Genomic DNA, 112,305 nt, shown 5'->3' on the forward strand with positions numbered 1-112,305 from the left:
ACGGTGTTCCGGGCAGCGCCGGCGGACGGGTCCGCGTCCGCATCCTCGCCCGAAGCAGCGGCGGTGGGGACGAGGGGTGAGGCTGCTGCGGTGAGGGCGGCGGTGCGGGAGCGGTCCACGGCGCCGGCGGCGACCACCTGCAGGTGCTCGACCCGTCGGGAAAGCCGTTCGACCCGGTCGGCGAAGTCAGCGGACCGGCGGAAACCCCACAGCCCGGTGCCCTCGGCCGTGATCGGGTTTGACTCGAGCCAGGCAATGGCGTGATCAGCCGCGTCCGCGCCTGCATTTACATCAGCAGGGACGCTCTGAAGGGCGGTCGCACCGATGGCAGCGAACCCACCGGCTTGGGCGGAAGCCAACCCACCGGCACCGGGCCCCAAGGCCCGGTCTGCGGTGAATCCCCCAACGGCTTCCATAGAAACAGTCTGATCAGGGGGTCTGACATTATTAGCCCCGCCGTCGGGACTGGCCCCGTTGACCCGGCCACCGCCGTCGTTCCCTGAGACGGAAGCCAACCCACCAGGACCAGGCACTAAGTCCCGGTCCCCGGTGAATCCCCCAACGGCTTCCATGGACCCAGTCTGATCCGGGGGGTCTGACATTCGTCGGCCCATCGACAGCCTCCGAAGGCCAGGCTTAGAATACGCGCGTCGGGGGACCCGAGTTTCGGACCATATGTCGGTCTCAATGTTTTGGATGCGCGGCATTCACATTGGAGACGGCATGGAAAAGCAACGAGCATTTTTGGCGGCTGTCGCGGCTGCCTCACTCCTCTTGACGGCGTCCCCGGCGGGCCGCGCGGCCTCGGCCGGCCATACGGCAGGCACCGCAGCAGACAAGCAATCCGCTCAGGCTGTGCTCGCCAAAGGCCTTTTGAGCCCGCTCCACCTCAGCGACGGTCAGGAGGGCTCGGTACTGGTCAGCGAAGAATTCGCGGGGCAGCTGACGAAGATCGCCAGGGATGGCACCAAGTCGGTGGTCTACCGGAACTCGGCCTGGGATGTGGCCGGCACCGACCGGCGTGGCCGCACCATCTACCTGGCCGAAAGCCAGGGCGCCGGGCCCATGGACCCGAGGCCGCTGGCCGGGCACATCAGGAGCATCGACGCCGACGGCGAGCAGCGCACCTTCGGCGACCTGGCCGCTCTGGAGATGAAACACAACGCCGACGCCGGCACGAGCTATGGCTTCGAGGACCTTCCCGCCGCCTGCGTTGCGAAGTTGCCGAAGGACGTGCCCATCTCCTACAAGGGCCAGATCGACTCGCATCCGTATGGAATCGATGTCTACGGCAGCACCATCTACGTGGCCGACGCCGGAGCCAACGCCGTCGTGTCGGTCGATGTGGAGTCGGGCGAGGCCGAAGTGGTTGGCGTCCTGCCGGCCCGGCGGCACACATTCACCTCGAAAGAGGCAGCGGCCCTCAAGCTTCCGGGCTGCATCGCCGGGCACACCTACCGGTTCGAGCCGGTGCCTACCGACGTTAAGCGCGGACCGGACGGCTGGCTGTACGTCTCCGTCCTCCCCGGCGGGCCGGAGGATCCAGCACTGGGCGCCCGCGGAGCGGTGTACAAGATCAGCCCCCACAACGGCCGGGTCAAGCTGTTCGCCGATGACGTCATGTCACCCACCGGTCTGGACATGGACGACGACGGGCACGTGTACGTCGCGTCCCTGTTCGGGGAGGGCGTGCTGAGGCTGTCTGCCCATTCAGGTAAGCAGACGGTGGTGCTTCCGGGCATGCTCACGGCCGACGTCGATATCAGGGGCGAGACCATCTACGCCACGGTCAACTCCCTGCCGGCACCCAATGCGGCACCGGACGGCCATGTTGTGAGGATGCCTCTGGACGACTAGCAAAAACAGGAGAAGCAAAAGAAAAAGGCACAGCCGGATCGTTGAGATCCGGCTGTGCCCTTACTTTGTCTGCTGGCAATGCAGAACCGGGAAACCTAGCGGTTCCGGTCCTCGTCGATTGCGTCGCCGTCCACCAGGTCGAGGTCCTCTTCGTCGAAGTCGTCTTCGTCGATTTCCACGTCCGCCGGGACGTCGCTCTTGTACGGGTCGGCGTCGCCGGCGTGCTTGGCGTTCCGTGCCAGTTCAGCCACCTCCGCGTCGCGCTGCTTCGCGGTGCGGAGCAGCTCTTCGAGGTTGGACGCGTTCACGGGGATCTGGTCCGCGACGAACTCAAGCGTGGGTGTCAGCCGCGCAGTGATGTTCCGGCCCACTTCCTGCCGAAGCACACCCTTGGCCTTCTCCAGCCCCTTGGCGGCATCAGCCTGCACGGCCTGGTCGCCGAACACGGTGTAGTAGACGGTGGCATGCTGCAGGTCATTGGTCACCCGGGCGTCGGTGACAGTAATCCCCTCAAGCCGGGGATCCTTCACCTTCCGGCCCAAAGCCTCAGCAACAACAACCTTAATCCGCTGCGCCATCTTGGCAGCGCGTGCCGGATCAGCCATTTTTACTCCTAGAAAGATTGGGGGTACGACGGCGCTATAACGCTTGCGTACACAAGTCAGGTAAGTGCCACGCACCACAGGCGAGTCTACGACGTACTACCGTTGGGTTTTTCCGGCGGCCTGGGAGTGGCATCGGGCCTGTCGGAGCCGGGAGGGTTTCGATCGAAGATCGAAACCCTCCCGGCGAAGGGGCGGGGCCGCCGGGAAAACCCAACGGCCCCGCACCTTCCGGGTGAGGGCTGCTGGGATGTCCCAGCAGCCCCGCACCTTTTGCTTCGCTTAGACGCGCGGCTTCTCGCGCATCTCGAAGGTCTCGATGATGTCGCCCTCGGTGATGTCGTTGTACGAACCAAGACCGATACCGCACTCGAAGTCCGTGCGGACCTCGGTGACGTCGTCCTTGAAGCGCTTGAGCGTCTCCACCGTGAGGTTGTCGCCAATGAGCTTGCCGCCGCGGGTGATGCGGGCCTTCGTGTTGCGTCGGATGGTACCGCTGCGAACGATGGAACCTGCAATGTTGCCGAACTTGGAGGAACGGAACACTTCACGGACTTCGGCCGTGCCCAGCTGGACCTCTTCGTACTCCGGCTTGAGCATGCCCTTGAGGGCCAGCTCGATGTCATCAATTGCGGAGTAGATGACGGAGTAGAAGCGCATGTCCACGCCTTCGCGGTCTGCCAGTTCGGCAACGCGTTCGGCGGGCTTGACGTTGAAGCCGATGATGACGGCGCTGTCGACCGTTGCCAGGTTGACGTCGTTCTGCGTGATCGCACCAACACCGCGGTGGATGACGCGGAGCTGAACGCCTTCGCCGACGTCGATCTTGAGCAGCGCGTCTTCGAGGGCTTCCACGGCACCGGACACGTCACCCTTGAGGATGAGGTTGAGGGTGTCGATCTTGCCTTCGGCGACCGCCTGGTCGAAGTCTTCCAGGCTGATGCGCTTGCGGCGCTTGGCGAGCTGGGCGTTGCGCTCAGCGGCTTCACGCTTCTCGGCGATCTGGCGGGCGGTACGCTCGTCGGCGGTCACCAGGAAGGTGTCACCGGCGCGCGGCACGTTGGACAGGCCGAGGACCTGCACCGGACGGGACGGCAGTGCGACATCGAGCGCTTCGCCGTCCTCGTCGAACATGGCACGGACGCGGCCGTGGGCCGTACCGGCCACGATCGTGTCGCCGACGGCGAGGGTACCGGACTGCACCAGGACGGTGGCCACGGAACCGCGGCCCTTGTCCAGGTTCGCTTCGATGGCGATGCCTCGTGCGGCCTTGTCCGGGTTGGCCCGCAGGTCAAGCGCGGCGTCGGCGGTCAGCAGGACAGCGTCGATCAGCTCGTCGATGTTCAGGTTCTGGCGGGCAGAGACCTCAACGAACATGGTGTCGCCACCGTATTCTTCGGGAACCAGGCCGTACTCGGTGAGCTGGCCCTTGACCTTGTCCGGGTTCGCACCTTCCTTGTCGATCTTGTTCACAGCCACGACGATCGGCACGTTGGCCGCCTGGGCGTGGTTGAGGGCTTCAACGGTCTGCGGCATCACGCCGTCGTCCGCTGCCACAACAAGGATGGCGATGTCCGTGACCTTCGCACCACGGGCACGCATGGCGGTGAACGCCTCGTGACCCGGGGTGTCGATGAAGGTGATATCGCGCACCGCACCCTCGTGCTCGTGGCTGATCTGGTAGGCACCGATGTGCTGCGTGATGCCGCCGTGCTCGCCGGCAACGACGTCAGAGTTACGGATGGCATCCAGCAGGCGGGTCTTACCGTGGTCAACGTGACCCATGACGGTGACGACCGGAGGACGCGCCTCCAGCTCGTCGTCGCCTTCGGCCTCGAGTTCGGCTTCGACGTCGATATCGAACGTGCTGAGGAGCTCGCGCTCTTCATCCTCGGGCGAAACGACCTGCAGCTTGTAGCCGAGTTCCTCGCCGAGCAGCGCAAAGGTGTCCTCGTCCAGCGACTGGGTTGCCGTTGCCATTTCACCGAGGTGGAAGAGCACGGTAACCAGCGCGGCGGGGTTTGCCTCGATCTTGTCGGCGAAGTCCGTGATGGACGAGCCACGGCGAAGCCGGATAACGGTGTTGCCGTCGCCGCGGGGTACGCTCACGCCACCCAGCGACGGTGCGCTCATCTGCTCAAGTTCTTGGCGCTTTGCGCGCTTCGACTTGCGCTGCTTGCCACGGCCGGCGCCGCCCTTGCCGAAGGCACCCTGGGTTCCACCGCGACCGCGGCCACCCTTACCGAAGCCACCGCCGGCCGGAGCACCGCCGCCGCCACCGGGACCGCCGGTTCCGGGAGCGCCGGGACGGCCGGGACCGCGTCCGCCGCCACCGGGACGGCCGGCACCTGCAGGTGCAGGACGCTCGGTGCGGTTAGGCATCATGCCAGGCGTGGGCCGGTTTCCGCCGGCACCCGGACGGGGACCGCCGGGACGGGGTCCGCCTGCACCGGCCGCAGGACGCGGGCCGGGCGTAGCGCCTGGACGCGGAGCACCGGGGCGGGGTCCGCCTGCACCGGCTGCCGGACGCGGGCCACCGGGACGGTCGCCGTCAGTGCGGCCGCCGCCGGGACGGGGCATGCCCTGGGAAGTTGCAAACGGGTTGTTGCCCGGGCGCGGCGGACGTTCGCCGTCTCCACCGCGGCCGCGGGGCATGCCCTGGGACGTGGCGAAGGGGTTGTTGCCGGGGCGGGGGCCTCCGGGACGCGGAGCTCCGCCCGGACGTGACGGGGTCTCAGCCTTGGGCGCGGGACGTGCTCCCGGCTTGGCGCCGGTGGACGGCGCAGCAGGCGTTCCGGCAGCCGGAGCTGCAGGGGCGGCGGGAGCAGCCGGAGCTGCAGGCGCCTCGGCCTTGGGGGCCGGCGCGGGAGCCGGAGCGGGCGCCGCAGCCTTGGGGGCAGCGGGACCGGGAGCCGGCGCTGGACGGGATTCCGCCGGCCTGGCCGGGGACTTGGGGGCGGCTGCGGGGGCTTCGGACTTCGAAGCGGCGGCAGCCGGGAACGCGTTGCGGAGTTTCCGCACCACGGGGGCCTCAATGGTGGAAGAGGCGGAGCGAACAAATTCGCCCAGTTCCTGCAGTTTGGTTACTGCATCTTTGGAAGTAATACCGAGCTCTTTTGCAAGCTCATGTACGCGGACCTTGGCCACATTTCTCCTGTCTCGGTCCGCACCGAGCCAGGTACGAACCGTCTACTTCTTACTGCGGGCCCCCGCTGCTGTTACAGCTGAAAGGCCCATTGCAGAGCGCAACAAAGTTGTCATCGTTACGCACTCATCGCTGGGAACTCATCGGGTTTCCATCAGATTTCTGACCCGCTTTCAGGTTTGGACGGTTGTACTGCAGACGCCGGGACGTCCGCAGCGTGCGCTCCTGCCGTTATCCGGCGTTCGACGGCGGCGGTTCCGGTTGACCCGTTGAGGGCCCTTCCGAAGGCTCGCCGCTTGACCGCCAGGGCCAGGCACGCTTCGCTGGGGTGCAGCCATGCACCCCGGCCAGCCATCCGGCGTCGTTCATCCACCACGACGGCGGACGAACCGCCGGCGTCGGAGACGAGCCGGAGCAACTCTGACCGCGGCCCCTTTTGCCGGCATCCGATGCAGGTACGCTGCGGCTGATTCCCGAGGGGTTGCACGTGTGCCACTTCCGAGTATCTTCCTGCCTGTACCTATCTGCCTGTCCGGCCGCCTGCCACTGCCTTTCGGCAGGACCCGGCGCACGAACACGCTGATGCCGGCCGCTAGGCGCGGCCAAGTTCTATTCTAGCCCCTCACGGGCCTTATACCCGAAACCGGAAACCGAAACTGCCCGCCACGGGGGCGGGCAGTTCGGTCGAAGCCAGGTGCGGTGCCAGACGGTTTTCCTGCCGCCCGGCCATTCCTTCTAGCCGCGCGGTGCGGCGGCGTCCGAGACGATATCGATGCGCCAGCCCGTCAGTTTGGCGGCGAGGCGGGCGTTCTGGCCCTCCTTGCCGATGGCAAGGGAGAGCTGGTAGTCCGGCACCACGACGCGGGCCGAGCGGGTGGCTTCGTCGGTGATGGTGACGGAATTCACGCGCGACGGCGACAGTGCGCTGGCGATGAAGGTGGCCGGATCCTCGCTGAAGTCAACGATGTCGATCTTTTCGTCGTTCAGCTCGGTCATGACCGCCCGCACGCGCGAGCCCATCTCGCCGATGCACGCGCCCTTCGCGTTGATGCCCGGGGTGTTCGCTTTGACCGCGATCTTGGTGCGGTGCCCGGCCTCGCGGGCCAGGGCGACAATCTCCACGGAGCGGTCGGCGATCTCCGGGACCTCCAGTTCGAAAAGCTTCCGAACCAGGCCCGGGTGCGAACGGGACAGCGTGATGGACGGGCCCTTGGTGCCGCGGTGCACGTCGATCACGTACGCGCGGAGCCGGTTCCCGTGAATGTACCTCTCCCCCGGCACCTGTTCCGGCGGCGGAAGCAGGGCCTCTACAGCGCCCAGGTTGACCTGGATCATGTGGGGGTTGTTGCCCTGCTGGATCAGCCCGGCAACAAGTTCACCCTCGCGGCCCTTGAACTCGCCCAGGACGTTGTCGTCCTCAACGTCGCGCAGCCGCTGCAGGATGATCTGCCGCGCGGTGCTGGCGGCGATTCGGCCAAACCCGGCCGGCGTGTGTTCGAACTCGCCGATCGGTGCGCCGTCGTCGTCGATCTCGGTGGCCCAGATGGTCACGTGGCCGCTCTTGCGGTCCAGTTCCGCCCGGGCCTTCTCGAAGGCGCCCGGCGATTTGTGGTAGGCGACGAGAAGTGCCTGCTCGATCGTGGGGATGAGGAGATCCAGGGGGATTTCGCGCTCACGCTCCAGGAGTCTCAGCGCGCTCATGTCAATATCCATCAGGCCTCCTCAGAAGGTCCATTGTGCTCAGTTTCCAGACCGGCCTCGTCGAGGCGGCTGAACTCAATTTCGACTTTTCCGCTGCGGATCTTGTCGAAAGGAAGTTTTACGGGGTCGCCCTGCCGGGGCTTCATGCCCTTTTTCACGGCGATTTCGGGGACGAGGGTCACGCCGGCGCCGTCAACGGAGCTGATCCTGCCGGTGACGTTCTCACCCTGGATCACGTTGACGCTGACCATGCGGCCGCGCGCCCGGTGCCAGTGGCGGGGCTCCGTCAGCGGCCGCCCCACGCCGGGCGACGAAACCTCAAGGTCATAGGGCCGGCTGTCGGTGCTGGGATCGCTGTCCAGGATGTCGGAGAGTTCCTTGGAAATGTCCGCGATGACGTCCAGGCTCACGCCGCCCGTTTCTTCCTGCGGCAGGTCCACCACTACGTGGACCACCCGGTTGGAACCTGCGATGTGGATGGCAACATCCTCCAGGTAGAGACGGTGCGACTGGACTGCGGGTTCCAGCAGCGCCCGGAGGCGTTCAGCCTCGGGATTGTGGACAGCCGCGGGTTCAGCCTTTCCCGCGTCGGTCCGGTCTGATGAAGTCGTGGCTTCTGCATTGCTCACGATGCCGGCCGCCTCCCGTTAGATGATGTTGTGACTACTAGCCTAGCGATTTTCCAGGCGCCTTGGTGCACGGACTTCGCCGCGGCCGTGACAACATGGTCTGTTGTGAATGACGACAGCGGGCGAAAACGAAGGCCGGCCAGCTATCTCCGGTACAGCCTGCTGGCACTCGCAGCGTTCCTGGTGCTGAGTCTCGGTTTTGCATTGATTCCGCGGGAATCCCCGGCACCGGCGGCGCCTCCGTTTTCCGAGCAGGCACGCACCGCAGCCCTCGCCGAAACCCTGGACTTGAGGGCGGCCAGCCAGCAGCTGGTGAATGGCTCATCCGGCGCCCGTCGGCAGCTGTTTTCGCACGCTGTGACTTTGCTGACTACGCAGGCGCGGGCGCTCCTTCTTCCCGGCAGCGCCACCTCCAGCCCGGCGGCTGGCCTTTCGGGAACAGCTATTCCATCCGCTACGGCATCATCCGGGACAGCAGCGTCAGGCACGGCAACGCTGCCTGCACTGGTGGCCGCGTTGTCCAAGAGCGGCAAGGAACGACTCGCCCACGCTGAGAAGGCCGACGGCGGGATGGCCCGGCTGCTCGCGGCGGTAGGGACCGCGCAGCTGCTTCAGGCGACGACGCTGGCACAGGCCGCCGGGTCAGCGCCGCCCCCGCTCCCGGCTCCGGCGGCGACGAAGCGCCACGCGGCCGCCGCATGTGCAGCTGCCTCGGACAGCAGCGCCGCCTCGCAGAATGGTGCCGAACCAACCAACGGCGCCCCGTCCGGCAAAAGTGACCAATCAGGCAACAGTGACCCATCAGGCAACAGCGCCCAGTCCGGCCAAACAGCGGACCCCTCCGGCAATGCCACACTGGCCGCCGCCCTGGGCCGGGCAGTCCGGACGGAGGTTGAAACGGTGTACGGCTACCAGGTGGCACTGACCCGCATGGACGGCGCCGCCGCGGAACAGGCCGCCGGCCTGCTGGCCACGCACGAGGCCCTGGTGGGCCAGGCCGAGGCTTACACGCGCGTTCACTGCGTGGCCGTTCCTCCCCGCGAACCGGGCTACACCCTGGGCACCTCGTTCCTGCAGAAGCCGGCCGCCGGGCTGGCCAGCCTGGAAGCCGGAACGCTCCCCGTCTACGGCGACCTTGTGGCCCTGAGCGACGGTGAGACTCGGAAGTGGGCCGTTTCCTCGCTGGTCGCGGCTGCCCAGCGGACCATGCGCTGGGGCTCGGATCCGGGCCCCGTGCCTGGCATTGTGCTGGACACGACGCTCCTGCCGGAGCTTCCGGAGCCGGCCGAGCCCTCGGCCAGCCAGACCGGCACCGGAGCGCCGTCAGCACCCGCCGTGCCCTAGCCGCGGAGCCACAGCCGGCCGCCACCCGCTATGGGCAGCGCCCGCACCCTCCGGTGCCGGGGTCGCCCGGTGACATCTCCACTGGCAGCCGGCTGCCTCCAAGTGGTTTGCTGGACCCATGGATCCAGTGGACATTTCGGCATTGCCCCCTGAGGGGCAGCACGCCAATGAGCCCCATAACAACGACCTCGTGCACCGCCTGAACTGGCTGCGTGCGGGTGTCCTCGGAGCCAACGACGGGATCGTGTCGGTCGCGGCGATTGTGGTGGGCGTGGCCGGCGCCACCAGCGAGCACGGCCCCATCCTGGCCGCCGGTGCTGCCGGGCTGGTGGGCGGGGCCGTCTCCATGGCCCTGGGCGAGTACGTCTCCGTCAGCAGCCAGAGCGACAGCCAGAAGGCGCTCATCGAGAAGGAACGGCGCGAGCTCGCCGAGGAGCCGGAAGAGGAGTTGCTGGAGCTCACCGCGATCTACCGCAGCAAAGGCCTTAGCGAGGAAACAGCCCGGAATGTGGCCCGGGAACTGACGGAGCACGACGCCCTGGCTGCTCACCTTTCCGCCGAGCTGAATATCGACGAAGAGGACATCGTGAGCCCCTGGCATGCCGCCTTTGCGTCAGCTGTCGCGTTCACGCTGGGCGCTTTGCTGCCGATGCTTGCCATCCTGCTGCCTCCTGAAAACATCCGCGTGGCCGTGACCTTTGGAGCGGTGCTGCTGGCCCTGGCCGTGACGGGTGCCGTCGGTGCGTGGATCGGCGGCGGCTCAAAGACCCGTGCGGCTGCACGGGTGGTGGTGGGTGGCGGCCTGGCCCTGGCCGCTACGTTCTCCATCGGCAACCTGCTGGGCGCCAGCGGCATCGTGTAGCGGCGCCAGGGGCATTGTTTGGGCAGGAGCTGTCCGGCCTTCCGGCCTTACAGCGCGCCCTCTACTACGCTGGAGCTGTGAGCCCGCCAGCAGACGTTCCTATCCCACCGGACCTGACGCGCCGCTATTCCCGCAGCAGCGCCGGCAGGGCGTGGCTGGCGTCGCTGACGGACATAATCCGCGGCCGGCTGGACCAGTGGCAACTCGAGCTTGACCTGGAACCGGGAGCGCTTCCGTGGAGCGGGCACGGCGGCGTTGTGGTGCCGGTCCGCACGGCAGGAGTGGCCGCCGCTCTGAAGGTGGCTTTTCCGCACGATGAGGCACTGGTGGAACGCCATGCACTGGCGCTCTGGGATGGCCATGGTGCGGTGAAGTTGCTGGCCTCCGACGCCGGGACGTGCTCCATGCTCCTTGAGCGTCTGGATGCCGGCAGGTCACTGCGCACAGAGCCGATGGACACCGCCCTCGAGGTGTGGGGCAGGCTGATGCGGGAGCTGGGCCTCGCGCCTGACGGCCGGCCGCAGTGGCAGGAATTTGTGCACGTGGCTGCCCGGGCGGAACAGTGGAGCGACGACCTGCCCGCCGATTGGGAACAGCTGGGCCGCCCGTTCCCCCGCTGGCTGCTGGAAGCCGCGCTCGAGGTCTGCCAGACGCGCGGCGCCGTGGGCCGCCGCTCCTCCGAGGACGTCCTGGTCAACACGGACTTCCACTATCTCAACATCCTGGCCAGGCTTGACGCCGCAGGTGGCAATGCGGCCGACGGCTTTGCCGCCATCGACCCGCAGCCGATGGTGGGCGAGGCGGAATTCGCTGTTGCCCCCGTGCTCTGGAACCGTATTCGGGACCTGTCCGCAACGGATCCCGCCGGAGCCCTGCTGGCCAGGTGCCATGACTTCAGCATCGCCGCCGGACTGGACCCTGAGGTGGCCCGCCAGTGGAGCCTCGCCCGCGAGGTGGAGAACGCCCTGCAGTACGCCTCCAGACCGGGCCACGGCGGAGACATGGCACGTTCACTGTGGGTGGCCAGCACCCTTGCCGGACGGACACTGGACGGGCTTCCGGCCGCCCATGACCTGCCCGAGCCGGGCCAGGACACCACGAATTCTTCCCCGGCCTAGCGCCGTCAGGGACCGCCCCGCCGGACCGCTTCCAGGGCCGTCCGCAGCGCCTCCACTGCCGTGGCGACGTCGTCGGCGTCGGTGGTCCAGTTGCTGACGGATATCCGCACCACGTCCCTGCCGTGCCAGCGGGAACCGGACATCCACACCCTGCCGTCAGCGATGAGCCGGTCCGCCACGCGCCGGGTTGTGGTGTCGTCGCCGAAGGCCACCGTGATCTGCGTGTAGCCGACGTCGTTGAGGACTTCCACTCCGTCCACGGCCGCGAGCTTCTCCGCGAGCCGGGCAGCGGACGCGGCGAGGCGGCGGATCTGTTCGGCCACGCCGTCCCTGCCAAGGGACTTCAGCGCAGCCCAGACGGGCACTCCCCTGGCCCGGCGGGAAAGCTCCGGGACCCGCTGGCTGGGATCACCGTCGCCGTCGGCATCCTGGAGGAGGTAGCTGGCGTTCAGCCCCATGGCGCTGCGCAGCGCTTGCGCGTCCCGGACCGCCACGACGCCGCAGTCATACGGGACGTTGAGGCTCTTGTGGGCGTCCGTGGCCCAGGAGTCGGCCTGCTCCACGCCTGCGGTCAGTCCGGCGAGTTCCGGGACGGCCGCGGCCCAGAGTCCGAAGGCGCCGTCCACGTGCACCCAGGCGCCGTGCTTTGGATACTGCGATGGCTGCGGCGAAGGGGTCGAAGGCTCCGGAGTGGAGGTTGCCGGCCTGCAGGCACACCAGCACCGGGGCAGGTGCTGAACCTGGGCCGAAGGTCCTGGAATGGTCCAGCGCGATCCGGTCCAGGGCACAGTCCAGCTCAGCGGCGTCGATGCGTCCCTGGCTGTCGGCCGGAACCACGGTGGGGCTGCCCATTCCGAGGTAGCGCAGCGCGACGTCCACCGTCTCGTGCCGTTCCTCCCCCACAAGGCAGTGGATCCGCGGCGCGCCAAAGAGTCCGTCGCGTGCCAGGTTCCAACCGGCGTCCTGCAGGAGCCGCCAGCGGGCGGCGGCCAGTCCGGTGAAGTTGGCCATGGTGGCTCCGGTGACAAAGCCGACGTCGGATTCCTCCGGCAGGCGCAGCAGCTGAAGCAGCCAGTGGCCGGCGGCGTCCTCGATGGCGGCAATCGCGGGCGTTGCGTAGCGCAGCAACCGAGTTCTGGTCCCAGGCACTGACGAGCCAATCGGCCGCCATGGCCGCCGGCAGCGTGCCGCCGATGACCCAGCCGAAAAAGCGTCCGGACGGCATGGCCATGAGGCCCGGTTCGGCGTGGCCGGCCAGGTAGTCCACCACGTCGGCCGGAGCCATGCCGGACTGCGGCAGCGCGCCGTCGAACGCTGCAGCGAGTTCCCAGGCTGCCTGCTGCGGACCTACCCGGCGGGTGGGCTGGCTTTCCAGCCAGAGCGTGGCGTGCCGGACGGCGGCAGCCAGGGCCTCCCTGTACGGTTCCGCACCGGCTGACATAGGTGCATGCTACGCCGTCCCCGGCTGCCCGCGAGAAGTCGTGCCCCGCGGGGACCTTGACGCCCCACGGGACGCAGCTCAGGCGAAGTTCTCCTGCCAGACGTCGAAGGCGAGTTTGACGATCAGGGCGAACACCACAACGAGGAACACCACGCGCACGAACTTGCTTCCCTGCCGGACAGCGGTGCGGGCACCGAGGTATCCCCCGGCCATGTTCGCCGCGCCCAGCAGCAAGCCCACTCCCCAGAGCAGCGACCCGTGCGGGAGGAAGAAAATGAGTGCCCCGGCATTGGTGGCCATGTTGACGATCTTCGCCTTGGCGCTGGCCTCCAGGAAGGCGTACCCCATCGCCGAAACCAGCGCGATCACCAGGAACGATCCCGTGCCGGGCCCGATCAGCCCGTCGTAGAAGCCGATCACGGCGCCGATGGCACAGGCCACCACGTAGTGGGTGCGGCCGTCGTGCCTGAGCTCGGTGAGATGCCCGGCATCGGGCTTGAGGGCCGTGAACAGCGCCACGGCCACCAGGGCCACGACGATGATCGGCTTGAACACCTCCGCCGGCAGGCGGGTTGCCAGCAGCGCCCCGCCAAAGCTGCCCGCCAGTGCGATGACGGCCATCGGTACCGCTGTTCTCAGATCGGGCCGGACACGGCCGTAATAGGTTACTGCGCTGGTGGTGGTGCCGAAGATGGAGCCCATCTTATTGGTGGCCAGCGCCTGCACCGGGGTGATTCCCGGCACCAGCAGCAGCGCCGGCAGCTGCAGCAGTCCGCCGCCGCCCACGACGGCGTCCACCCAGCCTGCCGAAAATCCAGCCACCACTATCAGGACGATAGTGGCGAGCTGGATCGACTCAAACCCCGAAACCACTGGGGGCGGGCGTCAGTTGCTGCGGACGGCGTTGACCACGTAGTCAACGGCCTTGTCCACGGCCACGTTTTCGGCCTCGCCGCTGCGGCGGTCTTTGATTTCGACGACGCCCTCCGCCAGTCCGCGGCCAACGGCAAGGATGGTGGGCACACCGACAAGCTCGGCATCGCCGAACTTAACGCCCGGGGAAACCTTGGGCCGGTCATCGTAGATGACCTCCAGGCCTGCGGCTTCGAGCTCGAGGGCGAGCTGCTCAGCGGCCGCGAAGATCTCCTCGCCGCGGCCGACGGCCACGACGTGGACGTCCGCCGGAGCCACCGAGCGGGGCCAGACAAGGCCCTTGGCGTCGTGGTTGGATTCCGCCAGCGCGGCCACCGCACGGGTGACACCCACGCCGTAGGAACCCATCGTGACCACCACCTGCTTGCCGTTCTGGTCCAGGACCTTCAGTTCCAGCGCCTCGGCATACTTGCGTCCCAGCTGGAAGATGTGTCCCATCTCGATGCCGCGCGCGATTTCGAGAGGTCCGGAGCCGTCCGGGGCTTCGTCGCCGGCGCGCACGTCGGTGCACTCGATGACGCCGTCCCAGGTGAAGTCGCGTCCCGCTACAAGGTCATAGACGTGCTTGCCGGCCATGTTGGCGCCGGTGATCCAGGCCGTGCCGCTCACGACGCGCGGGTCAACCAGGTACAGGAGCTTGGCGGCGCCCTCCAGGCCAAGGAGCGGCGCGTCCAGGGACATGCCCGGGCCAAGGTAGCCGCGCACGATGAGCGGGTTGCGGGCCAGGTCCTCCTCGCCTGCGGCTTCCACGGCGATTTCGCCCGCGACCGGGAGGTAGGCGCCGATGTTGGCCTCGACGCGCTTGAGGTCCACGCCCCGGTCGCCCGGGACACCGAGGACGACGATCTGGCGCTCACCGGTGGGGAGGGTGACCGCAAGGACCACGTTCTTGAGCGTGTCAGCGGCCGTCCACGGACCGCCGTCGGCCTCGCTGCGCGGAGCCAGCTCGTTGGATGCCGCCACGAGAGTGTCGATCGTGGGGGTGTTCGGGGTGTCTCGGATCACCGCGGCCGGGGCGTTGGTGAAGTCGATCTCGGCGGGGGCCACCGTGGACACGGCTTCGACGTTGGCGGCGTAGCCGCCGGCGGAGCGCACGAAAGTGTCCTCGCCGACCTCCGTGGGGTGCAGGAATTCCTCGCTCTTGGAGCCGCCCATGGCGCCGGCCGTTGCGGTCACGGGAATGACTTCCAGGCCCAGCCGCTCGAAGATCTTCAGGTACGCAGCGCGGTGGGCGGCGTAGCTGGCGTCCAGCCCGGCGTCGTCGACGTCGAACGAATACGAGTCCTTCATGATGAATTCGCGGCCGCGGAGCAGGCCCGCGCGCGGCCGGGCCTCGTCGCGGTACTTGTTCTGGATCTGGTAGATGCTCAGCGGCAGGTCCTTGTACGAGGAGTACAGGTCCTTGACCAGCAGGGTGAACATTTCCTCGTGCGTGGGGGCGAGAAGGTAGTCACCGCCCTTGCGGTCCTGAAGCCGGAACAGCCCTTCGCCGTATTCGGTCCAGCGGTTGGTAGCCTCGTAGGGCTCCTTCGGGAGCAGCGCAGGAAAGTGGACTTCCTGGGCGCCGATGGCGGCCATCTCTTCGCGGATGATCTGTTCCACCTTGCGCAGCACGCTCAGCCCAAGCGGCAGCCAGGTATAGATGCCCGGGGCCGCGCGGCGGATGTATCCCGCGCGCACGAGCAGCCGGTGGCTGGCCACCTCGGCGTCGGCGGGGTCTTCACGCAGGGTGCGCAGGAAAAGCTTGGAGAGTCGAAGAACCACGGGTAGGTGTCCGTTTCTTGGGGGAAGTGCTAATTGTCTGGGTACTAATCTACCGGCTGGGCAGCAGTACAGGTTCCTGGCCCTGTGGGAGCTGAACAGAAAAGCCACGCCCCGCAGGAGAAGCCCCTGGCCGTTGCCGGCTGGTCATCCCTGTGGTGGCGTGGCTCCACGGCCGGTCATGCCGCTAATTCTCTGAGAGACCACCCGAGTCCGAAAACGCGGTTAGGAAGAACCTATGTGATAGCCGTCACCGATACCAAATTCAGTTTTTGCAGGAGTGGCCCTGCGGCACGTACGGGCCCGCTACTTCACCAGAGCTGCCGCTGAATCCATGAGTTTTGCCGCCCTGGAGCTCGCCTCCGCCTCGCTGGCGCCGCCCGCGGCCAGCACGGTTACCAGAACGCCGCGCTTAACGGCCTGCGCCGTGATCATCGACTGGTGGCGTCCGTCCGGCAGTTCGGTGTCGGTCCGGTAGGCGACTGCCCCGGCCATGGAACCGATGCCCCTGAGCCTGGTGAGCGTCACGGCGACCTTCACGCCTGACATGGCCAGCGACATGTTCGCGCACTTGCTCAACTCCGCCGACTGGACAAGGCCCTTCTTGAGAAATGCCGGGTCCAGACCTGAGGTCAGGGCGATGGCTGTCGAGGCACCCGTCGCGGCGTCCAGGCTTGTACCCATCGCGGCAGCGGCACCCTCCACGGACGGCGCACCCCCGGCCACCGCAAGTTCGCGGCATGCCGCAGGTTCCACGGCCATCGAGGCAAGCATGCTCTTCGCCTGTTCCACATTCCCGGAGAGGTCCGCGCTGGACATCACGGCGAGTTTCTTCCCCCCGGCATCACGCAACTGGCCCACCAGGGCCGCCAATTCCGTGCTGGTGTACTTCTTGACCGGCGTCGCGGTGGGAGTTGGCGTCGGCGTCGCGGTGGGAGTTGGCGTCGGCGTCGAGGTGGGTGCTGCAGTGGCCGACGCCGGTGCGCTGACAGTGGCCGCGGCGGAGGTGTTCGCCGGGCTGCTGCAGGCGGACAGGCCGGCGGCAAGCACGGCGGTGGCCGCAAAAATGTGCAGAGCTGATTTCAAGATGTTCCCCCATGTGAGTGAATGCGCCGGCGACGCCGGCTAGAAGAGAACTGTAGCGAAGGTCCCTACCTGCCGGAAGCCAACACGTTCGTACGTTGCCCGGGCCCGGGAATTGTAGTCATTGACGTACAGGCTCGTGACAGGCGCCATCTTCTGGGCCAGCAGCACGACGGCGGCCATGTAGCCGGCGCTGAGCCCGAGTCCCCGGTGGCTGGGATTCATCCATACGCCCTGGACCTGGGTGACCTCGGACGTGACGGCGCCGAGCTCGGCCTTGAAAATCACCTCGCCGTCCTTCAGGTGCACCAGGGAATGGCCTTGGCGGATCAGGCCTGCCACCCGCCGGCTGTAGAAGTCGCGCCCGCCAAGGTACGGCGAGTAGCCAACCTCTTCCTCGAACATCGCCGCACAGGCCGGGAGGATGGTCTCAAAATCTGCGTATTGCCCGTACCCCAGTTCCCAGTTCGGTTCGACGGCCGGGGCGCCGGTGATGGTCATAAGCGGCTGGTCGGGCCGTATCTCGTGGGCGGTGTGGCCCAGCTCTTCCAGGTGGCGGTGCAGGGAAAGGACCGTGGGAGCCGGCCCGAAGATCGACGCGTAGCGGCGCCCGGAGCGGTGGGCGGCGGCAGCCACCGGGCCGGCGAGTTCGGGGTCCAGCTGGACGGGGACCAGGTTGGCGCCTGCCCAGCAGGCGCCAACCAGCACGTCGTCGTCGAAAACGCCCAGGACGCTGGCCCCGCCCGGGGTGGGCGCGGCAGAGTCCGTCGACTCCAGATGCGCCAGAATGAACACGTTGGCGACGGGATCCGTCTCTGCCAGTTCGCGCAATTGGCGGGTGTCTGCAACACCCAGCGCCCGGACGGCGGCACCGTCCGGTGCGGCGCCGTCCTTATGAGACGCTAACCACGGGGCTACCCTTGACAGCATCTTCGCCATCGGCCTCCCCCATCTCTTCCGCGATACGCATGGCCTCTTCGATCAGTGTCTCAACAATCTGGCTCTCGGGGACAGTCTTGATGACCTCGCCCTTCACAAATATCTGGCCCTTGCCGTTGCCGGAGGCTACGCCGAGGTCAGCTTCCCTGGCTTCGCCCGGACCGTTGACGACGCAGCCCATGACGGCGACGCGCAGCGGGATCTCCATTCCCTCGAGGCCGGCGGTGACCTGCTCGGCGAGGGTGTAGACGTCCACCTGGGCGCGCCCGCAGGACGGGCAGGAGACGATTTCCAGCTTGCGGGGGCGCAGGTTCAGCGACTGCAGGATCTGGTTGCCCACCTTGATTTCCTCAACCGGCGGGGCGGACAGGGACACCCGGATGGTGTCGCCGATGCCGCGTGAGAGGAGGGCGCCGAAAGCTGTGGCCGACTTGATGGTTCCCTGGAAGGCCGGGCCGGCCTCTGTGACGCCCAGGTGCAGCGGCCAGTCGCCCTTCTCGGCGAGCATTTCATAGGCCGCCACCATGACCACGGGGTCATTGTGCTTGACGGAGATCTTGAAGTCGTGGAAGCCGTGCTCCTCGAACAGCGAGGCCTCCCAGACCGCCGATTCGACCAGGGCCTCCGGGGTGGCCTTGCCGTACTTCTTCAGGATGCCAGGTTCCAGAGATCCGGCGTTCACGCCGATGCGGATGGATGTGCCGTGGTCCCTTGCCGCCTGCGCGATTTCCTTGACCTGGTCGTCAAACTTGCGGATGTTGCCCGGGTTGACGCGCACCGCGGCGCAGCCGGCCTCGATGGCAGCGAAGACGTACTTCGGCTGGAAGTGGATGTCGGCGATGACCGGGATCTGCGACTTCCGGGCGATGATCGGAAGCGCCTCGGCGTCATCGGCCGACGGGCAGGCCACGCGCACAATGTCGCAGCCGGAGGCGGTCAGCTCGGCAATCTGCTGCAGCGTGGCGTTGATGTCCGTGGTGGGCGTGGTGGTCATCGACTGCACGCTGATGGGGAAGTCGGAACCGACGCCGACGGAGCCCACCTTGATCTGGCGCGTCTTGCGGCGCGGGGCAAGAACGGGCGGCGGTGCGGATGGCATTCCCAGGCTGACCGAGGTCACGTGGACTCCTTGAAATCGAAAATCGGTGGTGGCTAGGCTGCGTGCTCAGCCAGGAGGCCGGTCACGGGGGCCCATTCGGTGGTTCGTGTGCCGGAAATGACGCCCGCAGCAGCGAAGGGATCCTGCCTCAGGATCTCGTTGAGTGCAGCTTCGTCGGCCGCCTTGAAGATGAGCAGGGCACCAGCGCCGTCGCCATAGGGTCCGCTGGCAAGAAGCGTGCCGTCCTGCGCCAGTCCTGCAGTCCATTCGCGGTGGGCGGGCCGAGTGGCCGCGCGCGTTTCGGAGGACTCGGCGTCGTATACGTACTCAACAGCAAAAACAGTCATAGAGATACCCTATCCCGCGGCCGGGCTACCCGAGGAGCACGACCTTCGTGAGGGCGGCAACTCCCGCCGCCCACAGCATGGAGGCAAGGGTGCCGATGATGAACCGCTCCGCAGCCACGGGCGTCTCCTTGAGTTCCGCAAACCGGCCCAGGCCCTTGATGGCCACCACGTAGGCGATGGCCACGGGCTGTCCGCCCAGGATGGCAAGGCAGACAGCCAGCCGCTCAAGCACGCCGATGATGGCCCCGCCGCGGAGAATCCGTGTGGCCGGAGCCTCGCCTCCGGCGCCCGGTACGGCAGAAGCGCCGGCGTCCACGGTGATGTCGCCGTTCACCGTATTGCCCTTGTCGGCCGTGGCAGGCTTGTCCGACGCGACGGGGCCGTCCACCGTCACATCGGCCGAGGGGTCGTCGGCGCCGTCCCTGCTGGTTCCGGCAGCGGCGTCGGCTTTGTCGTCGATGGTGCGGGCCAGCCGGAACACGAGGGCCGTGACGGGCCAGCCTATAAATCCGGCCGTCAGCAGGGCGGCTGCGATCCAGACAGCGTTCACGGTTCTCCTCGATTCTCGTCGCGGTCCTGGTTCTCGTTCCCGGCCGGATCCGGGTGGTTGGAGCCGAGGTCCTCCAGGGTGAGGCGGTGTGCGGTCGCCAGCAGCATTTCCACCGCCGGCCTTGCCGCCCATTCTTCCTGCCAGCCCGACCTGAGGACGGACCGGCTCACCGACTGCTCGCTGATTCCCAGTTCCTCCGCAACCAGTTTCTGGAGTCCGTGGCGTCCGGCGCCCTGCCCGGTTGCGGCGCCGCTCTTCGCACGCAGCGAGTCCACCACCCGCCACTGGGCCTCGGTCCGGTCCTGCACCAGCCTCCCGACCAGCCGCAGCACTGCCTCCGCATTGGCGCATGCCGCGGCTGCCTCATCCCTATGGCTCCCTGCGACCACGGCCACCGGCACATGGCTCGCGGCTGACTTGGCCCGCTCTACGGCCTTCCGCGCAGCGACAAAGGCGGCTCCGGATCCTTCGCGGGGGCTGGCGCCCGGCGCCAGGGTTCCCGGCCCGACGCCGATTCCCACGTACCAGCGCCCGCTTCGCAGGGCGCGGAGCGCCGCCTCGACCACCAGGGCGGGCTCCTGCAGGACGCCCTGGACTTCGTCGCCGACGGAGCGTTCAAAGCGGACGCCGGGATAGCTGCCCAGCGCCGTGAGGAGGTCGGGCACGCGGTCCCGGTCATTGGTACTGCCGCGCTGATCGATGGTCAGAACGTACATGGATAAACCGTATCCGGCTTATATTTCAAAATCAATCATTTGAAGCTGATTTTGTGGAATCAACCGGTAATGGCGGACAACAGTACCTAGCCGAAGAGATTCACGGGCTTCACAATGTCCGCATAGATCAGCAGCGCGCCCATCCCCATCAGCAGCGCGGCCACCACGTAGGTCACCGGCAGCAGCTTCGCGATGTCAAAGGCGCCGGGGTCGGGCCTGCCCAAGAGCTTGGCGACCCGCCGCCGCACTGCCTCGTAGAGCGCGCCGGCAACATGGCCGCCGTCGAGCGGGAGCAGCGGGATCAGGTTGAAGACCGCCAGGGCAAAGTTCAGCCCGGCGAGAAGTCCCACCAAAGCGGCCAGCCGCGCCTGCGCCGGCACCTCCTCCATGGCGGCCACCTCGCCGGCCACGCGGCCCACGCCCACCACGCTGATGGGGCCGTTGGGGTCGCGGGGTTCCTCGCTGAACGCCGCCTTGGCAACGCCGGCCACCCGGGCCGGCAGGTTGAGGACCACGCCCGCGACCTGCTTGATGTTCTCCCCTGCCATGGGCAGGACGGACGACGCCGGCTGGGGAACCAGCGCGGTCTGCGCACCGATGCCCAGGAATCCGACGTCCTGGTACAGGAGCTTTCCGGCGTCGTCCTTCGCCTGGCGCCCGTCCGGTCCGACGACCGGGCGTGCGGACAGGACAGGGGTAACCGTGCTGGTCACCGGCGAGCCGTTGCGCTCCACGGTGATGGACACTTCCTTGCCTGCGGAAGCGCGGATCCAGCCCGTCAGCTGGTCCCAGCTGGTCACGGCTTTTCCGTCAAAGGAGGTGATGACGTCGTTGGGCTTGAGCTGGGCAGCGGCTGCCGGCGTCGGCTTGCAGTTGGCTGAATCCGGGTCGACGGTCTCCCCCGCCTTCACCTGGCACTTGGAGACGTCGGCGATGGTGGTGGTGGGCTCGGAGATGCCGAAGCCCATGAGCAGCACCGCCGTGAGTACGAGGCCGATCAGCAGGTTCATGGCGGGCCCGCCGAGCATGATGATGATCTTCTTCCAGACCGGCAGCCGGTAGAACACGCGGTTCTCGTCCCCGGGGCCCACGTCCTCATGGGCCATGGAGCGGGCCTCGCTCGCCAGCGTCTGGAACATCCCGGTGCTGGAAGGGCGCACCGAGCCGTCCTCCTTGTTGGGCGGGTACATGCCGATCATGGACACATAGCCGCCCAGCGGGAGCGCCTTGAACCCGTACTCGGTCTCACCCTTTTTGGTCGACCAGAGGGTGGGGCCGAAGCCGATCATGTACTTGGTGACGCGCACCTTGAACAGCTTGGCGGGCACCAGGTGGCCCACCTCGTGCAGCGCAATCGATACCGCGATGCCGATCGCCACGAAGACGACACCAAGGATGAAGAGGATGACGGGACTCATGCTTAAAATCTGCTGCTTCCTAGAGACTGCTCACTGCTAAACGTTCGTGGGTGCGCGCACGTGCCCATTTCTCAGCATCGAGCACGGATCCGACCGTTAGCTCGGAGGAACCCGAATGTTCGCTGAGGACGGCCTCGATGGTGTCCACGATGTCCGTGAACCGGATCCGGCCCGCGTGGAAGGCCATGACGGCTTCCTCGTTGGCGGCGTTGAACACTGCAGGGTACGTGCTTCCCTGCCGCGCAGCGTCCTTGGCAAGCCGGACGGCGGGGAAGGCCTGGGCATCCAGCGGCTCGAACGTCCAGTTGGTGGCCCGGCTCCAGTCGCAGGGCGTAGCCGCGTTGGGCACCCGGTCCGGCCAGCCCAGGCCCAGCGCAATCGGCAGGCGCATGTCCGGCGGGGACGCCTGGGCGATCGTGGAACCGTCCACGAACTGCACCATGGAGTGGATGACGGACTGGGGATGGACCACCACGTCGATCCGGTCCAGGGGGATGTCGAAGAGCAGGTGCGCCTCGATGACTTCAAGTCCCTTGTTCACCAGGCTGGCCGAATTGGTGGTGACCATCAGGCCCATGTCCCAGGTGGGGTGGGCCAGCGCCTCCTCCGGAGTGACGGCGAACAGCTCTTCGCGGGTACGGCCGCGGAAGGGCCCGCCCGAGGCGGTCAGGATGAGCTTGTCCACCTCCGCGGCCGTCCCGGAACGCAGGCACTGCGCGATGGCTGAATGCTCGGAGTCAACCGGCACGATCTGGCCCTCACTGGCCGCGGCCTTGACCAGCGAGCCGCCAACGATCAGGGATTCCTTGTTGGCCAGCGCCAGGATGGCGCCGGACTCCAGCGCGGCAAGGGTCGGCGCCAGTCCGATCGACCCCGTGATGCCGTTGAGCACCACGTCCGCCTCTACGGAAGCGATCCGGGCCGACGCGTCCGGGCCTGCGATGATCTCGGGACGGTACTGCCCAATCCCTGCCGCGCCCGCCGCGTCATTGATCAGGTCCCGGAGGACCCCGGGATCACCTTGGGCGATGCCGACGGCGGCGGCCCGGGTGTGCACTGCCTGCCGGGCGAGGAGTTCGAGGTTGCCGCCTCCGGCGCTCAGCGCCACAACGTCGAAAAGGTGTGGGGCGCCGTCGATGACGTCAATTGCCTGGGTGCCGATGGAACCGGTGGATCCGAGGATGACGATCCTGCGCGGCTGGCCTGTTCTGGGTAGGTCGGGGCCCGAAGTCTGCATTGCTTAAGTATCCCGCACTGCCGGCGGCCACCGGACGGATAGGGATGACGGCCACCGGACGGACCCGGACTGCGGCCGCCGGACGGACGGGGATCAGCGTCGCAGGATGCGGCCTGCCAGCACCTTGACGCGCTTCCCCGCCGGGGTAACGTGGTGCCCGTGGACTGGGCCGCGTGGTTCGATGCGCCGGACTATGAATTCGCCCGGCAGGTGCTGCAGCGCGGTGTCGCCGCACTCTACTTCGTCGCGTTTCTGTCCTCCCTCAACCAGTTCCCCGCTCTTCTCGGCGAGCGCGGCCTCCTTCCTGTTCCGGACTACTTGAAGGGCTTCAGCCGGATGCGCAGGCCCACGCTGTTCCGCTGGCGCTACTCGGACAGGCTGTTCCGGGCGGTCTGTGCAACGGGTCTGGTCATTTCCGGCGTCCTGGTCCTGGGCCTGCCCCAGCTGGGCCCGCCCTGGGTGCCGCTGGCCGCGTTCCTGGCCCTGTGGCTGCTGTACATGTCGGTGGTCAACGTGGGGCAGACGTTCTACGGGTTTGGTTGGGAGATGCTGCTCCTGGAGGCTGGCTTCACTGTCGCGTTCCTGGGCTCGGACCAGACCGATCCGCCCCGGACCGTCCTGATCCTGGTGGCCTGGCTGGTGTTCCGGCTGGAATTCGGTGCCGGCATGATCAAGATCCGCGGCGGCCGGGAATGGCGCGACCTCACCGCCCTCTACTACCACCACGAGACCCAGCCGATGCCGGGCCCGTTAAGCCGGCAGGCCCATCTGCTGCCCAAGCCCTTCCACCGGCTGGAGGTGGTGGGCAACCACTTCGCCCAGCTGGTGGTGCCGTTCTTCCTCTTCGCGCCGCAGCCGCTGGGCAGCACCGCCGCCGGAATCATCATCTTCACGCAGCTGTGGCTGGTGGCCAGCGGCAATTTCGCCTGGCTGAACTGGATTGCGATTGTGCTGGCCTTTGCCGGGGTCAGCGATCCCGTGGCCCACGCGGTGCTGCCGTTCATTCCGCTGGACTGGCACAGCACCGGGGAGACACCGCTGTGGTGGCTCCTCATCACGCTGGCCGCGTCCCTGCTCCTGGTGGTCCTCAGCTACGGGCCCATCAAGAACCTGTTCTCCCACTACCAGCTGATGAACGCCAGCTTCAACCGCTGGCAGCTGGTGAACACGTACGGCGCGTTCGGCACGGTAACCAAGCAGCGCGTCGAGGTGGCGGTGGAGGGCACACTGGACGAGGAGCCGGATGAAGCGGCCGACTGGCGCGAATACGGCTTCAAGGGGAAGCCGGGCGACGTGCGCAGGCTGCCCCGGCAGTGGGCCCCGTACCACCTGCGGCTGGATTGGCTCATGTGGTTCCTGCCCCTGCGCACGGTCCACGAGGAGTGGTTTTACGCCTTCCTGGGCAAGCTGCTGGAGGCGGACGCAGCCATGCTGCGGCTCCTGCGCACTGACCCGTTCGACGGCGAGCGCCCCCGTTGGGTGCGCGCCCGCACCTATCTGTACCGTTTCGCCACCCGCGCGGAGTTCCGGGAGACCGGCCAGCGCTGGATCCGGACACCGCTCTACGAGGCGATCCCGCCCATTTCGCTGCGGGCAGGGAAATGATTGCTGCCGGGGCTCGTTCTACGTGGCGCGGCGGAGCACCGACTCCGCGTGCCGCAGGATGGGTCCATCGATCATCCGGCCCTGGTACTGGAACACGCCGGCCCCCGCTGCGCGCGCCGCGTCCAGCAGTTCCGTAGCAGCGGCCACGTCCTCGCCCGAGGGTGCGTAGGCGGCCCGGACGGCGCTCACCTGGCTGGGGTGGATGCAGGCCTTGGAACCGAAGCCCGAGGCGGCGGCGTCCCGGGCCTCCGCGGCCAGCCCGTCAAGGTCCGGGATGTTCACGTACACGGCGTCCACGGCCTGTTTGCCGGACGCGCCGGCTGCCAGCAGCACGGCGGAGCGGGCGTGCAGGGCAACGGCGCGGTAGCCGCCGTCGTCATTCCTGCTGGACGTGCCGCCGAGGGAGGCGAGCAGGTCTTCGGCCCCCCACATCATGGCCACCACGTTGGGTTCGGCAGCAATGGCGGGTGCGTGGACCACGCCGGCGGCCGTCTCGCACAGGGCAATCACGTGGAAGTCCGGCAGGGCCCGGAGCTGGCTGACGCTCTCCGCCTTGGCGAGCATGACGGTGCGGTAAGGCGTGTGGGCCAGGCAGTGCAGATCCTTCTCGAAGTCCTCCGTACCGGCCGGGTTGATCCGGATGATGGTCCGGCTGGGATCCAGCTCCGGCCCGTCACCGGAGCCGCCGAGCTGGGCCAGGATGGCGCCGCGTGCCCGCTGTTTGTCCGGCGCGGCGACGGCATCCTCAAGATCCAGGATGACGGCGTCGGCGCGCTCGGCAGCCTTCTGGAAGCGCTCCGGGCGATCGGCGGGGCAGAAAAGCAGGGCGGGTCCCATCACAAAAGTCATACTGCCATTGTCCGATTATTTGCCCCGCTGCGCCTCTATATGTGCCTCGCGCGTCCACATCAGGCAGCTTCGCGTGGCCAGCGCCACCACCGTTCCGTCCTGGTTGCGCCCGGTGTGCTCCATGGTGACGACGCCCTGCCCCGGCCGTGACCCGGAGAGCCGTTTGCCGGTGATGACGGTCTCCGTATAGAGGGTGTCACCGTGGTGGAGCGGGTGCGGGAAGGAGACGTCCGTCAGCCCCAGCTGCGCAATGATGGTGCCCTGGGTCAGCTGGGCGACGGACTGGCCCACCACGGTGGCCAGCGTGAACATGGAATTCACCAGCCGCTGCCCGAAGGGCTGTTCCGCGCTCCAGGCCGCGTCAAGATGCAGCCCCTGCGTGTTCATGGTCATGGTGGTGAACAGCACGTTGTCCGTCTCCGTGACGGTCCGGCCGGGGCGGTGGGCGTAAACGACGTTTTGCTCGAGTTCCTCGAAGTAGAGCCCGCGCTGCTCGATGACCCGCGCGTTGCCGGTGGTCGCGTCTGCCGGCTCGGCGCTCATACGGTGAGTTCCTGGTCTTCCTCGAACAGCTCCGCCCCGGTGGCCGCGGCAATGTCCTCCGCCGAGACGTTGGGTGCCAGCTCGCGCAGCACCAGGCGGGATCCGCCGGCATCAGCCACGACGTCGAGGACGCCGAGGTCGGTGATGATGCGGTCCACGCACGCCCTGCCCGTCAGCGGCAGCGAGCAGCGTTCCACGATCTTCGGCTTTCCGCTCCGGTCCACGTGCTCCATCATGACGATCACCTTCTTGGCGCCGAAGACCAGGTCCATGGCACCGCCCATCCCCTTGACCATCTTTCCCGGGATCATCCAGTTGGCCAGGTCCCCGTTGGCGGCCACCTCCATGGCGCCGAGCACCGCCACGTCCACGTGCCCGCCGCGGATCATGCCGAAGGACTGGGCGGAATCGAAGAACGCAGCGCCCTTGTTGACGGTGACCGTTTCCTTCCCGGCGTTGATGAGGTCCGGATCCACCTCGTCCTCGCCGGGATAAGGGCCGACGCCGAGGATGCCGTTTTCGGAGTGCAGGACCACTTCAACGCCCGCCGGAATGTAGTTGGGGATGAGCGTGGGCATGCCGATGCCGAGGTTCACGTACTGCCCGTTGCTCAGCTCCTGGGCCACCCGGGCGGCGAGCTCATTGCGGGTCCAGCCCTTGCCCTCGGGATGCGATGAGGCGGCCCGGCGGTATTCGTGGCGTACGGCCTCGGGGCGTGGCGGCTGCCCCTCTGCGTTGTTCAGGTCCATGGCTACGCTCCTGCCTGTTCGCCGGTTCCGGTGCTTGCCGGCGCGGACAGTGCGACGGTCCGCTTCTCGATGCGCTTCTCGGACTCGGGCACCACGACCACCCGCTGGACGAAGATGCCCGGCAGGTGGACGTGTTCCGGATCCAGCTCGCCCGGCTCCACGAGCTCCTCCACCTCTGCGATGGTGATCCGGCCCGCCATGGCGCACAGGGGGTTGAAGTTCATGGCCGTGGCGTGGAAGACGAGGTTCCCGTGGCGGTCTCCCTTCCAGGCATGGACCAGCCCGTAGTCGGGGGTCAGTGATTCCTCCAGGACGTAGTCGACGCCGCCGAAGCTCCGCACTTCCTTCGGCGGGGACGCGATGGCGATGCCGCCGTCGGCGTCGTATTTCTGCGGCAGGCCGCCGTCGGACACCTGGGTGCCGACGCCCGCCTTCGTGTAAAAGGCGGGGATGCCGGCGCCGCCGGCGCGCAGCTTTTCGGCGAGGGTGCCCTGCGGGGTGAGGACCACTTCCAGTTCGCCGGCGAGGTACTGCCGGGCAAACTCCTTGTTCTCGCCCACGTACGAGCTGACTGTCCGCCGGATCCTGCCGTCCCGCAGGAGGACCCCCAGGCCCCAGTCGTCCACGCCGCAGTTGTTGCTGACGGTCTCCAGGTCCGTGGTGCCGCGCCGGTGGAGGGCGTCTATGAGCGCCACCGGGATCCCGCACAGTCCAAAACCCCCGACGGCGAGCGACGCGCCGTCGGAAATGTCCGCGACCGCTTCGTCAGCGCTGGCAACAACCTTGTCAATCATCGTTGATCCTTTCGGCGTCTCCACAGACTCTCGACAGACCCGGCCACTGGGCCCGTTACAGCCCGAGTTCCCTTGCGATGAGCATCAACTGGACCTCCGTGGTGCCCTCCCCGACCTCCAGGATCTTGGAGTCCCGGTAGTGGCGCGCCACGGTGAACTCGTTGATGAAGCCATAGCCGCCGAATACCTGGGTGGCATCCCGCGCGTTGTCCATGGCCGCCTCGCCTGCGACCATCTTAGCTATGGCCGCCTGGGTCTTGAACGGCTTGCCGGCGAGCATCCTGGCGGCCGCATCGTAGTAGGTCAGACGGGCTGTGTGGGCGCGTGCCTGCATGCGGGCGATCTTGAAGGAGATGGCCTGGTGCTTGCCGATATTGGTCCCGAAGGCGCTGCGGTCCTTGGCATAGCGGACCGACAGATCCACGCAGCCCTGCGCGGCGCCGGTGGCAAGGGCCGCGATGGCGATCCTGCCCTCATCCAGGATGGACAGGAAGTTCGCGTAGCCGCGGCCCCGCTCCCCCAGCAGGTTCGCCTCGGGTACAGTGACGTCCCGCAGGGTCAGGGGGTGCGTGTCCGAGGCATTCCAGCCCACCTTGTTGTACGCCTTTTCCGCCTTGAAGCCGGGCGTGTCGGTGGGCACCAGGATGGTGGAGATCTCCTTCTTGATGCTGCCGTCCTTGCGCTCCTGCTGGCCGGTGACGGCGGTGACGGTCACCAGCCTGCTGATGTCCGTTCCGGAGTTGGTGATGAATTCCTTGTTGCCGTTGATGACCCAGTTTTTTTCCTCTCCGCTGTCCTCGAGCCGGGCCGTGGTCTTGGTGCCGCCGGCGTCGGAGCCGGCTTCGGGTTCGGTCAGGCCGAAGCCGGCGAGCGCCTTTCCGGATGCGAGCAGCGGCAGCCACTCCTGCTTCTGGGCCTCGGTGCCGAAGCGAAAGACTGGCATGGCGCCGAGCGAAACACCGGCCTCGAGCGTGATGGCGACTGACTGGTCCACCCGCCCCAGCTGCTCCAGCGCCAGCGCCAGCGCGAAGTAGTCGCCGCCCATGCCGCCGTACTCCTCCGGGAACGGCAGGCCGAACAGCCCCATGCCGGCCATCTGGGCCACCACCTCATAGGGGAAGCTGTGCTCCTCATCGTGCTTGGTGGACACGGGGGCCACCACCTCGTCGGCGAATTCGCGGACGGTCTTGCTGAGGTCCTGGTACTCCTCGCTGAGGTCAAAATCGGCCATGGCTAGGCCTCCTTACGTTCATCTGTTGGATCGTGGATTGCGGCACCCGCCGCTTCGGGGTCCGCCTTTTCAAGGTCGGCCGGCCGGTCCGCGTGGATGGTGGCGACGACCTGGCCGGCCTTGACCAGGTCACCTGTGGCGGCGCTGATGTGGACGGTGCCGGCGACTTCGGCCGCGAGCTGGTGCTCCATCTTCATGGCCTCCACGGACAGGAGCACCTGGCCGGCCTCCACCGTGTCGCCGCTGCTCACGGAGACGGACACCACGGTTCCGGGCATCGGTGAGCGCACCTCCGGGTCGGCGGCACCTTCCTCCCGCTCGGTGGCCGCCAGCACGCGCTCCAGGAGGGTCTCACGGGTGAGGACTTCGAGGCGGCAGGACCAGCCGCCGCTGCCAAGGAAGAGCTCCGACAGGATGCGGGGATCGGGCTCCATCCAGCCCCGCGCGGGGGGACCTGTGTGAACGGGTGCGACGGCGTAACGGCTGACCTCGCCGTTAAGGGTGAGCACCGGAAGGTGGCGGCCCGTGAACTCCAGCAGGGCCGTGAGCCGGCGGCCTCCGTTCACACTCACCGTGGTCTGTTCACCGGCGGCGGAAGGCCACACCTTCACTGTGGCAACGCCGCCTTCGGGGGTTCCCAGGTTGATCTGCCGCGGGGCCGCGGCTCCGATTCGCCAGCCGTCGCGGCGCTTCCACGCGTTGCCTTCGGGTTCCGGTTGCTTCGCTTCCTCCTCGGCGGCCAATGCGTACAGGGCCGCGGCCACCAGTTCGGCGTCACCCGCACGGCGGAACGCAAACTGCGGCATCTTGCGCTCGATCAGGCCGGTATCGAGGCGGCCGGCGCGGACGTCGTCGTCATTGATCAGCAGGCGCAGGTATTCCACGTTGGTGTCGATTCCCAGCGCGGTGTACCCGGCCAGCGCCTCGTCCAGGTTGTCCAGGGCCACCTTGCGGTCCCCGCCCCAGGCGATGACCTTGGAAATCATCGGGTCATAGTTGGAGGAGATCTCCAGTCCATCCAGCAAGGCCGAGTCCACCCGGATGCGTCCCCGGGCTGTTTCGACTTCGACGCGGGCGCCGGCGCCGGGGCGGGGGGCGGGGCCGGGGACCTCGTCCAGCAGAAGCACTGTTCCTGCAGACGGCAGGAAGTTCTTCTCCGGGGTCTCGGCGTAGACGCGCGCCTCCACGGCATGGCCATTGAGTACGACGTCGTCCTGCGCGACGGTGAGCACCTCACCGGCGGCGATGCGCACCTGCCACTCGACGAGGTCGACGCCTGTGACCATTTCCGTCACCGGATGCTCCACCTGGAGCCGGGTGTTCATTTCCATGAAGAAGAACTCGTCCGGTGAGTCGTCCGAAACGAGGAACTCCACGGTGCCGGCGCCTGTGTAGTGGACGCTGCGGGCGGCCTGGCAGGCGGCCTCGCCGATCTTCGCGCGGACGGCCTCGCCGTCGGGCAGTGATTCCAGCAGCGGCGACGGCGACTCCTCGATGACCTTCTGGTGCCTCCGCTGCAGGGAGCACTCACGCTCCCCCAGGTGGATGACGTTGCCGTGGGCGTCGGCCAGGACCTGCACCTCGATGTGCCGCGGGGACGTCACCAGGCGTTCCAGGAACAGGGTGTCGTCTCCGAACGCGCCCGCAGCCACCCGCCGTGCGGTGGCCAGGGCGGCCGGCAGGTCCCCGGGCCGGTCCACGGCATGCATTCCCTTGCCGCCGCCGCCCGCAGAGGGCTTGATCAGCAGGGGGAAACCCACGGCCGGGGCGGCGGCGATGAGTTCCGCATCAGTCATGCCGGGTTCGGCGACGCCCGGGACCACGGGAACGCCATACCCGGCCACGTGGTTCTTCGAGCGGATCTTGTCCCCCATGACATCCAAGGCCTCGACCCCGGGGCCGATGAAGGCGATGCCGGCGGCTTCCAGTGCACGGGCGAAGTCGGCATTCTCGCTCAGGAAGCCGTAGCCGGGGTGAACCGCCTCGGCTCCGGTGTCCTGGCAGGCCCTGATGATGGCCTCGATGCTGAGGTAGCTCTGGGCCGCCGCGGCGGGGCCGATCCGGACGGCAGTGTCGGCCTCGCGCACGTGGCGGGCACCGGCGTCGGCGTCGCTGTAGACCGCAACCGAGCGGATGCCCATGGCCCTCAGGGTCCTGATCACCCGGCAGGCAATCTCGCCGCGGTTGGCCACCAGGACGGTGCGGAACAAAGTTTCGGCAGTCATCCCGGGCTCACATTCGGAAGAGGCCGAAGGAGGACTCCGGCAGCGGGACGCGGGACACGACATCGAGGGCCAGACCCAGCACCGTGCGGGTCTCCGCGGGGTCGATCACGCCGTCGTCCCACAGGCGCGCGGTGGAGTAGTAGGGGCTGCCCTGGTCCTCGTACTGCTGCCGGATGGGGGCCTTGAACGCCTCTTCATCCGCGGCGGACCACTCCTGCCCGGCCGCCTCGTACTGGTCGCGCTTGACGGTGGCCAAAACGCTGGATGCCTGGTTGCCGCCCATGACGGAGATCCTGCTGGCAGGCCACATCCACAGGAAGCGCGGCGAATACGCCCGGCCGCACATCGAGTAGTTGCCGGCGCCGAAGGACCCGCCGATCACCACGGTCAGCTTTGGCACGCGCGTGGTGGCCACGGCCGTGACCATCTTGGCGCCGTTCTTGGCGATCCCGCCCTGCTCGTAGTCCTTGCCCACCATGAAGCCGGAGATGTTCTGCAGGAAGAGCAGCGGAATGCCCCGCTGGTCGCACAGTTCGATGAAGTGGGCGCCCTTGAGCGCCGACTCACTGAACAGCACCCCGTTGTTGGCCACAATGCCCACGGGATGTCCGTGAAGCCTGGCGAAGCCGGTCACCAGGGTGGGGCCATAGTTTTTCTTGAACTCGTGGAAGCGGCTGCCGTCCACCAGGCGGGCGATCACCTCGCGGACGTCGTACTGCGCGTTGACGTCCGTGGGCACGGCGCCGTAAAGCTGGCCGGGCCCGGCAGCCGGTTCGACCGAGGCGTCCACGTCCCAGACGGGCTCGGCAGGTACGGGCAGTGTCGCGACGATGTCGCGGACGATCTGCAGGGCGTGCTCATCGTTCTCGGCAAGGTGGTCAGTAACCCCGGAAATCCGCGAATGCACATCACCGCCGCCAAGCTCCTCAGCGCTGACGATCTCGCCGATGGCCGCCTTCACGAGGGGCGGACCGCCCAGGAAGATGGTTCCCTGGTTCCGGACAATCACTGTTTCATCGCTCATCGCTGGAACGTAGGCGCCGCCCGCGGTGCAGGAGCCCAGGACGGCCGCGATCTGGGGAATCCGCGCGGCCGACATTCTGGCCTGGTTGTAAAAGATCCGGCCGAAATGGTCCCGGTCCGGGAAGACCTCGTCCTGTTTGGGGAGGAAGGCACCGCCCGAGTCCACGAGGTAGACGCACGGGAGCCGGTTTTCGAGCGCAATTTCCTGGGCCCGAAGGTGCTTCTTCACCGTCATTGGATAGTAGGTGCCGCCCTTGACGGTGGCGTCATTGGAGATGACCAGCACGTGGCGGCCGTGGACCAGGCCGATGCCTGCGATGATGCCGGCGCCCGGCGAATCGTCGTTGTACATGCCGTTCGCCGCCAGCGGGGCAATCTCGAGAAAGGGGCTGCCGTCGTCGAGCAGCCGGTCGATCCTTTCCCGGGGAAGCAGCTTGCCGCGGGCCATGTGCCGCTCGCGGGACTTTTCCGGCCCGCCCAGGGCCGCGGCGGCAAGACGTTTCCGCAGCTCGTCGGCGAGCGCGCGCTGCGCAAGGCTGTTGGCCTCAAATGCGCTGCCGGCGGTATCCAGCCGGCTGGCGAGTGTCTCCATTGACCGCTTCCATTCCCGGGCACTTCCGGCGGCAGTCCTGCCGCATTTCGGTTAGTGCCTCGTAACTGAGTTTAGGTTAGTCTCTAGTAACTGTGATGTCCAACACAGGATGTTGGTAGAGTTCTTGGGGTTTCGAGGAGGAAATGTGCCCACCACAGATCACGGAGAGCTCACCACTGCCGGCCGGGCCGCGGCCAGCGAGGAGACACCATCCGGCCCTGATACAACAGCAGGCCCGACGCAGCGCAGCCGGGCGAAGGAGTCCCGCCGGCAGGCGCTGCTGTCCGCGGCGGCCTCGCTCTTCGCCGTTGACGGGTTCAACAAGGTCTCCCTCGAGGACCTTGGCGCCGCGGCAGGCGTGAGCGGACCCGCCGTGTATCGCCACTTCCCGGGCAAGCAGGCCGTGCTGGGCGCATTACTGCTCACCGTCAGCCAGGACCTGCTCGACGGCGGCCGCCACGTGGTTGCCGACGCGCCCGAACCCTCCGCCGCATTGGCCCGGCTGGTGCAGTTCCATGTTGACTTTGCCCTCAGCAACCCCGACGTGATCCGGGTGCAGGACAGGGATTTCAGCAACCTGGCCAGTGAGGACCAGGCACAGGTGCGGGCCCTGCAGCGCAGCTACGTGGAGGTGTGGGTGGACGTGCTCGCCGGCATCCACGGCACCACAGACACGGCAGAACTGCGCATGCGCGCCCACGCCACCTTCGGCCTCATCAACTCCACGCCGCACTCCGTCCGCAACCACGGCCGGCGGATGGCCATCAAGTCGGCGCGCCCGCTCCTGGAGAACATGGCGCTGGCGGCCCTGCTGGTGACGGCCAGCCCGCTCGCCCGCTGACCCCGCAACTCCGGCATTCCGCGGCCAGGCGGCGCGGCGAACCCTCGCGAGGCCGAAACGGGGCACTTCGACACGGACACGCCGAAGTTTGGGCGATTTGATTCCGCTTCCGGCTTCAAAGTGCCCCGTTTTGGTTGCAGGCTCCTGCAATACACCCGGAATCAGGCCATTGCGAAGGCCATGCCGGGGTCCGCGAGGAGGGCGCCAACGTCAGCCAGGAACCTGGATCCCTGCTCGCCGTCCACCAGCCGGTGGTCGAAGGACAGGCTCAGCGTCATGACCTGCCTCAGCGCGACCTGGTCCTGGTACTCCCTGGGGGCCTTGCGTACGGCGCCCATGGCGAGGATCGCGGCCTCCCCCGGGTTGAGGATGGGCGTGCCGGCGTCGATCCCGAAGACACCGATGTTGGTGATGGAGATGGTCCCGCCCGAAAGATCCTCCGGGCTGCTTTTGCCGGCCCTCGCGGTGTCCGTCAGTTCCGCGAGCGCCGTGGAGAGGTCCACGAGCGCCAGGCGGTCGGCATCCTTGATGTTGGGAACGGTGAGCCCGCGCGGGGTTGCGGCCGCGATGCCAAGGTTCACGTAGTTGAACTGCACGATCTCCTGGTTGGCTTCGTCCCATTTCGCATTGAGCCCGGGATTGCGGCGGAGCGCGATCAGGACGGCCTTGGCCACGAGGGTCAGCGGCGTCAGCTTGTGGCCGGCGAAGGCCTTGCCCTCCTTGAGACGGGCCAGCAGCTCCATGGCGGGAGTGACGTCCACTGTGAGGAATTCCGTCACATGCGGCGCCGTGAAGGCACTGCTGACCATGGCGGCGGCCGTGAATTTGCGCACACCCTTGATCGGAGTCCGGACCTCACGCTCACCCTGTACCGGCGCTGCCTGGGGTGCACCTGGTTGTGCTGCCAACCCATGGGCTGCTGAGGGAAGGTCCCCGCCGCCCACGAAGTTGCGGACATCGTCGCGGGTAATCAGTCCGCTGGGGCCGGTTCCCGCAACCCTCTCCAGTTCCACACCCAGGTCCTTGGCCAGCTTCCGGACGGGCGGCGTGGAACGGGGCCGCTCGGCGGGCCTGGTTTCGACCGGCTTGGTTTCGATGGGCTCAACCGCGGCGGCTTTGGTTTCGACCGACTTGGTTTCGACAGGCTCCACCACCGGTGAAGGCAGCGTGCGCTGGCGGCGGACGGGACGGCCGGTGCTTTCGACGACGGCGCCGTACCCGACGAGGTTGGGTTCCCTCTTGGGGGGCGCCGCCTCAGCCGGAGCGGCAGCGGCAGGCGGGCTGCCGGCGTCGTCCGTTACCTCGAACGAGACGATCGGCTTGCCCACCTCCACAACGGTTCCCGGCTGCTCGTGCAGGGCCGTAATGACGCCGGCGAACGGGGAGGGCAGTTCCACCACCGCCTTGGCGGTCTCCACCTCGGCAATGACCTGGTTCAGGCTGACGGTATCCCCGACCCCCACCTTCCAGCTGATGATTTCGGATTCGGTCAGTCCTTCGCCGAGATCGGGCAGCCGGAATTCCTTGATCATGGTGGCGGTCATCCTTCCAGCCCGCTCAGCGAATTCGGCCGGCCCAGCGCACGGTCCACGCCGTCGAGAATCCGGTCCAGATCCGGAAGGTGGTGCATCTCCACCCTCGAATAGGGGTACGGCACGTCAAACCCGGTGACGCGGACGGGTGCCGCCTCCAGGTGGTAGAAGCAGCGCTCGGTGATGCTGGCCGCAACCTCCGCCCCAAGCCCGCCGGACTGCCCGGCCTCGTGGGTGATCACCAGCCTGCCCGTCTTGCGGACCGAGGCCTCCACGGTGGCGAAGTCCACGGGAGCCAGCGAGCGCAGGTCAATGACCTCTACTGAGACGCCCTCGTCCGCGGCCGCCGTGGCAGCATCGCGGGCAGTCTTCACCAGCGGCCCGTAGGCGATCAACGTGACATCGCTTCCGTCCGTGACCACCCTGGCCTGGCCCATCGGCGGGGCTGCCGCAGGATCGAGTGCCTCATCCACCTCGCCTTTGTCGTGGTAGCGGCGCTTGGGCTCAAAGAACACGACAGGGTCATCGCAAGAAATCGCCTGCTGGATCATGGTGTGGGCGTCCTGCGGGCTGGCCGGGGTGACCACGCGCAGGCCTGCCGTGTGCGCGAAGTAGGCCTCGGGCGACTCGGAGTGGTGTTCCGGCGACCCGATGCCGCCGCCGAACGGGATGCGGATGGTGATGGGCATTTTCACGGCGCCCCGGCTGCGGTAATGCATTTTCGCCACCTGGGAAACGATCTGGTCGAAGGCCGGATAGACGAAGCCGTCGAACTGGATTTCCACCACCGGCCGGTACCCGCGGTAGGCCAGGCCAACGGCGGTGCCCACGATCCCGGACTCGGCCAGGGGCGTGTCCACGACGCGGTGCTTGCCGAAGTCCTTCTGCAGCCCGTCCGTCACGCGGAAGACGCCACCCAGGGTGCCGATGTCCTCGCCCATGAGGACCACTTTGGGATCGTTGTCGAGGGATCTGCGAAGGCCGGAGTTTATTGCCCGCGCAAAGGTCATCTGCGTCATCAGCGCGCACCTTCTTCTTGGGTTGCCGCTGCGGGATCGCCGAAGCTGGCAAGGTAACGGGAGTAGTGCTCCTGCTGGCGGTCCAGCCAGGAGTTGGGGGTGCTGTAGACGTGCTTGAAGACGTCGAGGGGTTCGGGGTCCGGCATGCCAACGCAGCCGGCACGCAGTTCGCGGGCGACGGCGTCAGCCTTGGTCCGCACGCCGGCTTCGAACTCGTCGGTGAACAGGCCCTTCCGGTCAAGCAGCGCATGGACCCGGCCGATGGGATCCTTGTCCGCCCAGTCTTCCAGTTCGTTGGGGTCGCGGTAGCGGGTGGGGTCATCCGCCGTCGTATGCGGTCCCATCCGGTAGGTGACAGCCTCGATGAAGGTGGGGCCGCCGCCGCGGCGGGCACGGTCAAGGGCGACCCTCGTGGCTGCCATAACTGCCAGGACGTCGTTGCCGTCAACGCGCATGCTGGGGATTCCGAATCCGGCCCCGCGTTCCACCAGCTGGGTGTGGGACTGGAGGCGTACCGGTTCGGAGATGGCCCAATGGTTGTTCTGGCAGAAGAAGACGAGGGGGACCTGGAAGCTGGCGGCGAAGACCATGGCCTCGTTGACGTCGCCCTCGCTGGTGGCTCCGTCGCCGAAGTACACAATCGCCGCGGAATCGGCGCCGTCGTTCTGGATTCCCATAGCGTAGCCGGTGGCATGCAGCGTCTGCGCGCCGATGACGATCTGCGGAATGGCCATGTTGACCGTGTAGGGGTCCCAGCCGCCGGAGGCCGCGCCGCGCCAGACACGCAGAATGTCCGCCAGGTCGACCCCGCGGCAGTAAGCCACCCCGTTCTCGCGGTAGCTGGGGAAAATAAAGTCGTCATCCCGCAGGGCCCGCACGGAGCCCACCTGCGAGGCCTCCTGCCCCAGCAGCGGCGGCCAGAGGCCCAGCTCACCCTGGCGCTGCAGGGCAGTAGCCTCTTTATCGATCCGCCGGATCACCACCAGGTCCTCATAGAGCGAGCACAGCTGCTCGTCTGATACGTCCCTGACCCAGGGGTCATACTCCGGATGGCTGACGCGCTCCCCCGCGGGGGTGATCAGCTGAACCATGCTGTGGCCCGCGCCACTCTGGTGCCCTGCCTCGTTGTCCCGGCCGGCGGTTGTTCCGCCCTGGCCCGCATCGTCTGTCACCACTGTTGCCGCAACCTTCTGACGTCGTGTAACCATCCCGCGGCAGGACTTGTGATACCGCCGCATTCCGGCCTCCCGGGCGCCTTTGCCCCGGTTAATTGTGACCATACTCACAATGTTCAACTGGTACAACCACTGCGGCAGAAACTGAGCAGAATGCACTGTTTGACGGACTCAGACCGTGCTAGCCTTGCGCATTATGCAAGCTTTGGATGGCACTGACACCCGGCTGCTCTCCGCCTTGGCACAGGATCCCCGCCGTACTGTAGTGGCCCTCGCGCAGAAGCTGGGCCTGTCCCGCAACACGGTCCAGGCGCGCATGGCCCAGCTCGAAAAGAAGCACGCCTTCCTCTCATTCGAGCGGCGCATCAATCCGGTATCCCTGGGCTATCCGCTCATGGCTTTCATCTCGGTCCACGTCCAGCAGCAAAAGCTCGGCTCCCTCGCCGATGAGCTGGCGGCCGTGCCGGAGATCCTCGAGGGCTACGGGCTGACTGGCTCAGCGGACCTGCTGCTGCGCGTGGTGGCGCTGGACGCCGAAGACCTCTTCCGGATCAACGGGAAGATCCTTGCCTGCGACGGCGTGGAGCGGACCGATACTGCCTTGGCCATGGGGGAACTGATCCCCTTCCGGATCCAGCCGCTGCTTGACCGCAACTCGGCGGACGACTGAGCGCCGACGGGCTGGCTGTAACCACGGGAAAACATCGCGGTTCCCGGGCGCGGGCGCTATAGGCTATTCCACAAAAGTGACCGGGCGCCGGCGTGCCCGTTAGCAGGAGTGCCGCTGGTGCGGTGCCGGAAAGGCCACCCTTGAGCAATCCCCCGCTCCCCCCGCAGCAGCCGGGCGGGCAACAGCCCGCGCCGCAGCAGCCGAGTCCCTACCAGCTCGGCCCCTACCAGCAGGGCGGGCGACAGCCCGGCCCGCAGCAGCCGGCTCCGAACCAGCCCGATCCGCAGCAGCCACTTGGACGGCGGCCGCTGCCGCCTTCTCCGTTCGGTTTGCCGGGCCTGCCGCCGGCCAGAAGCCGCAAGGGCGTCTGGATCGTCGTGGGCATTGTGGCAGGCGTGCTCCTGCTGGTGCTCGTCGGGGTGCTGCTCCTGGTGAACCTCGTGGGCGGAGCCACCCGGCAGGCCGGGGACCTGGCGGACAGCTTCACCAAGCTGGTCATCGCTGGCGAGACCGACAAGGCCTACAACGACTACATGGACCCCAGCCTCAAAGAGCAGCTGAGCCGCGAGGAGTTCGCGTCCGGCGTCAAGAGCCTCGAGCTGGATCCGTCCTGCACGACGGCCTACGACGACCTCAAAGTCAGCAGCCAGAACGGCAACACCATCGCGGATGTCGCCGGGCTCATCAAGTGCCAGGGCAAGGACGTCGACCTCGTGTACCGCTTCGCCGGCAAGGACGATCTGAAGCTGGTCACCATCCGGCTCCGGCCAAAGTCCTGATCATCTTCCAACCAACCACCCACCCATCCAAGCCAAAACCAGGGCCGAATTGCTTCCGAGGGGTCCCGCCCGGGGACTCCGCACCAAGGCCGTGGCACCTGCCCCGGCCCCAACCGGAAGGACATGGGCCATGCGCAATTCACCCAACCGACTCGTCGCCACAGTTTTCGGAGCCGTCTACCTGCTGGTGGGACTCGTCGGCTTCGCCGTAACCTCGGGAGTGGGCTTCTTCTCCACTGAAGGCGCCAACCTGATCATCTTCGAGATCAATCCCCTGCACAACGTGATCCACCTGGCCATTGGCGCCGCACTGCTCTACGCCGGCGTCAGGGACATCCAGCTGGCGCGCACCGTCAACACCGCGGTAGGTGCCGTGTACCTGCTCGTGGGCATCGTCGGCCTGTTCCTGCTCAGCTCACCGCTCAACATCATTGCCCTCAATGGCGCGGACAACGTACTCCACCTGGCGAGCGCCGTCCTGCTGCTCGGCGTCGGCCTGTCCCTGGACAAGGTCCCCGCCACGGCCCGCGCCTAGCCGAGCCCGGACCCAAAAGATGACGACCAGCCAGGCCATCACGGCAGCCCCGTCAGGGCAGCAAACGTTCCGTGCGGATGCCGTGCGGCTCTTTGCCGGCTTTGCCGGGCTCGGCGCGGCAGCGGTCAACCTGGCCGTCGCCTCCAGCCTTATTGCGGCCACCGGACCTGCCCTTCCCGGGAGGGCGGCCGGTGCCGCGGCTGCCCTCCTCTGGGGAGCAGGCTTGCTGGCGTGGACGGTTGCCGGGCTGGGCAGGGGCCGCTTCCCGCTATCGCGGACCTCCGCCCTCCTGCTGCCCGCCGCTGCCGCCGCCCATCTGGCGGCCCTCGTCCTGGGGATGGGGAGCGGCATGGCCGGACTGGGCATCAGTCACCTCGCCGCCCTGTTGCTGACCCTCATGATCCTTGCGGCCACCTCGTGGCTCGGCCGCAGCTCACCGAAACTTCACACTGAATCCTGCCAGAATGCAGCTGGCCGGCCGGACGCCGGGCGGCTGCTCGCCGCCGCGTTCGCCGGGGCGCTGCTGGTTGCCGCCATTACGACGCCGGGACTCGCAGCGTCGACGGCGGGCCGCTTCGCGGTCCCGCACGGTGAACACACCGGAGGCCACCACGCGCACTGAGCCTTCCGACTCATTCCCGTACGGGGAGGACGCAGCCAGATACGGCAGGAGCCCCCGCGCAGTGCGCGGGAGCTCCTGCCGTGCTAAGGCCAGGCGAGCAAGCTAGTGCTCCACGGCCTTCTCGGCGCCGATCCCGGTCAGCGACCGGACCTCCATTTCCGCCTGCTTGCTGCGGTCCTCCCGCCTCTTGTCCAGGACCGTGCCCACCCAGCCCAGCAGGAAGGCCAGCGGGATGGACACAATCCCCGGGTTGCTCAACGGGAAGATGGCGAAGTTGGCGGTCTTGATCATGGACGTCGCACCGCCCGACACCACCGGTGACAGCGCAATCAGGATGATGGCCGACGCGAGTCCGCCGTACATGCTCCAGACGGCGCCCTGCGTGGTGAACCGGCTCCAGAACAGGGAGTAGATGATGGTGGGCAGGTTGGCGGAGGCTGCCACAGCGAACGCCAGGGCCACCAGGAAGGCCACGTTCTGGCCGTTGGCAAAGATCCCGCCCAGGATGGCGAGGATGCCAATGACCACCACAGTCCGGCGGGCCACCTTGACTTCGGTGTCGGCGTCGGCCTTTCCCTTGGCCATGACGTTGGCATAGATGTCATGCGCGAACGAGGCGGCAGCGGTGATGGTGAGGCCGGCAACCACGGCGAGGATCGTGGCGAAAGCCACGGCCGAGATGAAGCCCAGCAGCAACGGCCCGCCCAGGTGGAAGGCCAGCAGCGGTGCTGCGGAGTTGACGCCGCCGGGGGCGGCCTTGATGGTGTCGGCCCCCACCAGTGCGGCGGCGCCGTAGCCGAGGACCAGCGTGAAGATGTAGAACAGCCCGATCAGCCAGATGGACCACACCACGGACTTGCGGGCTTCCTTGGCGGTGGGCACCGTGTAGAAGCGCATCAGCACGTGCGGCAGCGCGGCGGTGCCCAGCACCAGGGCAAGGCCAAGGGACATGAAGTCCAGCTTGGATGTTGGGGTCTTGCCGTACTGCAGGCCGGGGTTGAGCACTGCCGGGTTGTTGGCTGCCTCGGCCGCGCCGCCCAGCAGGCTGGAGAGGTTGAACCCGTAGATGGCCAGGACCCAGAGTGTCATGACGGCGGCACCGGCGATGAGCAGGATGGCCTTGATGATCTGGACCCAGGTGGTGCCTTTCATGCCGCCGATCAGGACGTACATGATCATCAGGGCGCCGACGACGATGATCACCAGCGCCTGTCCGCCCCAGTCCCCGATGCCGAGCAGGAGCGAGATCAGGCTTCCGGCGCCGGCCATCTGGGCCAGGAGGTAGAAGAAGCAGACGGCGAGCGTGGAGATGGCGGCCGCGATGCGTACCGGGCGCTGCCGGAGGCGAAACGACAGGACATCTGCCATGGTGAATTTGCCCGTGTTCCGGAGCAGTTCGGCCACCAGCAGGAGCGCGACCAGCCACGCGACCAGGAAGCCGATGGAGTACATGAAACCGTCATAGCCGTTGATGGCGATGGCCCCGGTGATGCCCAGGAAGGAAGCCGCGGACAGGTAGTCGCCGGCGATGGCGGTGCCGTTCTGGGAGCCGGTGAAGGATCGGCCGGCGGCGTAGTAATCGGCGGCCGTCTTGTTGTTGCGGCTGGCCCGCAGGACGATGACCATGGTGACCACGACGAACAGGGCGAAGATGCCCATGTTCAGCAGCGTGGTGTCCTTGAGTGCGGCGACGTCGACGGCTGCCGGAATGGCGATCATTTTGATCCTCCGCCCAGTGCGTTGGCGCCGGACTTGTCATACTCGTGGCCTTCAATGCCGTGCCGGATGTCCGCGGCGATCGGGTCCAGGCGCCTGTTCGAGTAGCTGACGTACCAGCCTGTGATGGCGAACGTGGTCACGAACTGCAGCAGGCCCATGATGATGCCGACGTTGATATTGCCCCACACCTTGGTGGACATGAAGTCAACGGCGTAGGCGGCCAGGATGACGTACGCGAAGTACCAGAGCAGGAACGCGATGGCCATGGGGAACACAAAGCTGCGGTGGCGCTTGCGCAGGTCCTTGAACTGCTGCGTGGCCTGGACTTCCTCGAAGTCCGCGGACGCCCCCGCGTCCTGGGTTCGGGCATCTTTACCCATCGTTCCTCCTCATTGGGGCTGGCTCCCACATGGCCGCAGGTCACGGCCAGTGTGACTGTCATCACTGTGCGCCGCTGCGCGCACCTCATGCCAGTGGTTGCCCGCCGCCGGTCGGCCAGCGGCGTCGGTGCTGCGCCAAACGGCGCACGCTACGCTGGCAGCATGCCGGACTCGCCTCTCTATTCCGCGGCCGCCGTGGCCGTGATTGCCCTGGCGGTTGCCGCCGTCGTCGCCATCGGGCTCAAGGTGCTGCGCTCCTTCCGCGAACTGGGCACCGACGCCGAGCGGGCCACCTACAACACCCTCCACGCCGCATCGAAGGCCGGACGGCACCTGCGGACCGGGTTGAACCCCGCAGGGGCAGCGAAAGCCAGCCGCCAACTGCGGACGCTGCTGGGCTGTGACGCGCTGGCCATCCTCGATGTGTCCGGTGTGCTGGCCTGGGACGGAACCGCCGAGGAGCTGCGGCCCGGGCTGCTGGGCCTGGCCGCGGATGTCCTCGCCAGCGGCAGGACGCAGGTGTTCAACGCTGCCGACCTGCGGCTCAGCTCCCCCAAATCCGGATCCGTGGCGGCCGCCGTCGTGGCTCCCGTCCGGGCGGGCTCGCGCGTCGTGGGTGCCGTGGCCGCCTTCGCGCCGCAGGCCGGAGCGGGGCTGGTGCGTGCCACCGCTGAAGTGGCCGACTGGGTGGCAGCGCAGGTGGAGCTGGCCGAGCTGGACGCCTCCCGGACGCTCCTGATGGAAGCCGAGGTGCGGGCCCTCCGCGCCCAGATCAGCCCGCACTTCATCTACAACTCGCTGAACGCGATCGCTTCCTTCATCAACACCGACCCGGCCCGGGCGCGCGAACTCGTGGTGGAGTTCGCGGACTTCACCCGGTACTCGTTCCGGCGGCACGGGGACTTCACCACGCTTGCCGAAGAGCTGCGCTGCATCGACAGGTACCTGCTGCTCGAACGGGCGAGGTTCGGCGAGCGGGTCCAGGTCAGCCTGCGGATCGCGCCGGAGGTGCTGAGCACGGTGATCCCGTTCCTGAGCCTGCAGCCGCTGGTGGAGAATGCTGTCCGGCACGGCCTGGAGGCGAAGGAGGGGCCCGGCCACATCACCATCTCCGCCAACGATTCGGGCGCGTTCGCCGAGGTCACCATCGAGGACGACGGCGTGGGCATGGATCCGGTGCAGCTGCAGTCCATGCTGGCCGGCCACACGGACGGCGAGCATGTGGGCCTGCGGAATGTCGATGCCCGGCTCCGGCAGGTGTACGGGGACGACCACGGCCTGGTGATCGACACGGCTCCCGGAGAGGGCACGCTCATCACCATGCGGGTCCCCAAGTCCCAGCCGGAGCACGATGCCTGAAAATCCTGGCTGGGCCGCCTGGGCCGTGGCGGGGAGCCGGAAAGATAACCTAGGACCATGATTAACGTTCTCGTCGCCGACGACGAGCTGCCCGCGATCGAGGAGCTTGCCTTCCTCCTGGGCCGTGATGAGAGAATCGGCACCATCCTCCGCGCCTCCTCCGGCGCCGAGGCACTGCGGGTCCTCGAAGCGGAGGCGGTGGACGCCGTCTTCCTCGACATCCACATGCCGGCGGTGTCCGGACTGGACATCGCGCGGGCCATTTCCCGCAGCAGCCGCCCGCCCGCCGTCGTTTTTGTCACCGCCGACGAGGACTGCGCCCTGGAGGCATTTGAGCTTGCGGCGGTGGACTATCTGCTGAAGCCCGTGCGGGCCGAGCGGCTGGCCGGCTCCGTGGGCCGGATCAGTGAGCTGATCCGCGACGGCGGTGCGGCGCCGGAGATGATCACCGTGGACCAGGGCGGGACCACCCGGATGATCCGCCGCGACGACGTTACGTACGTCCAGGCACAGGGCGACTATGCCCGTCTTCACACGGCCGACGCCAGCTACCTGATCCGTGTTCCGCTAGCGGACCTCGAACAGCAGTGGGCGGACGCCGGCTTCATCCGTACCCACCGGTCCTACCTGGTGGCCCTGGCCCACGTCTCCCACCTCAGGCTCACCGCCGGCCGCCCCAGCGTCTCCGTCGAGGACGCTGAACTGCCGATCAGCCGCCGGCACCTCCCGGCCGTCCGCGAGAAGCTTGAGGCAACCAGGATCCGGCCGCAGGCATGACCCGCGTCAGGGTCACTGCGCCCCGTTCTGCAGCACGGCCGGCCTCCGGTATCGAGCCCAGGGAGTCCGTCGAGGACTCGGCCGTCGGCCAGGTGTTCGTCCGCTCGCTGATCCGCTCCCAGCTGCGGCTTGCCCTGGTGGTGGCCGGCGGATTCCTGCTGATCCTCGGTGCCTTTCCGCTGCTGCTCGCCGCGATACCGGGCCTCGCCGATACGCGGTTCGCCGGGATCCCCCTGGACTGGCTGCTGCTCGGCGCCGGGATCTACCCCGTGACCGGAATCAGCGCCTGGCTCTACATCCGCAGCGCGGCACGCAACGAGGCCCGCTACCGCGACCTCGCCGGCGAAAGGTGATGCGGCGATGAATCCGGCGGTGGGCATCACGGCTGTGGCTGCTGTTTCCGTGGCGACGGCCGTTATCGGCTTCTACGGACTGCGGATCTCCCGGACCACGGGCGACTTCTACGTCGCCTCCCGGACCGTGCCGCCCTGGTGGAACGCGTCGGCGATCGGCGGGGAGTATCTGTCCGCGGCCAGCTTCCTGGGTGTGGCCGGGCTGATACTGCTGTCCGGCACGGATGCCCTCTGGTATCCAGTGGGCTACACCGCCGGCTACCTGATGCTTCTGCTGTTCGTGGCTGCGCCGCTCCGGCGTTCCGGGGCCTACACCATCCCGGACTTCACAGAAGCCCGGCTCGATTCACGGGCCGTGCGCCGCGTGACCAGCCTGGCTGTGGTCATTGTGGGCTGGCTCTACATCGTTCCGCAGCTGCACGGCGCCGCGCTGACCATCCGGACCACCACGGGGCTGCCCGCCTGGGCGGGCTCAACCGCCGTCGTGGTGGTGGTGTGCCTGACCGTGGTTGCCGGCGGGATGCGCTCGATCACCTTCGTGCAGGCGTTCCAGTATTGGCTCAAGCTCACGGCCCTGGCCGTGCCCCTCATCTTCATTCTGCTGGTGCTGGCAGACAAGGATTCGCCCACTGTGGCGGCGGCGGCCTCCAACCCGGGCGGAGCGGATCCGGCAAGCCCCTATCAGAGCATCTCGCTCCTGGTTGCCCTGTTGTTCGGAACCTTGGGACTGCCGCACGTCCTGGTCCGCTTCTACACCAATCCGGACGGACAGTCGGCGCGCCGGACGACGCTGATCGTGCTGGGCCTGCTGTCTGTGTTCTATCTGTTTCCGACGGCGTATGGACTGGCGGGGCGTCTCTTCGCCCCGGACCTGGCCCGGGCCGGGCAGGCGGACGCCCTGGTGCTGCTGCTGCCGGGCCGTCTCGTCGGCGGCCCGGCAGGCGAGCTGCTGTCCGCCCTGGTGGTGGCAGGCGCATTCGCCGCGTTCCTGTCCACTACGTCCGGCCTGGTGGTCTCGCTGGCCGGCGTGATCAGCCAGGATGTGCTCGGCGGGAGTGTGCGCGGCTTTCGGGTCGCGGCGCTGGTCTCGATCACCGTTCCGCTGGGCCTGGCGCTCATGACGGATTCGCTGGCCCTGGCCGGCAGTGTGGGCCTGGTCTTCGCCTTCACGGCGTCCACGATCTGCCCGGTCCTGCTGCTCGGCATCTGGTGGCGGGGCCTGACCGACGCCGGTGCCATCGCCGGGATGGTGACCGGCGGGCTGCTGTGCGGCGGCGCCATGGTGGCGGGCACTGTCCTTGGGGTAGCGGGGACGCCGCCGTGGCTGGCGCAGCCCGCGGCTTGGACGGTGCCGGCGGCCTTCACCGCGATGGTAGTGACGTCGCGCGCCACCAGTTCCCGGGTGCCGCGAACCATCACCAGGGTGATGACCCGGCTGCACACGCCCGAGCGGCCGCTGGCCACCGAACGCTGAGGCGGCAGGCCGCCGTCGGACGCCGACGCCGGGTGCCGGCGGGCTGTCAGGCCGTCAGTCGATGGCGGCCATCAGCTCGACCACCCGGTCGAGGAACGCGTCCACCTGGGTCTCCTCGTAGCCGTCCTTGCCGACGGCGGGCCGGAAGACGGCCCGGCGGACGTTGTCAACGCTGAGGGGCCTGTCCTGTTCGAGGTAGCCGATCAGGTCCCGGCACAGGCTGTCCACGTCCTTGGTGTTGTAGCTGCGCGACTTTTTCTTGACCGGGTGGCGGAACCTCTCGCCGTCGGGCCGGTGCAGGCGGCCGCGGAGCGTCCCGGACAGCTGGCCGATTTGCCGCAGCCAGGCATCCTCGCCCCGTTCGGCGATGAGGTCGTCCCGCTCCCGGCGGGCGAAGGCATCTTCCAGCCGGTCCAGCGCGGCGTCCACCGCAGTGGCCGAGTATCCGCCCTTGACCGGATCGAAGGACACGGACCTGACGTCGGCGCTTTTGATGGGGTGGGCCGCGGCATCCGGCGTCTCCAGCGATACACGGGCCTGCTGCAGGAACTGGTCCACCTGCTTGGCGTTGTAGCCGTAGTCCGTCCGCGCCACGCGTTCGAACGACGCCGGAATGTGCCGCTTGCTGTCCACTCTCACCATGATTCCTTCGATACTTCTTCGGCGGGTCGTAACCGCATTATTCTAGAGCGTTTCGGAGGGCCGGGTGCCTCTGGGCCCCCAGCGGGAAATGCCGGCTCAGGCCCCGGAGAACAGGACGAACAGCATGAAGGCCACGGGCGACGCGAACACGATCGAGTCCAGCCGGTCCATCACCCCGCCGTGTCCCGGCAGGATGCTGCTCATGTCCTTGACGCCGAGTTCGCGTTTGACCATGGATTCGGAGAGGTCTCCGGCGGTGGCGGCTGCCACCATGCCGATCGCGAGCACAACCCCCACCCACCAGGGCTTGTCCAGCAGGAAGATGCTGGCCAGGATCCCGACGAGCATCGCACCCGCGATGGATCCGGCAAACCCCTCCCAGGACTTTTTCGGGCTGATCTTTGGCGCCATGGGATGCTTGCCCAACCGCGCGCCCACGAGGTACCCGAAGGTGTCGTTGGAAACCACCAGGAGCAGCAGGATGACAATCTGCCACGCGCCCTCGGGAACCACGCCGCCGGGCCACGCGCCTACCGGTGAGGCGCCGCCCTCGACGTGCAGCGGCAGTGCGGCGAAGCTGATCAGGAAGGGCACCCAGGCGAGAGTGAACACCCCCGCGAAAATGCTGCGGGCGGAGCCCGTCGCACTTTCCACCGACCGCCAGAGCAGTACTGCAACGCTGCTTGCGAGCATCGCGAACAGCAGGCTTTCCAGGCCGCCGAAATAGGCCGAGAACGGCATGGCCACCGTGCCCACCATGACCGGCACGATAGGCAGGCGGGTGCCGTTCGCCTCAAGCGCCCGGAAAACCTCCCACACGCCGAAGGCGGCGAAGGTGGTGACCACGGCAACGAAGCCGAGCGGCAGGAAGAGCAGTCCGCCGAGCACCGCAAGGAGCATGGCCAGGCCCACGGCGATTGCCGCCGGCAGGTTGCGCCCAGCCCCGGGCGTGGGGTTGGGCCTGGGCTGGCGGGTCCGGGTTCGGGCCCGCGCACCGGGGGCCTGCTGTGCCTGGCCCATCAGACCTCGAGCAGCTCAGCTTCCTTGCGCTTGAGGAGCTCGTCGATTCCGTCGACGTGCTGCTTGGTGATGACGTCGAGTTCCTTTTCGCCGCGGGTGCCCTCGTCTTCGCCGGCTTCGCCGTCCTTGACGAGGCGGTCCAGGGTTTCCTTGGCCTTGCGGCGGATGTTGCGGATGGACACCTTGGCGTCCTCACCCTTGGACTTGACGATCTTGACGTATTCCTTGCGGCGTTCCTTCGTCAGCTCCGGGATGGTGATGCGGATGACGTTGCCATCGTTGGACGGGTTGGCGCCGACCTCGGAATCGCTCAGCGCACGCTCGATGTCGCGCAGGGCGGTCTTGTCGAACGGCGTGATGAGGATGGTGCGGGCATCCGGGATCGCGAAGGAAGCCAGCTGCTGCAGCGGCGTGGGGGTCCCGTAGTACTCCACCATGACCTTGTTGTACAGGCCGGGGTTTGCCCGCCCGGTGCGGATCGAGGCGAAGTCTTCCTTGGCTACCTCAACCGCCTTGTCCATCTTGTCTCCGGCTTCGAGCAAGGTTTCTTCGATCACGATCTCTCCTCAGAAATTGGTTCCCGGCAAACCGGGGAATTTCACAATCCTGGTCCCGCCCAGTGGGCGGGACCGTCCTAGAAATATCCTAGCTGTAACTAGGGCGTGACCAGCGTTCCGAGCTTTTCGCCGCGGATGGCGCGGGTGACGTTGCCTTCGCCTTCCATGCCGAACACCACCATGGAGAGCTGGTTGTCCTTGCACATGGTCATGGCGGTCTGGTCCATGACGCGGATGTCGCGGCGGAGTGCGTCGTCGTAGCTCAGCTTTTCCAGCTTCTCCGCCGCCGGGTCCTTCTTGGGGTCGGCGGTGTAGACGCCGTCCACGCCGCTCTTGGCCATCAGCACGACGTCGGCGTGCACTTCGAGGGCACGCTGGGCGGCCACAGTGTCGGTGGAGAAGTAGGGCAGGCCTGCTCCGGCCCCGAAGATGACCACGCGGTTCTTTTCCATGTGGCGGATGGCGCGGCGCGGAATGTAGGCCTCGGCCACCTGTCCCATGGTGATGGCGCTCTGGACCCGGGTCTCAACACCGGCCTGTTCCAGGAAGTCCTGCAGGGCGAGGCAGTTCATGACGGTGCCCAGCATGCCCATGTAGTCGGCACGCGAACGGTCCATGCCGCCGTCGGACAGTTCGGCGCCGCGGAAGAAGTTGCCGCCGCCAACCACGATGGCCACCTCGACGTCGGGAACGGCTGCAGCGATCTGCTTGGCTACGGCGCGGACGGTATCGGGGTCGACGCCCAGCTTGCCGCCGCCGAAAACTTCACCGGACAGCTTCAGGAGGACCCGGCGCCTGTGCTTCTCTGACTGGACGGGAGTATTGACGGCTTCCATGATGCCTTCCGGTTGGTGAACTCTGAGCTAGGTTATCGCGCATCCGGCCAGCGCTCACATTCCTATGTGGCCGGTGCATGCAAAAGGGGCGGCCACCGAAGTGGCCACCCCCTTGCGTGTCAGACTAGGAGCCGACGCGGAAACGCGTGAACGCGGTTCCCTTGACGCCGGCCTCTTCGAGGACCTGCGCCACAGTCTTCTTGGCGTCCTTGGCGAAAGCCTGGTCAACCAGGACCTCACCCTTGTAGAAGCCGGTAACGCGGCCTTCGACGATCTTGGTCAGGGCAGCTTCGGGCTTGCCTTCGGCCTTGGCCGTCTCCTCGGCGATGCGGCGCTCGGATTCGACCAGCTCGGCCGGAACGTCCTCGCGGGAGAGGTAGTTCGGGGACATGGCGGCGATGTGCACGGCAACGTCGTGGGCTGCGGTGCCGGCTGCTTCGCCTTCGCCGTCAACGGCGAACAGGACGCCGACCTGGGCCGGGAGGTCCTTGGATGTCTTGTGCAGGTAAGCGTCAACCGTGGCACCCTCGATGCGGGCGATGCGGCGGACAACAACCTTCTCGCCGAGGACAGCGCCCTCTTCGATGACAACCTCGGACAGCGGCTTGCCGTCAACGTCGGTGGCGAGCAGGGTCTCGAGGTCGGCAGCGCCGGACTCGACGGCGACGGCCAGGACCTTGTCAGCCAGCTGGATGAACTTGTCAGCCTTGGCGACGAAGTCGGTCTCGCAGTTGACCTCGATCATTACGCCAACGCCGCCGTCAACCTTGGCAGCAACCAGGCCTTCAGCGGTGGAGCGGCCTTCGCGCTTGGTGGCGCCCTTCAGGCCCTTGATGCGGATGATCTCGATTGCCTTCTCGGCGTCGCCGTTGGCTTCGTCGAGAGCCTTCTTGACATCCATCATGCCGGCGCCGGTGCGCTCGCGCAGAGCCTTGATATCAGCGGCAGTGTAGTTCGCCATGTGAACCCCTCTGTCTAGAAAATTTTTGTGTGTACGGACCGACAGGACGGCAGCTCACAGAGTGAGCGGCCATCCTGTCAGTTGCCCGGGCGCTGCGGACAGCGCCCGGAAATCCCGATGAAGTTGTTACTTCGCGGAGTCGGTGCCCTCGGCAGCAGCCGGGGCTTCCTCAGCGGCGGGAGCAGCCTCGGCAGCCGGAGCCTCGGCCTTGCTGCCTTCGAGGAGCTCGCGCTCCCACTCAGCCAGCGGCTCTTCCGGAGTCTCGGTGGTGCCGGTTGCGCGCTGGTTGCGGGCGATCAAACCCTCGGCAACAGCGTCGGCAACAACGCGGGTCAGGAGGTTCACGGAGCGGATGGCGTCGTCGTTGCCCGGGATCGGGAAGTCGACCTCGTCCGGATCGCAGTTGGTGTCCAGGATGGCCACAACCGGGATGTTGAGCTTCTTGGCCTCGTCAACAGCCAGGTGCTCCTTCTTGGTGTCAACAACCCACAGCACGGACGGTGCCTTGGTCAGGTTGCGGATACCGCCGAGGTTGGACTCGAGCTTGGTCAGCTCGCGGCGGAGCAGCAGCAGTTCCTTCTTGGTGTAAGCGGAACCGGCGACGTCGTCGAAGTCGATCTCTTCGAGTTCCTTCATGCGCTGGATACGCTTGGCAACAGTCTGGAAGTTGGTGAGCATACCGCCGAGCCAACGCTGGTTGACGTACGGCTGGCCAACGCGGGTGGCCTGCTCGGCGATGGCTTCCTGGGCCTGCTTCTTGGTGCCGACGAACAGCACGGTGCCGCCGTGGGCGACAGTGGCCTTGACGAACTCGTAGGCGCGGTCGATGTAGGACAGCGACTGCTGGAGGTCAATGATGTAGATGCCGTTGCGCTCGGTGAAGATGAAGCGCTTCATCTTCGGGTTCCAACGGCGGGTCTGGTGTCCAAAGTGGACGCCGCTGTCAAGCAGCTGGCGCATGGTTACGACGGGCATGCCGACGCTCCTTCCGGCAGGTCATTCATGAGAGCGGCCGCAGCCGCTCTTACCCTGCCAATAGTTGACGGTTAGTTAGCCTTGCCCGGACGGGCACAGGCTCCTGGCATCCATTGCACATCTCATCAGGACCGTTGCCGGGCCTGACCGCAAGAGGCGCAATCCTCCGCAGCGGCAAGCAGCTGCTTACCGGTTGTGGAGGGCTGGATACGCGTAGTCAGCCACTGCTCCCCCGCACTCCTGAATGGGGCGTGCTGACGCTACCCATGTAAATGGAATGCGTTGAGGGCACAGCAAACTGCTCCACCAAGTGTACTACAGCGGCCCGCGGCAAATGCACCGGATCCGCCGCGCCCCTGCCGCAAGCTGCGGCGTTTTCCACATAGGCCGAATGCCCCGTTCCGGCACCCGGACCGGGCGCCCAGGCTGGGGACATGAAAGCTTTCGTGATGGCTGCACTGCTCCTGCTTACGACGGCGGGCGCGCCGTCCGCCGCGCCGGCACCTTCCAGCGTTTTGGGCTTCTCCCCCGGCGGGGCTGCTACTCCGGCACCGGCGGGGTGGAGCTGGCCGCTCTCGCCGCGGCCGGCGGTCCTGCGGCCCTTCGATCCCCCGGACAAACCGTGGCTGAGCGGGCACCGGGGCGTGGATCTTGGACCGGCGTCCGACGGCGGCCCGGTCACCGCCCCGGAGTCCGGCACCATCAGCTTTGTGGGCGTCGTGGTGGACCGGCCCGTCATCACCATTGATCACGGCAATGGCCTGCGCAGCAGCTTCGAACCGGTGCGGAGCACGCTGAAAAAGGGCGCTTCCGTGGCCAAGGGGGCCGTGGTGGGCGTCCTGCAGTCCGGCCACTGCGGCCCCTCGCCGTGCGTGCACTGGGGCGTCCGCAGCGGCGAGGAGTACCTCAACCCGCTGTCCTTCATCCTGGACCTGCGGCCCTCGGTGCTGCTGCCGCCAAGGGGCCGCGGGTCACCGGGGGGCTAGACGATCGCAGAGACGCCGGTGATGGCCCGGCCGGCTACCAGGGTGTTCACCTCGTGGGTGCCCTCGTAGGAGTAGATCGCCTCTGCGTCGGCAAAGATCTTTGCCATCTCAAAGTCCGTCACGATGCCGTTGCCGCCGAGGAGGCTGCGGCCGATGGCCACACTTTCCCGCATCCGTGCCGTGGTGAAGGCCTTGGCGAGGGCTGACTGCTCATCCTTGGCCTGGCCGGCATCCTCGAGCTGAGCGAGCCGGACCATCATGCCCATGGAGCTGACCGCGTTCCCCAGGATCTGGACCAGCTGGCTCTGCACCAGCTGGAAGGAGGCGAGCGGGCGGCCGAACTGGTACCGCTCCACGGCGTAGCGCCGGGCCACATCGAAGGCGGCGAGCTGCTGGCCCACTGCCTGCCAGGCGACAGCGAGGCGGGTGACTTTCAGGACCTTGTTGGTGTCCCGGAAGCTGTTGGCGTTGGCCAGCTTGAAGAAGTCCGGAACCACCACGTCCTGGAGGGTGATGTCGGCGTTCTGCACGGTCCGCAGCGAAATCTTGTTCTCGATCTTCGTGGCACTGAACCCCTTCAGCTTCGTGTCCACGAGGAATGCCTTGACCTGGTTGTCCGCCACGTCCCGCGCGTAGACCACCACCCAGTCGGAGAAGGTTGCGTTGCCGATCCAGCGCTTGGCGCCGTTGAGGATCCAGTGGCCGCCGTCGCGCCTGGCCGTGGTGCGTGTGCCGCCGGCAACGTCGGAGCCTCCCAGGGGTTCCGTCAGCCCGAAGGCCCCGATCTTGCGCAGCGAGTAGATGTCCGGCAGCCAGGCGTCCTGCTGCTCCGGGGACGCCAGGGCTTCGATGGAGCCGGCGAAAAGGCCGTCATGCACACCCAGAAAGGTGGCGATGGAGGTGTCTGCGCGGGTCACCTCCGCGTGCACAATCCCGGCGAAGAGGTTGGAGTAGCCCTGGCGCCTGACCGGGCTCACCAGATCAAGCTCGGCCAGTTTTGGAATCAGGTCCAGCGGAAATTCACCGCGGTTCCAGCAGTCCACGGCGATCGGCTTTACTTCCCGCGACAGGAAGGAGCGCACTTCAGCCAGCCGGTCACGCTCCTTGGAGCTCAGCATGTCCTCAAAGGCGAAGAAGTCGCCGTCGGCATAGGGCAGGCTGTTGATGTCACTATCAGCGGCGGACATGGGACTCCTTCGCAGGGACCGGCGGCCGTGGCCAGGGAAGGGGCCGCCGGGACGACTTGTTACCGATGAGTAACTTACCGTACCGGAACAGAGATGGAAAGCGCTGCGGCCTGGCAGCGTTCTGTCGGCGTGGCGCTGTTCTGTAGGTCTGACTCAGTTCTGTCGACGTGGCCCGCCGGCCATCAGTCCTCCTCCCTGGCCACCCGGCCTTCCTCCTTGCGGAACATGCCGGCGAACAGCAGCGAGAGCACGGCGACGAGGTAGGCGACGCTGGCGGCGATGAACCAGCTCAGCAGGGTGTTCTCCACCCTGGTCACAACAATGGCCAGGCAGCCCGCGAGTGCAAGAAGGTTGGCAACCACGGCCGCTTCGCGCCAGCGGGTCAATCTCCGCCGCCACTTCCGCCGCGGAATATTGGAGGGCGACAACCGGTCCTCGAGTGCCAGGAAAACGAGAAGGGCGGGAATAACCTCCGCCAGCAGCCCGGCGGCGGAGACGTCGATTTTCATGGCCGAACTCTATGCCTGCACCGGCTGGTCAGGAAGAGGCCTGCCGGGCAGGAGGACCTGTGGCCCACGACGGCAGTCAGCAAGAACACAGCCCGCAAAAGGAAGAGCCCTGATCCGCGAGGATGCGGATCAGGGCTCTGAAGGTAGGGCTACTCGGACTTGAACCGAGGACCTTAGGATTATGAGTCCCGCGCTCTAACCAGCTGAGCTATAGCCCCGTGCACCGGCCCCGCATTGCGGGAGGTGCGCCCGCCCGGTGCCGGCCCGTGAGGGCCCGTCGTCGGCGGGGCAGATTCACTCTAGCAAACCGGCGGCGGGCTTCAGACCACTTCGGGCAGGTGCGGCCTTCAGACGACCTTGTCCTCGTAGTTGGCCCCGTAGTACAGGTCCTCAAACGTCTGCAGGGTCCCCTGGATGCTGTGCGGCTCCACCATGCACCGGCTGGCGTTGCCCATGGCCTTCCGCTCCCCGGCCGGCAGCCGGAAGATCCTGGTGATCTTTTCGGCCAGGTCAGCGCTGTCATTCGGCTTGAACAGGTAGCCGTTTTCGCCGTCCCGCACCAGGTGCGGCAGGGCCATGGCGTCCGCCAGCAGGACTGGCGTTGATGCGGACATGGCCTCCAGTGTCACCAGGGACTGCAGTTCGGCCGTCCCCGGCATGCAGAACAGGTCGGCCCTGATGTAGGCCTCCCGGAGTTCGTCGTCGCTGGCAAGGCCCAGGAATTTCACCCGGTTCTGCAGCCCAAGACGTTCCACCAGTGCCTCGAGGGACGGCCGCACCTCGCCGCCGCCGACGATCTCAAGGTGGACATTCAGGTCTGCGGGGGTGGCGGCCACCGCCTTGATCAGCACGTCAACGTGCTTCTCCTCCGCCAGCCGGCCCGCGAACAGCACGGTGGGGTGTTGGTGGGGCTCAATGACCTCGTCCGGCTTGAGCTCATAGGCTGCCGAGTCGATGCCGTTGGACAGCGGGAGCACCTTGCGAAGGAAGGCGTGCTGGTGCATGGCCTTGGCTGCCAGCGGCGTCGGCGTGGTGACGACGTCCGCCTGGCCCATGACCTTCCCCATGTCCTTCCAGGAGATCTTCCCGATGATGTCCTTGAACCACTGCGGGAACGGCAGGAACGGGTTGAGGTTCTCCGGCATGAAGTGGTTGGTGGCGACGATGCGAACGCCGCGCTTCACGGCCTCATACAGGACGTGCTCGCCAATCATGTAGTGGCTTTGGATGTGCACCACGTCCGGCTGCACCTTGTCGAACAGCAGGCTGATTTCCTTCTTGATCTCCCACGGCAAACAGATCCTGAAGTATTCGTGCGTGAAAACGCTGTGCGAGCGGAGCCGGTGGACTGTGGCTTCGTCACGGAACTCCGTAAAGCTCTTGCCCTTGTCCTGCCGGCAGGCCAGCACGTGGACGCCGTGTCCGCGTGCCGTCATGCCTTTGGCCAGCCGGTAGCCGAACTGGGCGGCTCCGTTAACGTGGGGCGGATACGTGTCCGCCGCGATGAGGATGGTCAGTGGGCGTTGGGCGTCGGGCATGGTCACGTAGAAAGCTCCTGGTGGTCATGGTGGTCGGCTGCGGCTGACCACACTGGCCGGTGCCGGCAGGTAATGCACCGGCACATTCTTGCCTGGTCCGCAGTAAAAATCGGCTAGTGGGACGCCCTGCCCGTGGCCTTCCGAACGTCCTTCTTCCGTTTGGTGACCTCGGGATGGTGTCTTGAAAGGGCGATTACCCCCACGATAGCAAGGGTTGCCGCCGTACCCATGGCAATCGCCTGGACGGCGTGGACATCGGGACGCAGCTCGCCGAGGATCGTGATGCCGATCGCGATGCCCACGATGGGGTCAACCACGGTGAGACCGGCAATCACCAGGTCCGGCGGACCGCTGGAGTACGCGCTCTGGACGAACCAGGACCCCAGTCCCCCGGCGGCCGCGATGGCCACCACCGAATACCACGGCACATTCAGCAGGAACAGGCCGTTCGGATCCAGCAGGTGCTTGCCGATGATCCGTGTGAGCACGGCCACGAAACCAAACAGGATGCCCGCACCCAGGATGTAGATGAACGCGCTCATCCGGTGCTTGAACATGGCGGCGAGGCTGCCGAAGATGCCCACCGCCAGGGAGAGCAGCAGCACAATCGTCAGTTCGTCTTCAGGCGTGACGTGATGGCTTTCCTGGGTGACGGTGACGGCAAGCAGGACAAACAGCGCCGATCCTGTCACGCACGCGGTAATCGCCACCACCGTGGCGCGGTTGATGCTCAGCCCCTGGTCCTTGGTGTTGACCACCGTGGTGATCACCAGGGCGATGGCACCAATGGGCTGCACCACGGTGAGGGGCGCCGTGACCAGCGCTACGGAGTTCATCGCCATGCCCATGCAGAGCAGGAAGAGGCCGAACACCCACCGGGGGTTCCGCAGCAGGCGCAGGAAACCGTTGGAGCTCAGCGCCAGCCCGCCGGTGTCCGACTTGACCGCACTGCCTTGGCGCTGGGCGCCGAAGGCGAGGCAAAAGGCACCCATGACCGCGAGCAGGACCGCAACCCAGACCATCAGCCGTTCCCGCCGTCGTCGGCAGCAAGCATTTTTCCTTTGCGCCGGATCGCCCAGAAATAGTTGTAGGCAGCAACCCAGTGGCCGGCCAGCCCCAGCCCCAGCACCACCCAGGCCGCGACGAACCAGGCCCCCGCGAATGGAATGGGCAGTTTGGACAGGACCAGGAGCGGGGTTCCCAGCAGCAGCAGGCCGGTCCGGGCCTTGCCCACCAGGCTGACGGGAAGGTCCGGGTGGCTCCGGAAGTAGAACAGCGACATGCCCAGCAGGACGGCATCGGGGACCACCAGCGCGGCCAGGTACCACCACTGCACGACGCCGGCGATCACCAGGGTGACCGCGACGGCTATCAGGGCCAGCCGGTCGGCGATGGGGTCCAGCACGCGCCCCAGTTTGGAGGTCTGGTTGAAGCGCCTGGCGATATATCCGTCCACCCAGTCTGTGCTGCCCATGATGGCCAGCACCAGCACAGCCAGTCCGTATTCCTTCTGGGCCAGCACAAGCCAGACGAAGACCGGCACGCCCATGAAGCGCAGTACCGTGAGGAGGTTGGGGACGGTGTAGACCAGATCGCGGTCGACATGCGGCTGGCCGGGACGGGAACCAGCGCCGATGAATCTCATCAGGCCTCCCTCTCCGCGGCCAGCGGCCTCATACAGTCTTCGTTCAGGACAAAGCTCAGCTCTTGAAGAGTTTGCGCAGCAGAGCGACCAGGACGGCGGTTGAGGCAGCGAGGGCAAGGAGGGGCTTCCAGCGCGCCTCGAGCTGCCCGGGCAGCGGGCCTGCCGGAGCGCCGGAGCGGGCCGGCGCCGACAGGGCGGCGAAGCGTTCGGCCGCACGTCCGCGTGCCTCCTGGAACCGCTCGTTGCCTTCCGCGGCGCGGTGCCTGGCGACGCCGAGCAGTGCCTGGGCCTGGGTCTTGACATCCAGTTCCTCGCCAAGCTCGTCCCGTACACCGGTCAGGTGTTCACGGCGCTGCTTCAGGCGGCGGCGGAGCTCGGGCTCGGTGGCCACGGGGACGTCCACTGCCTCGGCGGCTTTCTTGGCTTCCTTGTCGGCCTTGGCTTTGGCCTTGTCGGCAGCTTTCGCTTCGGCCGCGGCCTTGGCCTGGGGTGAGTTCGGATCGAGCACGGCGGCGTCGAAGTCGGAGCCCTCCTTGGCAATGCCGAGATCGTGCTTGAGGCCGCGGACACTGTCCTCCGGGATCAGCGGCATGGCCTGTTTGAACTTGCGGAGTCCGATCAGTCCGCCGATGAGCGCAATGAGCAGGAAGACGGCGCTGACGAGCAGCGCTGCAAGCCAGGCCGGCATGATGGTGGCAAGGCCCATGATGGCGGCGACAATCAGGCCGGTGACCAGGAGGGCCAGGAAAACGGCGGCAACGCCGAAGAAGGCACCGGCGACGCCGAGCTGCTTGCCTTTGCGCTTCGCTTCGATCTTGGCCAGGGCGATCTCGTCATTGAGCTGGCGGGGCACAAGTTTGAGGGCGAGTTTCACCGTTTTAGGCAGCGCCGTGATACGCAATCCCTGGTTGGTCCGCCCGCTGTGACGTCCGCTCATAGGTTCCGCCTAACTGGTTCCGTCGTCGATTTTTCTTCGCTGCTTCGGGGGTTTCCGGTGCGCCCGCGCGCCCCCGCTGACAAAACTATCATTCAGGGTCAGCCGGAACTTCTGGAATTAGCCCCGGCGAGCCCTCCAACGCTGTAAAAGTCTGATCTGTCAGCCCTAGGATGGTTTTCTGTGACCACCACCAACCCGGGCGATGCGCTCAGCCGCCGGCAGAAATTCCTTTACATCCTTCTACTCGGCGCCCTCACCGCCCTCGGGCCGTTCACCGTGGACCTCTACCTGCCCGCCTTCCCGGCCCTGGAAGCGAGCCTCAACGTCTCGGAGGCCGCCGTCCAGCTGACCCTGACCGGCACCACTGTCGGCTTTGCGCTGGGACAGCTGGTGGTGGGACCTTTCAGCGACAAGTTCGGACGCCGGCTCCCCCTGATCCTGGCCACCGCCCTGCACATCGCCGCCTCGCTCGGCGCAGCGCTTTCCACCGACATCGCCACGCTGGGCGTGTTCCGCGTCCTCATGGGCATCGGTGCCGCGGGCGGCGGCGTGGTGGCGATGGCCATGGTCCGTGACCTGTTCAGCGGATATGCCATGGTGCGGATGTTCTCCCGGATGGCACTGGTCAACGGGCTCGCGCCCATCCTGGCGCCGGTGATCGGTTCCCAGCTTCTCCTCGTGATGCCGTGGCCGGGCATCTTCGTCTTCCTGGCCTGCTACGGCACCGTGGTGATCCTCGCCGCCGTCGTGCTTGTCCGGGAGACGCTGCCGCCGGAGAAGCGCGGCCAGTCCGGCCTGACGGCCCGGCAGCGCTACGGCGTCTTGTTCTCCGACCGGATCTTCGTGGGCCTGCTGATGCTGGGCGGAATGAACTTCGGCGGACTGTTCACCTATCTCTCGGCGTCCCCGTTCCTGTTCCAGGACGTCTTCGGGTTTTCGCCCCAGCAGTACGGCCTCCTGTTCGGCATCAACTCGCTGGGCATCGTCGCGGGCGTGCAGACGAGCTCCCGGCTGATCAGGCGCGTCCCGCCGCAGTGGATCCTTGCCTGCTCCACCGCCTGGATGTTCCTGATGGCCCTGCTGATCGTCGTGTTCGACCAGCTGGGGTTCGGGCTCTGGGGCGTCATGGTTCCGCTGTGGTTCTACATCCTCGGCACCGGCTTCACCTTCCCCTGCGTGCAGGTCCTGGCGCTGGCCAGCCACGGAGCCCAGGCCGGCACCGCCGCCTCCCTGCTCGGGGCGTCCACGTTCCTGATGGCCGGCATCATCTCCCCGGTGGTGGGTTGGCTGGGCGGAAACTCCGCCACGCCGATGGGGGCCGTCCAGGCCTGCTGCATCCTCCTCGCAGCGGCCGCGCTGTGGCTTGTGGTCCGGCCCCGGACAGTGCCATCCATCCACTGACCTCCACGTTGGCACCGGCGGGTAGGCTGGCACCATGACCCGCAAACCCCACCGCAACGGCCGGGGCCTGTTCCTCGGAGCCATCCTCGGCGCCGTGGCAGGCTTCTTCGCCGGCCGGATGATGGGCAACGCTGCGCTGGGCATCCTGGTGGGCGCCGTCGTCGGTTCCGCGTTGCTGTACCGCGTGAATCCCGGCCCCTGGAACAGGCCCTAGGCCATCTGTTCGCTGGGGTACCTGAGCGATAAAGTTGTTACGTGCCCCACTGGCAGGATCATCCTCCACTTCCGGCCACGTGGCAGCGGTGCGACTCCGGCATTCTGCCGTTGTGGTGGGACCGGCTGTGCACACAGACCAGTGCGCAGTCGGCGGCGCTCTATGCGGCGGGACTTTTCACTGAGGACCGCCGCCGGCCCATAGCCCAGTGGTTCAACCCGGCATTCAACGCGGCCCTGCTGGTGGCCCCGGAGACATCCCCCGAATGGCCCGTCCAGCGGTTCGGCATCTTCTATGCCCCGCCCGACGCCGGCTTCACGCGCGTGCACTCCTCGCCCCACGAATGGCACCCCAGGGAGCCGCGGAAGTCACCGACGGAGAGGGAAGCGTTTGAGGCCGCCATAGCCGAGGCCGAGCGCTTCCTCCAGGTGGAGATGGATTTCGTCTGACCTGGGTGTCGCGGCATAAAAAAGTCCCGCGGCCGGCTCTGGAGCCAACCGCGGGACTGTGCGCTCCTCCTGCTGGACTTGAACCAGCAACCCTTCGATTAACAGTCGAATGCTCTGCCAATTGAGCTAAGGAGGAATGAAGCAGGTATGACATTAGCAAACGTTCCGCCGCAATGTGAAATCGGCGCCAATACTGGGCGCAGATACCCCTCCGGGGTATAAAAAAGTCCCCGTTCCGGAACCCGGAACGGGGACTGTGCGCTCCTCCTGCTGGACTTGAACCAGCAACCCTTCGATTAACAGTCGAATGCTCTGCCAATTGAGCTAAGGAGGAATGAAGCGGGTACTAGCCTAGCAAACACCTGCCCCGGAAACGAAATCGGCTCCCGGTCACGCGTCGGAGCGCAGTGACCGGCGCTCCATTTCGAGCATCATGAGCTCCCGGTTCAGCTGCTGGAACTCCTCGGGATGGGCAGCGGCATCCAGCCGCTGCAGCTGCCCCAGCTTGTCCGCCTTCACACGGGTGATCTGCAGCTCGAACAGCCGGGCGAGGATGTCCCGGCAGTACTTCTGCACCGCCTCGGCGGTATGGGCCGGCAGCGGAACCACAGCGAGCTCCGAAACCAGCGGCTGCAGCGGCTCGGGAACCTCCTGCCGCAGGGCCTCCACCCACTGCACGGCGTCCCCGGAGAAGCCGGGAGCCGTGGCGCGGATGGCGTCGTGGATGGCCTGGTAGGCGGGCGTGGCGAACCGGGCGGTCACGAACCGTTCCCAGGATGCGCCGCCCAGCATCGCCGGCTCCTGCAGCGCCACCTCGAGGGCCTGCCGCTCCATGGACGCCACCGGATCGCGAGGGTCCGGACGGTGGAAGGACGGAAGGACGCCCGACGGCGGGAGCGCCGCTACGCCGGGCACGGTCTGGCCGCCCGGCGGCTGCGCACTGTGTGGCTGTGAACCGTGCGCCTGCGAACCCTGAGCCCCCGACCCCTGAGCCCCGGGAGCACCGCGCTTTGCGGCGGCCCCAACAGCCCGTGTGACGTCCTCAATGGGCATCCCCAGCCACCCCGCCAGTTCCCGGGCATAGCCGGGCCGGAGACCGGCGTCGCGGATCTGTGCGACCACAGGGGCGGACTCGCGCAGCGCGGCGACCCGCCCCTCCACGGTGTCCAGGTTGTGCCTCCTGAGGGTGGCCCGGATGGCGAACTCGAAGAGCGGGCGCCGGGACGCAATCAGGTCGCGGACAGCGCTGTCGCCCCTCGTCTGGCGGAGGTCGCAGGGGTCGGCCCCGGTGGGTTCGACGGCCACGTAGGTCTGGGCAACGAAGCGCTGGTCCTCCTCGAAGGCCCGCAGGGCCGCCTTCTGGCCGGCGGCGTCGCCGTCGAAGGTGAAGATGACCTCTCCCCCGGTGCCGTCGTCGGACAGCAGACGGCGGGCGATCTTGATGTGGTCGGCGGCGAACGCCGTACCGCAGGTGGCCACGGCCGTCGGAATTCCCGCGAGATGGCAGGCCATGACGTCCGTGTAGCCTTCCACCACCACCAGCTGGCGGTCCTTGGCGATGTTCCGCTTGGCGAGGTCGATGCCGTACAGCACCTGGGACTTCTTGTAGAGCGCGGTCTCCGGGGTGTTGAGGTACTTGGGGCCCTGGTCGTCCTCGTAGAGCTTGCGGGCGCCGAAGCCGATGGTGTCGCCGGCGATGTCCCGGATGGGCCAGATCAGGCGTCCCCGGAAGCGGTCGTAGATCCCCCGGTTGCCCTCGGAGAACATCCCGGTGAGCCTCAGTTCCGCGTCCGTGAACCCCCGGCCGCGCAGGTGCTTGAGCAGCGCATCCCACCCCTGGGGTGCATAGCCGACGCCGAACTGATCGGCGGCTGCCCGGTCGAAGCCGCGCTGCTGCAGGAACTTCCGGCCCTCGGCGGCACCGGCTGTCAGCAGCTGGGCGCGGAAGAACTCGTCGGCGATCTTGTGGGCGTCGAGGAGCCGCTGGCGCTTGCCGACTTCCTCGCGGCTGGGGCCGGTTCCGCCGTCCTCGTAGCGCAGCTCGTAGCCGATGCGCGCGGCCAGCTTTTCCACGGCCTCGTGGAAGGAGGTGTGGTCCAGCTTCTGCACGAAGGAGATGACGTCGCCGTCCTCGCCGCAGCCGAAGCAGTGGTAGCGGCCCACCTGGGGGCGGACGGTGAACGAGGGCGAGCGCTCGTCGTGGAACGGGCACAGGCCCTTGTAGGAGCCGAGGCCGGCGCCTTTGAGCGTGACGTAGCCGTCGACGACTTCCTTGATGTCCGTGCGCTGGCGGACTTCATCGATGTCTTCCCGTTTAATCAGCCCAGCCACGAAGCAATCCTAAGTCTCCTGGGCAGCGGCCGCCGCCCGCCGTCCGGCCGTATGTGGACTGGTGAGTCCAACATCACCACAGGGACGGCAGGCTCCCGACGAGCCGCTCGTACATGGCCAGCGCCGAGCCGTCCGTCAGCGAAGCCACCTGGTCGATGACCACCCGGAGCCGGGCTCCGTCGTCGGCCGCTTCGCGCCAGTCGGCGGCGAACATGGGCTCGAGGTGGCGGTCTCCTGTGGCGTTCAGCGCCGTCACCAGGGCGTGGAGCACCTCGCGCTGGCGTTCATAGATGGGCTGCCGGTGGTCCGTGGTCATCACAAACGTGGTGGCCAGGCCCTTCATCACGGCGATCTCCAGGACGGTCTCGTCCGGGACCATGAGTTCGGCGTTGTAGCGGGTCAGGTTCGCCGGCCCGTACACGGCGCGCGTGGTTTCCAGCGCGCTCTGGCAGAACCGGCCGATGAGCTGGCTGGTCATGTCCTTCAGCGCCGCCATGGACTTGCGGCTGCCGTCCGCCTCGCGAACCCAGACGTCGGTGGCTTCCAGCCGGGCGAGGGCGGCGTCGATGGCGGCAGGCTCGTTGTGCGGCAGGTACCACTGCTTGGCGTAGCCCACCACGCGCGCCCGGTGGTCCGGGTTGTCCATCCACCGCAGCTGGAAGTGTCCGGCCACGATGGCGTCCTCGACGTCGTGCACCGAGTACGAGATGTCGTCCGCGAGGTCCATGACCTGCGCCTCGAGGCAGGACCGCCGCTCGGGGGCGCCTTCCCGGATCCAGTTGAAGATGGGGAGATCGTCCTCGTAGGCGCCGAACTTGCTGGTCCGCTGGCCGTGGATCACGGGGGCGTCCAGGGCGGACCACGGGTACTTGGCGGCAGCGTCGAGGCTGGCCCGGGTGAGGTTCAGGCCGGCCGGCCTGCCCTCCCGGTCAATGACTTTGGGCTCCAGGCGCGTGAGCAGCCGCAGTGTCTGGGCGTTGCCCTCGAATCCCCCGATGGCGTGGGCCATCTCGTTGAGCGCTGATTCACCGTTGTGACCGAACGGCGGGTGGCCGAGGTCGTGGCTGAGGCACGCGGTGTCCACCACATCGGGGTCACAGCCCAGGGCGCGGCCGAGTTCCCGGCCCACCTGCGCCACCTCGAGGCTGTGCGTCAGCCGGGTGCGGACGAAGTCGTCCGTATCCGGTGCCACCACCTGCGTCTTGGCACCGAGCCGGCGCAGGGCAGAGGAGTGCAGAACGCGGGCGCGGTCGCGCTCGAAGTCGGAGCGGTACGTGCTCTTGGGCGGTTCCTCCACCCAGCGGGCGGAGTCGTGGGCCTCGTAGCCCGGCAGGGCCTGGGGCACGGTGCGGGCTTCCGCCAGCCGGCTTTCAGCCACCGGACACATCCAGTTCCGCCGCGGCGATGTCGCGCGACTGGTCCTCGTTCAGCTGGCGGCTCAGCAGCCAGTCCTTGGGCAGGGCCGGTTTCTTGGGTGAACCGGCCCGTCCGCGGGGCCCTTCGGAATCGACGCCGGGGTACGGCAGGTCCATGTCCAGCTGGTCCAGCAGCTCGCGCAGCACCTCCAGGGTGGGCACCGTGGCCAGTTTCGCCCGCAGGTCCCCGCCAACAACGTAGCCCTTGAAGTACCAGGCCATGTGCTTGCGGATCTCGCGCAGCGCCTTGTATTCGTCGTTGCCGAAGGTTTCCACCATCAGTTCGGCATGCCGGTAGACGCCCTCGGCCACTTCGCGGAGTCCGGGCCGGTGCCGCTTGTCGCTGCCTTCGAATGCGGCCTGCAGGTCGCCGAACAGCCAGGGCCGGCCCTGGCAGCCGCGGCCCACCACGACGCCGTCGATGCCGGTTTCACGGACCATGCGGACGGCGTCCTCGGCGGACCAGATGTCGCCGTTGCCCAGCACCGGGATGTCCGGGAGCGCCTCGCGCAGGCGGGCGATGGCGGACCAGTCCGCCTGGCCGGAGTAGAACTGGGCCGCCGTGCGGCCGTGAAGGGCGACGGCGGCAACACCGGAATCGCGTGCGATCCGGCCGGCGTCGAGGTACGTCAGGTGGTCATCGTCGATGCCCTTGCGCATCTTGATGGTCAGCGGGATGCCGCCCTTGGACGCCTCGCGGACAGCGGTCTGGACGATGGCGGTGAAGAGGTCGATCTTCCACGGCAGCGCCGATCCGCCGCCGCGCCGGGTGACCTTGGGCACGGGGCAGCCGAAGTTGAGGTCGATGTGGTCGGCCCGGTCCTCCTCCACCAGCATGCGGACGGCCGCACCGACGGTGCCGGGGTCCACGCCGTAGAGCTGGACGGAGCGGACTTTCTCGTCGTCGTCGTGGGAGATGATGCGCAGCGATTCCGGCGTGCGCTCCACGAGGGCACGGGAGGTGACCATCTCCGCCACGTACAGGCCGCCGCCGTATTCACGGCAGAGCCTGCGGAAGGCGGTGTTGGTGATTCCGGCCATGGGTGCGAGCACCACCGGGGTGTCCACGGTGATGGGGCCGAGCTTCAGTGGCGGAAGTTCCAGCCTGGGGGCGGGAGGCGTTGCTACAACAGTCACCCGTCCATTGTCTCAAAGCCGGGCAAATCGGGCAGAATCCCGGGCGGCGGCCTCTCAGTCCCGCTGCGCGGCGCGCCGCCCCCGCCGGGTCGCCGGCGGTGCGTCAGCTTCACTCTCCCGGCCAGCCACCGCTGCCGCGGCCGCGAGCGCGCCGGTGTCCTCGACGTCGTCGGCCGTGATGGCGTGACCGCCCAAGGGACGGGCAGGGCCCGGCTGGTGATCCGCGCCCGACGGGCGGCCCAGTTCAGCCGACCGCACTCCGGTGGCCTTGACCACCAGCACGGCGATCAGCGTGGTGACCGGAATCGCCAGGACCAGGCCGATGGAGCCTACCAGCGTACGGATGACCTCCTCGGACAGTTCGGCGCTGGTCAGTGCCTCCCCCAGAGGCCGGTTATAGAGCATCACGATGATCAGGATGGGCAGGGCGGCGCCGGCGTAGGCGAACGCGATGGTGTACACGGTGGAGGCAATGTGGTCGCGGCCGATCCGCATCGCCGAGGAAAACAGCTTGCGGGCGCTCGTGTTGGGCGCGAGTTCATACAGTTCCCACACCGCAGAGGACTGGGTGATGGTGACGTCGTTCAGCACGCCGAGCCCGGAGATGATCAGGCCACAGAGGATGATGCCGGAGATGGAGATCCTGTCCGAGATGTTCACCAGGGTTGCGGCATCATGGCTTCCCACGCCGGCGAGGTTGGCCGCGTCGGTGGCCCAGGCGGCCAGCAGCGCGGTGATGCCGAGCCCGAAGATGGTGCCCAGCAGCGCCGTCGACGTCCGGGCCGAGAAGCCGTGAGCGAAGTACAGCACCCCGATCATGATCACCGTCGAACCGACGAGCGCCAGCAGGAGCGGCGGCTTGCCCTCCACGAGGCCGGGGAGCATGAAGCTGACCAGCACGAAGTAGGCGCCGACGAGGCCGATCAGGGCGCGCAGCCCGCGCCAGCGAGCCACGGCCACCACCACGACGGCGTACAGGATGGCCAGGAGGATGATCGGCATGGTGCGGACGAAGTCCACGAAGACGTACGACGGCGAGCCCTGCGCCGCGGGGGCATCGGCACCGGTGGCGGCGGCCTGGGCCTTGGACAGGTTCAGGTAGCGGATGTTGTCGCCCACCTTCACGCCATGCGACTTGGCGATGTCAGGGTTGATGACCACCTTGACCGGGTTGCCGCCCTTGTCCGGCTCGGTGAAGGCAAAGGTGCACTGCGATCCGCCGCCTGCGCCGTTTTGGGTGGTGCTGTCCTGGGCTGTGTTCTCCCCGGCCGTGCCGGACGTGCAGCTCTCCGTGACCACGCGCTGGATCCGCCCGGTGTCGAAGGTGACGCCCGGGGCGGCGGCATACGGGTTGGCCAGGGTCAGGCCTTCCCTGCTCCCTGAGGGCCACAGCGCCGCCATGGCCGCGAGTGTCAGCAGGGTCAGCGGGACCAGCACGGCGGCCAGGATCCTGTTCGCTTTCCTGCGGGCGGCCATCGCTTGCGGCGTCGGCTCCGAATGCCCTGTATGACCATGGGAGTGACCTGCACCCATCAGCAGCTAGACCTCATGCTTGAACTCTACGGTGGCCGCCATAGGGTTGATAAATGGACGACGATATGTCGAAGGATGCAGCAGTGAGCCACCGCCGGGCTGACCACGGGGCGGTGCTGACCGTGCTGGCACCTGCCGGCCCAACCCGCGGCGTGGCCCTGGTGCTCCACGGCGGCAAGTCGCACAGTTTCGACCCCGTCCAGGCCACGCACCTGAGCCCGGCGCGGATGGTGCCGTTCGCCCGGCACCTGCACGCGGCCGGACGGAGGCACGGCCTGGCGGTGTGGATCCTGCGGAACAGCGTGCGCGGCTGGAACGGCGAGGACATGACCCCGCTGAAGGACGCGCGCTGGGCGCTGGCCAGGATCCGCGCGGAACACCCCGGGGTGCCCATCTACCTGTTGGGACATTCAATGGGCGGCCTCACCGCCGTCTGCGCAGCGGACGAACCAGGCGTGGACGCCGTGGTGGCGCTCGCCCCGTGGCTCGATGACGGCACCCCGGCAGCCGCGGTGGCCGGACGGAAGGTCCTCATCGTGCACGGGGACGAGGACCGCTGGACAAGCCCCTCGGCATCGCTGCGGTTCGCGCGGCGGGCTGCACCTGTTGCGGCGGAGTTGCGTTACGTGTCCCTGCGCGGGGCAGGGCACTTCATGCTGCGGCGGGTCCGGCTGTGGCACAGGCTGGCCACCGGGTTCCTGATGAAAGCCTTCGCGGAACGGACCGGGCTTTCCGGGGCAGGTGTACCCGGGGCGGGGTCTTCAGCCTCCGCCGCAGCTTTGGACAAGGTTCTGCCGCCCACTGACGAGTCCCTGCCACTCGTTTTGTAGGTGGGCGCGCTGTCATGAACCCATTTCCGCTGGAGGCGTTCGTGGCCGGCCTGCCATGGGCTGCGCTGGGCGTGGCGCTGGTGCTCGCCGCCACCTATGCCGTCGCCGTCCAGGCCGGGGATGGCGGCCAAGCGAGGCATTCGGTCATGGACGTGGCCTGGGGCCCGGGGTTCGTCGTCGTCGCCATCATCACGTTTGTCCTCTCGGCCGGGGAGGGCGACGGCGGCCGGCGGGTGCTGCTGCTGGCCCTGACGGGTATCTGGGGCATCCGGCTCGGCATGCACATCGGACGCCGGGCGCGGGGCGGACGTGAGGACCCGAGGTACACAGCGCTGCTGGAGAAAGCCCGCGGCTCCCGGAACGCCTACGCCCTCCGGCACGTCTACCTGCCGCAGGGCCTGGTGATGTTCTTCGTGTCCCTGACAATCCAGGTGGGCATGTTCGCCACCGGCCCGCTGGGGCCGCTCGCCGTGGTGGGCACCGCAGTCTGGCTGACCGGGTTCATCTTTGAAGCCGCGGGCGACCGGCAGCTGGAGCAGTTCAAGAACGATCCGGCCCGCCGGGGAACCGTCCTGAACACCGGGCTGTGGCGCTACACGAGGCACCCCAACTACTTCGGCGACGCCGCGGTCTGGGCCGGGCTGTTCCTCGTCGCGGCGGAGTCCTGGCCGGGAGTGCTGACCGCCCTCTCCCCCGCCCTGATGATCTGGACGCTGGCCGCCAAGACCGGAAAGCCGCTCACGGAGCAGGCCATGTCCGGCCGCCCCGGCTACCGCGACTACATGCAGTCCACCAGCGGCTTCATCCCCTGGCCGCCGCGGCGGCACTGACGCGGGGACAGCGCATGCCCTGGACCCCTGCCGCCAGCGACCGCTTCTACCGCCTCCTCGTCCAGGTGGCGCTGTTCCTGCGGTGGCTGTTCGGGATCCGGCTGCTGGTGACCGGGCAGGACAACCTGCCTGAACGGGCAGCGGGCAACAGGACGGCGGGGACGGTCCTTCCCGGCCGCGGTGCAGTGGTTGCCATCACCCACTTCGGCTATCTCGATTTCGCCGCCGCCGAGCTGGTGTTCTGGGCCCACAACCGCGGGCAGCTGCGCTTCATGATCCACCAGGGGGCTGCCGACCACTGGCTCGCCGGCCCGTTCATCAGCGCAGCGGGCCAGCTGGTGGTGGGCCGCGGTTCACGCACGGCCGCGTACGACGACGCCGTGGCCAGGCTCCGCGCCGGCGAGTACCTGGCCGTCGCGCCCGAGGCCGGCGTCAGCCGCAGCTTCAAGGTCCGCGAATGCAAGACCGGGGCGGTGCGGATGGCTGCCGAGGCTGGCGTACCGCTCATTCCGGTGTCCGTCTGGGGCGCCCACCGCATCCTGACCCGCGGCAATGGCCTTCCCTTGCACCGCATCCGGCGCGCACCTGTCCGGGTGCACATCGGCGAGCCGGTGCAGCTGGCCCCCGGCCTGGACCCGGAGAAGGAAGCCGCGCGGCTCCGCACAACGCTCCAGGCCGGAATCGATGCGGCCATCGCCGGTTTCCCGGTGGCAGCGCGGCCGGGCGACTGGTGGATGCCGGCGGACCTCGGCGGCGGCGCGATCTCCGAGACGGAACGCCAAAGGCTCGATGCCGCCGACCTGGCGAGGGTCCGCCGTCGTACGTCCAAAAGTGGGCGGCATCCCAAGTAGAAACCAGAACAGGGCGTTCCCAAGTCTGGGAACGCCCTGTTCTGCTGCTCAGTTGGGTCAGTCGGAGACGACGGACGTTTCCGCGCCCTGGCGGCGGGCCTTGCCCGCTTCCATCAGGGGGTCGACGACGGCCCGCAGGGCTGCCATTGAATCGTCCACTTCCATGAGTACCGGGTATTGGTACGCAATCAGGGCGAGGAGGTCACGGACCGCGGCCTGGGCCTCGTCGGCGCCAAGCTCCGGCTCGTGGCCGAGGAACACGTCGGACGGGTGATCGGAATTCCCCTGCGCATAGCTGATCGCGAAGGCCTGGATCTTGCCCTTGCGGCCTGCCGGCACGCCGGCCCCGAAGGCACTGGCCTTCGGGGAGCGCAGCACGATCGCGCCGTGGGCGCCGCTGAGCTCGTCCAGGAACAGCCGCTGCACCGTGCCGATGCCCAGTTCACCGGGGCTGTCCCAGCCGTGGACGGACGAGTAGTACCGGCCCACGACGTCGGAGAGCTCCACCGATCCGGTGGCCAGGTCCTCGATGCGCTCCGACGCCGCTTCCTCGGAACCGTCGCCAAAGACCGGCAGTTTCAGGGCCGCCGGCTCCACCACGACGAGCCTGGTGTGCTGGATCGGGGTAAGCCCCACCGCCTCCGCGAAGGCGGCGCCGGAGGTGCCCGGCTCCACCTTGCAGCGGAGCCGGGTAACGCCCGACGGCGATCCTTCCGCCTCGCGGCGCAGCATCATGAGCAGCGTGGAGCCAATGCCGGCCCGGCGGTGGTCGCGGGCGACCTCGACATAGACCCACAGCCGTTCCGGGTGCAGGCTGGCCTCGTGGACCACGCCGGCGGCAACCGGGATGGCCACGCCGTCGACGACGTCCTCGGCCACGATGCAGCGCCGCCACGGCGCGTTGCCGGAGGGCGCAAGGGTGCCGCGGAACTGCCCCGCCTGGTCGGTTTCCGGGTCGCCCCAGATTTCCAGCAGCGCAAGGTCATCGCCCTCGCGCCATTCGCGGTACTGGATCGCCACGGCTAGGCGCCGATCAGCCGTGCGGCCAGGTAGCCCTCCACCTTGTCCAGGGACACGCGTTCCTGGCTCATGGTGTCGCGTTCACGGATGGTGACCGCGTGGTCCTCGAGCGTGTCGAAGTCCACGGTGATGCAGAACGGGGTGCCGATCTCGTCCTGGCGGCGGTAGCGGCGGCCGATGGCGCCGGCGTCGTCGAAGTCGATGTTCCAGTTCTTACGCAGCTGCGTGCCGAGGTCCTTGGCCTTCGGGGAGAGGTCCTCGTTGCGGCTCAGCGGCAGCACGGCAGCCTTGACCGGGGCGAGCCGCGGATCAAGCTTGAGCACGGTGCGGACGTCCACGCCGCCCTTGGCGTTGGGGGCCTCATCCTCGGTGTAGGCGTCGATGAGGAAGGCCATGAAGGAGCGGGTCAGGCCGGCGGCGGGCTCGATCACGTACGGGGTGTAGCGCTCGTTGGTGGCCTGGTTGAAGTAGCTGAGGTCCGTGCCGGAGGCCTTGGCGTGCGTGGAGAGGTCGAAGTCCGTCCGGTTGGCGATGCCTTCCAGCTCGCCCCACTCGGAGCCCTGGAAGCCGAAGCGGTACTCGATGTCCGTGGTGCCCTTGGAGTAGTGGCTGAGCTTGTCCTGCGGGTGTTCGAAGAAACGCAGGTTCTCCTCGCGGATGCCCAGGCCGGTGTACCAGGCCATGCGCTCCTTCATCCAGTACTCGTGCCACTCTTCGTCCGTGCCCGGCTCCACGAAGAATTCCATTTCCATCTGCTCGAACTCGCGGGTGCGGAAGATGAAGTTGCCGGGCGTGATCTCGTTGCGGAAGGACTTGCCGATCTGGCCGATGCCGAACGGCGGCTTCTTCCGGGACGTGGTGAGCACGTTATTGAAGTTCACGAAGATGCCCTGCGCGGTTTCGGGGCGCAGGTAGTGCAGGCCCTCGTCGCTGGCCACCGGGCCCAGGAAGGTCTTCAGGAGCCCGGAGAATTCCTGCGGCTCGGTCCATTCACCGCGGGTACCGCAGTTGGCGCAGGCGATGTCCTTCAGGCCGTTCTCGGCCGGGCGGCCCTTCTTCTCCTCGTATTCCTCTTCGAGGTGGTCGGCGCGGTAGCGCTTGTGGCAGGAGAGGCATTCGACGAGCGGGTCGGAGAAGACCTCGACGTGGCCGGAGGCTTCCCATACCTGGCGGGGCAGGATGACGGAGGAGTCCAGGCCCACCACGTCCTCGCGGCCCCGCACCACGGACTGCCACCACTGGCGCTTGATGTTTTCCTTCAGCTCGGCACCGAGGGGTCCGTAGTCCCAAGCGGAACGCGAGCCTCCGTAGATCTCGCCGGCCTGGAAAACGAAACCTCTCCGCTTGGAAAGGGAAATGACCTGGTCGAGGACGGATTTTGCTGCCATGGGAACTCCAATTTCTACAGGGCCGCTGGGTGCGGTCCGCGGTGTCTCTGGCCCTGGACCGCGGCTGGATGCCGGGCGGGGGCGTGTGAAGGGAAAACTGTGCAGGAAAGCTGCGAGTCCTAGCCTACCGGCAGCAGCCTCGGGAAGGCGCCCCTCATCTCCGGAGGGCGCCCCTGGGCCACGGCAGGGTGGCCACGACGATGGAGGCCAGGGTCAGCAGGGTCCCCAGAACCGTGGCCGCCTCCACCACCGTGCCGGGTGTGGGGACCAGCAGGTCCAGGCCAAGCGAGCCCAGGAGCTGGCCCGCGATCATGCCCAGGCCGGTCACCAGCACCCCGAGGCTGCGCACCAGCAGCGCGCCGAGGCCGATGAACACGCAGCCCATGGGCCCGCCGAGGTAGTACCACCACTCCCCCGGCAGCGGATTGGCCGGCCCGGCGACGGCAACTTTGATGGACCAGGCAACCCACAGCACGCAGGTGCCGGCGATGAAGTTCACCAGTGTGGCTGCGATCGGGGTCCCGTAGTGCACGGTGGCGGTGCCGTTCATGGCCTGCTGGAAGCTCATGAGGAAGCCGGCAACGACCGGCAGGATGACCGGCAGCAGCAGCGCTGCAGGGTCGGCTGTCCCGGCGCCGCCGCCCGCAGCTCCTGCAGCTCCGGCGGCGAAGCGCGGTGACACCGCCCAGGAGACCGCGGAGATGGTGAGGATGCAGCCGATGACGCGGATGCCCGTCACGGACTTCTTGCCTGCCGGACCGATGCCCAGGCGGTCCACGAGCAGGCCGCTGAGCGTCTGGCCGGTGACCGTCGCCACGGTGAACAGGGCGATGCCCAGCAGCCCCACGGTGAGGGACTGAGCGAAGACGAAGAAGGCGCCGATGCCGCCGGCGAGCGCGTAGTACGGAGGGAAGCGGCGTTCACGCAGCGCCGGCAGGATCCGGGCGATGCCTGCCCGGCCGCGCGGGGCCGCCAGGGACACGATGACCATCACGATCAGCCCGGTGGTGAAACTGACGACGGCGGCGGCGATGCCATCACCGAGGCGGGCACCAAGGGCCCCGTTGATCCGCCCCTGGACGGGAATGGCAAGCCCGGAGGCCACAGCCATCGGAAGGCCCACGGCAAGGGGCAGCCGGGGTGCATGGGTCATTTGTTCCACCTTACGTCAGGCATCATTACTGGTATGAGCAACCCGGAAATCGAAGAGATCCCCATCCGCGACAGCATGATCCGCCTGGGCCAGCTCCTGAAGCTCGCCAACCTCGTGGAGGACGGCGTGGAGGCGACGGAGCTGATCAAGAACGGCCTGGTCAAGGTCAACGGTGAGATCGACGACCGGCGCGGCCGGCAGCTTCACAACGGGGACACCGTGACGGTGAACGGCCAGACCGTCCGGGTCAGCGCTCCCGCGGCGTAAAGCCTGTCTTTGCAGGAGGGCTTACTTGTTCAACACCTCATGCGTGAGGAACTCGGACACGTGGCCGACCTCCTGGGCGTTGATGCCGTGCCACATGCCGGTGTAGAGGACTTTGGTCAGCTTCACGTGCTGGCGCACCCAGCCCATCGTGTATTCGATCTTGTCCGGCGTGATGACCGGGTCCTGCTGGTCCCGGCCCCAGAACAGCGGCACTGTTCCGTCCAGCTCGGCATCTCGGAATTCGCCGTCGGAATCCGCATTGACCACAAAGCCTGAAAGGCCGACGACGGCGGCAAAGTCTGCGGGCCGCTGCCGCAGCAGCGTGGTGGCCATGGCCATGCCCATCGAGAATCCGAGAAGCGTCACGGACGGGTGGTTGGCCTTGACCGTGTCCAGCCAGTCGAGCACATACCCGGACGCGGCTTTGACCGCATCCACCGAATACTCGATGGAGCCGGTCAGCGGGAACCAGGAAAAGCCCGGTCCCACGGCGATGGGTGCGCGGACCGAGGCCACCGCGAAGTCGTCCGGAAGCATGTCGGCCAGGCTGAGGAGGTCCTGCTCGTTGGCGCCGTAGCCGTGCAGCAGGACGAGCAGTGGCTTGCCGGCCCTGGCTTCCTCGGGCTTGGACCACAGAACAACGGGGGCAGGAAAGGAGTCGGCAGAAGTCATGGCTCCATTCTTGCAGTTACCCACAGGTAACAACCTACGGTGGCGTAGCCAAGCGGCCGCGGTACAGGATGTATTCGAGCACAGCCTGGAGCCGCTGGCGCCGAAGCCGCTTCCGCCGCGCAGCTGGCATGAGGCGCGGAACGAAGACCTCGTCTGGGCGCGGGAGTACTTTGTGCCGTGGGTGGTGCGTCTCCTGCGCCACCGGTCCTCCGGCGACGGCATCACCGCCAAACGGCCGACGCCGGGGCCCGTGTTTGGCCCGGGGATCCCGTTGGGTTCGAGCGAAGGACCGCTGGGCCTGGGTGATCCCGTGCGGCAGTAGCCGGCGGGCTGTTGGGGAGCGCCAGAGGTGACGGAACCGCCCAAAGTGAGGAGCGACGTCGGACGTGGAAACGCATGAGGTGCTGTGGACGCGGCTGGCCGGCCAGCAGCTGAGGAAGCCGCGGGCGGCTTCGCCGGAGGACGCCGTGAAGAACCTGCTGGCTGTCCAGGCACAGGAGTTTCCCTACGCGCGCTGGTCCCTGGCCCAGCGGACCGCCGGTGCCACAGCCGCCGATGTGGAGGAGGCGGTTGCCGACGGCCGGATTCTCCGGACCCACATCCTGCGGCCCACCTGGCATTTCGTGCACCGGGATGACCTGCCGTGGCTGCGGAAACTGTCTGCGCCCCGGCTCCACCAGGCGAATGGCGGCACGTACCGCAGGACCGGGATCGACAATGAGGCGGCGCTGAGGAGCGCCGACGTCCTGGCGGAAGCGGTGGCCGGCGGAGTGCACCTCACGCGTGAACAGTTAGCTGCCCGGCTGCAGGATGCCGGCTTCCCCGGCACGGGACTTGCCCTGGCGTACCTGATCATGCACGCCGAGATCAGCGGGGTGCTGGTGAGCGGGGCTCCCGTCCGCAGTCCCGGCGGCGCCCTGCGGCAGACGTATGCGTCGTTCGATGAGCGGGTGGCCGGGGCCGCCCCGGGTGCCGCACTTTCCCGGGAGGAATCGCTGGCCGCCCTGGCACTGAGGTATTTCGGGAGCCGCGGGCCTGCCACCGTCCGGGACTGCGCGGACTGGTCCGGACTCACCATGACTGATGTGCGCAAAGGGCTGGCGCTGGCAGACGAGATTGCCCCTGGCGCCATCGTTGCCATCAGCATTGACGGCGCCGGGTTCCATCTTCGGCCTGGGTCCGCCATGGAGACGCCGGGCGGGCGCGGGCGCGGCGGGGACGGGCCCCCGCGGATAGACCTGGTCCAGTGCTACGACGAATACATCATGGGCTATTCGGTCTCGCGGCATTATTTCGGCGGGACCGCGCCGGCCTATCCCTTTGGCGATACCCCCATGCATGTTGTCCTGTCCGACGGAATGCTGGCTGGTGCGTGGCGGCATTCGCTGGTCCGGCGGGGGCGGGAGGTGCAGCGCTGCGAGCTGGACATCCGCCTGTCCCGGCCGCAGGACAACCCCACCGAGCAGGCGTTGGAGGAAACTGTTGCGAGGTACGGGGCCTTCCTCGGCACGCCAGCGGTCCGGATCCCGGCGGGTGCCTGAGGGGCCTTTCGCGCAGAGGACTAAGCTGGAATGGACACTCACCGAGAGGCCCCACCGTGTTCGACTTGTTTTTCTGGATCATCATTCTGGCCGTCCTGGTCCCCATGGGCATGCGGATGTACCGGAGGTCAATGCAGCAGCGCAACCAGGGGCCGGGGCTGCCCGGGCAGTACCCCGGCCAGTTTCCCAACCAGGGCCCCGATCAGTTCGGCAACCAGCCCGGCAGCCCGTTCGGGGGCCCGTTCCAGGGCCGCCCGGACAACCGTCCGCGGGACGGCTACACGCAGCAGGACTACTTCAGCGGAGGATTCGGAGTCCCTCAGCACGGTGGCGGGGACGAGCTTCCGCCCTTGAACCAGCCCTACCCCGGTCAGCAATACCCCAACCCGCCGTATCCGAACCAGCAGTATCCGAACCAGCAGTATCCGAATCAGCCCGGTCCTGATGGCACTGGTGCCCCGTCCTGGCAGCAGGGGCCGGTTCCCTACGAGGACAGCCCGGATTACCCGGCCAACCCGCCCCGGCCACAGCAGAACCCAGCCTCTACGGGCCCGGCACCCTCGACTCCCCCGCCGCCGTCGGCTCCGCAGGGGTTCCGCGCACGGAAACTGGCGGAGCTGGACCAGCAGTACAGCGACGGCCAGATCTCCATGGAGGACTACATGGCCCGGCGCAACGACATCATGAACGGCTAGCCGCAGGCGAACGTTTCAGGGGCATCCGGCCGGTGCCGGGCCGGCACGGGCCGGTGGCCTGCGGGGCCGGACCGATGGACGCGGCCGCTACGCGGTGACGGTCAGGGTGACTGGGGCGGCTGTGGCCGGTCCACCACATTCAGCGGTCCCGCCGATCCGTTTCCACTCGAGGGACACCTTTCGTTCCGCGAGGATTTTCCCGGCGGAGTCCAGGGCCCTGACGGTCACTGCCCCGGGGGCGTCCATATCGAATCCAAAGCGCCAAGTATCGGTGCCGGTCCTCTCGACGATGATGCCGCGTTCAGGGGAACCAAGACCGAGCGGGAGGCCAAGGCCGTTGGCCCCGGTGGGGGTTGCCGTGGCGGTTGGAAGAACGGGCCGCCGCTGGAGGCCATCTGTCGCCTCGGAGCACACTGTCTTGGTGCACAGTTGCACCCTCGCCACAACGCGGGTATCTCCGTCGAGGACCATGGTGAGGGAGTTGATCCAGGCGATCGCAGGGCAAACCGTGGCGCAGCCCGTTGCCGGCAGGAGCGCCGGCAGCAGGAGGGCTAGCCAGGCAGCGGATCTCAACCGGGGCATGCGGCCAGCATAGATCCGGCCGGATTCGAAGGCTACAGCCCCCGCGCCCGCAGGTCGGGGCCACAAGTGTACGTTCGCGCTTCATCGAGGGCCACAAGTGTACGTTCGCGCCAAACAAGACAGCCCGCGGCCCGCTGCTTGTGGCTGCGGGACGCGGGCTGAGGCACAGGCCGGCAGTGACCGGCCCAAACTCAAGTTTGGATGTAAACCGAGTTTCGAGTTTAGTCGATCTGCGGGAAGCCGAGGTCAATGACCGAGGTGGACGGGTCCGGCCAGCGTGTGGTCACCACCTTGCCGCGGGTGTAGAACCTGATGCTGTCCGGTCCGTACATGTGCGTGTCGCCGAACAGCGAGTTCTTCCAGCCGCCGAACGAGAAGGTGCCGACCGGGACGGGAATGGGGACGTTGACGCCCACCATGCCGGCCTCGACGTCGAACTCGAACTGCCGTGCCGCACCGCCGTCGCGGGTGAAGATGGCTGTCCCGTTGCCGAATTCGTTCTCGTTGACCAGCCGCACGGCGTCGCTGTACGTGTCGACGCGGACCACGGACAGGACAGGGCCGAAGATCTCGTCGTCGTACACCTTCATGCCGGGCTTCACGTGGTCCACCAGGCTGACGCCGATGAAGAAGCCGTTCGAGTCGAACTGCTGCGAGCGCCCGTCGACCACGACCGTGGCACCTTCGTTTTCGGCTCCCGCCACGTAGGAGGCCACGCGGTCCCGGTGCTCCGCGGTGATCAGCGGGCCCATCTGGGAGGCCGGGTCGGTTCCCGGGCCGATCTTGAGCCCGGCCATGCGGCTGGAAATCGCCTGCACCAGGTCGTCCGCGATGTTGCCTACCGCCACGAGGACGCTGACGGCCATGCAGCGTTCGCCCGCGGAACCGTAGGCCGCCGAAACCGCAGCGTCGGCAGCCATGTCCAGGTCGGCGTCGGGCAGCACCACCATGTGGTTCTTCGCCCCGCCCAGGGCCTGGACCCGCTTGCCCTGGTCGGCTGCCCGCTTGTAGATGGACTGCGCGATGGGCGTGGAGCCGACGAAGCTCACCGCCTTCACGTCGGGGTGCTCGAGCAGGACGTCAACGGCCTCCTTGTCCCCCTGGACCACGTTCAGCACGCCGGCGGGCAGTCCCGCTTCGGCAAAGGCCTCGGCAATGAAGATGGCGGCTGACGGATCCTTCTCACTGGGCTTCAGCAGCACCGTGTTGCCGCAGGCAAGGGCGCTGCCCACCATCCACAGCGGCACCATGGCCGGGAAGTTGAACGGGGTAATGCAGGCCACGACGCCCACCGGCTGGCGCACCGAATGCACGTCGATGCCGGCGGAGACCTGCTCGGAGCGTTCACCCTTGAGCATGTGGGACAGGCCGGTGGCGAAGTCGATGTTCTCCAGGCCGCGGGAGATTTCACCCTCGGCGTCGGAGAGAACCTTGCCGTGCTCGCTGGTGAGGATCGCCGCGAGCTCAGGCTTGCGCTGGTTCAGGATTTCGCGGACGCGGAAGAAGATGTTGGTGCGCTTGGCCAGGCTGGTTGCACGCCAGGCCGGCAGCGCGGCACGGGCGGCGGCGATGGCCTCCCCGGTCCGCGACGCCGAGGCCAGCACAACCTGCTTCTCCTGCTCGCCGGTGGCGGGGTTGAAGACGGGACCGAAACGTTCGGCGTCGCTGACGCGGCTGCCGTTGATGAAATGCGGAATGGTTTCCAAGGGAAGTCTCTTTTCGTGCGTTACTGAATCGTGCGTGGCGGGCAGAAGTATGGGATGGGGCTACTTGGCCGAGTCGAGCGAGCCGTCGGCGAGCTTGATGATCATGGAGCAGTCCTTGCCTGCCTCGCCGGCGTCGATGAGCTGCTGGAACAGCTGCTGGACGTGCCTGCCGATCTCGAGCGGCGTGCCGGTGTCCTCGGCGGCGCTGATGGCCAGGCCGATGTCCTTGTTGGCCAGTTCGGTGGTGAAGGTGGGCGCAAAGTCGTTGTTGGAGGCGGCAGTGGAAACCACGCCGGGCACCGGGTACCAGGTGCGCAGCGCCCACGAGTCGCCCGAAGAAACGGACGCAATGTCCCAGAAGACCTGCTTGTCCAGGCCCAGCCGGTCCGCCAGGACGGCACCCTCGGCGGTGGAGGCCAGGTTGATGAAGAGCATCAGGTTGTTGCAGATCTTGGCTGCCTGCCCGGTGGTGGCGCCTCCGGTGGGGATGATGTTGGCTGCCATCGGGCCGATGTAGCCGGTCGCGTCGGCGACGGCGCCCGCCTCACCGCCCACCATGAAGGTCAGGGTCCCGGCCTTCGCCCCGCTCATGCCGCCGGATACCGGGGCATCAACGAAGCGGAAGCCCGCGGCAACGGCAGCGTCGTGCAGTTCCTGGGCGGACGCGATGTCGATGGTGGAGGAGTCCACGAGCAGCGTGCGGGTATCGGCGTGGGCCAGGACACCGCCCTCGCCGAGGTAGACCGCCCGGGCGTGCTCGCCCTTGGGCAGCATGGTGAAGACGGCGTCCGCACCGTCAACGGCCTCGGCGATGCTGCCGACGGGCTTGACGCCGGCCTCCTCGGCGGCGGCAAGCGCTGCGGCGTTGAGGTCGAAACCGCGGACGTCATGCCCGGCCTTCGCCAGGTTCGCGGACATGGAACCGCCCATGTTTCCGAGGCCGATCCAACCGATTACTGCCATGTCGCAAGCTCCTTCGCTTCGGATCCGGCCGCCGGGCCGGAAGGTCTGTGTCCACGATCACATCCTGGTAGAGTGCAATCAAGGGGAAAAATTGAAGACGGCATGTGCATTGATGCACATCGAGGGAAAGGCTTGCCGTGGATACCAGGCGGCTTCCGAGTCCGGACGACCTGCTGATTCTGCTGACGGTTGCTCGGCTGGGCCGGTTCAACGCTGTGGCGGAAACGCTCGGCACAACGCACACCACCATCTCCCGCCGGATCCTCGCCCTGGACAAGCAGCTGGGCGGCCGCACCCTGGAGCGCAGCCCGCACGGCTGGGAGCTGACCCAGCTTGGCGCCTCCGCCGTGGAGGCAGCCGAGGCCATCGAGAACACCCTTGGTTCGCTCTCCGGGCTGCTCAGCCAGAACCAAAGCGCACTGTCCGGGCTGGTGCGCGTGGCGACGACGGACGGCGTCGGAGCGGTATTCGTCACCCCTGCACTGGTCCGGCTGCAGCGGCAGAACCCGCAGCTGAACATCGAAATGCTGAGCGCCACGCGGAAGGTCAGCCAGAACAGGTCCGGCGTGGACCTGGAGATCGTGGTGGGCAGGACCGACGTCAGCAATGCCCAGACCATTTTCCTGAGCAATTACTACCTGCGCCTCTACGCCAGCCGCGGCTACGCCGCGGAGCACGGAGTGCCGGAAACGCTCGACGACGTCGGGCAGCACGGCTTTGTCTCTTACGTCGAGTCTGCGCTCCAGGTGGCAGAGCTGGGGCACCGGTGGTCCTCGCAGCTGCCCATGCCCACCTCAAGCTTCCAGGCCACGAGCGTGTTCGCCCAGGTGGAGGCCGTCCGGCAGGGCGCAGGCATCGGGCTGCTGCCGAACTTCATGGTGGGCGGGCAGGCGGACTTCGTGCCGGTACTGGCCGACGACTTCGAGCGCCAGCTTCCCATCTGGGCTGTCGCGCGGCCGGAATCCCTCCGGTCGGCCCCGGTGCAGGCCGTCATCGCCGCACTGAAGGAAGAGGTGAAGGACCGCGCGGCGCTGCTGGCAGGCTGACGGGCCCCGCTCAGCCGGCGGCCGTCCGGCCCTGAAGGGCGTCAGGCCTGGAACAGCCGGCGCACCACCTGCCCGGACGCCAGCGCATCCAGCCCCTCGTTGATTTCCGTGAGCGGCTTGGTGTCCGTGTGCAGCAGCTCCACCGGCAGTTTGCCGTCCCGCCAATAGCCCAGGTAGAGCGGGATGTCCCGCCCGGGAACGGCGTCGCCCATGTAAGAACCCAGCAGGCGCTTGCCGGCCCCGGCGAACTGCAGTGCGGGCACCGTCAGCTCGGCGGAGGGATGGGGCAGGCCGACCGAAACCACGGCGCCGCCCCGGGTCACGTGCCCCAGGCAGGCGGCAATCACGCCCGCGGAACCGACGGCTTCGACGGCGATGTCCACACCGTTGCCTGCCGCCTCCGCGATCAGGCGGGCAGCGTCCTCGGGCCTCCCCACCGCGGTGGCACCGCAGTCGAGGGCGAGCTGGTGCTTGCCGGTATTGGGATCGATGGCGATCACACTGCCGGCCCCGGCGAGGGACGCGGCCATGACCGCGGACAGGCCCACCGCGCCGAGCCCGAACACGGCCACCGATTGGCCGGCCGTGACGGCGGCCGTGTTGAGCACGGCGCCCATTCCGGTGAGCACGGCGCAACCGAACATCGCCGCAACGGTGTCCGGGACGTCGTCGTCAATCACCACCACCGACTCCCGGGCCACCACCGCGTAATCGGCAAAAGCCGAGACGCCCAGGTGGTGGTTGATCCGCTCCCCCGCGGGCGTGCGCAGCAGCGCCTCGCCGTGCAGCAGGTCGCCGGAACCGTTGACCTCCGCCGCCCGGTGGCAGAGGGCGGGACGGCCGGACCGGCAGGCGCGGCAGTCCCCGCAGCTCGGCACGAAGACCAGCACCACATGGTCGCCCACCGACACATCGGAGACGCCGTCGCCCACGGACTCGACCCGCCCCACCGCCTCATGGCCCAGCGCCATCGGCAGGGGCCGCACCCGCGAGCCGTCCACCACGGAAAGGTCCGAATGGCACAGGCTGGAGTAGGTGATGGCCACGCCCAGCTCGCCGGCCCGGGGCTCAGGACGGTCCAGCTCCTGGACCACCAGGGGCCGGGCGTCGGCGTAGCTGGGCTTCTGCGGTGCGCCGCCCGCAGCCGTGTCAGCATTCGGGACGGTGGAGTAGAGGACTGCTGCTTTCATGGAAATCCTTGGTGTCGTTGAACGGGCAACTGCCCGGCCCCGCATCAGTGGCGGGCCGGGCAGTCACTGTTAGTGGCAGCTGCCGAATGCTCGTTGGGTCCGGGACTCAAGCCGGTGGGCCCGGATTGCTTCCTACTTCCTGCCGGCGGCCAGCAGGTCGGCGGTGCCCTTGGCGTCGGCCGCATCCACGTCGTGGAGCGAGACCCCGCGGGTTTCCTTCAGGAAGAACACCGCGACGGCGGTGATGACGCAGGCGATCAGCAGGTAGATGGCCACCGGGACGGAGGACTTGTAGGTGCCCAGCAGCGAGGCGGCGATGATCGGGGCCAATGAACCTGCCACGATCGAGGTCACCTGGTAGCCGAGCGAAACGCCGGAGTACCGCATCCGGGTAGGGAACATTTCCGCCATGATGGCGGGCTGGCCGGCGTACATGAGGGCGTGGAACAGCAGGCCGATCATGATGGAGGCCAGGATGATCATGTCGTTCTTGGTGTCCATCATGGGGAAGGCGAAGAAGCCCCAGGTGGCGCCCAGGATGGCGCCGGCCATGTAGACGGGCTTGCGGCCGAAGCGGTCCGACAGCTTGCCCACCAGCGGAACGGCCACGAAGTGCACGGCGTGGGCGAAGAGCAGGAGCAGCAGGATCCGGGTGGTGTCCGCCTGGACCACCGTCTTCAGGTACGTGATGGAGAACGTGACCACGAGGTAGTAGAGGATGTTCTCGGCAAAGCGCAGGCCCATGGCGGTGAAAACGCCGCGCGGGTAGCGCTTGAACACCTCGGCAACGCCGTAGCCCTTGTGCCCGGCCTCGACCTCTTTGCGGGCTTCGAGGAAGATCGGGGCGTCGTTGACCTTGGTGCGGATGTAGTAGCCGATCAGGACGATCACCGCGGAGAGCCAGAACGCCACGCGCCAGCCCCAGCCGAAGAAGGCTTCCTGGGTCAGGGTGGACGACAGGATGAACAGCACGGCCGTGGCGAGCAGGTTGCCCATGGGCACGGCGGACTGCGGCCAGCTGGCCCAGAATCCGCGGGACTTGCTGGGGCTGTGCTCTGCCACCAGGAGGACTGCGCCGCCCCATTCACCGCCGACGGCGAAGCCCTGGGCAAACCGCAGGAACACCAGGAGCGCGGGCGCCCAGTAGCCGATCTGCTGGAACGTCGGCAGGCAGCCCATCAGGAAGGTGGACACACCCACCAGGATGATGCTCAGCTGCAGCAGCTGCTTGCGGCCGAACTTGTCGCCGAAGTGGCCGAAGACGATGCCGCCGATCGGGCGGGCAACGAATCCGACGGCGTACGTGAGGAAGGCGGCGATGATGCCGTCCAGCTCCGTGCCGGCGTTGGGGAAGAAGGCCTTGCCGAAGACCAGGGTGGCGGCGGAGGCGTAGAGAAAGAACTCGTACCATTCCACGACGGTGCCGGCCATGGACGCCGTAACGACTTTCTTGAGGCCTGAGGCCTTGACATCGGTTTCCTCTGCACGCCTTGCGGCGGAGCTTTCCGTACTCATGCGAACTCCTTCGGCGTCTTCCTCGACACCACTGGGACCAATCGGGGGCGCACGGGTGCTGTGATGCGCACCACGAACGCCGGATTCAACGAGTATGGTCTGCCTGTGACGCAAGCTCAACGCCAAATAGTGCAGGGCGCATCTGCATAAATGCACATGCGGGGCATCCCCATGGGCCCGGTGTTGCCGCTGTCCGGACGGCTCCGGCGGGATGCCTCTGCCTGGAGTCAGTTCAGGAAGTGGGCCCTGAGCTGGGCGTTCAGCTGGCCGATCTCCGTGAGGAAGCCGTCGTGGCCGATCGGCGAATCGATGATGTGCACGTCCACGTTGCCGGGCAGTGCCTCGGCGAGTTCCAGCGACTGGGCGGGAAAGTACAGCCTGTCGGACTCCACGGCGGCGACGAAGAAGTCGGCCGTGGCCCGGGACAGGGCCTCCTTCAGCGTCCCACGCCCGCGGGTCACGTCATGGCTCATGAGCGCTTCCGTCAGGGCGATGTAGCTGTTGGCGTCGAAGCGCCGGACGAGTTTGTTGCCCTGGTGGTCCAGGTAGCTCTCCACCTGGTAACGGCCGCGCCCCGCCAGGGCATCCGCCTGCAGCGGCTCCTCAGCCGCCTGGGCGTTCCTGCCGAACCGGAAATCGAGTTCGTAGGCGGAGCGGTAGGTGATGTGGGCAATGCGCCGCGCCAGCGCCAGGCCCTCCGCGGGTTCCGCGCCGCCGTAGTAGTCGCCGCTGTTGAAGTGCCGGTCCTGCCGGATTGCAAGGGTCTGCGCCTGGGCGAACGCGATCTGCTCGGCAGTGCTCCTGGCCCCGACGGAAATGACACCGCAGCGGCGCACACGCTCCGGGAAAGTGACTGCCCATTCGAGGGCGCGTGCCCCGCCCATGGATCCGCCCACCACGGCGTGCCAGCTGCTGATGCCGAGCAGGTCGGCGAGCCTGGCCTCGGCGATGGTTGAGTCGCGCAGCGTCACCAGCGGAAAACGCGAACCCCAGGGCTTGCCGTCCGGTGCGGGCGACGACGGCCCGGTGGACCCGTAACAGCCGCCCAGGATGTTGATGGAAATGACGAAGAACCTGTCAGTGTCAGCCGGCGCGCCGGGCCCGGCAAGCTGCTCCCACCAGCCTTCCTCGTCCCCGGCACCGCGGGTCACGTGGGTGCTGCCGGTCAGGGCGTGCTGGACGAGGATGGCGTTGGAGCCGTCCGCGTTGAGCGTTCCCCAGGTTTCGTAGGCCAGGGTCACGTCCGGCAGGAATCCTCCGGCCTCGAGTTCCATGCTGCCGATGTTGCGGTACTGGACAGTTCCATCCAGGACGGGAGTGCCATCGGGAACTGCGTCATTCGGAACAGTGCCCTCGGGCGTCTTGCCGGCCGGAGCGTCGGTGTGGCTGACAGAAATCGTCACAGGTAAACCTCTTCTACGCGCTTGCCCGCCGTCAGCAGACCGGCAGGCCAGGTCTTCACCCGGGGCACCCCACCGCGGAAGGAGGGTTGCCGGCCAGCAAGCCGGGGCTGTCGCTGGCACTCATGACCTGTTGCCCAGTGTACGAAACAGGCGGACGCCTGCGCGAAGAATGTGACGGCTGTGTGACTCCCGGCCTGGAATGGGACGGGAGTCACACGGTCGGGCAGGGCCGTCAGGCGCCTTTCGCCGCGCGGAATCCGGCGTCGAGGTCGGCGAGGATGTCATCGATGTGCTCCAGGCCCACCGACAGCCGGACCAGCCCGGGGGCAACCCCGGCCACGCTCTGCTGTTCCGGGCTCAGCTGGCTGTGCGTGGTCGACGCCGGGTGGATGACGAGGGAGCGGACGTCGCCGATGTTCGCCACGTGGGAGTGCAGTTCCAGGGCGTCCACGAAACGTTTGCCGGCCTCGGCGCCGCCGGCCACTGTAAAGGCCACCACAGCGCCGGTGCCCTTGGGCCCGTACTTCAGCCCGCGCTCATACCAGGGGCTGGACGGCAGCCCGGCGTAGGCCACGGACTCCACGTCGTCCCGGGCCTCCAGCCAATTGGCCACCGCCACCGCGTTGGCCACGTGGCGCTCCACGCGCAGGCTCAGTGTTTCCAGGCCCTGCGCGATCAGGAAGGCATTGAACGGGGACACCGCCGAACCCAGGTCGCGGAGCAGCTGGACCCTCGCTTTGAGGATGTAGGACAGGTTGGCTCCGAGGGCGCCGCCCTCTCCGAGGTCGCGGGCGTAGACGAGGCCGTTGTAGGTGGGGTCCGGTGTGTTGAAGCCGGGGAAGCGCTCCTGGTCCTTGCCGAAGTCGAAGTTTCCTGAATCCACGATGACACCGGCGATGGCGGCGCCGTGTCCGCCCAGGTACTTGGTGGCCGAGTGCACCACAATGTCCGCACCCCATTCAAGCGGCCGGATGAGGTAGGGGGTGGACAGCGTGTTGTCCACGATGAGCGGCACACCGGCCTCGTGCGCTGCCCGGGAGACGCCTTCGATGTCCAGGACGTCCTGCCGGGGATTGGACACCACCTCGGCGAAGAAGAGCTTGGTGTTCGGCTGCACGGCGTCGCGCCACTGCTGCAGGTCATCCGGGTCGGCCACGAAGGTGACGGATACGCCGAACTTCTTCAGGGTGTGCGCCAGCAGGTTGTAGGTGCCCCCATAGAGGCTGGGGCTGGCCACCACGTGGTCGCCGGCCTCGGCGATGTTGAGGATGGCGTAGGTTTCGGCGGCCTGGCCAGAGCTCAGGAGCAGCGCGGCAAGCCCTCCCTCCAGGCTGGCGATCCGCTGCTCCACGGCATCCTGGGTCGGGTTGCCGATCCGGGTATAGATGGGGGCGATCTCGGCAAGCGCGAAGCGGTCTGCCGCGCTTTCGGCGCTGGGGAACACGAACGACGTCGTCTGGTAGATCGGCAGCGACCTGGCACCGGTGGCGGCGTCGGGCACCTGGCCGGCGTGGATCTGGCGGGTTTCGAATGACCATGCGTTGGACATGCAGGCTCCTCTGTTGAAGGGGCATGTGCTGGTCCCGGCACAGGCCCGCGCTTGCCGCATGGCGGATGCCATGCGGCCAGGTCTTCACCCGGGGCACCCCGCCGCGGCGGAGGGTTGCCGGCCAGCGAGCCGGGGCTTTCTTCGCTGGCACTCATGACCTGCGATCAGTGTAGGAATAGCCCTCCGGCGCGCACAGCTTTGTGAAGAATTTCGTCAAAAGCTGGACATTTCGTTAAGTTAGGCCACCCTAAGCTGAGAGCCCGGTCACAAAGTGCCAAGATGAGGGCATGCGCATGGATCACGTCTCTTACGCCTGTGAACACGATGGCCTCGCGGCCACCACCGAACGTATCTCCTCCGCCCTCGGCGTCGAAGCCGTTAAGGGCGGGGTCCACCCCCGGTTTGGAACCCGGAACATGATCATCCCGCTGGCCGGCCACAAGTACCTTGAGGTTGTTGAGGTCCTGGACCACCCGGCATCGGACAAGGCGCCGTTTGGCCAGGCCGTCCGGGCCCGGTCCGCAGCGGGCGGCGGCTGGATGGGCTGGTGCGTCGAAGTTGACGACCTCGCCCCGTTCGAGGAACGCCTCGGCCGCTCCGCCGTCAACGGCAACCGCAAGTTCCCGGACGGCCGCGAACTTGTCTGGAAGCAGATCGGCATCCTGGGGCTCATCGCGGACCCCCAGGTTCCGTACATGCTGAAGTGGGAAGGCGATCCCGGGTTGCACCCGTCCAACGCCTATGACAGCAATGTGAAGATGTCCAGCCTCACGATCGCGGGCTCCGCCGAGCGCGTGACCGAGTGGCTCGGCGAGCCGGTGGAACGGCCGCTGGAGGACGTGGCCGTGAACTGGGTGGCCCCGCACGGTACGCCGGGCATCCTCTCCGTCACGTTCGAAACCGCAGCGGGCGCCGTCACCATCTGACGCTTCCGCCTTTTACTCCGGCCGCCATCAGCGGGTGCCAACGACGCCACCCGCCGATGGCGGCCGGATCATTTTTAACGGCTGGTTGCTAGCCCAGCCCGACGGCCTTGCCAAACAGGCTGAACCCGACGAAGGCCACGATATCCAGCAGGGCATGCGCGATGACCAGCGGCATCACCCGGCGCGTCCTGGTGTAGACCCACGCGAACACCACGCCCATGACGGCGTTTCCGATGAAGGGCCCGAACCCCTGGTACAGGTGGTAGCTGCCGCGAAGCATTGAAGAGACAAAAATCGCCAGGGGCATGGACCAGCCGAACTTGCCGAACCGGTCCAGAAGGTAGCCCACCACAATGACTTCCTCCACGATCGCGTGGCGCACGGCGGACAGGATCAGCACGGGCACCGTCCACCAGTAGGCGTCCAGGCCGCTGGGGATGATCGCCGTCGTAATGCCCAGGGCACGTCCGGCGGCGTAAAGACCCAGCGACGGCACACCGATCAGGGCCGCCAGCCCGAGCCCCTGCAGCAGGTCCTTTCCCGGCCGGGCAAAGTTGAAGCCCAGCTTCCGGAACGCGGAGCCGGAGCCATGCCCCAAACCGGCCTTCGCCTGGCGCTGGTCGGTCAGGAAGAAGATCACCAGCAGGACCGGCACCAGGGCGAACACGATGTCCAGCAGCTGGTAGGTCAGGTCGAAGTATTCCCTGGTGCTTTGCGACCTGTTGAGTGTGGACGTTCCCTGTGCCAGCGGCGCCCGGGTCATCTTGTCCAGGAGCTGCACCACCGAGTAGACCGCGGACTGCCCCAGCGACAGCCCCAGGACAATCAAGACTTCGAACCGCAGCCGGCGGCGGGAGGGAACCAACATGTTCCTATCTTGCCTGCCCCCGCTGGTACTTTCCTGTCAGCCCGTCCGGTCCTGCCGCCGTCGGGCCTTACCTTCCGGCCCGCCGGTACCCGTCCGGCCGCAGGCTGACCCTATGCTGGGGAGCTATGAGCGCTCCCGGGAAAATCATCATGATCCGGCACGGCCAGTCGGCCGCCAACGCGGATACCTCCATCTACAACAGGGTGCCCGACTACCGGATTCCCCTCACGGAGCTTGGGCTGGAGCAGGCGAAGGCCGCCGGGGAGCGCGTCCGGCGGGAGCTGGACGGGCGGCAGGTGAGTGTCTACGTCTCACCGTACCTGCGCGCCTACCAGACCCTTGAGGCGCTGAACCTGGGCTCCCTGACGGAACGCGTGATCGAGGAACCGCGGCTGCGCGAACAGGACTGGGCCAACTTCCAGATCTCCGGCGACATCGAGGACCAGAAGGAGCTCCGCAACGCCTACGGCCACTTCTTCTACCGCTTCCGGGAGGGCGAATCCGGCTCCGATGTCTACGACCGGATCTCCTCCTTCATGGAGACCCTGTACCGGCACTGGTCCAAGCCCGACTACTCCCCCAACGCCCTGCTCGTCACGCACGGCCTGACCATGCGCCTGTTCTGCATGCGCTGGTTCCACTGGTCCGTGGAGTACTTCGAGTCCCTGAACAACCCGGAAAACGCGGAGATCCGCATGCTGGTTCGCAACGGCGCGGGCAAGTATGAACTGGACACGCCCTTCACCCAGTGGGTGGACCGGAGGGTGGACGAAACCGTGCTGGACGCCCCGCCAGTGATCTTCTGAAGCGCCTCCCGTCCCAGCCGCCGGTCTAGCTGCCGGCGACGATCACTTCGGTGCCGCGCGCCTCGAACGCGGCCTTGTCCGCCGCGGAAATGCCGGAGTCGGTGATGAGCCGGGTGAAGTCGTAGCCGTCCATGGTGGCGAACGCCCGGCGGCCCACCTTCGAGGAGTCCGCTATCACGTAGGAGACACTGGCCCGGCTGGCCAGCAGGGCGTTCACGGTGGCCTCCGCCTCGCCGGTGTTGGTGGGCCCGACCTCGGCGTCGACGCCGTTGACCCCGATGAAGGCGATGTCCAGCACCACCTTCTGCATGATGATGTCCGTGTACGGGCCCACGAGTTCATAGGACCGTGTGTTGAGGATGCCGCCGGTCACCATCACCTTGATGTTGGGCCGGACGGCAAGCTGCGAGGCGATGTTGATGGCGTTGGTCACCACCGTGAGGGTGGGCTGGTTCGACGGCGAGTTGAGGTCTTCGCGGGTAGCCAGGATCTGCGCAAGGGCGGTGCTCGTGGTGCCGCCGCACAGCCCGATGACCATGCCCGGGGCGATGAGCGCGGAGGCGGCGAGGGCGATCTCCTGCTTGGCCACGGCGTGGTCGTCCCGGTTGTACCTGCCGGGAAGGTCGTAGGCCAGGGCGCCGGTGGTGGCACCGCCCCGGGTCCGCGTCAGCAGCCGCCGCTTGGCCAGGCTGTCCAGGTCCCGCCGGGCGGTTGCCGGCGAGACACCGAGCCGGGTGACGATCTCCTCAACCTCCACCTGGCCGGCTTCGGCAAGGAGATCGAGGATGGCCGTCAGTCGGTCGGTGCGGGTCATGCGTGGCCTTTCAAATTCACAAACCGTCACGAGAAATGACGTTTTCTGATTGTATCAGACCTCTTGCGATCACTTTCCGTCACGCTTCGTAGGAAATGGTCCCGCCTGACACTACCGTGCCCGCACGCCTGCGCGCCAAACAGCGTGCGTGAGCGGCATGCCGGGCCGGTAGGCGAGGTGCGTGGCGGACGGGGCGTTAAGGACGTGCAGGTCCGCCCGGTGTCCGACGGCGATCGAGCCCACCGCGCGTTCGCCGTCGACGTCGTTCCCGGACTCGCGCTGCAGCGCCAGGGCCCCGCCGTACGTCGCCGCCCGGACGGCCTCATGGACACTCAGGCCCATCTGCAGGACGGCGGTGGTGACGCAGAAGGACATGGAACTCGTGTAGGACGTGCCGGGATTGCAGTTGGACGCCAGCGCCACGGGCACGCCGGCATCCAGCAGCTGCCGTCCGGGGGCCAGCGGCTGCCGCGTGGAGAGATCGCAGGCCGGCAGGCACGTGGCCACCGTTCCGCGCCGGCCCGTTCCCGCGGCGGCATCCCAGCCGGACCAGCTGGCGGCGAGGCTTGCGATGTCCTGCTCCGAAAGATAGTTCACGTGGTCAACGCTCGCCGCGCCGAACTCCACCGCGAGGCCAACACCCGGGCCGTGCCCCAGCTGGTTGCCGTGCACCCGCAGCCCCAGCCCTGCGTCCCGGCAGGCCTGCAGCACGGCGCGGGACTGTTCCTCGGTAAAGGCGCCCCGTTCGCAGAACACGTCGGCCCAGCGGACGTAGGGGCGGGCGGCATCCAGCATGGGACCGCTGGCCAGCCTGGTGTAGTCATCCGCGTCAATCCCGGCCGGCACCAGGTGGGCGCCCAGGTAGGTCACCTCGTCCGCGACCGTGGAAGCAATCCGGGCACTCCTGGCTTCCTGCTCCACGTCCAGGCCGTAGCCGGTTTTGGTCTCCAGGTATGTGGTTCCCTGGGACACGGCTTCGGCAACGCGGCCCTGGGCCAGCCTCGTGAGGTCGTAGTCGCTGGTGTTCCGGGTGGCATTCGTGGTGACGGCGATGCCGCCGGCGCTGTACTCCTCCCCCGCCATCCGCGCCTCGAATTCCGCTGTCCGGTCCCCGGCGAAGATCAGGTGCGTGTGGGCGTCCACCCAGCCGGGCAGCACGGACCGGCCACCGGCGTCCACGGCGTCATCGGCCGCGGGAGCCGAGGATGCCGGGCCGATCCAGGAGATGCGTTCACCGTCGATCACCACTGCCGCGTCCTTGAGGACACGGTGCTCCGCGTCCTGGGTCATCAGTTCGGCAATGTTGGTGATCAGGGTGCTCATGGATCCATTCTTCAGCGCCGGATGGACCAGCGCGTGGCAGCCAGCGCTTCCGCCGTCCGGGATACCGGACCGTTCCCGGCCCCGGGTCCGGCGAGGATCAGGGCGGCGGCCAGTTCCGCGACGCCGGACGAGGTCTGGAACCCGTAGCCGCCCTGGCCGGCGAGCCAGAAGAACCCGCGGGCCTCGGCGTCGAACCCCACCACCGGGACGCCGTCGGCCGCCTCGGTGCGCAGGCCGGTCCAGGCCGTCCGGACGGGACCGATCCCCAGCGTCGTCAGGGTGTTGAGCCGGGCGACGAGCCGCTCCACGTCCCCTGGGCGGGGACGTGCGTCCTCGGCAGCGCTGGGGACGTGTTCCGACGGCGAGATCAGCACGTCGCTGCCTTCCCTGCGGAAGTAGAAGGAATCGTCGGCCGCAGCCACCATGGGGCTGCCCTCCGGCAGCGGGTGGCCGACACCGGCAATCGCCGCCGTGCGGCGGTACGGCTGCAGGCCGATCTTCTCGACGCCGCTGAGCACCGCAAGCTCGTCCGCCCAGGCGCCGGCCGCGTTGACCAGCACGCCGGCCGAGAAGCCTTCCTGCCCGGCGCCGATCTCCCAGCCGGACCCGAGCCGCTGGGCCGAGTGGACGCGGGCGCCGGTGATGATGTCCACGCCGGCAGCTTCGGCGCGCGCCCGGTGCCTTTCCAGGAGCTCCGGGGCGTCGCACCCGAAGGAGCCGGTGTCCAGGCCGGCGGCGGAGAAGGCCTCCGGCTTCAGGGCCGGGCACAGGCCGAGCGCTTCCTCGTGGTTGATCAGGCGCATCTCGCCGCTGGCCTCGGCCCGCACCGTTTCTTCGTCCCCGATGAGCAGGAAGCTCCGCGGCGAAAGCACGGGCCGGGTCCGTCCGGCGTCGTCCGCCGTGATCAGCTCAAGCGTGCGCACGGTGAGCTCCCGGACCACCGGCGGACCGTAGCTGGGGATGAGCTGCCGGGCGGAGCGCGAGGACGTGTGGTACGCGAGCTGCTGTTCCGCTTCCACGAGGGCCACGGTGCATTTGCCGGCCAGCGCGGAGGCCAGGGACAGCCCGGCGATCCCGCCGCCCACAATGACTACGTCATAGGTTGATGCCATGGGCCCAATCCTTACAGATGGCAGGAAGCTACGCAGCCACCGCGTCCCGGCTCTTGACGAACGCCTGAACGCACGTTTCGACGTCGTCGGCGCTGTGCGCGGCGGACAGCTGGACCCGGATGCGGGCGGCCCCGCGCGGCACCACGGGGAAGCTGAAGGCCGTCACATAGACCCCGTGCTGGAGCATCTGGTCTGCCACCTTTGCCGCCAGGACGGCGTCGCCGAACATGACCGGCACGATGGCGTGCTCGCCGTCGAGCAGCTCAAACCCTTCCTCCGTCATCCGGCGGCGGAAAAGCTCCGCGTTCCGGAACAGCGTGGCACGCAGCTCCCCGGAGCCCTGCACGAGTTCGAGGGCCTTGATGGTGGCCGCCACGATGGCCGGTGCGAGGGAGTTGGAGAAGAGGTAGGGGCGCGCCTTCTGCCGGAGCATCGCCACCACTTCGCCGCGGCCGGACACGTAGCCGCCTGAGGCGCCGCCCAGCGCCTTGCCGAACGTGCCGGTGTAGATGTCCACGCGGTCGGAGACGCCGGCGTGCTCGGGCGTTCCGGCTCCAGTGGCGCCCATGAACCCGACGGCGTGGGAATCGTCCACCATCACCAGGGCGTCGTGCTTTTCGGCGAGGTCGCAGATGGCCTCCAGCGGGGCCAGGTAGCCGTCCATGGAGAAGACGCCGTCGGTGACGATGATCTTCCGCCGGGCGGCCTTCGCCTCCACCAGCTTCGCCTCCAGGTCAGCCATGTCCTGGTTGGCGTACCGGAACCGCTGCGCCTTGCAGAGCCGGATGCCGTCGATGATCGAGGCGTGGTTCAGAGCGTCCGAAATGATGGCGTCCTCGGGGCCGAAGAGCGATTCGAAAACACCGCCGTTGGCGTCGAAGCAGCTGGAGAACAGGATGGTGTCCTCCGTGCCCAGGAACTTTGAGACCGCGGCTTCGAGCTCGAGGTGGAGGTCCTGGGTGCCGCAGATGAACCGCACGCTGGCCATGCCGAAGCCGCGCTCATCCATGGCGGACTTGGCCGCCGCGATGATGTCGGGGTGGTCGGCCAGGCCCAGGTAGTTGTTGGCGCAGAAGTTCAGGACGGGCGAGCCGGCCTCGCCGATCTGCCCGGCGGTGATGTGGCTGGCCTGGGCGGAGTCGATGTGCCGCTCGGTCTTGTAGAGGCCTGCGGTGCGGATTTCGTCCAGCTCGGCGCGGAGCTGGTTCTTGATGGCTGAGTACATGGCGGGTTCTCCTCGGCTGGGAAACTGTTCGAAACTGTGGATGGGGCCGGATGTTCCGGCCAGGCTGTTGCGGGTCAGATTTCCGACCAGTCGAGCACCACTTTGCCGCCGACGCCAGCCTTTGCGATTTCAAAGCCCTTTTCCCATTGGGCTGCAGGCAGCACGTCGGTGACAACGGCGGAGATGCTGGCGTGCAGCGCAGGGTTGGAGGACAGCATGGCGCTCATGGCGTACCAGGTCTCGTACATCTCGCGGCCGTAGATGCCCTTCAGGGTCAGCATGTGCGTGACCACCTTGCCCCAGTCGATGTCGATGGACTGGCTGGGCAGGCCCAGCATGGCGATCCGCCCGCCGTGGTTCATGTTGTCGATCATCTCCGGCAGGGCCGTGGGATGGCCGGACATCTCGAGTCCGATGTCGAAGCCCTCGCGCATGCCGAGCTCCCGCTGCGCTTCCCGCACCCGCGTCCTGGAGACGTCAATGGCGAGGTCGACGCCGAGCTGCCGGGCAAGCTCCAGCCGGGGCGCAGAGACGTCGGTGATAGCGATCTTGCGGGCACCCGCGTGGCGGGCAACGGCGATGGCCATCAGGCCGATCGGCCCGGCGCCGGTGATCAGCACGTCCTCGCCCACCAGCGGGAAACTCAGCGCCGTGTGCACGGCGTTGCCGAAGGGATCGAAGATGGCGCCGAGCTCCGGCGTGACGGACGGGTCCTGGTGCACCCAGACGTTCGTCTCGGGAATGACCACGAATTCGGCGAACGCGCCGTCGCGCTGCACGCCGACGCTGACGGTGTGGATGCACATCTGCCGGCGGCCGGCGCGGCAGTTGCGGCAGATGCCGCAGACAATGTGGCCTTCGCCGGAGACGCGGTCGCCCACTTTGACGTAGCGCACGTCCTCGCCGGTGGCCACCACCTCGCCGTAGAACTCGTGGCCGGCGATCAGCGGGGCCTCGATGATGCCCTGCGCCCAGGCGTCCCAGGACTGGATGTGCAGGTCCGTGCCGCAGATGCCGGTGGTGAGCACGCGGATCTTGACCTCGCCGGGTCCGGCCTCGGGTTCCGGGCGGTCCGTCAGTTCGAATCCGGCGTGTGCGCCGGACTTGTAGAGGGCCTTCATTGGCTTCCTTACGTTCGGCATGCGGTGGCATGCGGGGAATCTCCCTTCATTAGAGCCACCATCGACCCGTTAGCACAAGGGGATTTTTCTCAATCGACGATTAAGGAATTGCTAAGGAATAGGATGGAGCGCATGGAGATCCACCAGCTCGAAATGCTGCGGGAGCTTGGCGCGCTGGGAAGCGTGAAGGCCGTCGCCGACACCCTGCTCGTCACGCCCTCGGCCGTGTCCCAGCAGCTGGCCCAGCTGCAGAAAAGCGTTGAGGTGCCGCTGACCCGGAAGGAGGGCCGGAACCTGGTCCTCACAGAGGCCGGACAGGTGCTCGCGGACGCTGGTGCCGCCGTCGTCAGCGCCATGGCCGACGCGCGGATGGCGATCGGCGCGTACCACGGTTCCACGGTTGCGCCGGTGACGGTGAGCGGCTTCCACAGCGCGGGGCAGGCGCTGTTTGCGCCGCTGGCCCGGCTGCTGGACGGGTCGGACAAGCCGAAGGTGCTGCTCTCCGACGAGGACGTGGCGCAGCAGGATTTTCCCGCGCTGACGGCACGGTACGACCTCGTCCTGGCGCACCGGATGGACCACAGCCCCAAGTGGCCGGAGGAAAGGGTGGCGGTGATACCGCTGGCCCATGAACCGCTGGATGTTGCGCTGCCGGCCGGCCACCGCCTGGCCGCCCAGGCGGCCCTGACGGCGTCCGACGTCGTCGGCGAACCGTGGGTGACCAGCCGCGCCGGCTACTCCCCCGCCGACGTGCTGTCCGCCGTCGCCGCGGTGTCCAGCCAGGAGCTGAACATCGTGCACCGGATCAACGACTACTCAACGGTGGCGGCCCTGGTGGCCTCCGGCAGCGTGATCGGCCTGCTGCCGCGGCACACGGCGCGGCCCGTCCTCAATGCGGACATCGTGCTGCGGCCGCTGCAGGGCATCAGCACACGGCGCCGGATCGATATCCTGGCCCGCCCGGAAAACCTGAAGCGCGCGTCGGTGCGGGTGGTGTGCGAGGCGCTGCAGGACATCATGGCCCGGCTCAGCCACAGTTAAGCCCAACTGGGTCGTTAAACCCAGCTGGGTCGCAGTTGTTGTCGTTGTGAGCCCTCAAAACGACATTAACTGCGACCCAGTTGGGTTAAAACCGTTAGACGGTGACGCCGAGCTTCTCCAGGATCAGTTCCTTGACGCGGCCGGCGTCGGCCTGGCCGCGGGTGGCCTTCATGACGCCGCCAACGATGGCGCCGATGGCCTGCAGCTTGCCGGCGCGGATCTTCTCCGCGACGTCGGGCTGCGCGGCCAGGGCGGCGTCGATGGCTTCCAGGAGCGGCCCGTCGTCGGACACTACGGCCAGGCCGCGCTTCTCGACGACCTCGGCGGGGGTGCCCTCGCCGGCGAGCACGCCGTCCAGCACCGCGGAGGCCATCTTGTTGTTGATCTTGCCGGCCTCGACCATCTTGCTCAGCTCAACAATGGTGGCCGGTGTGACACCCAGCTGGCCGGGGTCGACGTCGGCGTTCTTGGCGCGGCCCACGATCTCGCCCATCCACCACTTGCGGGCCACGGAAGCGGTGGCGCCCGCGGCGATGGTCTCCTCGATCTCGTCCAGCACGCCGGCGTTGACGACGTCGCGGAACTCCAGGTCCGAGTAGCCCCAGTCCTGCTTCAGCCGCTTGCGGCGCTCGGCCGGCGGCTCGGGCAGCGTGGCGCGGAGCTCCTCCACCCATTCCCGGGAGGGAACCACGGGAACCAGGTCCGGCTCCGGGAAGTAGCGGTAATCGTCGGCGTCGGACTTTGCCCGGCCCGACGTCGTCGTGCGCGTGTCCTCGTGCCAGTGGCGGGTCTCCTGGATGACCGGCTCGCCGGACTCCAGGACGGCGGCGTGCCGCTGGATCTCGTACCGGACGGCATGTTCGACGGCGCGCAGCGAGTTCACGTTCTTCGTTTCGGAGCGGATGCCGAAGCGTTCGCGGCCGTGCGGGCGCAGCGAAACGTTGGCGTCGCAGCGGACGTTGCCGCGCTCCATCTTGGCATCGGAAACACCGAGGTTCTTCACGATTTCCCGCACGGCGGCCACGTAGGCCTTGGCGAGCTCGGGGGCGCGGGAACCGGCACCCTCGATCGGCTTGGTGACGATCTCCACCAGCGGAACACCGGCACGGTTGTAGTCCACCAGCGAGTACTCCGCGCCCTGGATGCGCCCGGCCGAACCGCCCATGTGGGTCAGCTTGCCGGCGTCCTCCTCCATGTGCGCCCGCTCGATCTCGACGCGGAACACGGTGCCGTCCTCGAGTTCGATGTCCAGGTAGCCGTCATAGGCGATCGGCTCGTCGTACTGGGACGTCTGGAAGTTCTTGGGGGTGTCCGGGTAGAAGTAGTTCTTCCGGGCGAAGCGGCAGGACTCGGCGATCTTGCAGTTCAGCGCCAGGCCGATCTTGATGGAGGACTCCACAGCGGTCCTGTTCACCACCGGCAGGACGCCGGGCATGCCCAGGTCCACCTCGTTGACGTTGGTGTTGGGTTCGTCGCCGAACACGTTGGGCGCGGAGGAGAACATCTTGGTCTTCGTGTTGAGTTCAACGTGGACCTCGAACCCCAGGACGGGGTCGTACTTCTCCATCGCCTCTTCGAAGCTCAGAGTTGCGTCAGACATCAGTGTGAACCTCCGTGGCTCGAAGCAGCGGCAGTTGTGGCGGCGAGGTCGGGCGCCTTGTCCAGCAGCGGACCGCCCCACTTCGCTTCCAGCAGGGATTCCAGGACGGCACCCACGCGGTAGAGCCGGGCGTCCTCGCGGGCCGGAGCCAGCAGCTGGATGCCGACCGGCAGCCCGTCCTCGTCGGCCAGGCCGCCGGGAAGGGACAGGCCGGGGACGCCGGCCATGTTGGCGGGAATGGTGGCGACGTCGTTCAGGTACATGGCCAGGGGGTCGTCCAGCTTCTCGCCCAGCTTGAACGCCGTGGTGGGCGCCGTGGGGGAAATCAGCACGTCGGCCTTGGCGAAGGCGGCCTCGAAGTCGCGCTGGATGAGCGTGCGGACCTTCTGCGCGGAGCCGTAGTAGGCGTCGTAGTAGCCGGCGGACAGCGCGTACGTACCCAGGATGATGCGGCGCTTGACCTCGTCGCCGAACCCGGCGGCGCGGGTGGCACCCATGACGCGCTCGATGGTCAGCGGCGGCTCCTCGGGGAGAACCCGCAGGCCGTACCGGACGCCGTCGAACTTGGCCAGGTTGGAGGAGGCCTCGGACGGCATGATCAGGTAGTAGGCGCCCAGGGCGTACTGGAAGTTGGGGCAGGACACCTCAACGATCTCCGCGCCCGCCTCCTTGAGCAGCTCAAGTGCTTCGTTGAAACGGTTCTCGACGCCGGCCTGGTAGCCCTCGCCGTGGAGTTCCTTGATGATGCCGATCTTCATGCCGTCGACGTTGCCGAGGCGTGCCGCGGCCACGAGGTCGCTCAGCGGGTCCGGCAGGGAGGTGGAGTCGTGCGGGTCGTGGCCGCCGATGACCTGCTGCAGCAGGGCCGAGTCCAGGACGGTGCGGGAGACCGGGCCGATCTGGTCCAGGGAGGACGCCATGGCGATGGCGCCGTAGCGGGACACGCCGCCGTAGGTGGGCTTGACGCCCACCGTTCCGGTGACGGCGCCGGGCTGGCGGATGGATCCGCCGGTGTCGGTGCCCAGGGCCAGCGGGGCTTCGAAGGCGGCGACGGCGGCTGCCGACCCGCCGCCCGAACCGCCGGGGATGCGGTCCAGGTCCCACGGGTTGCGGGTGGGGCCGAAGGCCGAGTGCTCGGTGGAGGAGCCCATGGCGAACTCGTCCAGGTTGGTCTTGCCCAGGATCGGCATTTTCGCGGCGCGCAGCTTCTTGACGACGGTGGCGTCGTACGGGCTGTGCCAGCCTTCGAGGATCCTGGAACCGGCCGTGGTGGGCTGGCCGATGGTGACGATGAGGTCCTTGACGGCGATCGGAACGCCGGCGAGCTCGTGCAGCTCCTCGGCGGCCTGCCCGCCGGCGGCGCGGATGGCGTCCACCTCGGCGGCGACGGCGAGTGCTTCCTCGGTGTTGACGTGCAGGAACGCGTTGACGCCGCGCTCTCCCCCGTCGACGGCGGCGATGCGGTCCAGGTGCGCCTGGGTGACCTCGACGGCGGTTACTTCGCGGGCGGCGAGCTTGGCGGCCAGCTGGGCTGCGGAGAGCCGGATGAGTTCTGTGCTGTTTTCAGTCATGTTCTAGTCCTCATCCAGGATTGCCGGGACCTTGAAGCGGTCTGCGTCCGAGTCCGGAGCGCCGGAGAGTGCCTGCTCCGCGGTGAAGGTATGCCCCACCTCGTCCTCGCGGAACACGTTGCTCAGCGGAATCGGGTGCGAAGTGGCCGGAACGCCGTCCCCTGCGGCCTCGCTCACGGACTTAACGGCGTCCACGATGACGGCAAGTTCGCCGGCCATCCTGTCCAGCTCTTCAGCACTCATCTCAATGTGCGCGAGCCGCGCTAGGTGCGCGACGTCGTCACGGTTGATCGCAGCCATGGATCTCCCTGCAAGTTCGGAATGGGTTTCCGAACTAGTCTACGTGGATTGTTGTTGCCTCCCCGCACTCGCTCGCGCGATTGTGGTCGCCTTCCGGCCACAGGCCGGACATCCTCCGCGTGCTGCTCGTTCGCCCCACCGTCCCCCTCCCCTCGCAAGCTCGGGCAGGGAACCCAGACGGCGTGGGCCCACGCTTTGACGCACGCTTCCGGATGCCCGTCCCGTTGCCGATGTGCCCCTTTTCACCCTTTGCTGTGGACACAAGACAACAACAGGAAAGCAGAGTGCGGGCTTCCAGTCCGCACTCTGCTTTCCTTTTGTTTATTTGTCCGGGCCTTCGGGTGGCGAGTCCTTAGTGGATGCCGATGGCTCCGGTCAGGATTCCTGCTCCGAGCATGACCAGGGCTACTACTGCGCTGCGCCAGAGGACCTTTTTGTGGTGGTCGCCCAGGTCCACCTTGGCCAGCGAGACCAGGAGCAGGATGGCCGGAACCAGCGGGCTCTGCATGTGGAACGGCTGGCCGGTGATGGAGGCCCGGGCCATCTCGGCGGCGCTGATGCCGTAGTGTGCAGCGGTCTCGCTCAGGACGGGCAGCACGCCGAAGTAGAAGGCGTCGTTGCTCATGAAGAACGTCATGGGGATGCTGAGCAGGCCGGTGATGACGGCCATGAACGGACCCATGCTGGACGGGATGATCTGCACCAGCCAGGCAGACATGGCCTCAACCATGCCCGTGCCCTTCAGGACTCCGGTGAGGACTGCGGCGGCCATGACCATGCTGACGACGGCGACGATCGACGGCGCGTGGGCAATGAGCTGCGCGCCCTGGTCCTTGACGTGCGGGAAGTTCACCAGCAGGGCGATGGCGGAGCCCACCATGAAGACGTACGGCAGGGGCACGAGGTCGGCCACGAGCATGCCCATGACGGCGACGGTGAGGGCCAGGTTGAACCACTGCAGCTTGGGGCGCAGGGTCTTGCGGTTGGGGTCCAGTGCGGTGTCCGCCATGGCGGTGTCGCTGTCGTCCACCAGGGTTTCGGTGCGTTCCAGGACGGCAACCGGGGAACCGCCGACGGCGGGCCCGCCCGTTGCGGGAACAGGTGCGGAACCGCGGCCCGAACCACCGCGGCCACCGCGGCCGGTGGAACCGGCGCCGCCGCCGGCGGCAGCTCCGCCGTCGAACCCTTCAGCTGTCTCCGGCGTCCCCCAGATCTCCGGCTGGGTGGCACGGAGGCGGTTGCGTTCCTGCAGGCCGAGGACCCAGGCGAAGACCAGGACCACGGCGAGGCCGGCGACCAGGGACGGGATCATGGGAACGAAGACCTCGTTGACGTCGATCTTCAGGGCGCTGGCGGCGCGGGCGGTGGGGCCGCCCCACGGCACGATGTTCATGGTGCCGTTGGCCAGGCCGGCCACACACGTGAGGACCACGGGGCTCATCTTCAGGCGGAGGTAGATCGGCAGCATGGCTGCGGTGGTGAGGATGAAGGTGGTGGAGCCGTCGCCGTCGAGGGATACTGCAGCGGCCAGCAGCGCGGTGCCCAGGACCACCTTGGCGGGGTCATTGCCCAGCTTGCGCAGGATGAACCGGACCAGCGGATCGAACAGCCCGACGTCGATCATCAGGCCGAAGTAGATGATGGCGAACATCAGCAGTGCCGCGGTGGAGGTCATGGACTTCATCGAGTCCATGACCATGTCGCCGATGCCGAGGCCGGCGCCTGCGAACAGACCGAAAACGGTGGGGACGATGATCAGCGCCAGCACCGGCGTCAACTTCTTCGTCATGATCAGCACCATGAAAACCGCGATCATGGCGAATCCAAGTAATACCAGCACAGCCGGCTCCTTTTTAGTGAACAGCACCACCCCGGTGTGATGCGTACTACAGAGGTTAGAGTGGCCCCGATCACGGCAGTGCCTTTGGCTCAATTGATTGGCATACTGCTTATTGGGAGCATTTTGCGCATTCTGCTCAAACGCCCCGCTGCCAGCCCAAACCCGCCCTGCAGCCCGCCAATCCACAAAGGAGTGCCATGATGAGCCCCGCCGGCAGGCTTCCGCTCAGGTTCTCCACCCAGACGCTGCTGCTGCAGCTGGGCGTGGTCCTTCTCGTCGTGCTCCTCAGCGGCGCGGTGCACGCGTGGCTGACCTTCGAACGGCTGGGCCGCGAGGCGGAAAACCAGGCACTCACGCTGGCCCGGACCGTGGCCTCGGACCCCTCGGTCCGCGCCAATGTGCAGGCGATCAGCCGGCAGGCCGGCACTCCCCCGCCCGCGGTACTGAAGGCCGGGCCGCTGATGGCAGTGGCGGAGGGCGCCAGGACCCGCACCGGCGCCCTGTTCGTGGTGATCACCGATGAAACCGGCCTGCGGCTGGCCCATCCCGACGCCGACCGGCTGGGTGAGCGGGTCAGCACGGACCCGTCCGAGGCGCTCGCCGGCCGCGAGGTGACCACCCGGAACACCGGCACGCTGGGCCCGTCGGCCGGAGCCAAGGTCCCCGTGTTCGCGCCGGGCACGGGTTCCGGCGGAGGTTCGGGGTCCGGCTCCCGGACCGTCGTGGGCGAGGTGAGCGTCGGCTACTCCACCGAGTCCATCGGGCAGAGCCTGGCCCGGGACATCGTGCCGATCGTGCTGACCGCGGCCGGTTCTCTGGCGGCGGGCGTCCTGGCCTCGTTCCTGCTCCGGCGCCGGCTGCAGCGGCTCACCCTCGGACTGGAACCGGAGGAAATCGGCGCACTGGTGCACGACCAGGTGGCGGTCCTGGAGGGCGTGGACGAGGGCGTCATCGGCATCTCCGCAGACGGCAGGATCAGCGTGTTCAACGCCGGGGCCCAGCGCCTCCTGGGCCAAACCGACCTGTCCGGCCTGCTCTGGCAGGACGCCCCGGTGCCCGCCCAGCTCAAGGCCCTCACCCTGCCCGACGCCCGGGAGGGCGAGGCCGTGGAACTCGTCGCCGGGGAGCAGGTCCTCGTGGCCAGTGCCCGGAAGGCGCTGCACCGCCGCGAAGACCTGGGCTGGGTGGTCATGCTCCGCGACCGCACCGAACTCCAGCACCTGACCCGGCAGCTCGACGCCGTGGGAACCATGTCCACCGCCCTGCGCGCCCAGCGGCACGAGTTCGCGAACCAGCTGCACACGATTGCCGGCTTCATGAGCATCGGCCAGCACCAGCAGGCACGGAACTACCTCGAGCGGCTCGCTGCCACGGGCCCCCTGAAGTTCCCCGTGGACCAGGCCGAACTGCTCCAGGACCCCTACCTGCAGGCGTTCATCGGCGCGAAGGGCGTGGAGGCCGACGAACGCGGGGTATCGTTGCGGATCGGGCCGGAAACACTGGTGCGCGGCCAGGTGACCGAACCGCAGGACGTCACCACCGTACTCGGCAACCTCATCGACAACGCCGTCAACGCGGCGGTGGCCGGCACCGCCGCCGAGCGCTGGGTGGAGCTTGAGCTGCTCGATGAGGAGGCCGACGGCGGCGGCACCCTGCACGTCGTCGTCGCCGACTCCGGCGACGGACTGCCTGACGGCGGCGATCCGGAGGCGGTGTTCGCCGAGGGATTTACGACGGCGGCCGGCGCTGGTCTGCAGGCGCAGGTCCGTCCCGGGGGCGGCCAGGGCCTGGGCCTCGCGCTGGCGCGGCAGCTGGCTCGGCGGCGGGGCGGCGATGTCACCGTCCTGGAAACGGGGAACACCGGCGGACCGGGCGCGGTGTTCATGGCCACCCTGCCGGGCACCACCACGGCGCGCAAAGACTGATGGACGCGGAAAGCTGATGAACACCGGACGGAAGGACGAGGATGTCTGAGGATTTCAGGGTGCTGATCGTGGATGACGACTTCCACGTCGCCAAGCTCCACGCGACCTACGTGGATTCGGTGGCCGGGTTCCTGGCGCTGCCGCCGGCCGGTTCGGCGTCGCTGGCGCTGCAGTCCATCCACAGCCTGCGCCCGGACCTGGTGCTGCTGGACGTGTACCTGCCGGACGCCTCGGGCCTGGACCTGCTGCACCAGCTGGACGTGGACACGATGATTCTCAGTGCCGCCTCAGATGCGGCGTCACTGCGGTCGGCGTTCCGGCGCGGCGCCCTCGGGTATCTGCTCAAGCCGTTCACGGCAGAGTCGCTGTCGCAGCAGCTGCGCTCCTATGCCCGGTACCGGCGGATCCTTGGCCAGCCCGGCGCCCTGGACCAGGAAACCGTGGAGCGCGCCAAGCGGGCGCTCATTCCGGGTGACGTCTCGACGTCGGCCAAGCCGAGGTCCGCAACCGAGGCGGCGGTGCTGGAGTCGCTGGTTCCCGGCGAGCAGTACTCGGCGGCCGACGTCGCCGCGCGGGTTGGCGTGTCCCGCGCCACCGCCCAGCGGTACCTGTCCTCGCTCGCGGACGACGGCGCCGTCGAAATCCAGCTCCGCTACGGCACCACCGGCCGGCCCGAACACCGCTACGGCCTCCCGGCGCAATAGCCCCCGGACAAGCGCGAACGTACAGTTGTGGCCCCAAAACCGGCGGGTTTTAGGGCCACAACTGTACGTTCGCGCGTGGTGGAGAGGTGCTAGCTGGCGCTCTTCTGGGCGACGAGCTCGATCTCCACGAGCATTTCCGGATCCAGGAACGGCAGCACGTGGACCAGCGACAGCGTGGGGCGGATCTCGCCGAAGACCTCGCCGTGCGCACGGCCGGCGTCCTCCCACTTGCTGATGTCCGTCAGGTACAGCTTCGACTGCACCACGTCGGCCAGCGAGAATCCGGCGTCCGCCAGGACGGTCTCCAGCTTCTGCAGGATGAACCGGGTCTGCTCGTAGAAGTCGCTGCCGACGATGCCGTTCTCGCCGCTGGCCGAGGTGGCGGAGATGTAGAGCGTGTTGTCCACCTGGACCGCACGGGAGTAGCCGAGCTTCTGTTCCCAGACCGAGCCGGTGCCGAATGTCTTGCGCATGCTGCGCCTTTCACTAAAGGGGTTTTAAGTCGGCTCCACTCTAGGCGGGCCGGACGTCCAGCCTGAAAACCAGCAGCTTTATGTCGGTGCCGGGCACGTACCAGTCACGCTCGGGCACCCGGCGGAACCCCGTCTTCCGGTACAGCCCGTGCGCGCTCTCCCAGTCGCCGCCGGTGGTCAGCGCCACGGCACGGATACCGTCCAGGGACCTGGCGTGGGCGATGATCGCCTCCACCATCGCTTTGCCGGCGCCGCTGCGCTGCACGTCCGGGTCCACCACCAGCATGCGGAACTCAAGCTCGTCCTGTAGCGCGATATCGGCATACGGCTCGCCCGCGAGCGCCAGCGTCACCGAACCGACGATCCTGCCGGCGCGCTCCGCGACCCAGATGGTGGCCTGGCCCGCGCGGGTGACCACGTCCTGGATCTGCCTCATGTACGGGTGATCTGCGTCCTCGAAGTAGCCGGCCGCCAGATAGGCGTCCCGGGTGATGCGGGCGATGGCCGCATAGTCGGCGGGGACGGCGGGACGGACGGTGATCTGCGGCTGCACCTGTCAATGGTAGGGCCGGCCGACCGGTGCGCCCCGCGAAACAGCTGTTTCCGTGACTGATCTATCACGTTCACGACGGCGGTCCTGGCGACGTCACGCCGGCCGTCCGGCAGTGCTTCCCGAGCCGCGGCCGGTGTTACGCAGCGAGGCTCCGGAAGGCTCCGAATAACCCGGCGTTGCGGCTTTTTTGCGGCGGATTTCCGGGCGTTTCCGGCGGTTTCGGCATGCGACCCGCGCGCTGGTTCCTGTGGTCAGGGGCGTGTTTAGTGGTGTCCACCCACCCGCACCGCCCACCAAGGAGGATCCCCATGCCGCCGCACTCAGCACGTCCAAAACCGGAACGTCCGAAACGTCCCACCCGCCGCCAGCTGCTGGCCTGGTCCGTTGCCGTTCCCGCCATCGCCGCCCTCACGGCATGCAGCGTCCAGGCAACCGCAGCCGGCGAAGCTGACCCGGAAGCGCTGAAGGCTCCGCTCGCTTCCACAGTCCCGGCCGGCACCGAACTGGTGGTGGGTGACCCGACCACCCAGGTGGCGCTGCAGCTCTCGGGCCAGATCGACAAGTTCACGTTCCCGATCAAGTTCGCCAACCTGTCCGGCGGCCCGCAGACCACCGAGGCGTTCCGCGCCCAGGCGCTCGACGTCGGCTCTGTTGCCGATATCCCGCCGATCCACGCCACGTGGACGGGGCTGGATGTGAAGATCATCGCCAGCCAGTACCGCGCGGATGCGGTCCGGTTCCCGGTCTACGAACTCGGCATTGCCCCCGGGGCGGGCATCAGAAGCCTCGCCGATCTCCGGGGAAAGAAGGTCGCCTACAGCCCCGGACAGGCGCAGGGCGCCCTGGTCCTGCGGATCCTGGAGAAGGCGGGCCTCAAGCAAAGCGACGTCAAGCTCGTGGAGCTGCCGAGCACCGGTGACGTCTACCCCACCGCGCTGGCGGCCAAACAGGTGGACGCAGCGCCCCTGGGCGGCGTCAGCATCAAGCGCTACCTGGCAAAGTACGGCGGCGAAGGGGCCACCACCATCAAGCACGGCCTGCGCGACGATCCCGGACACCTGTATGCGCCGGTCCGGGTGCTGCAGGATCCGGCCAAGGCTGCCGCGCTCCGTGAATACGTACAGCGCTGGGGTGCCGCCCAGCGCTGGATCCAGGACCATCCCAAGGAATGGCGCGACGGGTACTACGTCCGCAACCAGAACCTGAGCGCCGAGGACGGCGACTACCTCATCAAGGCCGCGGGCAGGAAGGACATCCCCACCTCGTGGACCGAGGCGATCGCCCGCCACCAGCAGACCGTCGATCTGCTGGCACGGGAGCAGAAGAAGCCGCAGTTTGACGCCCACAGGCTGTACGACCTCCGCTTCGAGTCGGTCGGCGGCACCGCGTTCGCCAACGATGCCTCCGCCGGGGCCTCGCCGTCCGCCGCCGCAACCGCCGGAGCCCGGCCATGACCGCCGCGGTGCTGGTGCGGAAAAACGCCGGCAGCCAGAATGCCGTCAACACCGGCGCCCCCGACCGCCGCCCGCTGACCCGGCGGCTGGGCCCGGGACCCCGGCGCCGGTTCGCCGCCTTGGCCGGCCCGGCGCTGCTGCTGGCCGCCTGGTTCCTCGCCTCCGGCACCGGCCTGCTTGACCCGCGGATCCTCTCCGAACCCTGGACCGTCGTCGCCACGGCCGGTGAACAGCTTGCGTCCGGGAAACTGCAGGAGCACCTCGGTATCTCCGCCCAGCGTGCGGCCCTTGGACTGTTCTTCGGCATTGTGCTCGGCGTCGTCCTGGCCCTGGCTGCCGGGCTCAGCAGAGTGGGAGAGGCCCTGGTGGACGGGCCGGTGCAGATCAAGAGGGCCATACCCTCGCTCGCGCTGCTGCCGCTGCTCGTGCTCTGGTTCGGCATCGACGAAACGATGAAGGTCCTGACCATCACCCTCGGCGTGTTCGTTCCGATCTACCTGCAGACCCATGCGGGACTGCGCAGCATCGAAACCAAGTATGTGGAGCTGGCCCAGACAGTGCGGCTGAGCCGCCTGGCATTCATCAAAAGAGTGGTGCTCCCCGGCGCCCTGCCGGGCTTCTTCCTCGGTCTCCGGTTCGCTGTCACGGGCGCCTGGGTCTCCCTCGTCGTCGTCGAACAGATCAACTCAACCAGCGGCATCGGCTACATGATGGAGCTCGCCCGCACATACGGCCAGACCAACATCATTGTCCTCGGCCTCGCCGTCTACGGAATCCTTGGGCTCCTCTCCGACGGCGCCGTCCAACTCCTGCAACGAAAGGCACTGTCATGGCAACGAACGATGGCCGGCTGACCCCGGAAACGGCTGCCCCAACCGCCACGGTCAGCGTGCGCGGCCTGGTCCGCGGCTACGGGCCGAAGGGCGTCCTGAACGGCGTGGACCTGGACATCGCCCCAGGCGAGTTTGTGGCTCTGCTGGGTCCCAGCGGCTGCGGCAAGAGCACCCTGCTGCGTGCCCTGGCAGGACTGGACCACGAGGTCAGCGGAAGCGGAACGGTGACCGTTCCCGCCAAAGTCTCCGTCGTCTTCCAGGACTCCAGGCTGCTCCCCTGGGACTCAGTGCTGGGCAACGTCACGCTGGGCTTGCAGGATCACGACGCTGGGGAACGCGGCCGCCGTGCGCTCGCCGAAGTGGGACTCGCCGGACGCGAAAAAGCCTGGCCCCACCAACTCTCCGGCGGCGAACAGCAGCGCGTCGCGCTGGCCCGGTCCCTGGTCCGCGACCCCGAACTGCTGCTGGCGGACGAACCTTTCGGGGCGCTGGACGCCCTGACCCGCCTCAAGATGCACGGCCTCCTCGCGGACCTCGTTGCCGCCCATCAGCCTGCGGTGCTGCTGGTCACCCACGACGTGGACGAGGCCATCGCGCTGGCGGACCGCATCGTGGTGCTGGATCACGGCAAGGTCGCGCTGGAACGGAGGGTCGGCTCGGGAACCAACCGCACGCCGGACGATGCCGGATTCGCCGCCCTGCACGCCGACCTACTGGGAGCCCTGGGCGTCGACCGGCACCGGGCCCAGGCCGCGGCATAGAAGCCCCACCCCAGACACTTTCGGAAAGGACCGAACCATGACCGCACCAGAACCCACCCTCCACCTGAACGCCTTCCTGATGAGCACCGGGCACCACGAAGCGTCCTGGCGGCTGCCGGAAAGCGACCCCCTTGCCGGGACCGATGTCCGGCATTTCCAGAACCTCGCAGCCATCGCGGAACGCGGCAAATTCGATTCCGTGTTCTTCGCCGACTCCCCCGTGATCTTCGGCGACGTGGGCCGGCGGCCGGCCGGACGGCTGGAACCCACAGTGCTCCTGACGGCCCTGGCCGCGGTGACCGAAAAGATCGGCCTCATCGCCACTGCCTCCACGACCTACAACGATCCCTACAACCTGGCGCGGCGTTTCGCCTCGGTCGACGTCGTCAGCGGCGGCCGGGCAGGGTGGAATATCGTGACGACGGCGGGCCCAGAGGCGGCCCGCAACTTCGGCATCGACGACCAGCCGTCCCATGCCGCGCGCTACGAGCGGGCGGCGGAATTCCTCGATGTGGCGGGCAAGCTGTGGGACAGCTGGGACGACGACGCCGTGGTGGCGGACAAGGCTTCCGGGGTCTGGGCCGATCCCGGCCGGGTCAGGCCCATCAACCACGCCGGCAAGCACTTCAGCGTGCAGGGGCCGCTGAACGTTCCGCGTTCCCCGCAGGGCTATCCGCTGCTGGTTCAGGCGGGCTCGTCCGACGACGGCAAGGACCTCGCGGCCCGGTATGCGGAGGCAGTGTTCACGGCCCAGCAGACCCTCGAGGATGCCCAGGCCTTCTACGCGGACCTGAAAGGCCGGGCCGCTGCCGCGGGACGGGATCCGGAGGGAATCAAGATCCTGCCCGGCATCGTCCCGGTGATCGGGTCCACCGAGGCCGAGGCGCGGAAACTGGACCGTCAGCTCGAGGACCTCATCAGGCCGGAGTACGCCCGGGCGCAGCTGGCCAAGACGCTGCGGGTGGATCCGGAAGACCTTGCGCTGGACCGCCAGCTCCCGGCCGATCTTCCCAACGAGGACGAGATCGAGGGCGCCAAGAGCCGCTACACGCTGATTGTGCAGCTGGCCCGCCGCGAGAACCTCACCGTCAGGCAGCTGATCGGCCGGCTGGGCGGCGGCCGCGGTCACCGCACGTTCACCGGAACTCCGGAGCAGGTGGCGGATGCCATTGAACTGTGGTTCCGGAACGGCGCAGCGGACGGTTTCAACATCATGCCGGCAGTGCTGCCGTCCGGGCTGGAGGCGTTCGTCGACCACGTGGTTCCGGTGCTGCGGGCCAGGGGCCTGTTCCGCACCGACTACACGGGGAACACGCTGCGCGAACACTACGGCCTGGCGAGGCCTCTGAACCGCTACTCCGGCGCACTTGCCGGAGCGGGCGCAGCCGCCCTCTGATCTGTTGCCTGACCTGCCGGCCTGTGTTTTGGGTGTGGACCCGCACGGCCGGCGGGACGATAATGCCTGCACCGCAATTCCTGCACCAGTCCGCCGGAATCCGCACCGGAACGGAGGCAAGGGTCATGAATGAGGAAGCGGCTCCGCGGCTTACAGTCGCGCAGCCCGGGCAGGGCAGGGAAGCACCGCTTGGCGGCATCGGCGTGGTGTTCAAGCTCCTCGGCGAGGACACCAACCAGCAGCTTTCCATCGTGGAGCACCCGTTCCCGGTGGGTGCGCTGGTGCCTCCGCACATCCACACCCGCGAAGACGAGTATTCGATCGTCCTCGAGGGCGAAATTGGGTTCCGGTCCGGTGACCGGGAGGCAGTCCTGGGTGCCGGCGGGTACATCACGAAGCCACGCAATGAACTCCACACCATGTGGAACGCAGGCAAGGTGCCTGCCCGCATGATCGAGGTGATAAGCCCGGCCGGATTTGAGCACTTTTTCTGGGGGCTTGCCAACCACATCGAGGCCGGGCTGCCGGACCCCGAGACGATCGAGAAACTCGCGGCCCACTTCGGCCTGCGCTTTGCCGAGGCACCCTGGCTGCCGGACATCATTGCGCGCTACAACCTGACGCCGCCGCGCATGTAAAGCCCGCTGCCGGGCCAGCCCCCTGGGCTGGCCCGGCGCACGCGGCTAGAGCGGGAACTTGCCGGACATCTCCAGCGTGCCCGCGCAGGTCCAGGCGGACAGCCGCTCCTCGGCGGAGGGTCCGCCGTCGAGCGGGCTGGTGAGCCGTGGGCGCCGGACCCAGCAGCCGGCTTCCTCGGCCACCAGCGCGCCCGCGGCGAAGTCATGCTCGTTCAGGCCGCGCTCGCCGAAGGCATCAACGGTTCCGTCGGCGACCATGCAGAGATCCAGGGCAGCCGAGCCGAGCCGCCGCACGTCCGCAAAGCCGTCCACGAAGCCGCCCAGCGCCGCGAACTGCTCCGCGCGCACCTCCGGGTCATAGCTGAAGCCGGTGGACAGGATCTGGCCGGTGCGGCCGGGAACCGGACCGTTGAGCTGGACCCGCTTCCCGTCCTGTTCCAGCCAGGCGCCCTGGCCCCGGGAGGCGTAGTACACGCGCCCCAGCGCGGGGGCGTGCACGACGCCGGCCAGCCACACGCCGTCGGAATCGGCAACGGCCACCGAGGTGGCGTAGTAGACGATGTTGCGGATGAAGTTGGTGGTGCCGTCGAGCGGGTCAATGGACCAGCGCAGCCCGGTGGGCTTCTCGGGACGGGTTGTCCCGTGTTCCTCGCCGGTGATCGCGTCGCCGGGGCGTGCGCTGCGGATGGCCGTGCGCACGGCTTCCTCGGCGGCAACGTCGAAGGCGGTGACCCAGTCGCCGGCTTCGCCCTTGTTGGTCACCGTCCCTGTGTCCAGGGCGCCGTTGCTGCGTTCGGCGAGAACCCCGGCGCCGGCGGCCGCCGCGGCCTTGGCCACGTCAAGCAGCCCGTTCAGGTCCTGGGGGCCGGTCAGGTCTTGCGTCATTCGGAATCCTCTTCGTCGCGCGGATCGGGGCTAGTCCCGGGATCGTCGGGCTCGTCTTCGCCTGCAGGCGCCGGGCCGTTGGCCAGCAGCTCGCGGAACCCGTCCTCGTCCAGCACGGTCACGCCCAGTTGCTCGGCCTTGTCGAGCTTGGTGCCGGCGTTGTCCCCGGCCACCAGGTAGTCGGTCTTCTTCGACACTGAACCTGATGCCTTGCCGCCCCGGACCAGAATCGCTTCCTTGGCCTCGTCGCGGCTGAAGCCCTCCAGCGTTCCGGTAACCACCAGGGTCAGCCCCTCCAGGGTGCGCGGCGTGGACTCGTCCCGTTCATCCTTCATCCGGACCCCCGCGGCAGCCCAGCGGTCGATGATCTCCACGTGCCAGTCCTCGGCGAACCACTCCTTGAGCGCTGCGGCGATGGTGGGGCCGACGCCGTCCACACCCGCGAGCTCCTCCTCGGAAGCCTGCCGGATGGCGTCCATGGTGCCGAAGTGGTTGGCCAGGGCGCGTGACGCGCGGGGACCGACGTGCCGGATGGACAGCGCAACCAGGACGCGCCACAGCGGCTGGGTCTTGGCCTTTTCGAGTTCGTTGAACAGTTTCCCGGTGGTGGCTGTCGGCTTGGACGGCGTCTTGGCCGTGCCCTTGCTGTAGAAGTACGGCACGAGCTCGAACTCGCCGGTGGGCACACCCTTGGACCGCTTCTCGCGCCTGATCTTCACCGGTTCAAGGTCCTCCGGCGTCAGGTCGAACAGGGCCGCCTCACTGACCAGCGGCGGGACCTCCGGTTCCGTCGGCTGGGTCAGCGCGATCGCGGCTTCCCAGCCGAGGGCTTCAATGTCGAACGCTCCGCGGCTGGCAACATGGAACACCCGCTCACGCAGCTGCGACGGGCAGGACTTGGCGTTGGGGCAGCGGATGTCCACGTCCCCTTCCTTCCCGGGAGCAAGCGGCGTTCCGCAGGACGGGCATTCCGTGGGCATCACAAAATCCCGCACGGGCGGGTCCTGCTGGTCCCGGAGCGCCAGCACCGGGCCAACGATCTCGGGGATGACGTCCCCGGCTTTCCGGAGCACCACGATGTCGCCGATCTTGACGCCCTTGGCCTTGACCACGTCCTGGTTGTGCAGGGTGGCCATTCCGACGGTGGAGCCTGCGACCTTGACGGGCTCCATGATCCCGAACGGCGTGACCCGGCCCGTGCGCCCGACGTTCACAGCGATGTCCAGGAGCTTGGTGTGCACTTCCTCGGGCGGGTACTTGTACGCGACGGCCCAGCGCGGCACCCGCGTGGTGTAGCCCAGGGCACGCTGGGTGGCGAAGTCGTCAATCTTCACCACGATGCCGTCGATCTCGTGGAGCAGGCTGTGCCGCTTGTCTCCATACTTCCCGATGAATTTCAGCACCTCGGCCGGGCTGCCGAGGACCTCGAAGTAGGGGCTGACCGGCAGTCCCCACTCGGCCAGGAGCCGGTAGGTTTCGGACTGGCTGGCGGCCTGGAGGCCTTCGCGGGCACCGATGCCGTGAACAAACATCTGCAGCGGACGCTTGGCCGTTTCGGCCGGGTCCTTCTGCCGGATCGAACCGGCCGCGGCGTTCCGGGGGTTGGCCAGCGGCGCCTTGCCTGCCTCGATCAGGGCCTCGTTGAATTCCGCGAACGCCTTGGAGGGAATGAACACCTCGCCGCGGATTTCCATCTCGGCGGGAAAGCCGCTGCCGCTGAGCACCTGCGGGATTTCCTTGATGGTGAGCACATTGTGAGTGATGTCCTCGCCCGTGGTGCCGTCGCCGCGGGTGGCTGCCCGGACCAGCTTGCCGTCCCGGTACAGCAGGTTCACGGCGAGGCCGTCGATTTTCAGCTCCGTCAGCCAGGCTGCGTCCGGATTCCCGGACTTGGCAACCCCGGCCTCCGCCTTCGCGATCCAGGCCTGCAGTTCGTCGATGGAGAACACGTCCTCCAGGCTGTACATGCGCTGGAGATGTTCGACGGCGGCAAATGCCGCCGAGACTTCTCCGCCAACCTCCTGGGTGGGCGAATCATTGGAAACAAGCTCCGGATGCAGCGCCTCGAGTTCCTCCAGCCTGCGGAAGAGCGTATCGAACTCGGCGTCCGAGACGAGGGGCTCGTCCTCCTGGTAGTACGCGAAACGGTACTTCCGGACAAGGTCCGCGAGGTTCTCGTACTCATCCCGTACCGACTCAGAGGGAACGGCTTCCGGCTCAAGCTGGTCCGTGGCTGCGCTGGTTCCCGTGGCTGCGTTTTCTGTGGGGCCTGATGGTGTGCTCACAGACCTATCTTGCCTTACAGGTCGGACATTTTGCCGGGCAGGCAGGCGGCTACCAGTGGCCGGAGAGGCGGTTCCGGCTCCAGAACGCGAAGGCCAGCCCGCCAAGACCCACCAGCAGAACGCCTCCCATGACGGCGAACAGGCCGAAGACGCCGATGCCGGAACTCTTTTCCACGGATACGACGGCAGCTGCGTGGCTGGCTGCCGGCGTGGCGATCGGTTTGGTCCAGCTGGACTCGGCCATGGCGGTGGACAACGACGGGCCCGGACTGGAGGCGGCGGAGGTGACCGGAACCGCCGCGGGTGTTGCCACCTGGACCTCAGCCATCCCGTCGCCGGCCGTCTGCAGGGCAGCGGGGCTGGAGGCGGGCGCCGGAGCCGGCCGCACCGGCGTCGGGGCAACGCGCGGCGCCGCCGGCGCCACAGGCTGCGCAGGTGCGGGGGCAGGTGCAGGCGCCTTCTGCGCCGGCGGCGGCGCCGGCGCGTACGTGGGGACGGGAGCCGCCGTCGTCGGAGCCGGGGAACCGGACGACGGCGGGGCGACGGGCGCCGGCGATTCAGAACACTGCTGCTCCGGCAGGCAGGCGGCCTGGGCGGCGCCGGCGGCGCCGGACACTACCGTGAAAGCCAGCATGGCGGCGGCAATTCCGGGCAGCGCGCCCCGCAGACGGGTGATTCGTATCATGGAGTACCTTTGCAGCCGCGCAGGACACGCCCGCGCCGAGTTTTGTCCCGGGTATCTTCCTACA

The 112,305-nt window shown here is 67.6% G+C and carries 104 protein-coding genes, 3 tRNA genes, 3 pseudogenes and 2 riboswitches; of the genes and pseudogenes, 36 read left to right on the forward strand and 74 right to left on the reverse strand.

What is annotated here, in order from left to right; translation table 11 throughout:
- A pseudogene (locus tag ACFRAH_RS10775) lies at positions 1–416 on the reverse strand (hypothetical protein); the annotation flags it as partial.
- Between the two features lie 307 nt (positions 417–723).
- Here ACFRAH_RS10775 and ACFRAH_RS10780 point away from each other — a divergent pair.
- Positions 724–1,857: a ScyD/ScyE family protein gene (locus tag ACFRAH_RS10780; RefSeq protein WP_377990878.1), complete on the forward strand. Its 1,134-nt coding sequence runs from the start codon at positions 724–726 to the stop codon at positions 1,855–1,857.
- 95 nt (positions 1,858–1,952) lie between these two features.
- Here ACFRAH_RS10780 and rbfA read toward each other — a convergent pair whose 3' ends face one another.
- From rbfA to rimP, 5 genes are all read right to left on the reverse strand, one after another.
- Complete coding sequence (rbfA, locus tag ACFRAH_RS10785) at positions 1,953–2,462, reverse strand: 30S ribosome-binding factor RbfA (RefSeq protein ID WP_377990879.1); 510 nt, start codon at positions 2,460–2,462, stop codon at positions 1,953–1,955.
- A 279-nt stretch (positions 2,463–2,741) separates the two neighbouring features.
- A complete protein-coding gene (gene infB, locus ACFRAH_RS10790; protein WP_377990880.1) occupies positions 2,742–5,606 on the reverse strand; it encodes a translation initiation factor IF-2 in 2,865 nt (954 codons plus the stop codon).
- A 152-nt stretch (positions 5,607–5,758) separates the two neighbouring features.
- Positions 5,759–6,100: a YlxR family protein gene (locus ACFRAH_RS10795; protein ID WP_377990881.1), complete on the reverse strand. Its 342-nt coding sequence runs from the start codon at positions 6,098–6,100 to the stop codon at positions 5,759–5,761.
- 239 nt (positions 6,101–6,339) lie between these two features.
- Positions 6,340–7,317: a transcription termination factor NusA gene (gene nusA, locus ACFRAH_RS10800; protein WP_377990882.1), complete on the reverse strand. Its 978-nt coding sequence runs from the start codon at positions 7,315–7,317 to the stop codon at positions 6,340–6,342.
- Positions 7,317–7,934 (reverse strand): ribosome maturation factor RimP, encoded by a 618-nt coding sequence (rimP, locus tag ACFRAH_RS10805; RefSeq protein ID WP_377990883.1) that lies wholly within the window; start codon positions 7,932–7,934, stop codon positions 7,317–7,319. The genes nusA and rimP overlap by 1 nt, the downstream gene beginning before the upstream one ends.
- Before the next feature lie 105 nt (positions 7,935–8,039).
- Between rimP and ACFRAH_RS10810 the strand changes: the two genes are divergently transcribed.
- The 3 genes from ACFRAH_RS10810 to ACFRAH_RS10820 all read left to right on the forward strand — a co-directional run bounded on the left by ACFRAH_RS10810 (position 8,040) and on the right by ACFRAH_RS10820 (position 11,258).
- Complete coding sequence (locus tag ACFRAH_RS10810; RefSeq protein ID WP_377990884.1) at positions 8,040–9,278, forward strand: DUF4439 domain-containing protein; 1,239 nt, start codon at positions 8,040–8,042, stop codon at positions 9,276–9,278.
- A gap of 118 nt (positions 9,279–9,396) precedes the next feature.
- Positions 9,397–10,140: a VIT family protein gene (locus tag ACFRAH_RS10815; RefSeq protein WP_377990885.1), complete on the forward strand. Its 744-nt coding sequence runs from the start codon at positions 9,397–9,399 to the stop codon at positions 10,138–10,140.
- Positions 10,141–10,217: 77 nt separating this feature from the next.
- Positions 10,218–11,258 carry an aminoglycoside phosphotransferase family protein gene (locus ACFRAH_RS10820; RefSeq protein ID WP_377990886.1) on the forward strand — a complete coding sequence of 347 codons (1,041 nt, stop codon included), beginning with the start codon at positions 10,218–10,220 and terminating at the stop codon, positions 11,256–11,258.
- Between the two features lie 5 nt (positions 11,259–11,263).
- Here ACFRAH_RS10820 and ACFRAH_RS10825 read toward each other — a convergent pair.
- The 11 genes and pseudogenes from ACFRAH_RS10825 to dxr form a co-directional block, all read right to left on the reverse strand.
- Positions 11,264–12,699 (reverse strand): annotated as a pseudogene (locus ACFRAH_RS10825) (pyridoxal phosphate-dependent decarboxylase family protein).
- A 78-nt stretch (positions 12,700–12,777) separates the two neighbouring features.
- Complete coding sequence (locus ACFRAH_RS10830) at positions 12,778–13,572, reverse strand: sulfite exporter TauE/SafE family protein (RefSeq protein WP_377990887.1); 795 nt, start codon at positions 13,570–13,572, stop codon at positions 12,778–12,780.
- Positions 13,573–13,584: 12 nt separating this feature from the next.
- On the reverse strand, positions 13,585–15,396 hold the full coding sequence (locus ACFRAH_RS10835; RefSeq protein WP_377990888.1) for a proline--tRNA ligase: 1,812 nt from the start codon (positions 15,394–15,396) through the stop codon (positions 13,585–13,587).
- A gap of 303 nt (positions 15,397–15,699) precedes the next feature.
- Positions 15,700–16,479, reverse strand: a complete 780-nt coding sequence (locus tag ACFRAH_RS10840) for a hypothetical protein (protein WP_377990889.1) — start codon at positions 16,477–16,479, stop codon at positions 15,700–15,702.
- Between the two features lie 39 nt (positions 16,480–16,518).
- Positions 16,519–17,406, reverse strand: a complete 888-nt coding sequence (locus ACFRAH_RS10845) for a GNAT family N-acetyltransferase (protein ID WP_377991034.1) — start codon at positions 17,404–17,406, stop codon at positions 16,519–16,521.
- Positions 17,369–18,535, reverse strand: a complete 1,167-nt coding sequence (gene ispG, locus ACFRAH_RS10850) for a flavodoxin-dependent (E)-4-hydroxy-3-methylbut-2-enyl-diphosphate synthase (protein WP_377964238.1) — start codon at positions 18,533–18,535, stop codon at positions 17,369–17,371. The genes ACFRAH_RS10845 and ispG overlap by 38 nt, the downstream gene beginning before the upstream one ends.
- Positions 18,536–18,567: 32 nt before the next feature.
- Complete coding sequence (locus ACFRAH_RS10855; RefSeq protein ID WP_377990890.1) at positions 18,568–18,861, reverse strand: YciI family protein; 294 nt, start codon at positions 18,859–18,861, stop codon at positions 18,568–18,570.
- Between the two features lie 25 nt (positions 18,862–18,886).
- Positions 18,887–19,411, reverse strand: a complete 525-nt coding sequence (locus ACFRAH_RS10860; protein WP_377990891.1) for a hypothetical protein — start codon at positions 19,409–19,411, stop codon at positions 18,887–18,889.
- Complete coding sequence (locus ACFRAH_RS10865; protein ID WP_377990892.1) at positions 19,408–20,127, reverse strand: MarR family transcriptional regulator; 720 nt, start codon at positions 20,125–20,127, stop codon at positions 19,408–19,410. Before ACFRAH_RS10865 ends, ACFRAH_RS10860 begins: the two co-directional genes overlap by 4 nt.
- Positions 20,128–20,213: 86 nt before the next feature.
- Entirely contained in the window at positions 20,214–21,545 is a 1,332-nt protein-coding gene (locus ACFRAH_RS10870) for a M50 family metallopeptidase (RefSeq protein ID WP_377990893.1), read from the reverse strand.
- 19 nt (positions 21,546–21,564) lie between these two features.
- Positions 21,565–22,782, reverse strand: coding sequence for a 1-deoxy-D-xylulose-5-phosphate reductoisomerase (gene dxr, locus ACFRAH_RS10875; RefSeq protein ID WP_377990894.1), 1,218 nt, complete (start codon positions 22,780–22,782; stop codon positions 21,565–21,567).
- 159 nt (positions 22,783–22,941) lie between these two features.
- Here dxr and ACFRAH_RS10880 point away from each other — a divergent pair, with 159 nt between their 5' ends.
- Positions 22,942–24,387, forward strand: coding sequence for a lipase maturation factor family protein (locus ACFRAH_RS10880; protein WP_377990895.1), 1,446 nt, complete (start codon positions 22,942–22,944; stop codon positions 24,385–24,387).
- Between the two features lie 18 nt (positions 24,388–24,405).
- On the opposite strand, the gene ACFRAH_RS10885 is transcribed toward ACFRAH_RS10880, so the two are convergent.
- The 7 genes from ACFRAH_RS10885 to ACFRAH_RS10915 are packed head-to-tail and all read right to left on the reverse strand — an operon-like array spanning position 24,406 to position 32,393.
- Positions 24,406–25,236: an HpcH/HpaI aldolase/citrate lyase family protein gene (locus tag ACFRAH_RS10885; RefSeq protein ID WP_377990896.1), complete on the reverse strand. Its 831-nt coding sequence runs from the start codon at positions 25,234–25,236 to the stop codon at positions 24,406–24,408.
- Between the two features lie 15 nt (positions 25,237–25,251).
- Complete coding sequence (locus ACFRAH_RS10890) at positions 25,252–25,779, reverse strand: MaoC family dehydratase (RefSeq protein ID WP_377990897.1); 528 nt, start codon at positions 25,777–25,779, stop codon at positions 25,252–25,254.
- Entirely contained in the window at positions 25,776–26,528 is a 753-nt protein-coding gene (locus ACFRAH_RS10895; RefSeq protein ID WP_377990898.1) for a CoA transferase subunit B, read from the reverse strand. The genes ACFRAH_RS10890 and ACFRAH_RS10895 overlap by 4 nt, the downstream gene beginning before the upstream one ends.
- Before the next feature lie 2 nt (positions 26,529–26,530).
- Positions 26,531–27,322, reverse strand: a complete 792-nt coding sequence (locus ACFRAH_RS10900) for a CoA transferase subunit A (protein WP_377990899.1) — start codon at positions 27,320–27,322, stop codon at positions 26,531–26,533.
- A 55-nt stretch (positions 27,323–27,377) separates the two neighbouring features.
- A complete protein-coding gene (locus ACFRAH_RS10905; RefSeq protein ID WP_377990900.1) occupies positions 27,378–28,553 on the reverse strand; it encodes an acyl-CoA dehydrogenase family protein in 1,176 nt (391 codons plus the stop codon).
- A gap of 2 nt (positions 28,554–28,555) precedes the next feature.
- A complete protein-coding gene (locus tag ACFRAH_RS10910; RefSeq protein ID WP_377990901.1) occupies positions 28,556–30,778 on the reverse strand; it encodes a biotin carboxylase N-terminal domain-containing protein in 2,223 nt (740 codons plus the stop codon).
- 7 nt (positions 30,779–30,785) lie between these two features.
- Entirely contained in the window at positions 30,786–32,393 is a 1,608-nt protein-coding gene (locus ACFRAH_RS10915; RefSeq protein WP_377990902.1) for a carboxyl transferase domain-containing protein, read from the reverse strand.
- A 145-nt stretch (positions 32,394–32,538) separates the two neighbouring features.
- Between ACFRAH_RS10915 and ACFRAH_RS10920 the strand changes: the two genes are divergently transcribed.
- Positions 32,539–33,234, forward strand: a complete 696-nt coding sequence (locus ACFRAH_RS10920; protein ID WP_377990903.1) for a TetR/AcrR family transcriptional regulator — start codon at positions 32,539–32,541, stop codon at positions 33,232–33,234.
- Between the two features lie 161 nt (positions 33,235–33,395).
- Here the strand turns inward: ACFRAH_RS10920 and ACFRAH_RS10925 are convergent, their stop codons facing one another.
- The 3 genes from ACFRAH_RS10925 to pdhA are packed head-to-tail and all read right to left on the reverse strand — an operon-like array spanning position 33,396 to position 36,960.
- Positions 33,396–34,766 carry a dihydrolipoamide acetyltransferase family protein gene (locus ACFRAH_RS10925; protein ID WP_377990904.1) on the reverse strand — a complete coding sequence of 457 codons (1,371 nt, stop codon included), beginning with the start codon at positions 34,764–34,766 and terminating at the stop codon, positions 33,396–33,398.
- A gap of 8 nt (positions 34,767–34,774) precedes the next feature.
- Positions 34,775–35,785 (reverse strand): alpha-ketoacid dehydrogenase subunit beta, encoded by a 1,011-nt coding sequence (locus ACFRAH_RS10930; protein ID WP_377990905.1) that lies wholly within the window; start codon positions 35,783–35,785, stop codon positions 34,775–34,777.
- Positions 35,785–36,960 carry a pyruvate dehydrogenase (acetyl-transferring) E1 component subunit alpha gene (gene pdhA / locus ACFRAH_RS10935; RefSeq protein ID WP_377990906.1) on the reverse strand — a complete coding sequence of 392 codons (1,176 nt, stop codon included), beginning with the start codon at positions 36,958–36,960 and terminating at the stop codon, positions 35,785–35,787. The genes ACFRAH_RS10930 and pdhA overlap by 1 nt, the downstream gene beginning before the upstream one ends.
- Positions 36,961–37,156: 196 nt before the next feature.
- On the opposite strand from pdhA, the gene ACFRAH_RS10940 reads away from it, so the two are divergent.
- From ACFRAH_RS10940 to ACFRAH_RS10955, 4 genes are all read left to right on the forward strand, one after another.
- Positions 37,157–37,630, forward strand: coding sequence for an Lrp/AsnC family transcriptional regulator (locus ACFRAH_RS10940; protein WP_377990907.1), 474 nt, complete (start codon positions 37,157–37,159; stop codon positions 37,628–37,630).
- Between the two features lie 140 nt (positions 37,631–37,770).
- Positions 37,771–38,409, forward strand: a complete 639-nt coding sequence (locus ACFRAH_RS10945; protein ID WP_377990908.1) for a hypothetical protein — start codon at positions 37,771–37,773, stop codon at positions 38,407–38,409.
- A 130-nt stretch (positions 38,410–38,539) separates the two neighbouring features.
- Positions 38,540–38,944 carry a DUF4383 domain-containing protein gene (locus tag ACFRAH_RS10950; protein WP_377990909.1) on the forward strand — a complete coding sequence of 135 codons (405 nt, stop codon included), beginning with the start codon at positions 38,540–38,542 and terminating at the stop codon, positions 38,942–38,944.
- Between the two features lie 19 nt (positions 38,945–38,963).
- Positions 38,964–39,566: a hypothetical protein gene (locus tag ACFRAH_RS10955; protein WP_377990910.1), complete on the forward strand. Its 603-nt coding sequence runs from the start codon at positions 38,964–38,966 to the stop codon at positions 39,564–39,566.
- A gap of 102 nt (positions 39,567–39,668) precedes the next feature.
- On the opposite strand, the gene ACFRAH_RS10960 is transcribed toward ACFRAH_RS10955, so the two are convergent.
- Both ACFRAH_RS10960 and ACFRAH_RS10965 read right to left on the reverse strand, forming a co-directional pair.
- A complete protein-coding gene (locus ACFRAH_RS10960; protein WP_377990911.1) occupies positions 39,669–41,285 on the reverse strand; it encodes a cation acetate symporter in 1,617 nt (538 codons plus the stop codon).
- Positions 41,282–41,665 (reverse strand): DUF485 domain-containing protein, encoded by a 384-nt coding sequence (locus ACFRAH_RS10965; protein ID WP_377990912.1) that lies wholly within the window; start codon positions 41,663–41,665, stop codon positions 41,282–41,284. Before ACFRAH_RS10965 ends, ACFRAH_RS10960 begins: the two co-directional genes overlap by 4 nt.
- A gap of 162 nt (positions 41,666–41,827) precedes the next feature.
- On the opposite strand from ACFRAH_RS10965, the gene ACFRAH_RS10970 reads away from it, so the two are divergent.
- From ACFRAH_RS10970 to ACFRAH_RS10985, 4 genes are read left to right on the forward strand one after another with little or no spacing between them, the layout of a single operon-like run.
- Entirely contained in the window at positions 41,828–43,024 is a 1,197-nt protein-coding gene (locus ACFRAH_RS10970; RefSeq protein WP_377990913.1) for a sensor histidine kinase, read from the forward strand.
- 57 nt (positions 43,025–43,081) lie between these two features.
- On the forward strand, positions 43,082–43,801 hold the full coding sequence (locus ACFRAH_RS10975; RefSeq protein WP_377990914.1) for a LytR/AlgR family response regulator transcription factor: 720 nt from the start codon (positions 43,082–43,084) through the stop codon (positions 43,799–43,801).
- The gene (locus tag ACFRAH_RS10980; protein ID WP_377990915.1) at positions 43,798–44,154 is read left to right on the forward strand and encodes a hypothetical protein; all 357 of its coding nucleotides are present in this window, start codon (positions 43,798–43,800) and stop codon (positions 44,152–44,154) included. Before ACFRAH_RS10975 ends, ACFRAH_RS10980 begins: the two co-directional genes overlap by 4 nt.
- A gap of 7 nt (positions 44,155–44,161) precedes the next feature.
- Complete coding sequence (locus ACFRAH_RS10985) at positions 44,162–45,628, forward strand: cation acetate symporter (protein WP_377990916.1); 1,467 nt, start codon at positions 44,162–44,164, stop codon at positions 45,626–45,628.
- Between the two features lie 54 nt (positions 45,629–45,682).
- On the opposite strand, the gene ACFRAH_RS10990 is transcribed toward ACFRAH_RS10985, so the two are convergent.
- From ACFRAH_RS10990 to rpsB, 6 genes are all read right to left on the reverse strand, one after another.
- A complete protein-coding gene (locus tag ACFRAH_RS10990; RefSeq protein WP_377990917.1) occupies positions 45,683–46,270 on the reverse strand; it encodes a DivIVA domain-containing protein in 588 nt (195 codons plus the stop codon).
- A 96-nt stretch (positions 46,271–46,366) separates the two neighbouring features.
- The gene (locus ACFRAH_RS10995; protein WP_377990918.1) at positions 46,367–47,290 is read right to left on the reverse strand and encodes a phosphatidate cytidylyltransferase; all 924 of its coding nucleotides are present in this window, start codon (positions 47,288–47,290) and stop codon (positions 46,367–46,369) included.
- On the reverse strand, positions 47,290–47,847 hold the full coding sequence (gene frr, locus ACFRAH_RS11000; RefSeq protein ID WP_111902047.1) for a ribosome recycling factor: 558 nt from the start codon (positions 47,845–47,847) through the stop codon (positions 47,290–47,292). The genes ACFRAH_RS10995 and frr overlap by 1 nt, the downstream gene beginning before the upstream one ends.
- Positions 47,848–47,945: 98 nt before the next feature.
- Entirely contained in the window at positions 47,946–48,683 is a 738-nt protein-coding gene (gene pyrH, locus ACFRAH_RS11005; RefSeq protein ID WP_377990919.1) for a UMP kinase, read from the reverse strand.
- 124 nt (positions 48,684–48,807) lie between these two features.
- Positions 48,808–49,644, reverse strand: a complete 837-nt coding sequence (gene tsf / locus ACFRAH_RS11010) for a translation elongation factor Ts (RefSeq protein WP_377990920.1) — start codon at positions 49,642–49,644, stop codon at positions 48,808–48,810.
- Between the two features lie 126 nt (positions 49,645–49,770).
- Complete coding sequence (gene rpsB, locus ACFRAH_RS11015) at positions 49,771–50,619, reverse strand: 30S ribosomal protein S2 (RefSeq protein ID WP_076798204.1); 849 nt, start codon at positions 50,617–50,619, stop codon at positions 49,771–49,773.
- A 434-nt stretch (positions 50,620–51,053) separates the two neighbouring features.
- On the opposite strand from rpsB, the gene ACFRAH_RS11020 reads away from it, so the two are divergent.
- Positions 51,054–51,605 (forward strand): M23 family metallopeptidase, encoded by a 552-nt coding sequence (locus ACFRAH_RS11020; RefSeq protein ID WP_377990921.1) that lies wholly within the window; start codon positions 51,054–51,056, stop codon positions 51,603–51,605.
- Here the strand turns inward: ACFRAH_RS11020 and ACFRAH_RS11025 are convergent.
- The 7 genes from ACFRAH_RS11025 to ACFRAH_RS11055 form a co-directional block, all read right to left on the reverse strand.
- Positions 51,602–52,792, reverse strand: coding sequence for an acyl-CoA dehydrogenase family protein (locus ACFRAH_RS11025; RefSeq protein WP_377990922.1), 1,191 nt, complete (start codon positions 52,790–52,792; stop codon positions 51,602–51,604). The two genes, ACFRAH_RS11020 and ACFRAH_RS11025, sit on opposite strands and share 4 nt — an antisense overlap.
- 182 nt (positions 52,793–52,974) lie before the next feature.
- A complete protein-coding gene (locus ACFRAH_RS11030; protein ID WP_377990923.1) occupies positions 52,975–53,301 on the reverse strand; it encodes a hypothetical protein in 327 nt (108 codons plus the stop codon).
- A gap of 144 nt (positions 53,302–53,445) precedes the next feature.
- A tRNA-Ile gene (locus ACFRAH_RS11035) sits at positions 53,446–53,519 on the reverse strand.
- 129 nt (positions 53,520–53,648) lie between these two features.
- A complete protein-coding gene (locus ACFRAH_RS11040; protein ID WP_377990924.1) occupies positions 53,649–54,845 on the reverse strand; it encodes a glycosyltransferase in 1,197 nt (398 codons plus the stop codon).
- 107 nt (positions 54,846–54,952) lie between these two features.
- Positions 54,953–55,861 carry a DMT family transporter gene (locus tag ACFRAH_RS11045; protein WP_377990925.1) on the reverse strand — a complete coding sequence of 303 codons (909 nt, stop codon included), beginning with the start codon at positions 55,859–55,861 and terminating at the stop codon, positions 54,953–54,955.
- A complete protein-coding gene (locus tag ACFRAH_RS11050; RefSeq protein ID WP_377990926.1) occupies positions 55,861–56,484 on the reverse strand; it encodes a CDP-alcohol phosphatidyltransferase family protein in 624 nt (207 codons plus the stop codon). The genes ACFRAH_RS11045 and ACFRAH_RS11050 overlap by 1 nt, the downstream gene beginning before the upstream one ends.
- Before the next feature lie 55 nt (positions 56,485–56,539).
- Complete coding sequence (locus ACFRAH_RS11055; protein WP_377990927.1) at positions 56,540–57,421, reverse strand: phage holin family protein; 882 nt, start codon at positions 57,419–57,421, stop codon at positions 56,540–56,542.
- 180 nt (positions 57,422–57,601) lie between these two features.
- On the opposite strand from ACFRAH_RS11055, the gene ACFRAH_RS11060 reads away from it, so the two are divergent.
- Genes ACFRAH_RS11060 through ACFRAH_RS11070 form a run of 3 tightly spaced genes read left to right on the forward strand, consistent with a single transcriptional unit; the run spans position 57,602 to position 59,485 of the window.
- Complete coding sequence (locus ACFRAH_RS11060) at positions 57,602–58,822, forward strand: multidrug effflux MFS transporter (RefSeq protein ID WP_377990928.1); 1,221 nt, start codon at positions 57,602–57,604, stop codon at positions 58,820–58,822.
- 34 nt (positions 58,823–58,856) lie between these two features.
- Complete coding sequence (locus ACFRAH_RS11065; protein ID WP_102970802.1) at positions 58,857–59,036, forward strand: hypothetical protein; 180 nt, start codon at positions 58,857–58,859, stop codon at positions 59,034–59,036.
- A 41-nt stretch (positions 59,037–59,077) separates the two neighbouring features.
- Positions 59,078–59,485: a hypothetical protein gene (locus tag ACFRAH_RS11070; protein ID WP_377990929.1), complete on the forward strand. Its 408-nt coding sequence runs from the start codon at positions 59,078–59,080 to the stop codon at positions 59,483–59,485.
- A gap of 63 nt (positions 59,486–59,548) precedes the next feature.
- On the opposite strand, the gene ACFRAH_RS11075 is transcribed toward ACFRAH_RS11070, so the two are convergent.
- From ACFRAH_RS11075 to ACFRAH_RS11100, 6 genes are all read right to left on the reverse strand, one after another.
- Positions 59,549–59,621 (reverse strand) — tRNA-Asn (locus ACFRAH_RS11075).
- Between the two features lie 125 nt (positions 59,622–59,746).
- Positions 59,747–59,819, reverse strand: a tRNA-Asn gene (locus ACFRAH_RS11080).
- Between the two features lie 56 nt (positions 59,820–59,875).
- On the reverse strand, positions 59,876–61,816 hold the full coding sequence (dnaG, locus tag ACFRAH_RS11085) for a DNA primase (protein WP_377990930.1): 1,941 nt from the start codon (positions 61,814–61,816) through the stop codon (positions 59,876–59,878).
- A 73-nt stretch (positions 61,817–61,889) separates the two neighbouring features.
- Entirely contained in the window at positions 61,890–63,203 is a 1,314-nt protein-coding gene (locus tag ACFRAH_RS11090) for a deoxyguanosinetriphosphate triphosphohydrolase (RefSeq protein ID WP_377990931.1), read from the reverse strand.
- On the reverse strand, positions 63,187–64,368 hold the full coding sequence (gene dusB, locus ACFRAH_RS11095; protein ID WP_377990932.1) for a tRNA dihydrouridine synthase DusB: 1,182 nt from the start codon (positions 64,366–64,368) through the stop codon (positions 63,187–63,189). Before dusB ends, ACFRAH_RS11090 begins: the two co-directional genes overlap by 17 nt.
- A gap of 54 nt (positions 64,369–64,422) precedes the next feature.
- Positions 64,423–65,844: a YibE/F family protein gene (locus ACFRAH_RS11100; RefSeq protein ID WP_377990933.1), complete on the reverse strand. Its 1,422-nt coding sequence runs from the start codon at positions 65,842–65,844 to the stop codon at positions 64,423–64,425.
- Positions 65,845–65,954: 110 nt separating this feature from the next.
- Between ACFRAH_RS11100 and ACFRAH_RS11105 the strand changes: the two genes are divergently transcribed.
- Genes ACFRAH_RS11105 through ACFRAH_RS11115 form a run of 3 tightly spaced genes read left to right on the forward strand, consistent with a single transcriptional unit; the run spans position 65,955 to position 68,412 of the window.
- Positions 65,955–66,731, forward strand: a complete 777-nt coding sequence (locus ACFRAH_RS11105; protein ID WP_377990934.1) for an alpha/beta hydrolase — start codon at positions 65,955–65,957, stop codon at positions 66,729–66,731.
- 14 nt (positions 66,732–66,745) lie between these two features.
- Positions 66,746–67,561 carry a DUF1295 domain-containing protein gene (locus tag ACFRAH_RS11110; protein ID WP_377990935.1) on the forward strand — a complete coding sequence of 272 codons (816 nt, stop codon included), beginning with the start codon at positions 66,746–66,748 and terminating at the stop codon, positions 67,559–67,561.
- 14 nt (positions 67,562–67,575) lie between these two features.
- Positions 67,576–68,412, forward strand: coding sequence for a lysophospholipid acyltransferase family protein (locus tag ACFRAH_RS11115; protein ID WP_377990936.1), 837 nt, complete (start codon positions 67,576–67,578; stop codon positions 68,410–68,412).
- 57 nt (positions 68,413–68,469) lie between these two features.
- On the opposite strand, the gene ACFRAH_RS11120 is transcribed toward ACFRAH_RS11115, so the two are convergent.
- The 3 genes from ACFRAH_RS11120 to ACFRAH_RS11130 all read right to left on the reverse strand — a co-directional run bounded on the left by ACFRAH_RS11120 (position 68,470) and on the right by ACFRAH_RS11130 (position 71,973).
- Positions 68,470–69,432: a GNAT family N-acetyltransferase gene (locus ACFRAH_RS11120; protein ID WP_377990937.1), complete on the reverse strand. Its 963-nt coding sequence runs from the start codon at positions 69,430–69,432 to the stop codon at positions 68,470–68,472.
- 2 nt (positions 69,433–69,434) lie between these two features.
- Positions 69,435–70,820, reverse strand: coding sequence for a glycine--tRNA ligase (locus ACFRAH_RS11125; RefSeq protein ID WP_377990938.1), 1,386 nt, complete (start codon positions 70,818–70,820; stop codon positions 69,435–69,437).
- Between the two features lie 154 nt (positions 70,821–70,974).
- Entirely contained in the window at positions 70,975–71,973 is a 999-nt protein-coding gene (locus ACFRAH_RS11130) for a DMT family transporter (protein WP_377990939.1), read from the reverse strand.
- A 33-nt stretch (positions 71,974–72,006) separates the two neighbouring features.
- On the opposite strand from ACFRAH_RS11130, the gene ACFRAH_RS11135 reads away from it, so the two are divergent.
- Positions 72,007–72,240: an RNA-binding S4 domain-containing protein gene (locus ACFRAH_RS11135; protein WP_377990940.1), complete on the forward strand. Its 234-nt coding sequence runs from the start codon at positions 72,007–72,009 to the stop codon at positions 72,238–72,240.
- A gap of 21 nt (positions 72,241–72,261) precedes the next feature.
- Here ACFRAH_RS11135 and ACFRAH_RS11140 read toward each other — a convergent pair whose 3' ends face one another.
- The gene (locus ACFRAH_RS11140; protein WP_377990941.1) at positions 72,262–72,912 is read right to left on the reverse strand and encodes an alpha/beta hydrolase; all 651 of its coding nucleotides are present in this window, start codon (positions 72,910–72,912) and stop codon (positions 72,262–72,264) included.
- A 76-nt stretch (positions 72,913–72,988) separates the two neighbouring features.
- On the opposite strand from ACFRAH_RS11140, the pseudogene ACFRAH_RS11145 reads away from it, so the two are divergent.
- From ACFRAH_RS11145 to ACFRAH_RS11155, 3 genes and pseudogenes are all read left to right on the forward strand, one after another.
- A pseudogene (locus ACFRAH_RS11145) lies at positions 72,989–73,234 on the forward strand (SGNH/GDSL hydrolase family protein); the annotation flags it as partial.
- A 64-nt stretch (positions 73,235–73,298) separates the two neighbouring features.
- A complete protein-coding gene (locus ACFRAH_RS11150) occupies positions 73,299–74,453 on the forward strand; it encodes a winged helix DNA-binding domain-containing protein (RefSeq protein ID WP_377990942.1) in 1,155 nt (384 codons plus the stop codon).
- Positions 74,454–74,509: 56 nt separating this feature from the next.
- Positions 74,510–75,148, forward strand: a complete 639-nt coding sequence (locus tag ACFRAH_RS11155) for a hypothetical protein (protein WP_377990943.1) — start codon at positions 74,510–74,512, stop codon at positions 75,146–75,148.
- Between the two features lie 87 nt (positions 75,149–75,235).
- Here the strand turns inward: ACFRAH_RS11155 and ACFRAH_RS11160 are convergent, their stop codons facing one another.
- From ACFRAH_RS11160 to mmsB, 3 genes are all read right to left on the reverse strand, one after another.
- Entirely contained in the window at positions 75,236–75,730 is a 495-nt protein-coding gene (locus tag ACFRAH_RS11160; protein WP_377990944.1) for a hypothetical protein, read from the reverse strand.
- A 221-nt stretch (positions 75,731–75,951) separates the two neighbouring features.
- On the reverse strand, positions 75,952–77,436 hold the full coding sequence (locus ACFRAH_RS11165) for a CoA-acylating methylmalonate-semialdehyde dehydrogenase (RefSeq protein WP_377990945.1): 1,485 nt from the start codon (positions 77,434–77,436) through the stop codon (positions 75,952–75,954).
- A 60-nt stretch (positions 77,437–77,496) separates the two neighbouring features.
- On the reverse strand, positions 77,497–78,399 hold the full coding sequence (gene mmsB / locus ACFRAH_RS11170) for a 3-hydroxyisobutyrate dehydrogenase (protein WP_377990946.1): 903 nt from the start codon (positions 78,397–78,399) through the stop codon (positions 77,497–77,499).
- 137 nt (positions 78,400–78,536) lie between these two features.
- On the opposite strand from mmsB, the gene ACFRAH_RS11175 reads away from it, so the two are divergent.
- Entirely contained in the window at positions 78,537–79,445 is a 909-nt protein-coding gene (locus tag ACFRAH_RS11175) for a LysR family transcriptional regulator (RefSeq protein WP_377990947.1), read from the forward strand.
- A gap of 41 nt (positions 79,446–79,486) precedes the next feature.
- Here ACFRAH_RS11175 and ACFRAH_RS11180 read toward each other — a convergent pair whose 3' ends face one another.
- The 4 genes from ACFRAH_RS11180 to ACFRAH_RS11195 all read right to left on the reverse strand — a co-directional run bounded on the left by ACFRAH_RS11180 (position 79,487) and on the right by ACFRAH_RS11195 (position 85,102).
- Positions 79,487–80,635 carry an alcohol dehydrogenase catalytic domain-containing protein gene (locus ACFRAH_RS11180; protein WP_377990948.1) on the reverse strand — a complete coding sequence of 383 codons (1,149 nt, stop codon included), beginning with the start codon at positions 80,633–80,635 and terminating at the stop codon, positions 79,487–79,489.
- A gap of 132 nt (positions 80,636–80,767) precedes the next feature.
- The gene (locus ACFRAH_RS11185; protein ID WP_377990949.1) at positions 80,768–82,150 is read right to left on the reverse strand and encodes an MFS transporter; all 1,383 of its coding nucleotides are present in this window, start codon (positions 82,148–82,150) and stop codon (positions 80,768–80,770) included.
- Between the two features lie 227 nt (positions 82,151–82,377).
- Positions 82,378–83,460, reverse strand: coding sequence for a homoserine O-acetyltransferase (locus ACFRAH_RS11190; RefSeq protein WP_377991035.1), 1,083 nt, complete (start codon positions 83,458–83,460; stop codon positions 82,378–82,380).
- Positions 83,461–83,565: 105 nt separating this feature from the next.
- A riboswitch (SAM riboswitch) is annotated at positions 83,566–83,681 on the reverse strand.
- A 104-nt stretch (positions 83,682–83,785) separates the two neighbouring features.
- The gene (locus ACFRAH_RS11195) at positions 83,786–85,102 is read right to left on the reverse strand and encodes a bifunctional o-acetylhomoserine/o-acetylserine sulfhydrylase (protein WP_377990950.1); all 1,317 of its coding nucleotides are present in this window, start codon (positions 85,100–85,102) and stop codon (positions 83,786–83,788) included.
- A gap of 42 nt (positions 85,103–85,144) precedes the next feature.
- A riboswitch (SAM riboswitch) is annotated at positions 85,145–85,261 on the reverse strand.
- A gap of 128 nt (positions 85,262–85,389) precedes the next feature.
- Here ACFRAH_RS11195 and ACFRAH_RS11200 point away from each other — a divergent pair.
- Positions 85,390–86,028, forward strand: coding sequence for a VOC family protein (locus tag ACFRAH_RS11200; protein WP_003802054.1), 639 nt, complete (start codon positions 85,390–85,392; stop codon positions 86,026–86,028).
- A gap of 88 nt (positions 86,029–86,116) precedes the next feature.
- Here the strand turns inward: ACFRAH_RS11200 and ACFRAH_RS11205 are convergent, their stop codons facing one another.
- A complete protein-coding gene (locus ACFRAH_RS11205) occupies positions 86,117–86,896 on the reverse strand; it encodes a CPBP family intramembrane glutamic endopeptidase (protein ID WP_377990951.1) in 780 nt (259 codons plus the stop codon).
- 125 nt (positions 86,897–87,021) lie between these two features.
- On the opposite strand from ACFRAH_RS11205, the gene ACFRAH_RS11210 reads away from it, so the two are divergent.
- The gene (locus tag ACFRAH_RS11210) at positions 87,022–87,702 is read left to right on the forward strand and encodes a histidine phosphatase family protein (protein ID WP_377990952.1); all 681 of its coding nucleotides are present in this window, start codon (positions 87,022–87,024) and stop codon (positions 87,700–87,702) included.
- A 25-nt stretch (positions 87,703–87,727) separates the two neighbouring features.
- Here the strand turns inward: ACFRAH_RS11210 and ACFRAH_RS11215 are convergent, their stop codons facing one another.
- The 5 genes from ACFRAH_RS11215 to tdh all read right to left on the reverse strand — a co-directional run bounded on the left by ACFRAH_RS11215 (position 87,728) and on the right by tdh (position 93,297).
- Positions 87,728–88,516: a DeoR/GlpR family DNA-binding transcription regulator gene (locus ACFRAH_RS11215; protein ID WP_377990953.1), complete on the reverse strand. Its 789-nt coding sequence runs from the start codon at positions 88,514–88,516 to the stop codon at positions 87,728–87,730.
- 111 nt (positions 88,517–88,627) lie between these two features.
- Entirely contained in the window at positions 88,628–89,839 is a 1,212-nt protein-coding gene (locus tag ACFRAH_RS11220; protein WP_377990954.1) for an amidohydrolase family protein, read from the reverse strand.
- 11 nt (positions 89,840–89,850) lie between these two features.
- Positions 89,851–90,951 carry an NAD(P)/FAD-dependent oxidoreductase gene (locus ACFRAH_RS11225; protein ID WP_377990955.1) on the reverse strand — a complete coding sequence of 367 codons (1,101 nt, stop codon included), beginning with the start codon at positions 90,949–90,951 and terminating at the stop codon, positions 89,851–89,853.
- A gap of 28 nt (positions 90,952–90,979) precedes the next feature.
- Positions 90,980–92,176, reverse strand: a complete 1,197-nt coding sequence (locus ACFRAH_RS11230; RefSeq protein WP_377990956.1) for a glycine C-acetyltransferase — start codon at positions 92,174–92,176, stop codon at positions 90,980–90,982.
- Positions 92,177–92,250: 74 nt separating this feature from the next.
- On the reverse strand, positions 92,251–93,297 hold the full coding sequence (gene tdh / locus ACFRAH_RS11235) for an L-threonine 3-dehydrogenase (RefSeq protein WP_377990957.1): 1,047 nt from the start codon (positions 93,295–93,297) through the stop codon (positions 92,251–92,253).
- 132 nt (positions 93,298–93,429) lie between these two features.
- Here tdh and ACFRAH_RS11240 point away from each other — a divergent pair, with 132 nt between their 5' ends.
- Entirely contained in the window at positions 93,430–94,338 is a 909-nt protein-coding gene (locus ACFRAH_RS11240; protein ID WP_377990958.1) for a LysR family transcriptional regulator, read from the forward strand.
- A 94-nt stretch (positions 94,339–94,432) separates the two neighbouring features.
- Here ACFRAH_RS11240 and gatB read toward each other — a convergent pair whose 3' ends face one another.
- The 4 genes from gatB to ACFRAH_RS11260 all read right to left on the reverse strand — a co-directional run bounded on the left by gatB (position 94,433) and on the right by ACFRAH_RS11260 (position 99,649).
- Positions 94,433–95,938: an Asp-tRNA(Asn)/Glu-tRNA(Gln) amidotransferase subunit GatB gene (gene gatB, locus ACFRAH_RS11245; protein ID WP_377990959.1), complete on the reverse strand. Its 1,506-nt coding sequence runs from the start codon at positions 95,936–95,938 to the stop codon at positions 94,433–94,435.
- Positions 95,938–97,509 carry an Asp-tRNA(Asn)/Glu-tRNA(Gln) amidotransferase subunit GatA gene (gene gatA, locus ACFRAH_RS11250; RefSeq protein ID WP_377990960.1) on the reverse strand — a complete coding sequence of 524 codons (1,572 nt, stop codon included), beginning with the start codon at positions 97,507–97,509 and terminating at the stop codon, positions 95,938–95,940. Before gatA ends, gatB begins: the two co-directional genes overlap by 1 nt.
- Positions 97,510–97,512: 3 nt before the next feature.
- Positions 97,513–97,809 carry an Asp-tRNA(Asn)/Glu-tRNA(Gln) amidotransferase subunit GatC gene (gene gatC / locus ACFRAH_RS11255; protein ID WP_003802035.1) on the reverse strand — a complete coding sequence of 99 codons (297 nt, stop codon included), beginning with the start codon at positions 97,807–97,809 and terminating at the stop codon, positions 97,513–97,515.
- A 352-nt stretch (positions 97,810–98,161) separates the two neighbouring features.
- Complete coding sequence (locus ACFRAH_RS11260) at positions 98,162–99,649, reverse strand: CitMHS family transporter (RefSeq protein ID WP_377990961.1); 1,488 nt, start codon at positions 99,647–99,649, stop codon at positions 98,162–98,164.
- A 197-nt stretch (positions 99,650–99,846) separates the two neighbouring features.
- Between ACFRAH_RS11260 and ACFRAH_RS11265 the strand changes: the two genes are divergently transcribed.
- The gene (locus ACFRAH_RS11265) at positions 99,847–101,574 is read left to right on the forward strand and encodes an ATP-binding protein (RefSeq protein ID WP_377990962.1); all 1,728 of its coding nucleotides are present in this window, start codon (positions 99,847–99,849) and stop codon (positions 101,572–101,574) included.
- Positions 101,575–101,615: 41 nt separating this feature from the next.
- The gene (locus ACFRAH_RS11270) at positions 101,616–102,278 is read left to right on the forward strand and encodes a response regulator (protein ID WP_377990963.1); all 663 of its coding nucleotides are present in this window, start codon (positions 101,616–101,618) and stop codon (positions 102,276–102,278) included.
- Between the two features lie 89 nt (positions 102,279–102,367).
- Here the strand turns inward: ACFRAH_RS11270 and ACFRAH_RS11275 are convergent, their stop codons facing one another.
- Entirely contained in the window at positions 102,368–102,751 is a 384-nt protein-coding gene (locus ACFRAH_RS11275; protein WP_377990964.1) for a RidA family protein, read from the reverse strand.
- 40 nt (positions 102,752–102,791) lie between these two features.
- On the reverse strand, positions 102,792–103,304 hold the full coding sequence (locus ACFRAH_RS11280) for a GNAT family N-acetyltransferase (protein WP_377990965.1): 513 nt from the start codon (positions 103,302–103,304) through the stop codon (positions 102,792–102,794).
- A gap of 308 nt (positions 103,305–103,612) precedes the next feature.
- On the opposite strand from ACFRAH_RS11280, the gene ACFRAH_RS11285 reads away from it, so the two are divergent.
- From ACFRAH_RS11285 to ACFRAH_RS11305, 5 genes are all read left to right on the forward strand, one after another.
- Entirely contained in the window at positions 103,613–104,758 is a 1,146-nt protein-coding gene (locus tag ACFRAH_RS11285; protein WP_377990966.1) for an ABC transporter substrate-binding protein, read from the forward strand.
- Positions 104,755–105,612: an ABC transporter permease gene (locus ACFRAH_RS11290; protein WP_377990967.1), complete on the forward strand. Its 858-nt coding sequence runs from the start codon at positions 104,755–104,757 to the stop codon at positions 105,610–105,612. The genes ACFRAH_RS11285 and ACFRAH_RS11290 overlap by 4 nt, the downstream gene beginning before the upstream one ends.
- Entirely contained in the window at positions 105,588–106,352 is a 765-nt protein-coding gene (locus tag ACFRAH_RS11295; RefSeq protein ID WP_377990968.1) for an ABC transporter ATP-binding protein, read from the forward strand. The genes ACFRAH_RS11290 and ACFRAH_RS11295 overlap by 25 nt, the downstream gene beginning before the upstream one ends.
- 37 nt (positions 106,353–106,389) lie before the next feature.
- Positions 106,390–107,748, forward strand: a complete 1,359-nt coding sequence (locus ACFRAH_RS11300; protein ID WP_377990969.1) for an LLM class flavin-dependent oxidoreductase — start codon at positions 106,390–106,392, stop codon at positions 107,746–107,748.
- A 62-nt stretch (positions 107,749–107,810) separates the two neighbouring features.
- A complete protein-coding gene (locus ACFRAH_RS11305; protein ID WP_377990970.1) occupies positions 107,811–108,386 on the forward strand; it encodes a cupin domain-containing protein in 576 nt (191 codons plus the stop codon).
- A gap of 45 nt (positions 108,387–108,431) precedes the next feature.
- Here the strand turns inward: ACFRAH_RS11305 and ACFRAH_RS11310 are convergent, their stop codons facing one another.
- Genes ACFRAH_RS11310 through ACFRAH_RS11320 form a run of 3 tightly spaced genes read right to left on the reverse strand, consistent with a single transcriptional unit; the run spans position 108,432 to position 112,241 of the window.
- Complete coding sequence (locus ACFRAH_RS11310; RefSeq protein WP_377990971.1) at positions 108,432–109,271, reverse strand: inositol monophosphatase family protein; 840 nt, start codon at positions 109,269–109,271, stop codon at positions 108,432–108,434.
- A complete protein-coding gene (gene ligA, locus ACFRAH_RS11315) occupies positions 109,268–111,556 on the reverse strand; it encodes an NAD-dependent DNA ligase LigA (RefSeq protein ID WP_377990972.1) in 2,289 nt (762 codons plus the stop codon). The genes ACFRAH_RS11310 and ligA overlap by 4 nt, the downstream gene beginning before the upstream one ends.
- Positions 111,557–111,605: 49 nt before the next feature.
- Entirely contained in the window at positions 111,606–112,241 is a 636-nt protein-coding gene (locus tag ACFRAH_RS11320; protein WP_377990973.1) for a hypothetical protein, read from the reverse strand.
- Positions 112,242–112,305 lie beyond the last annotated feature (64 nt).

Source organism: Arthrobacter sp. NPDC056727, assembly GCF_042790555.1.
Lineage (GTDB): Bacteria > Actinomycetota > Actinomycetes > Actinomycetales > Micrococcaceae > Arthrobacter.

Bases quoted from the DNA above. Each gene is read 5' to 3' on its own strand.
- ACFRAH_RS10780 (WP_377990878.1), top strand. From the start codon at position 724: ATGGAAAAGCAACGAGCATTTTTGGCGGCTGTCGCGGCTGCCTCACTC.
- rbfA (WP_377990879.1), bottom strand. From the start codon at position 2,462: ATGGCTGATCCGGCACGCGCTGCCAAGATGGCGCAGCGGATTAAGGTT.
- nusA (WP_377990882.1), bottom strand. From the start codon at position 7,317: ATGGATATTGACATGAGCGCGCTGAGACTCCTGGAGCGTGAGCGCGAA.
- ACFRAH_RS10815 (WP_377990885.1), top strand. From the start codon at position 9,397: ATGGATCCAGTGGACATTTCGGCATTGCCCCCTGAGGGGCAGCACGCC.
- ACFRAH_RS10845 (WP_377991034.1), bottom strand. From the start codon at position 17,406: ATGCTGTCAAGGGTAGCCCCGTGGTTAGCGTCTCATAAGGACGGCGCC.
- ACFRAH_RS10855 (WP_377990890.1), bottom strand. From the start codon at position 18,861: ATGACTGTTTTTGCTGTTGAGTACGTATACGACGCCGAGTCCTCCGAA.
- ACFRAH_RS10865 (WP_377990892.1), bottom strand. From the start codon at position 20,127: ATGTACGTTCTGACCATCGATCAGCGCGGCAGTACCAATGACCGGGAC.
- ACFRAH_RS10870 (WP_377990893.1), bottom strand. From the start codon at position 21,545: ATGAGTCCCGTCATCCTCTTCATCCTTGGTGTCGTCTTCGTGGCGATC.
- dxr (WP_377990894.1), bottom strand. From the start codon at position 22,782: ATGCAGACTTCGGGCCCCGACCTACCCAGAACAGGCCAGCCGCGCAGG.
- ACFRAH_RS10885 (WP_377990896.1), bottom strand. From the start codon at position 25,236: ATGACTTTTGTGATGGGACCCGCCCTGCTTTTCTGCCCCGCCGATCGC.
- ACFRAH_RS10890 (WP_377990897.1), bottom strand. From the start codon at position 25,779: ATGAGCGCCGAGCCGGCAGACGCGACCACCGGCAACGCGCGGGTCATC.
- ACFRAH_RS10895 (WP_377990898.1), bottom strand. From the start codon at position 26,528: ATGGACCTGAACAACGCAGAGGGGCAGCCGCCACGCCCCGAGGCCGTA.
- ACFRAH_RS10900 (WP_377990899.1), bottom strand. From the start codon at position 27,322: ATGATTGACAAGGTTGTTGCCAGCGCTGACGAAGCGGTCGCGGACATT.
- ACFRAH_RS10905 (WP_377990900.1), bottom strand. From the start codon at position 28,553: ATGGCCGATTTTGACCTCAGCGAGGAGTACCAGGACCTCAGCAAGACC.
- ACFRAH_RS10910 (WP_377990901.1), bottom strand. From the start codon at position 30,778: ATGACTGCCGAAACTTTGTTCCGCACCGTCCTGGTGGCCAACCGCGGC.
- ACFRAH_RS10915 (WP_377990902.1), bottom strand. From the start codon at position 32,393: ATGGAGACACTCGCCAGCCGGCTGGATACCGCCGGCAGCGCATTTGAG.
- ACFRAH_RS10925 (WP_377990904.1), bottom strand. From the start codon at position 34,766: ATGATCAAGGAATTCCGGCTGCCCGATCTCGGCGAAGGACTGACCGAA.
- ACFRAH_RS10930 (WP_377990905.1), bottom strand. From the start codon at position 35,785: ATGACGCAGATGACCTTTGCGCGGGCAATAAACTCCGGCCTTCGCAGA.
- ACFRAH_RS10940 (WP_377990907.1), top strand. From the start codon at position 37,157: ATGCAAGCTTTGGATGGCACTGACACCCGGCTGCTCTCCGCCTTGGCA.
- ACFRAH_RS10950 (WP_377990909.1), top strand. From the start codon at position 38,540: ATGCGCAATTCACCCAACCGACTCGTCGCCACAGTTTTCGGAGCCGTC.
- ACFRAH_RS10955 (WP_377990910.1), top strand. From the start codon at position 38,964: ATGACGACCAGCCAGGCCATCACGGCAGCCCCGTCAGGGCAGCAAACG.
- ACFRAH_RS10960 (WP_377990911.1), bottom strand. From the start codon at position 41,285: ATGATCGCCATTCCGGCAGCCGTCGACGTCGCCGCACTCAAGGACACC.
- ACFRAH_RS10965 (WP_377990912.1), bottom strand. From the start codon at position 41,665: ATGGGTAAAGATGCCCGAACCCAGGACGCGGGGGCGTCCGCGGACTTC.
- ACFRAH_RS10970 (WP_377990913.1), top strand. From the start codon at position 41,828: ATGCCGGACTCGCCTCTCTATTCCGCGGCCGCCGTGGCCGTGATTGCC.
- ACFRAH_RS10975 (WP_377990914.1), top strand. From the start codon at position 43,082: ATGATTAACGTTCTCGTCGCCGACGACGAGCTGCCCGCGATCGAGGAG.
- ACFRAH_RS10980 (WP_377990915.1), top strand. From the start codon at position 43,798: ATGACCCGCGTCAGGGTCACTGCGCCCCGTTCTGCAGCACGGCCGGCC.
- ACFRAH_RS10985 (WP_377990916.1), top strand. From the start codon at position 44,162: ATGAATCCGGCGGTGGGCATCACGGCTGTGGCTGCTGTTTCCGTGGCG.
- ACFRAH_RS10990 (WP_377990917.1), bottom strand. From the start codon at position 46,270: ATGGTGAGAGTGGACAGCAAGCGGCACATTCCGGCGTCGTTCGAACGC.
- ACFRAH_RS10995 (WP_377990918.1), bottom strand. From the start codon at position 47,290: ATGGGCCAGGCACAGCAGGCCCCCGGTGCGCGGGCCCGAACCCGGACC.
- pyrH (WP_377990919.1), bottom strand. From the start codon at position 48,683: ATGGAAGCCGTCAATACTCCCGTCCAGTCAGAGAAGCACAGGCGCCGG.
- tsf (WP_377990920.1), bottom strand. From the start codon at position 49,644: ATGGCGAACTACACTGCCGCTGATATCAAGGCTCTGCGCGAGCGCACC.
- rpsB (WP_076798204.1), bottom strand. From the start codon at position 50,619: ATGCCCGTCGTAACCATGCGCCAGCTGCTTGACAGCGGCGTCCACTTT.
- ACFRAH_RS11020 (WP_377990921.1), top strand. From the start codon at position 51,054: ATGAAAGCTTTCGTGATGGCTGCACTGCTCCTGCTTACGACGGCGGGC.
- ACFRAH_RS11025 (WP_377990922.1), bottom strand. From the start codon at position 52,792: ATGTCCGCCGCTGATAGTGACATCAACAGCCTGCCCTATGCCGACGGC.
- ACFRAH_RS11030 (WP_377990923.1), bottom strand. From the start codon at position 53,301: ATGAAAATCGACGTCTCCGCCGCCGGGCTGCTGGCGGAGGTTATTCCC.
- ACFRAH_RS11045 (WP_377990925.1), bottom strand. From the start codon at position 55,861: ATGGTCTGGGTTGCGGTCCTGCTCGCGGTCATGGGTGCCTTTTGCCTC.
- ACFRAH_RS11050 (WP_377990926.1), bottom strand. From the start codon at position 56,484: ATGAGATTCATCGGCGCTGGTTCCCGTCCCGGCCAGCCGCATGTCGAC.
- ACFRAH_RS11055 (WP_377990927.1), bottom strand. From the start codon at position 57,421: ATGAGCGGACGTCACAGCGGGCGGACCAACCAGGGATTGCGTATCACG.
- ACFRAH_RS11065 (WP_102970802.1), top strand. From the start codon at position 58,857: ATGACCCGCAAACCCCACCGCAACGGCCGGGGCCTGTTCCTCGGAGCC.
- ACFRAH_RS11090 (WP_377990931.1), bottom strand. From the start codon at position 63,203: ATGTGTCCGGTGGCTGAAAGCCGGCTGGCGGAAGCCCGCACCGTGCCC.
- ACFRAH_RS11100 (WP_377990933.1), bottom strand. From the start codon at position 65,844: ATGGCCGCCCGCAGGAAAGCGAACAGGATCCTGGCCGCCGTGCTGGTC.
- ACFRAH_RS11105 (WP_377990934.1), top strand. From the start codon at position 65,955: ATGGACGACGATATGTCGAAGGATGCAGCAGTGAGCCACCGCCGGGCT.
- ACFRAH_RS11110 (WP_377990935.1), top strand. From the start codon at position 66,746: ATGAACCCATTTCCGCTGGAGGCGTTCGTGGCCGGCCTGCCATGGGCT.
- ACFRAH_RS11115 (WP_377990936.1), top strand. From the start codon at position 67,576: ATGCCCTGGACCCCTGCCGCCAGCGACCGCTTCTACCGCCTCCTCGTC.
- ACFRAH_RS11125 (WP_377990938.1), bottom strand. From the start codon at position 70,820: ATGGCAGCAAAATCCGTCCTCGACCAGGTCATTTCCCTTTCCAAGCGG.
- ACFRAH_RS11130 (WP_377990939.1), bottom strand. From the start codon at position 71,973: ATGACCCATGCACCCCGGCTGCCCCTTGCCGTGGGCCTTCCGATGGCT.
- ACFRAH_RS11135 (WP_377990940.1), top strand. From the start codon at position 72,007: ATGAGCAACCCGGAAATCGAAGAGATCCCCATCCGCGACAGCATGATC.
- ACFRAH_RS11140 (WP_377990941.1), bottom strand. From the start codon at position 72,912: ATGACTTCTGCCGACTCCTTTCCTGCCCCCGTTGTTCTGTGGTCCAAG.
- ACFRAH_RS11160 (WP_377990944.1), bottom strand. From the start codon at position 75,730: ATGCCCCGGTTGAGATCCGCTGCCTGGCTAGCCCTCCTGCTGCCGGCG.
- mmsB (WP_377990946.1), bottom strand. From the start codon at position 78,399: ATGGCAGTAATCGGTTGGATCGGCCTCGGAAACATGGGCGGTTCCATG.
- ACFRAH_RS11180 (WP_377990948.1), bottom strand. From the start codon at position 80,635: ATGAAAGCAGCAGTCCTCTACTCCACCGTCCCGAATGCTGACACGGCT.
- ACFRAH_RS11185 (WP_377990949.1), bottom strand. From the start codon at position 82,150: ATGAGTACGGAAAGCTCCGCCGCAAGGCGTGCAGAGGAAACCGATGTC.
- ACFRAH_RS11195 (WP_377990950.1), bottom strand. From the start codon at position 85,102: ATGTCCAACGCATGGTCATTCGAAACCCGCCAGATCCACGCCGGCCAG.
- ACFRAH_RS11200 (WP_003802054.1), top strand. From the start codon at position 85,390: ATGCGCATGGATCACGTCTCTTACGCCTGTGAACACGATGGCCTCGCG.
- ACFRAH_RS11205 (WP_377990951.1), bottom strand. From the start codon at position 86,896: ATGTTGGTTCCCTCCCGCCGCCGGCTGCGGTTCGAAGTCTTGATTGTC.
- ACFRAH_RS11210 (WP_377990952.1), top strand. From the start codon at position 87,022: ATGAGCGCTCCCGGGAAAATCATCATGATCCGGCACGGCCAGTCGGCC.
- ACFRAH_RS11215 (WP_377990953.1), bottom strand. From the start codon at position 88,516: ATGACCCGCACCGACCGACTGACGGCCATCCTCGATCTCCTTGCCGAA.
- ACFRAH_RS11220 (WP_377990954.1), bottom strand. From the start codon at position 89,839: ATGAGCACCCTGATCACCAACATTGCCGAACTGATGACCCAGGACGCG.
- ACFRAH_RS11225 (WP_377990955.1), bottom strand. From the start codon at position 90,951: ATGGCATCAACCTATGACGTAGTCATTGTGGGCGGCGGGATCGCCGGG.
- ACFRAH_RS11230 (WP_377990956.1), bottom strand. From the start codon at position 92,176: ATGTACTCAGCCATCAAGAACCAGCTCCGCGCCGAGCTGGACGAAATC.
- tdh (WP_377990957.1), bottom strand. From the start codon at position 93,297: ATGAAGGCCCTCTACAAGTCCGGCGCACACGCCGGATTCGAACTGACG.
- ACFRAH_RS11240 (WP_377990958.1), top strand. From the start codon at position 93,430: ATGGAGATCCACCAGCTCGAAATGCTGCGGGAGCTTGGCGCGCTGGGA.
- gatB (WP_377990959.1), bottom strand. From the start codon at position 95,938: ATGTCTGACGCAACTCTGAGCTTCGAAGAGGCGATGGAGAAGTACGAC.
- gatA (WP_377990960.1), bottom strand. From the start codon at position 97,509: ATGACTGAAAACAGCACAGAACTCATCCGGCTCTCCGCAGCCCAGCTG.
- gatC (WP_003802035.1), bottom strand. From the start codon at position 97,809: ATGGCTGCGATCAACCGTGACGACGTCGCGCACCTAGCGCGGCTCGCG.
- ACFRAH_RS11265 (WP_377990962.1), top strand. From the start codon at position 99,847: ATGATGAGCCCCGCCGGCAGGCTTCCGCTCAGGTTCTCCACCCAGACG.
- ACFRAH_RS11270 (WP_377990963.1), top strand. From the start codon at position 101,616: ATGTCTGAGGATTTCAGGGTGCTGATCGTGGATGACGACTTCCACGTC.
- ACFRAH_RS11275 (WP_377990964.1), bottom strand. From the start codon at position 102,751: ATGCGCAAGACATTCGGCACCGGCTCGGTCTGGGAACAGAAGCTCGGC.
- ACFRAH_RS11285 (WP_377990966.1), top strand. From the start codon at position 103,613: ATGCCGCCGCACTCAGCACGTCCAAAACCGGAACGTCCGAAACGTCCC.
- ACFRAH_RS11290 (WP_377990967.1), top strand. From the start codon at position 104,755: ATGACCGCCGCGGTGCTGGTGCGGAAAAACGCCGGCAGCCAGAATGCC.
- ACFRAH_RS11295 (WP_377990968.1), top strand. From the start codon at position 105,588: ATGGCAACGAACGATGGCCGGCTGACCCCGGAAACGGCTGCCCCAACC.
- ACFRAH_RS11300 (WP_377990969.1), top strand. From the start codon at position 106,390: ATGACCGCACCAGAACCCACCCTCCACCTGAACGCCTTCCTGATGAGC.
- ACFRAH_RS11305 (WP_377990970.1), top strand. From the start codon at position 107,811: ATGCCTGCACCGCAATTCCTGCACCAGTCCGCCGGAATCCGCACCGGA.
- ACFRAH_RS11310 (WP_377990971.1), bottom strand. From the start codon at position 109,271: ATGACGCAAGACCTGACCGGCCCCCAGGACCTGAACGGGCTGCTTGAC.
- ACFRAH_RS11320 (WP_377990973.1), bottom strand. From the start codon at position 112,241: ATGATACGAATCACCCGTCTGCGGGGCGCGCTGCCCGGAATTGCCGCC.